Here is an 85,816-nt window from a genome sequence, read left to right as displayed (position 1 = left end):
CTGCGGGATAGGTCCGGTAACGGACAAACAATTCGGACGCGGGGTGGAGCAGCTCGGTAGCTCGTCGGGCTCATAACCCGAAGGTCGTCAGTTCAAATCTGGCCCCCGCAACCAACTATTTGTATTCATGGCACGGCTTCGGTCGCTGCGGTGAGACGAAGACGCAAGGTGCCTCTGCTCGGTACCCTGCGGGATAGGTCCGGTAACGGACAAACAATTCGGACGCGGGGTGGAGCAGCTCGGTAGCTCGTCGGGCTCATAACCCGAAGGTCGTCAGTTCAAATCTGGCCCCCGCAACCAACTATTTGTATTCATGGCACGGCTTCGGTCGCTGCGGTGAGACGAAGACGCAAGGTGCCTCTGCTCGGTACCCTGTGGGATAGGTCCGGTGACGGACAAACAATTCGGACGCGGGGTGGAGCAGCTCGGTAGCTCGTCGGGCTCATAACCCGAAGGTCGTCAGTTCAAATCTGGCCCCCGCAACCAACTTTTCATGTTATCTCCTATTTTTCCCCTCTCTGATCTCCAATTCTATCATCCTGATCTTGAACATTAATTTTCAAGCTACTGGTCGTCGCCAGCCCTTGTTCGGTATCATCGTGACCTCTGTTCATGGATGAGGCCGCTTCCTATGCTGCAACCCTTCAGTTATCTCCCTCCCAAGATTGACATCCAGACCACTAGCCTTGACGAGGTGATGGCAGGCCAGGCGCAGATCAAGCTGCTGCTGGTCGCCGACACCGAGCGCCGCACCCTGCTGGCGCAACCCGCCTTCGCCGGGGTCGCGGCCCAGCTCGCCCTTGGCCAGAAGGCCCCTTATCGGCTGGCCGACGGCCGGGGTCTGCAGCTGCTGATCTTCGTGGAGCCCAAGCCAACCCTGGATCATCGGCTCTACAAGCTGGCCCGCTCCTGGGTCGCTCCCCTGGCCGGCCTCAAGGTGGAGCAGTTGGCGCTGCATCTTGAGGGATTCGACGACACCAGCCGGGCCCTGCTGGCCGAGCTGGTGCTCTCGGCGCTGCTCGCGGCCAATGTGCCGCTGCCAACCCACAAGCAGCGCAGCGAGGAGCCCCCGAGCTACCGGCACCTGATGGTGTCACCCGCGTGCGAGCTCGATCTGGTCCGGATCCATGCCGAGGCGCAAGGCAATGGCCTGGCCCGTCATCTCGCCGTGCTGCCGGCCTCCGATCTGACCCCCCGCAGCTACCGGGCGTGGGCGCAGCAGCTGGCGCAGCAGGAGGGCTGGCAGTGGCAGGAATACGATGAGGCCGAACTCGCCAGACTCGGCGCCGGCGCCTTCCTGGCGGTGGCCAGGGGATCGGCAGACAACCAGGCCGCCATCGTCAAGCTCAGCTATTGCCCGGCCAAGGCGGAGCGCAGGCTGGCGCTGGTGGGCAAGGGGATCTGCCACGACTCCGGGGGCTACAACCTCAAGGTCGGCGGCAGCATGTATGGTATGCACCTGGACATGGGGGGCAGCGCCGTGGCGCTGGGCACCCTCTATGCAATCAGCCGGGCCCAACTGCCCTACGAGGTGCACTGCTGGCTCGCCATCGCCGAGAACCACATAGGCCCGCAGGCCTACAAACCCGGGGAGGTGGTGACCGCCATCAACGGTACCACCATAGAGGTGGTCGACACCGATGCCGAGGGGCGCATGGTGCTGGCGGATACCCTGGCCATGGCGGTGCAGGACGAGCCGGACCTGCTGATCGACTACGCGACTCTCACCGGTGCCTGCAAGCGGGCGCTCGGCAGCCGTTACAGCGGCGCCTTTACCAACAGACCCCAGTGGCTCGGCGAGTTGATAAGCCTGGGCCAGTGCAGCGGCGAGCGTGTCTGGCCCTTCCCGCTGGACGAGGATTACGATGACAACCTCGATAGCGAATGGGCCGATCTGCTACAGTGTGCGCCGGGTGCGTCACCGGATCACATCGATGCTGCCCGCTTCCTCAGCCGTTTCGTGCCCGAGCAGACCCCCTGGTTGCACCTCGACCTGAGCGGTTTTCGCAACAAGGGGGGCAATGGTGTGGTCAGCAGCGAGGTGACCGGATTCGGGGTCAGATTGACGCTGGATCTGCTCGACGGCCCGCTGGGGCGGCGCCTCGATGATCGAGATGCATGAGCAAGCAACCTAAGCAAGACAACGAATGAGGACAAGCGTGAAACAACCAAGTTATGACTGGGTGCTGTTCGATCTGGACGAAACCCTGCTCGATTTCCCGGTCGCCCAGGCCCTGGAGCAGACCCTGCAGATCTACGGGGTGACACCCAGCGCGCCCAAGATGGCGCAATATCACGAGCTGAACCACAGACTGTGGCAGCAGTACAACTCCGGCGAGATAGACGCCACCCATCTGCAGCAGACTCGCTTCTCGCTGTTTGCCGAGCAGGTGGATGTGGCGCCCATGGCGATGAACGACACCTTCCTGCAGCAGATCATCGCCCTGAGCATGCCGCTGGAGGGGGTGGTCGAGACCCTGGAGGCGCTCCTGCAGGGCCAAGTGAGGATGGGGATCATCACCAATGGCTTCAGCCTGCCCCAGCGTGGTCGCCTCAGCAAGCTGGGCTGGGACGACTGGTTCGAGCCGCTGATCATCTCCGACGAGGTGAATGTGACCAAGCCGGCCGCCGCCATCTTCCAGCATGCGCTCGAGCTGATGGGGCAACCGAGCCCGGCGCGAGTGCTAATGGTGGGGGACAATCCCAAGACCGACATCGCCGGCGCCGCGGCGCAGGGGCTGGCCACCTGCTGGTACAACCCGGCGCGCCAGCAGGTGGCGTGCGAGGCGACCCACGAGATCCATCACTTCGCCCACCTCTTCGCCATAGTGCTGGGACAATGAGGCACCGGCTCCTCGCCAGCCACAAAAAAGGCAGCCCTTGGGCTGCCTTTTTTCATCTTCGTATTTCTCAGGTGCCGAGGCGGCTGAGCAACCAGGCTTCGAGCAGGTCGACCCCGTGGCTCAGCACGGTTTCATCGAAGTCGAATTCCGGATGGTGGTGGGGCGCCGCCAGATCGGCCCCCAGGATCAGATAGGCGGCCTCGCCGCCGCTGCGCTGCACCCGCTCGATGAGGAAGCCGGCATCCTCGCTGGCGCCGAAGCGGCGGCTGTGGATGATCTCGAGTTGGAGCGCCTGTGCCAGCGGCACTATCTCCTCGAGCAGGGCCGGGCTGTTCTCGATGCCGATGGCTTCCCCCTGCTTGCGGATGAGGTAGGTCGTGCCCTGCATCAGGGCGGCCCCTTCCACTATCTGCTGCACCTGGCCAAACATGTAGTTGTTAAGCTCAGGGGACGCGCCTCGGGTCTCCCCCTGCAGGCGGGCATGGCCAGGGATCACGTTGCGGCCGCTACCGCCGCTGAGCTGACCTATGTTGATGCGGGTCATGCCATCCCGGTGGCGGGGGATGCCGAGCATGGCGGTGGTGGCCATGCAGGCCGCAGCCAGCGCATTGCTGCCCGCGTTGGGCTCGAGCCCAGCGTGGGCGGCACGGCCCATAAACTCCACATCGAACTTGGTGGAGCAGAGGAACTCGGTCGGGTTGACCACCAGTTCGCCACTCTTGGCATGAATGCCGATATGCAGCGCCAGCAGGGCATCCACGTCGTCGAGCTGACCGCCCGCCGCCAGTGCCTTGCCACCGCGGCAACCCTCCTCGGCAGGCTGGAAGAACAGCTTGATGCGCCCGTTGAGCCGCTCGGCCAGGGCTTTGATCCGCTCGGCCAGCACCAGACCGATGGCGGTGTGGCCATCGTGGGCACAGGCGTGCATCCAGCCCGGGTTGTGAGACTGCCACCCCTCTTGGCTGGGGGGATGCAGCTCTCCCTGGCCCTCATTCACTTCTACCGCGTCTATGTCGAAGCGAAACGCCAGGGTAGGGCCCGGTCGGCCGCTCTCCCAGAGTCCCATCACGCCCGTTATCTCTTCGATACGGGCCAGCCAGTCGGGGTGTGCACCCTGGCGCAGGGCGCGCTCCTTCTGGGCCGCGACGTCGATCTCCCGCCCCATGATGAGGTTGCTGGCCAGCAGCTGGTCACCCAGCATGACGGAGAAACCGAGTTCAGAGAGGTGATGAGCGATGAGGGAGCTGGTTCTAAATTCACACCAGGCCGCTTCGGGCAGACGATGAAGATCACGGCGCCAATGGCGCAGAGCATCTTGGGTCATGGTAATTCCTGCATGGCTAGTCCAGCAGATATTGTGACGGGCAGGGGAGCAAGAGTAAATCCCGTCGGCAGAAATGCAACAAGGGGAGCATGAGGCTCCCCTTGTTGGCGATGGCTTGATCGTAAAACATGCGCAGATTGACTATAAAGGCCGATTCGTCTGCATATTCAGATCAGTGGCACCAAAAACATATTCTGTGAGTGATTAGCCAGCATCCAGGCCTTGATGGCGTTCAGACCATGTCATTCTCTGGGCAATCAACCGACTCAAAGCTGTGCCAGTGACGGCAGAGAGACGGCAACCAGAGTGAAAAACACGGTAAATACGGCGGTAACAACGAACTCTTTCATTATTTTGTCTCCCTTCACTAACTAATGATGGGATCAAGATACCATAACGGCCTGGTAAAACAATGATAAATGTATTTATGTGGCAGTTTTATTGCAAGATAAGAATAAGGCGTCTTTTTTACAATTTTGAGGTCACTTTATCACCATGGTGATAAGGTGGGGGATGCGCATGTCATCTGCATGGTATTATTTGTAGTAAATACATGGCATTACGTTTTTGTGTGGTGATTTTTTTATGGGTTTTATATGGGGCTTTTATTGGGTTTCATAAGTTTTCTCGCCTAAAACCCTCCGTTACTGCGTCTGGAGATGTCGCCATGGAGGCGTTGGCTTGCCTGGATGCACTATATGACTTATCCAGCCACTTTTCCTCTCTATCCTGTCTCTTACCCCAGTCATGGCAGTGCCTTAACGTCACCTCCTGGCAGCGTTTTCACAATTCATGGTTCAAAACAGGGGGAATATCGCCTTGGCCAAGAGAAAATCTGGCAGCGGTGGGTGCTTGTTACCCCCCTATCTGGCTGTAATGGAGGCTGCTGGCGGCGCCTTGCCGGGGGAGGGATCTAGGGACGGGGACCCGGTGCCAGCGAGCCGGATGACGGGCAGAGGCTCTCACAGTATTAGGGGCGTGGCTGGCCACGGCGATCGACCTCAGTGAGACAGTCAGAGCAGAGTAAAACGTGTCATGGGCGCTGAGTGACCCTTGCTGGGGATAAGCCTGAGGTCAGGTCCCGTGCCTCCATGTCTTCGGGAGTGCTGGGCGCGGAGGTGTGGCACCGAAGGGGCCGACGGCCAGCCGCCACGGACATATAAAAAAACCCTCCGGCGGAGGGTTTTTGTCACAGCAACCTGTATCAGCGCTATCTGGCTTAGAACAGAGTGGTGGAGAGGTCGTACAGCTCCTGATCGAACGGGCGCTTGAGGTTCTCGATGCAGTCGATGATGTCGTGGTGCACCATCTCGTTGCCCTGGATACCGACGCAGCGGCCACCCTGGCCGGCCAGCAGTTGCTCGACGGCGAAGGCGCCCATGCGGCTGGACATGATGCGATCGCGGGCGGTCGGCGAGCCGCCGCGCTGGATGTGGCCCAGGATGGTGGCGCGGGTCTCGCGACCGGTCATGGCCTCGATGTCCTTGGCCAGGGCGTTCACGTCGGTGACGTGCTCACAGATGGTGATGATGGCGTGCTTCTTGCCTTTGGCTTCGCCTTCCTTGATCTGTTGCAGCAGCTTGTCCTTGTCGAAGGTCACTTCCGGCACTATCACATACTCGGCACCGCCGGCCACGGCGGCAGACATGGCCAGATCGCCACAGTGGCGGCCCATGATCTCGACCACAGAGATGCGGTGGTGGGAGCTGCAGGTGTCGCGCAGACGGTCGATGGCATCCACTACCACGTTCAGTGCGGTATCGAAGCCGATGGTGAAGTCGGTACCGGCGATGTCGTTGTCGATGGTGCCCGGCAGGCCGATGCAGGGGAAGCCCTCTTCGGTCAGCTTCTTGGCACCCATGTAGGAGCCGTCACCGCCGATCACCACCAAGGCGTCGATGCCGTGTTTTTTCAGGTTCTCGATCGCCTCGGCCCGGACTTTCGGATCTTTGAAGGCGGGGAAACGGGCAGAGCCGAGGAAGGTACCACCGCGGTTAACCACGTCGGAGACGCTGTGGCGCTCCAGCTTGACGATCCTGTCCTGATGCAGACCGAGGTAGCCATCATAGATGCCGTAGACTTCCAGGCCATGATGCAGACCGGCGCGCACCACGGCGCGGATGGCTGCGTTCATACCCGGTGCGTCACCACCACTGGTCAAAACACCAATACGTTTGATTTGCTTGGTCATGAGTGCCTCTGGATCTGAGTTGTCAAAAATCTGTATCTGAAAATGGGGTCAGCCATGTTTACTATATCGGCTTTCCTATGGAATGCGGACACCATAGGAAAGCGATATACCAGAGAGGGGCCAGGCCCCTCTCTGTGCATCACTTACTGGGCAGCGCCAGCGATGATCTGGGAGAAGTCGTCCACTTTCAGGGACGCACCACCCACCAGGCCACCGTCGATGTCCGGCTGACCGAACAGATCGGCAGCGGTGGCACCGGTGACGGAGCCGCCGTACAGGATCTGGACCTTGGCAGCCACGGCCGCGTCAAAGCCAGCCAGATACTGACGGATGTGAGCGTGGACGGACTGGGCGATCTCCGGGGTGGCAGTCTTGCCAGTGCCGATGGCCCATACCGGCTCGTAAGCCACCACGGCCTTGCTGAAGGAGGCGATGCCACAGCGATCGATCACGGCTTTCAGCTGGGTCTCGACCACGGTATTGGTGGTACCGGCTTCGAACTGAGCCAGGGTCTCACCGATGCAGAGCACGGGGATCAGATCGGCTTTCTGGATGACTTCGTACTTGGCAGCCACCACGTCGTCGGTCTCTGCGTGCAGGGTGCGGCGCTCGCTGTGGCCGACCAGGGAGTAGGTGCAGCCGAAGGCTTTCAGCATGGAGGGGGCGTTCTCGCCGGTGAAGGCACCAGACTCGTGAAGGTCGGCATTCTGGGCACCGTAGGCGATCTTGCTGCCGGCGGTCAGTTGCTCAACCAGGCCCAAAAAGATAACCGGCGGGCAGACGGCGACTTGCACAGAAGGATGAGCGGCAGCAGCCGGGGTCAGTCCTTTGATCAGAGCTTCTACAGAAGCCTTGGTGCCGTTCAGTTTCCAGTTACCCATTACCAGGTGCTGTCTCATCTTGTAACTCTCCTAGGCATTTGATTGCGCGACATTATATGAATTGAACCGAGCCCAAGATAGCTGACCCGGCGGCAAATGACGTAATTTTTTTTCGCTTTCCTGATCCAAATCAGGAATGCAAGAGCCGATCGCTCATTCGTTAACCTGCCCCCGCAAACGGGCCCACCATACCCCAATCCACTCGTGAATGGCAGCCTCGGAATACATCAGATAACGCCCCTTGGGCAGGTAACTGTAGAGGGGTTGCGGTTGCTGGCTCTGCTTGGCGGTATAGTCGGTGGGGGCCGGCACCGCATCGAGTCCCTGGCCGCGGTAGAGCGCCATGGCCCGCGGCAGATGGGTGGCCGAGCTCACCAGCGCCACCCGCTTGCCCTTGAGATAACGACTGATGCTGACCGCCTCGTCATGGGTGTCTTTGTTGTTTTCAAACAACGTCATTCGGGATCTGTCTATCCCTAAGCTCTGCGCCATGAGGGCGTTGACCTCGGCGTTGGACAAGGGATCCCCCGCCACATAACCGGAGAAGATGAGCTGCGCCTGGGGATAAGCCAGGGCCAGCCGCACCCCCTCCAGGGTTCGCGCCTGGGCGATGTTGTTCTGCCAGCTGCGCATGGGCACGGCGGGATCGCTCACGTGGCCGTTGCCGAGCACGACGATGGCGTCGATGTCCGGGTGCAGGCTTGTCTCGAAGGGCGGGAAGGTCTGCTCCAGCGGGCGGGCCAGCTCGTAGCTTACCGGCCGCATCCCCATCAGGGTGATCAGCAGCAGCGCGCAGGTGGCCAGCAGCTTGCCGGTCTTCTGGAAGCGGGTGAACCAGAGCAGCAGCAGCGCCAACAGCAATAAGGAGAGGGAGAAGGGCAGCGGCATCAGCAGCTGACCCAGCCATTTTTTTAGCTCAAACACTGTGGTGTCGTCCTTGAGTTTTCAGCAGATCCGGGATGTGACAGAATACCCCTCTTTTTTCCTGTGGCCCAACCCTCTGTGCTCCCATCCCGTGAGCCGACGGACAGGTGTGGCCGAAGATGAGTCTGCCTTGAAGCAAGATCAGAGTTTTGACGGACGCGCCGACAAGTTCGCCCGCAACATTTACGACTCCACCAAGGGGCGCATCCGTACCACTGTGGTGTGGAGCGACATCGAAGCCTGCCTGGCCCGACTCGGCAACCGGCCGCTGCGGATCCTGGATGCGGGGGGCGGCTTTGGCTACTTCGCCCAGAAGCTGGCGGCCATGGGTCACCAGGTGGAGCTGTGCGATCTGTCGGCGGAGATGCTGGAACTGGCCCGGGTCCAGATCGCCGAGAAGGGGCTTGAAGACAGAATTCGTCTCATCCAGTGCCCCATCCAGGATCTGAAACAGCACGTGAGCGGAACCTTTGATCTGGTGCTCTGTCATGCTGTGCTGGAGTGGCTCGCCGAGCCGCGCCAGACCCTGCTCGGTCTGTTCCCTTTCGTCAATGCAGGGGGCATACTGTCGCTGCTTTTTTACAACCGTCATGGCTTGCTGTTCCAGAGCCTGGTGGTGGGCAATTTCGACTATGTGCGGCTCGGCCTTCGCAAGAAGCGTCAGACCGCATTGACCCCCACCAATCCGCAGTTGCCGGAACAGGTATACGACTGGATAGGGCGAGGGGGGCTCAAGATCATCGGCAAGACGGGGGTGCGGGTCATCCACGACTACATGCGCCACAAGCAGGATCAGGTCGAGAAGTTCGATGATCTGCTGGCCATGGAGCTGCAGTACTGCCGCCAGGAGCCCTTCGTGTCGCTCGGCCGTTACATTCATGTGATGGCGCAGAAGCCGACCGGCTGACACCTCGATGCGGGGAGGAGGGCGCAGGACGCTCGCCGGCGCCGTCGAGGGCCTGCGGTCGTCTCGCTCAAGACCCCATGTTGACGATGCACAAGCCAAGCAGCCATGTCCGGTTTTTATGCTAGCGGGATCTAGCTGCCAGGGGTCGCCCGCGCACCCTTGGCCCATACCAGCGCGAGCGGAAACGGCGCCCCGTGCCAGCCCCTCGCCGATAACAACGAGATGATAACGTCATGATGAGTACATCCCGTACCCTGCCCGAGACGGTGGGATGGGTCAGACAGGAAGGTCTGGCCTTGAGCCTGCCCACCGACCGGCTGGCCTTTCTGATCGCGATCAAGACCCTGTCCGAGGACGAGTCTGATCTCTCGGAGGCCGCGCTGCACGATGCCTTCGGTTACGTGAGCAGCGCCTTCGGCCAGATGGACGAGACCCAGAGCGGTCGCGCCAACAACGCCATCAACGATCTCATTCGCCAGCAACTGCTGTCGCGCTTCAACACCGACATGGTGGCGGGGGAGAGCCTCTACCGCCTGTCGCGCCTGGGGGTGAGCATCGTCGACTTCTTCATGGATCAGCGCCAGGTTGACTCCATCAAGCTCTCCATCCTGCTCGAACACCTGGCGGCCGAACTCGACACCGCCCGCGAGGCGGCGCTCGAGACCAATACCCGCGAACAGTGGGACGCCGAGGTGCTGCCCAGGCTCAGCTTCTCACTTGAGGAGACCCTGGGGCGCATCGATCTCACCCAGCGCGCCATGGACGAGCAGCAGAATCAGGTCAAGAGCGAGATAGCGGCCCTGCTGACCCAGAACTGGGTCGACGCCATCCACAGCTGCGAGAAGCTGCTGCACGAGACCGGCCAGACCCTGCGCGAGCTGCAGGACACCCTGGACGCCGCCGGCCACCGGCTGCAGGAGGGGCTGCTCAACATTCAGGAGGCGGCCCAGGGGTGCGAGGATCTGTTCCACGTCGAGGAGCTGACCCATGCCCTGCAGGGGCGCCTCGACGTCATCACCTCTTGGGGCCAGCAGTGCATCGAGCTGTGGGCCCGCTACGACAGACACGTCCACAAGTTCATCCGCAACGCCATCGACATGGACAAGAACCGCGCCTTCAGCCAGCGGCTGCGCGACTCCATCCGCAACTTCGAGCAGCACAGCTGGCTGCTGCGCATCGCCGAGGAGCCCCGCCTGCTGGAGCTGCGGGACGAAACCATCGCCATCCACGACGAGGAGGTCACCGGCGAGGTGCCGCTCGAGATGGAATACCTGGAGATGGTGGACATCAACCAGGAGCTGGCGGAGCGCATCGATCGCTACCTCGCCCGCTACCCCGAGCAGAGCTCGCGACTGGACTTGGCCGACGTGCTGCGGGAGTACCTGCTGGATTACCCGGCCCATGCCCATTTCGACGTGGCCCGTCTCTTGATAGACCAGGCCGTGCGCCTCGGCCATGCCAGCGGTGAGCGCGAGCTTCACCAGCAACCCGCATGGAAACCCATTAACCAAGCTGGATCCAAGGTTCAGGCCTATGTCATTGATCAATACTGAGTTTCCCTTGCCGCTGCGGCTCGCAGAGGCCATCGCCAACCCCTTGTTTCCGCGCATCGACACCGCCTTGCGCTCGGGCCGCCACCTCAGTGCCGACGATTTCGAACAGCACTCCATGCTGGTGGAGTATCACGGCGAGCTGGAGATCTTCTACGGCCGCTATCAGGTCGAGCTCATCAAGGCACCGGAGGGCTTCTTCTACCTGCGCCCGCGCCCCAGCGCCGACATCGGCACCACTGTCCTGTCCGAGCTCGACATGCTGGTGGGCAAGGTGCTCTGCTACCTGTTCCTGAGCCCGGACCGGCTCGCCTCTGAAGGGGTGTTCGCCATGGGCGAGCTGCAAGAGGAGGTGCTGAGCCTGGCGGACGAGAAGCAGCTGCTGCGCATGGTCAACAGCCGCTCCGGCGGCACCGATCTGGACAAGAAGAAGCTGCTGGAGAAGATCCGCACCTCCATGCGCCGGTTGCGCCGCCTTGGCATGATCACGGCGCTCGGCAACGGCGACAAGTTCAGGGTCAACGAGTCGGTGTTCCGCTTCGCCGCCGATGTGCGCTCCGACGAGGATCCCCGCGCCGTGCAGCTGCGCATGATCCAGGAGGGGGAGGCCATCTTCCACGACGACGAGATGCCGAGCAGCGACTCGCTGTTTGAGGATATAGAGGCGGATCTCGATGAAGAGCAGCTCGAGCTGGAGGTTGAGAATGACCCGCAACGTTAAAATTCTGGCCCTGATGGAGCCGACTGGTTTGATTGAACTTACTGGTTTGATGGAGAAAATGGCGTGAGAGGCAAATTTAAATCCCTGACCATGGTCAACTGGAATGGCTTCTTTGCCCGCACCTTCGATCTCGACCAGCTGGTGACCACCCTCTCCGGCGGTAACGGCGCCGGCAAGTCCACCACCATGGCGGCCTTTATCGCGGCCCTGATCCCGGATCAGTCTCTGCTCCACTTCCGCAACACCACAGAGGCGGGATCGAGCAGTGCCTCCCGCGACAAGGGGCTCTACGGCAAGCTGCAGCGGGGCCACTGCTACTCGGTACTCGAGGTGATGAACAGCCGCGAGCAGCGGATCTGGGTCGGCGTGCACCTGGAGCAGGTCGCCAACCGCGACAACAAGGTCAACATCACCCCCTTCGCCCTGGTAGACGTGCCCGAGGGGCTGGCGCCCACCGATCTGCTGCTGGAAAAACTCCAGGACGGCAAGGGGCGGGTGCGCGCCTTCGCCGATCTGAAGGGGGCCGCCGCCGAGCTTGGTGCCATGAAGGTCGCCAAGTTCAATACGGTGACCGACTATCACAACTTCATGTTCGAGTTCGGCATCACCCCGAAGAAACTGCGCGACCAGAAGGATCGCGGCAAGTTCTATCGGCTGATCGAGGCCTCCCTCTACGGCGGCATCTCCTCGTCCATCAGCCGCTCCCTGCGGGAATACCTGCTGCCGGAGAACTCAGGCGTGCGCAAGGCGTTCCAGGACATGGAGGCGGCCATCTACGAGAACCGCCGCACCCTGGAAGCCATCAAGGAGACGCAGGGTCAACGGGATCTGTTCAAGAACCTGATCACCGAGACCACCCACTACGTGGCGGCGGACTATGTGCGCAACGCCGCCGAGAAGAATCGCCTCTCCGAGCTGGCCCTCAAGGCCCGGGCTGAGCTGGCCGGCAAGCGCCGGCTGCTGGCCGAGGAGAAGCAGCGCGCCATCTATCTGGCCGACGAGGCGGATCAGCTCACCAATCGTGAGAAGCTCTTGACCGACGAGCTGGAGTCCGCCGCCGAGCACCTGGCCAAGGTGATGGCCGCCGTCAGCCTGCAGAAGAAGATTGAGTTGTATCGCGCCGATCTGGCGGATCTCAACGACAAGCTCGAGCAGCAGCAGGCGGTGGTGGAGGAGATCCACAGCCAGCTGCTGGAGGTGGAGGAGCGCAAGGAGCTGGCCCAAGCCGAGGTGGACAGCCTCAAGACCCAGCTCGCCGACTACCAGCAGGCGCTGGACATCCAGCAGACCCGCGCCATCCAGTACCGTCAGGCGGTGCAGGCGCTGGACAGTGCCCGCGAGCAGTGCGAGCTGCCGGGGCTGAGCGCCGAGCAGGCGAGCGAGACCCTGCATCAGTTCCGTGCCGTCGAGCAGAGCCTCACCAGTCGAGTTCTGGGGGCCGAGCAGCAGCTGGCCCTGGCCAAGGCCGCGGTGGCCGAGCACCAGGCAGCGCTGACGCTGCTGCTCAGCATTGCCCCCGAGACCGCCCGCGAGGCCGCCTGGCCCACCGCCCAGGCGCTGCTCAAGCGCCACATCGAAGACAAGGCCCGCATCGCACAGGGGCAGGGGCTGCGCGCCGCCCTGGCCCGTCTCGAGAAGGAGAGCGAGAGCCAGAAGGCCCTGTTCAAGTTGCGCGATGAGCTGGCCCAGATCTGTGGCCAGCAGATCGCCAGCGGCGACGAGCTGGAGCTGTTCCTCGAAGCCCAGCGCACCCGTCAGGAAGAGCTGAGCGATCAGCAGAGCGATCTGAGCCAGCACCGCGCCAGCCTGGAGCATCAGGGCGTCCAGCTGGGCCGCGACATCGGCGATCTCACCAAGCTGGCCCCGCGCTGGCTGAAATCCTTCGAGAAGCTCGAGCAGCTGCGCGAACAGAGTGGCTTAGCCTTGGCCAGCGCCGAGGCGCTCTCTGCCGGCATGCAGACCGTGCTCGACAAGGAGCGCGAGTTCGAGCAGGAGAGCAACCGCATCCAGGCCCGGAAACAGGGGCTTGAGTTGCAAATTCGCAACCTGCAGCTGGGGGCAGGGGAGGCGGATCCGCGCCTCGCCCGCATCGCCGAGCAGGTGGGGGGCGTGCTGCTCTCCGACGTCTATGACGACATCTCCATCGACGATGCCCCTTACTACTCCGCCCTCTACGGCCCGGCCCGCAGTGCCCTGGTGGTACTGGATCTGGAAGGGGCCATAGAGCGGCTGAAGAAGCTGGAAGATTGCCCCGAGGATATCTACCTCATCCAGGGCAACCCCGACTCCTTCGACGAGGATCTGGTGGAGGCGGACGAGCTCGGCGACGCCGTGCTGGTGCGCACCAGCAAGCGTCAGGTGCGCTTCTCCCGCTACCCGGAATTGCCGCTGTTCGGCCGCGCCGCCCGTGAGAAACGCATCGAACAGCTCGATCTGGAGCGGGAGAATCTGATCGAGGGTTACGCCAAGGCCGCCTTCGAGCAGCAGAAGTATCACCGTCTCTACGGTCACTTCCGCGATTTTATCGGCCAGCATCTGGATATCGCCTTCCGCCCGGATCCCGAGGCCGAAGTGCAGGCGAAGCAGAACGAACAGCGCAAGCTGCAGGGAACCATAGCCGAGTGCGACAAGCAGCTTGGCGAGGCCAAGGCGGCGGGCGCCCAGCTGACCCGCTATATCCAGCTGGTGCAGGCCATGCTGCCCTTCGCCCACCTGTTTGCCGAAGGGGATCTGGCCGCGCGGCTCGAGGCCGCCCACGCCGATGTGGCGAGCCTGAAACAGGCCGAAGCCTTTATCGGCCAGCACGGCAAGGCGCTCGAGAGGCTCGAGACACTGGTGCAGGTGCTGCGCCAGGATCCCCAGGATCTCGCCGCCCTGCAGGCCGCGTTCGACGAGGTGAACGAGCAGCTCGCCGAGCAGAAGCGCCGCGCCTATGCGCTGGATCAGCTGGTGGCCCGTCTGCCGCACTTCGCCTATCAGGACGCCCAGGACCTGCTCGGCAAGGCCTCCGAGATGAGCGAGCGCTTGAAAGAGAAGCTCAAGGCCGCCGAGCTGGCCGCCCGCACCGCCGGCGAGCAGCACAAGCAGATCGCCTTGCGCCACACCGAGGCGCTGCAGCTGCGCACCGCGCTGCACTCCAGCGCCTCGGCCAAGCGCCAGACCCTGAACGAGTTCGAGCAGGAGCTGGCCGCCATGGGGCTGACCCTCAGCGCCGACATGGAGGAGAAGTCCCGCGCCCACAAGAAAGAGATCGAAGAGCTGCTCATCCGCACCCGCTCCCGTCGCACCAGCGCCGAGGCCCAGCTGCAGGTATGCAAGCGCGAGATTGAATCCCTGGGGGGTCGCCTCAAGCTGGAGGGCAAGGACTACTTCGGTGCCCGCAAATCCCTGGTGGGCCACAAGGCGAGCTGGTCGCGGGTGGTACGGCTGGCGCGGGAGACCGACGTCGAGAAGCGCCTCAACAAGCGCGAGCTGGCCTATCTCGACAGCGACGAGCTGCGCTCCATGTCCGACAAGGCGCTCGGCGCCCTGCGGGTGGCGGTGGCCCACGACGATGCGCTGCGCGATGCGCTGCGCCTCTCAGAGGGCAACCGCAGCACCGAGCAGAAGGTCGCCTTCTACGTGCAGGTCTACCGTTACCTCAAGGATCGGATCCGCAACGACATCATCCGCTCGGACGATCCGGTGGAGGCCATCGAGGAGATGGAGATCGAGCTGGCGCGGCTCGCCGACGAGCTCAAGCAGCGGGAAACCCATCTGTCGCTCTCCTCCCACGAGGTGGCGGCCAAGATCACCAACATCATCCGCCGCGAACAGAACCGCATCAGGGTGCTGAACCAGGGGCTGCAGAACATCGCCTTCGGCCTGGTGCGCGGGGTGCGCCTCAACGTCAATATCCGCGAGGCTCACACTCGCCTGCTGACCGCGCTCGCCGATCAGAGCGCCATGCACAACGATCTGTTCGCCGACAAGGAGCTCAGCTTCTCCGAGGCCATGGCCAAGCTGTTCCAGCGCCTGAACCCGCAGATAGAGCAGGGGGAGCGCAGCTACCAGGTGATGGGCGACGTGCTGCTCGACTATCGCAACTACCTGGAGCTGGAGATCGAGGTGCAGCGTGGCGCCGATGGCTGGCTGCGGGCGGAGAGCGGTGCGCTCTCCACCGGCGAGGCCATCGGCACCGGCCAGGCCATCCTGCTGATGGTGCTGATCAGCTGGGAGGAGGAGTCCCGCCGCCTGCGCGGCAAGGACATAGCCCCCTGCCGTCTGCTGTTCCTGGACGAGGCGGCGCGCCTGGATGGCAAGTCCATCGCCACCCTGTTCGAGCTGTGCGAGCGGCAGGACATGCAGCTGCTGATCGCCGCCCCGGAAAACATCAGCCCCGAGAAGGGCACCACCTACAAGCTCATCCGCAAGGTGCAGGGCAAGCACGAGCATGTGCACGTGGTGGGCCTGCGCGGCTTCGGTTTCGCCGATGACAAGCTGATCGCCTGACAGAGGCTGACGGAGCAATATGCAAAACGGGAGGCTGGGCCTCCCGTTTTATATGGGAAATATGCGAGAGTGGGCGCCTGGAGCGGCGATGAAGCATTGGCGAGCAGGCCAGGCATGAGGCCCCATACACAGTCGAGGAAATACGGAATGAAGAGGAGCGTGCGAAGCGTCCTGCTGTTGGCATTCAGCCTGCTGCTGGCAGCCTGTAGCAGCCAGCCGGAAGCCGGCAAGGGCGGCAACTGGCGCGGCTATAGCCAGACCGGGCTGGCGTCCTACTATGCCGACCGTTACCACAACAAGAGGACGGCCAGCGGCGAGCCCTACAAGAAGAACGCGAACACGGCGGCCCATATGACGCTACCCTTCGGCTCCATGGTGAGGGTGACCAACGTCGCCAACGGCAAGAGCGTGGTGGTCAAGGTCAATGACAGGGGCAACTTCCCGAGGGGGCGGGTCATCGATCTCTCCAAGGCGGCGTTCAGCAGCATAGGCAACACCCGGTCCGGCCTCATCAAGGTCAAGCTCGAAGTCATGTAGGGGCTGCAGGGTCAATCAGCGCTGCCCATTGCAGCGCTGGCAGAAACGCCGGTTAGGCCTCATGTCACGACGCTTCGCATTGACAGAAACTAAAGCCGGACTCTAACTGTGGGGTGAGCGATGGCCGAGTCTGTGACTCGGCTTGTCGGTAACCCTTGCCAGCGCACAGAGACGGAGGAATCGAGATGGCTGACCACAGGCCCGTTCACCTAACCCAGATCCCGGTACAGGGGGCCAAGTCCCTCTATCCAGAACCCTTCGCCTCCCTGGTCAGGCACCGCACTAGGCGCAGATTGGGGGATCACTTCGGTCTCACCAACTTTGGCGTCAACTTCACGACCCTGGCGCCGGGGGCCATCTCGGCGCTCAAGCATCATCACTCCAGACAGGATGAGTTCATCTACATCCTCTCGGGGACCCCCACGCTAGTCCATGGTGATGAGGAGTTCCCGATGTCGCCGGGGGATTGCATCGGTTTCAAGGCCAGCAGTGGCCTGGCTCACCAGCTGTTGAACAGATCCTCCGCAGACGTAACCTACCTTGAAGTCGGCGACAGACTGCCTGCCGATACGGTCGAATACCCCGATGACGATCTGGCCCTGGTACAAGGCGCCGATGGCGCCTGGTCTGCCCTGCATAAAGACGGCACGCCTTACTGAGGGCGGCATAGAGAGCCAGGAGGCTGGGTGTGGGCCCAGATTACCGAACCGATGGGCAACGGCGCCGCTCGTGCCTGTGAAGACTGCAGGCCAAGGAGTTGAATGTGCGAGTCGGTGATCAGCGGCGCGGCGCACGTGTGATCAGCGGTTGGCTCTGGTGCGAAAGCCTCGATGGCTCGGTCGCAGGCTTCCCTTCAGGAGGCTTGGGTGCACTCACAGTCCCGGGACCTGCCTTCCGTGTTGCTCTCAGATTTGTTAAATAGAGCGAACAGTCTGTCCATATTGTCTGTCTATACGCATCAATAGCCTGCTCTTACACTGCGTCTCATGTCGAAGGATGCGCCCTTGGCTCGCTGACAAGCCGCTGTGATGGGCATCCTTTGCCAATGAATTTCTTGATAACGGAGTGTGATGATGAAGATGAGATCGGACAAGATAGTGTCGATTGCAGTGCTCAAAGCCAGGGCCGGGATGAGGGAGTGCCTGCGGCGCGAGCTGCTCAAGCTTATCGAGCCCACGCGCCTGGAGCCGGGCAACCTGGATTATGTGCTGTTCGAGTTGCAGGAGGAGCCGGGGACCTTCTATATGCGTGAGGCCTTCGTCAATCAGGGCGCTCTGGATGATCATTGCGCGACCGACTATTTTCAGGCCTTTGCCGGCCAGGCCGAGGAGTTGCTGGCGGAGCCCCTGCGGCTGATCTTGATGGAAGAGGTGAGCCCAGCCAGTCCCTTGGCTGAGTGAGGCCCTGCATTCGCCATCCCAGGCGGCATTCGTCCAGAGCCCTCGCGGCGCTTCGCCATCAGCGGGTGTCACTGAGTGACGGACTGAGCCATGCTTGCCCTCAACAGAGGATGGCGATACGAAAGCCATCGGGGAGGGACAATGGAGAGAACGCTGTTGCTGGTGCGCCATGCCAAGTCGAGCTGGGAGGAGGTTGCCCTGTCTGACAGGGCGAGGCCGCTGGCCAGGCGCGGTCAGCGTGACGCCCCCCTGATGGGCAAGCGGCTGGCAAAGGCCGGGGTCAAGCCCGACGCCATACTGTCGAGCCCCGCCTGCCGGGCGCTGTCGACGGCGAACATCATCGCCGAGGCGCTCGATTTCCGGGCCAAGAGCATCCTCGTCGATGAGCGGCTCTATGCCAGCGACATCGAGACCCTGCTGGCGGTGATAGGGGAGCTTGGCGATCCCCTGAGGTGCGTGATGCTGTTTGGCCACAACCCCGAGTTCACCGACCTTGCCCATCGCTTCTCCGGCAAGATCACCCGGATGCCGACCTGTGCGGTCGTCCAGTTCACCTTTGACGCGCCATCCTGGTCGGTCGTCCCGTCGCAAAGGCCGGTGACGGCCGTGCTAGACTATCCGAAACAGGGGTAGGGGAAGAGGAGGGCTGCCACTCACCGTGGCGACAGGGGGCAAGGAATGGCAAGAGATAAAACAAGAAGGGGAACCCAGGCTCCCCTTCACGTCCGGTTATGTCGCTTATTTGGCTGCGATTGGCCCCTTTGTGCCTGCATCGTTATCGACCCAGCCATCCTCACCCTTGATACGACGATCCCCCTGGATGGTGTAGATGATCATGCCGTCCTTGAACACCAGGGCCCCATCGGATTTCTTGGCACTGACCTTCTTGTCGTTGACCCAGACCTGATCCTTGTCATCGATGCGGATAATGGCCACTGTGGCGCCCGTTTCGGGGAAGGTGGCGACCCAGTTGCCGGTGTAGGGGCTGCCACTGGTGGCGGCCACGGGGGCATCACCAAACCCGGCGGCGGCATTCTCCGCCTTGGTCTTGTGAATGTCGCAGCCCTGGGCCTCGGTGACCTGTGTACAGCCGGAGTGCTCCAGCTGCTGAGCGTATTTTGCGTTGATGGCATGAGCCGGGGCCATGCCAAGCAGGGTCAGGGTTACGATCAGAGCAGCATTCCTGGACATAGTGAATCCCTCAAAATGTGAGTCTTTCCGGTTCATCGCAGCCTTGACTGCCATGAGAAACAGCCTGTGTTCGCGGCAATATCCTGGGGGCGAGATAGCAGGCCTGTTTCACGTTAGCACCTGGAATAGGGCTCGCACAGGGGACCGGCAAACAGGTGCAATCCATCTGGTGCCCATTAATCAGCGGGCTCAGCTCTGGGGAATCCTCACGCCCTTATCGAGATAGAGGCTGCTGTAGTGGGCACGGTGGCTGACAAACATCACCTGATGGCGGCTGCCGTCGGAGAGGATGACGAAGTCGCCGGCCTGGGCGGGGCTTTGCAGGATGATGTCGTGCTCGGGGGCCGTCAGTTTGTCGACTTCCTCCTTGAAGCTGAGGGTGTAAGAATACATATGGCACTCCAGATCGGCTCATATACAGACACTGTGATCACACTCTAGCCGCCTGTGCCAGGATCTGCGGCGCCCAAGCGGCACCTGTGCGGCAGTTAATTTAACGGCTAAGCTGGGCCTGTTTTGCTGGTGTCACACATAGCTTTCTTCGCGCACCAGGCCAGTGGCCACATACGGGGCCAGCATGGCGACAGCGCGAGGGGAGCCGGTATTCTTTCGACATATAAGAACAGGGAGTGATCATGATGGATCTGGTAACTGAGTTGGTGCGGATCGCCGCGTTTTCCGACGGTCCACAAGGGGGCAATCCCGCCGGGGTCTGGACGGGTGCCAGCCTGCCCGGGGCAGAGGAGATGCAACGCATCGCCGCCGAGGTGGGCTTCTCGGAGACGGCCTTCGCCGCCCCGCTGCAACCCGGTGAGTTGACCCGCTGGCGGGTGCGTTACTTTTCGCCCGAGGCCGAGGTGCCCTTCTGCGGTCATGCCACCATCGCCCTCGGGGTGGCGCTGGCGCACCGTTTCGGGGCAGGGGACTATGCGCTGAACCTCAGTCAGAGCGATATTCGGGTCTCTGGCTGGCAGGATGAGGCCGGACAATGGCAGGCGGCGCTGCAGTCACCGCCGACCCGGAGTCAACCGGCGTCAGCCGATCTGGTGCGTGAGGCCTTGGCGCTGTTTGGCTATGGCGCGGCGGATCTGGATCCCCGCATTCCGCCTGCCTTGATCCATGGCGGTGCCGACCACCTGCTGCTGGCCTTAAATAGCCGCACCGCGCTCAGTGCCATGCACTATGAGCTGGCTCAGGGGCGCATCCTGATGCGTCGTGAGGGGTTGGTGACCATATTGCTTGGCTACGCAGCGGAAGATCGGCTGTTCCACACTCGCAACCCCTTCGCCTATGGGGGTGTCTATGAAGATCCCGCCACCGGTGCGGCGACGGCGGCGTTCGCGGGATATCTGCGGGATCTGCGCTGGCCCCACGGCGGGGCCATCGACATCGAACAGGGGGAAGACATGGGCATGCCGTCGCGGCTGCACGCCGAGATCCCGGCCGAAGCCGGCAGTGCGATCAGGGTGTCCGGCGGGGCGCGATGGATGTGATGACTGGACGAGTCTATGGCGCTGGTCTGCTGTATCGGTAGAGGATGGAGGGGGGAGGTAAAGCCCCAGGGGGAAGAGATCAGCCCCTGATCAGGGGCTGACGGGATGCGCTCAGGGCCGACCGCTCAACAGGATGGCGCCGCCCAGAGAGATGAAGAGTCCCCCTGTGATGCGGCTAAACAGGCGCTGGCCGCGCCCCGGCTTGAAGTAGCTGCCGGCGCGCCTGGCCAGGGCCACGTAGCAGAGGTGCACCAGGCTGACGATGACGCAGATGGTCAGGTACATGGTCAGGAACTGGATCGGCAGCGGGCTCTGGTGATCGAGAAACTGGGGCAGCAGAGCGCAGAGGAAGATGATGGTCTTGGGGTTGCTGGCCGAAACCAGAAACGCCTCGCGCAGCAGGGAGGCGTCACTCCTAGCGCCGATGGTCCGGCCAGGCAGGGCAACCTCTTGATTACTCGCCTTGGCGCTTCGCAGCGCCTTGTAGCCGAGGTAGATGAGATAACCACCACCCGCCAGCTTGAGGGCGATAAACAGGGGCGGCAGCGTCTGCAGCAGGGCGCCCACGCCCATGGCGACCAGGAAGATGAGGATGGCCTGACAGAACAGGTTCGCGCTGATGGAGAGCAGGGCCGAGCGCCAGCCGAGTTGCAGACCGTTCTTGATCACCAGCAGCACATTGGGGCCCGGGGTCAGGGTCGCCAGCAGATAGGCCAGCAGAAACAACATCCATGTATCCAGATTCATGATATTTCCCTTGTGAAAAAGCCATGATGCCGTGTGCCGGGGGTACCGTCCAGCGGCTTCTATCGCGGCCTTGTGGCGACTTGGATTGCTCGCCGCCTGTTGGAACGGCGCCGAACACCAGGAGGAAGGGATAGGTGAGGCATCCGGTTATCCAAAGCATAAAAAAACCGCCTGATGGCGGTTTTTTTCATGGTGCCGACCCTTATTTCAGGGACTTCTTCAGCTTCTTGATCTTGCCTTCGTGCTTGGCAATCTTCTCCTGGCGGGCGGCGATTTTCTTCTTGACGTCTTTCTTGCTGGCTTTGGCCATCGGTAGTGCTCCTTGTTACGAGAGGGACATCATGAGGTCATGATGTCTTGGATCTGTCCATGGACGACCCAGAGTGCCACAGGGTTTCCATATGAGCTAGTGCTCAGTGACACTGGGTGTCGGCATTATCCCCTGGCGGGGCGACACACCCCAGCGGATGTCGTTGCACACTCAGCGGGGCTGGTTTGCAGGATAGCCCAGTTTCCGGCTCGCGCCACCCTCACCGCGACACCATCTGGCCGGCGGCCGGATACAAAAAAGGCACCCCTGGGGGCGCCTCTTGCATCATCCGACAAACAAGCCGATGGGGATCAGGCCTTCTTCAGGTAGGCCGCGACCAGCACGATCTGCACGCCGTTGACCTTGCCTTCGATATGCAGCGGGTTGTTGGTCAGGCGGATGCCCTTGACCAGGGTGCCGCGCTTGGCGGTGAAGCCGCCGCCCTTGACGTCCAGATCCTTGATCAGGGTGACGGCGTCCCCCTCCTGCAGCACGGCGCCGTTGGAGTCGACGGTCGGCACGCTGTCGTCATCCTCGCTCGCGACGCCCGCCTCGGCCCAGGCCTTGGTCTCTTCTTCCATGTACATCATGTCCAGCATGTCCTGGGCCCAGAGCTCACCCCGGGCGGACAGCCCCTTCAACTGGCGCCATGCCATCACCTGCACCGCCGGCACCTGGCTCCACATGCTGTCACCCAGGCAGCGCCAGTGGTTGACCTCCAGGGTGTCCGGTTGCTCCAGCTGACCACGACAGGTATCGCACAGGGCCAGGCTGTGATCATCGTCACTGGCGGGGGAGTGTGGCACCGGGAAGGCGGTCAGCGCATGTTCTGCTCCACACAGCTCACACTTGGCGTCCGCACGCGCTTGCAGGATGGCATTGATGGTCATGTTTTGGTTCCGTTCATATGGGTAAAACGACCCGCCGGGGCGAGTCGCGCTAATGAGGGGGCGGAATATAGCACAAAACCCCGCTCTTTGTCAGGCTAACGCCAGCGCTTAGGGTTGCTGGTCAGGCCAATACAACGTCTTCATGGCGGCGGGTCAGGGGAGCGCCGGTATTCATGGGGAGGCAGCCTGACCCCTGGCCCGCGACCACCAGCCTGCACTGAGGAGTGCTTTTTGGCGGAGGATCGCTAGAATGAGCCTCTTTTTTGAATTGCAGGACAACCATCGCCGTGCTGGCTCATCGTTTTCAACAACTGGATCGCTTGCTGACCGAGACCCGGCGCTGGTGGCAATATCAGCCCTATCACCATCTGACGCTCGCCTTCGCCGACGAGGCGCCGGCATTGGCCGCGCGGCTCAACGCCATGTCCCTCGCGCAGCTCAATGAGCTCGATGGCGACATGGCGGCGCTGTGCGCGCTGCTCGCCCCCTGGATCCCGGCGGGGGCGGCGCTGCACGGCTTGAGCGAGCTTGAGCGCTTCCTCCCCGAACCCATTCAGTGTGCCAGGGAGATGGCGATGCACATGCCGGGGCGCAAGCAGGCGCAGATAGAGGCATTTTGCGGCAACCTGCCCCCCCATCAGGGGCCCTATCTGGAGTGGTGCGCAGGCAAGGGCCATCTGGGGCGGCTGGTCTCCCTGCATAGAGGCGCCGAGATCCTGAGCCTGGAGCTGCAAGGTCAGCTCTGCGAGGAGGGGCGCCGACTGGCGTCCCGGGATGGCGCCCGCATGCAGTTTATTGAGGCCGATGCCTTCGCCGCCGAGTCGGGGGCGCTTATCGCCGAGCAGCATCACGCCATGGCGCTGCACGCCTGCGGCGAGCTGCACACCCATTTGCTGGAGCGGGTGGTCGAACGCGGTGCCCGCGGGGTCACCGTCTCTCCCTGCTGTTATCACCTGATCCGCGGCAGCCACTATCGCCCCCTGTCCACGGCCGCCCAGGCCAGCGATCTGCAACTGACCAAGGCTGACTTGCGCCTGCCGTTGCAGGAGACGGTGACCGCCGGCGCCCGCATCTCCCGCTTGCGCGAGCTGGAGGTGGTGTGGCGCCTCGCGTTCGACTGCCTGCAGCGCCATCTGCGCGGGGTGGATGAGTACCTGCCGGTGCCCAACATGCAAAAGAGCCTGCTCACCGGCAGCTTCGAGGCATTTTGTGCCTGGGCGGCGCAGCGCAAGGGGCTCATCCTGCCGGCTGGGCTCGATCTGGCCGCGTTTCTGGCCATGGGGGAGGCGCGCTACGGCGATGTCGCCCGCATGGAGCTGGTGCGCCACCTGTTCCGCCGTCCGCTCGAGATCTGGCTGGCGCTGGATCGCGCGCTCTTCCTGCAGGAGCAGGGGTACAGGGTCGAGGTGGGGGAGTTTTGCGACAAGCCCATGACCCCCCGCAACATCCTGATCCGCGCGGTGCGCCAGCAGATGAGCTGAGGGCGTTGCCGCCCTGGAGGCGTCGTCACCCCATAGAGCCCGATAGCCAGCGCCCGCGTCTTGATGACGCGGGCGTTGGCTCGCCGGGAGGATTATCCCGGTTATTATGGCTTCTTGCCCGCCTGGACTATATCCAGGTTGTTTTCGGTGGTACTCGAAAATAGGTGTCTTTACCCCTATCAGGCAGAAATACCCGCAGAGTGAAATGGCTCACATATTCGCCATTTTCTTAATTCTCGAAGTGAATTTAGTTATTGCAACGCCTATGCTCGGCCTGAACTTCACGTTGAGACAAGGATTGTTATCTATGTTCAAACTCAAGCACAGCGCCTGGCTGATCACCCTCGCCTGCGCCTTGCCAAGCCAGGGGGCCATGAATATCCAGCCCGATCCGCAAAATAGCGGGGGATATGTGATTGCCGCGCCGGAACTGCTGGCGGTGGAAAAAGCCAAGACCGCCAATCCCATGTATGGCATCTGGTCCAAGGCATTGGCCACGCGCCCCAACACCATAGTGGATGCCATAGAGCCGAGGCAGGCCAGCAATCCGGATAACGTCAAGCGGGTCGAGCGGGTATTTTCCGAATCGGATTGGGACTTTCTGACCCAGATGGCCGCACCTGAATATACCTATGTGCGCTTCTTGCGGGCGGTCGGTAAATTCCCGGCCTTCTGTGGGGAATATAGCGATGGCCGCAATGCGGATGCCATCTGCAAGAAATCCATAGTGACGGCTTTTGCCCATTTCGCTCAGGAGACCGGTGGCCATATCGGCAAAAATAACAGCTCCGATAATCCGCTGGCGCTGGAGGAGTGGCAGCAGGCGCTGGTGCACGTGCGCGAAATGGGCTGGTCAGAGGGCCAGACCGGCTATGCCACGGGCTGCGGTCAGAATGATTGGCAAAACAAGAAATGGCCCTGCTCCACCGGTCAGGGCTATTTTGGCCGCGGGGCGAAACAGCTCTCCTACCACTTCAATTACGGCGCCTTCTCCGAGGCCATGTTCGCGGGCGACGCCACCGTGCTGCTCAACGATCCCGGCCGGGTCGCCGACTCCTGGTTGAACCTGGCCTCGGCCATCTGGTTCTTCCTGACGCCGCAGGCCCCCAAGCCCGCCATGCTGCACGTGATCGATCGCACCTGGGTGCCCTCCCTGCGCGAGACTGCGGCGGGGATAGGCTATGGCTTTGGCACCACCATCAACGTCATCAACGGTGGCATCGAATGTGGTGAGCAAAATAAGGACAAGGGCCAGCCGGTCAACCGTATCCGGTATTGGGAAGGGCTGGCGGCACATTACCAGATCCCCATCGAGGCCGATGAGAAAAATACCTGCTGGCAGCAGACCCCCTATGGCAGCCTGAATCTGAACGGTGCCACCGATGTGCTTTATACCAACTGGGACGGCAACTGGAAATATTATGCCGACAGGCCCGGTGGTTATTCGTTTGAATGTGAGCTGGTCGGTTTCCAGACCGCTTATTCGGCGCTGGTACCGGGGGATTATGAGAAATGCATGACCAACTTCTATGGCTCCCACGCCAACTGGCCCAAGGTCAGAATTGTCGAAAAACTGGATCCCACGCCGGTCGATCCCAATCCCCCCGTGGGTGATGTCCCCGTCTGGTCCGTCAGCAAGGTCTATACCGCCGGTAATAAGGTCAGCCACAAGGGCATTATTTATCAGGCGAAATGGTGGACCCAGGGAGATGATCCTGCCAAGGGCGACCCCTGGGCTCAGGTAATTTAATGGCGAGGTGATTGCCCTGTGTCAGGGCATATCGATCCGACATGAATTTTGGCTAAAGTGGTTGGCCTGAATAACACAAGGGAGGCGACGTGCCTCCCTCCATTTATCCCCGCGATGGCAAAATAAGCCGCCATTGTCGTTCGCGCTGTTTCAGATTATTGATGGTGGCCGTTTATTTTGTGGCGCAAGTTCCCATCAACGGCCTATTTGCTCGCCAATCTGGCTTCATCAGAAAGGGATCAGTCATGAATATCGCCATCCATTTTGAAATTCCGGTGCGGGATCTGGAGCGGGCCATCCGCTTCTATGAGGGTGTCTTCGAGATAGCGCTCGAGCGGGTGCAGATCGATGGCAACGAGATGGCGCTGTTCCCGCTGTTTGAGGGGATGGCGGGCTGCTCCGGCGCCCTGGCAAAGGGGGATAGCTATGTGCCCAGCCTAGATGGCAGCCGAGTCTACCTGACCGTGGCCGATATCGAGCTGGCCATGACCAGGGTGCTGCAGCGGGGAGGGGAGAGCCTCTATCCCATCACCCGGGTGAGCGACAGCATCAGGGTGGCCGAATTCAAGGATCCCGAAGGCAACCGCATCGCCCTGCAGGAGCAGAGCTGAGCAAGGTGCATGCCCTGAGTACCTGAAGACACCCCGGAGGTAGGCCCACCGGGGCTGTGAGGGGGGATGAGTGCGCCGATAGCCAGCATGGTCAGTTGCGGGATCCTGGGCTGCATGCTACTCATCTGATGCTGAATGTGGCCGACATCTCGCCGGTCCGGGCCATGGATTTAGGAGCTTGATATGCAAGGAACCTGTCTGTGCGGCGGCATTGTCGTCTCGAGCGGTGAACACCGGGAGGTCAGCCTGTGCCATTGCGCCATGTGTCGGCGCTGGTCCGGAGGGCCCATGTTTGCGGTGCATGGCGGCAAGGATGTCCGCTTCAAGGGGCTCATCCCGGTGGCCTACCGCTCGTCCGAGTGGGCGGAGCGTGGCTTCTGTCCGACCTGTGGCACCCATCTCTTCTACCATCTGCTGCCGACGGATGAATACATACTGCCTGCCGGCCTGTTTCAGGAGCAGTCGTTCGAGCTGGCCAGCCAGATCTTCATCGACGAGAAGCCGGACTTCTACAAGCTGAAAAACGACACCCCGACCCTGACCGGCCAGCAGGTGTTCGAGCAGTTCGCCCCCAAGGACTGAGGCAGAGAGCCGCTTATATAGATGAGCTGCGGCGGTTGCGTGGCGCCATGACTCGAGGAGGATAAGATGGATGAACAAGAGAAGCTGAGGGGGCCCGCCTCCTATTTCCCGGCCATCGAGCAGAAATATGGTCAGCCCATCGCCCATTGGTTGGCCCTGCTGGCGGCTCGGGAGGAGCGCAAGCACATGGCGCTGGTGGCCTGGCTCAAGAGCGAGCACGGCATGGGGCACGGCCATGCCAATGCCCTGGTGGCCCACCATCTGGCGCAGGGCTGAGCTGACCCTTTCGGTTGTGGCGGCTTTTCGGGGTGCGCAACATCCCTCGGGCTCAGTCACCGATAGGATGTCATCGCCCGGTCGGGCAGGATTAGCGCCTCTCCATCCCGCGTCGACGGGGGGCCAACCTGTCCTTTGCGGCCAAGGGGCGTAGAACTGGGCACAGGAATCAAGGGACGACGCCCTGTCTGACATTGGCGTCGGGGATCCATTCAGGAGGAGGAACTGCATGAAAATAAGCGTCAGCGTCCGGATCGAACGGCCACTCGCTGCGGTATGGGAGGGGTGGAACACCCCTGCCAGCATCATGGCGTGGAACGCCGCGACCCCCGAGTGGCACTGCCCCGGCAGCCGGGTGGATCTCAGGGTTGGCGGGCGTTTTTGCCACCATATGGCCGCCAGGGATGGCAGCATGGGGTTTGATTTCGAGGGCACCTTTACCGAGGTCACGCCGCCGACCCTGCTGGGCTACGTCATGGACGACGGCCGGGCCGTCAGGGTGCGGTTCGTTGAGGAGCAGGGAAGCACCTGGGTGCACGAGGAGTTCGACGCCGAATCCGAACACAGTGGCGAGCAGCAGCGTGCCGGCTGGCAGAGCATCCTCGACAACTTCAAGCGGTATATGGAGAGCGCGCCCTGAGGCGCGCTTTTCGATCAACCCTTTCCTGCCCGGCGGCGGGCTACTCTTCGATATCCAGCAACACCAGGATGGCGCTGTCGCCGCCCCATTCGCGCGGCGCCTGATGGAAGGCGCGCACATTGGGGTGCTGGGCCAGCCAGCTCGGGATCCGTTGCTTGAGGATGTGTTTGCCGATGCCGTGCATCACCGAGGCGACGTGGATGTTCTCTTTCTGACACAGGGTCAGCAGGGCGGCCAGCTCCAGTTTCGCCTGGTTCTGGTTCATGCCATGCAGGTCCAGATAAATCTCCGGCGGGTAGCTGCCGCGCTTGAGCTTCTTCAGTTCGAATTTCGAGACGTCTTCACGCACATAACGGGTCGGGCCATCCTCGTCCAGATGGGGCTGGTACTCGTCGCTGAAAAAGTGGTCAACCCCAAGCTTTTCGCGGCTTTCACGCAGTTCGCGTTTCTGCTTGACCGGGCGCAGGTCGGCCCTTATGGTATCTTGCTTAATTTTCCGGGTACCTTTGACAGCATCACGAAACAGCAGATTTTCCTCGTCTGTGGGTGAGGGCGTTTTTTTCATCAGGTACTCGTCTTGCTCGCTATATAGGTTTCTCGGGCCGGATATTACTCGACTTGGAGGTGGATTTGGACAAGATATTTATCGATGAGGTGGTTGCCGAGATGCACACCATCCAGGACATGTTGCGCTGGGCCATGAGTCGCTTCAACGACGCCGGGATCTTCTACGGGCATGGCACCGACAACGCCTGGGATGAGGCCGTGCAGCTGGTACTGCCCGCGTTACATCTGCCGCCAGACGTGGATCCCGGCATGCGCCACTCCCGACTGACCACCAGTGAGCGTCACCGCATCGCCGAGCTGATCATCCGCCGGGTGCAGGAGCGGGTGCCGGCCGCCTACCTGACCAACAAGGCCTGGTATGCCGGTTGGGAGTTTTACGTGGACGAGCGGGTGCTGATCCCGCGCTCCCCCATCGCCGAGATGGTGGCCAACCGCTTCGCCCCCTTCCTCAAACATGAACCGACCCGGATCATGGACTTGTGTACCGGCTCCGGTTGCATCGCCATCATCATGGCCCACGAATTCCCCCACGCGGAAGTGGACGCCATCGACATCAGCGTCGATGCGCTGAACGTGGCCGAGCGCAATATCACCGATCACGGTCTGGAGCAGCAGGTCATTCCGATCCGCTCCGATCTGATGCGGGATCTGCCGGTCGGTGACAAGTACGATCTCATCGTCTCCAACCCGCCCTACGTGGACTCCGAAGACATGTCGGACTTGCCTGAGGAGTTCCGGCACGAGCCCGAGCTGGCGCTCGCCTCCGGCTCCGACGGCCTCAAGCTCACCAAGCGCCTGCTGGCCAATGCCGCCGACTTCCTCAAGGATGACGGTGTGCTGGTGGTCGAGGTGGGCAACAGCATGATCCACCTGGAGTCCCAGTTCCCCGAGGTGCCCTTTACCTGGGTCGAGTTCGAGAACGGCGGCCACGGCGTGTTCGTGATGACCAAGGCCGAGCTGGAGCAGTACCGGGACCATTTCGCGATTTACAAGAGCTAAGCAGCAAGGAGCACCCATGGCAGGGAACAGTTTTGGCCAACTCTTTCGGGTCACCACCTTCGGCGAGAGCCACGGCTTGGCGCTGGGCGCCGTGGTCGACGGCTGCCCGCCGGGGCTGGAGATAAGCGAGGCGGATCTGCAAGTGGATCTAGACAGGCGCAAGCCCGGCACCTCCCGCTACACCACCCAGCGCCGTGAGGCGGACGAGGTGAAGATCCTGGCCGGGGTGTTCGAGGGCCGGACCACCGGCACCTCCATCGGCCTGCTGATCGAGAACCAGGATCAGCGCTCCAAGGATTACTCCGACATCAAGGACCTGTTCCGCCCGGGCCACGCCGATTACACCTACCACCAGAAGTATGGTCAGCGTGACTACCGGGGCGGCGGCCGCTCCTCGGCGCGGGAGACCGCCATGCGGGTCGCGGCGGGGGCCATCGCCAAGAAATACCTCAAGCAGATGCACGGCATCGAGATCATCGGCTTCCTCTCCCAGCTCGGCCCCATCAAGGCCGAGGCGTTCGACGCAGGGCAGATCGAGCAGAACCCCTTCTTCTTCCCCGACGCGGGCAAGCTGGAGGCGCTCGATCAGTACATGCGCGATCTTAAAAAAGAGGGCAACAGCATAGGCGCCAAGGTGCAGGTCATCGCGCGCAACGTGCCGGTGGGCCTGGGTGAGCCGGTGTTCGACCGACTCGACGCCGACATCGCCCACGCCATGATGGGCATCAACGCGGTGAAAGGGGTCGAGATCGGCGACGGCTTCGCGGTGGTGGAGCAAAAAGGCTCCGAGCATCGCGACGAGATGACGCCGGCAGGCTTTGCCAGCAACCATGCCGGCGGCATCCTGGGCGGGATCTCGTCCGGTCAGGAGATAGTGGTGAGCATGGCGCTCAAGCCCACCTCCAGCATCACGGTGCCGGGCAAGACCATCAATACCAGCGGTGAGGCCACCGAGATGATCACCAAGGGTCGTCACGATCCCTGCGTCGGCATCCGTGCCGTGCCCATCGCCGAGGCCATGCTGGCGCTGGTGTTGATGGATCACCTGCTGCGCCACCGTGCCCAGAACCAGGGCGTGCTGACCCAGACACCCCAGTTGCGCTGATCTCGGTGCCGGGCACTCGGCCGATCATGCTGCACGACAAAAAAAGGCGACCCCAGGGTCGCCTTTCTCATTGTGTATTGTCGCGTATTGTCATCAGGACGCGGGCTGGCCCAAGGTGCCGTCATCCGGCGTCTGACTGCCGTCGAAGCGGCAGAGGGGCGGGGCAAAGGCCTGACTCGGCGGGGGCAGGGTGGCGATGGCGGCGTCGATGCGGGCGAGCTCGGGCTCGCTCACCGCATCCTTGGCAAACATCAGACTGACCGGTTGCCGATGCAGCAGCAACTGGCAGCGGATGTACTGACTGGCCCCCAGCTGTGTCAGCCGATAGTTGGCGTATTGCCACTCCATGATGACGCCGTCCAGACGCCGGGCCAGCAGCAGTTCGATCAGCCGCTCGTCCGAGTTGTATTCGGTGGCGAATCTGAGGGCCGGGCAGGCCGCCGTCAACGGGGCAGGGCGGGTGCCGCGCAGCTTGCCAAGGCGCAGTTGCGTCTGCCCGCACAGATCGGTGAGGCGACGGATCCCTTGCCAGCGATCCACGTGGCCCGGGATGGGGGCATTGCTCAGCAGCACGAAACTGGCGCGCCTATAGGGGGCCGAGAAGCGGGCAAACTGACGCCGCTGCGGGGTCTCGAGTGCCCCCATGGCCAGATCCAGCCGCTGCTGCTCGACCAGGTGCAGGGCCCGGGCCCAGGGCAGGTTGCGAAACTGGGGGGTCAGACCCGCCTTGTGCAGGATCTGGCGCGTCAGTGCCACATCCAGCCCGGTCAGCTCGCCCCGCTCATCGATCTGGCTGAAGGGCGGCCAGGGACTCCAGGCCACCGACAGCGTCTCCTTGGCCGCCAGCGGCAGGCTCAGGGCGAGCAACAGACCCACTCCCATCGCGCGCCAGAGCGCGCCGGGGGCGCATATCCTCATCAAGCAAAACCTCCTTGTCAGACCTTCGAGGCAAGCGCCAACGGCGGCCAGTCATGGTCGTCTGGCAGAGGCTGGCGCGAGCGGGTGTTATCATCGTCGTTCCACCCGGCAGAGGCACAGTTTTCCATCCGTGCTGGGAGGGACGTCACATTTTTCTCGTGTAACAGGGCCAACTCCGATAGACTGCACCTCTATTCTTTCCCCTTTGCTCTGCTCCCCGGGGAAATCGTTGTTTTCTCAATAGGCCCAGATCTTGTGAGATGGCATCGGCTCAGCAGAGGAGCCCCACCACAAATCCCCGGCGCCCCTATCCCTAGCAGGTAATTATGAGTTTTTCTTCCCTCGGTCTGGCCGAACCCTTGTTGCGTGCCGTTGCCGAGCAAGGCTACGACACCCCGTCTCCCATTCAGCTGCAAGCGATCCCCGCCGTTCTGGCTGGCCGCGACCTGATGGCGGCGGCCCAAACCGGGACCGGCAAGACCGCAGGCTTTACCCTGCCGATGCTGCAGCGTCTGATGGAGAGCAAGCGTAAGGTTTCTCCCAACCGGATCCGTGCCCTGGTACTGACCCCGACTCGTGAGCTGGCCGCCCAGGTGGGCGAGAGCGTGCGCAACTACGGCAAACATCTGCCGATGCGCAGCCACGTGGTCTTCGGTGGCGTCAGCATCAACCCGCAGATGATGGCTACCCGCCGTGGTCTGGATGTGCTGGTGGCCTGTCCGGGTCGCCTGATGGATCTCTACAACCAAGGCGCCGTGCGCTTTGACGAGGTGGAAATCCTGGTGCTGGACGAAGCGGACCGCATGCTCGACATGGGCTTCATCCGTGACATCCGCAAGATCCTGGCCCTGATGCCGAAACAGCGTCAGAACCTGCTGTTCTCCGCGACCTTCGCCGAAGAGATCCGCGAGCTGGCCACCGGCCTGCTCAACAACCCGGCGGTGATCGAAGTGGCCCCGCGCAACAGCACCGCCGAGCGTATCGAGCAGCTGGTGCACCCCTGCGACAAGGCCAACAAGATCGGCCTGCTGAGCCATCTGGTTACCAGCAACGATTGGCAGCAGGTACTGGTGTTCACCCGTACCAAGCACATGGCCAACCGTGTCGCCGAGACCCTCGACAAGAACGGCGTCAGCGCCGCCGCCATCCACGGCAACAAGAGCCAGGGTGCCCGTACCCGTGCCCTTGCCGGTTTCAAAGATGGTAACGTCAAGGTGCTGGTCGCGACCGACATCGCCGCTCGCGGTCTGGACATCGACAAGTTGCCGCAAGTGGTCAACTTCGAGCTGCCCAACGTGGCGGAAGACTATGTGCACCGTATCGGCCGTACCGGTCGTGCCGGTGCCGCCGGTCACGCCATCTCCCTGGTCGCCGCCGATGAAGGCAAGCTGATCAAGGCCATCGAGCGTCTGACCAAGCAGAACATCAAGTGCGAGCAGGTGGCTGGCTTTGAAGCCTCCCGTGAGACGCTTGACAACATCGCCCGTGGCATTGGCGCGCCGCTGCGCAAAGAGCCGCGTGATCCGAGCGAAGAGCGCCGTGCGCCGCGTCCGCAGGGTCAGCGTCAGGGTGCCGGTCGTTCCGGCAATGCTGGCGGTGCGCGCACCGGCGGCAATGCGGGCAAGCCCAAGCCGCAAGGTGGACAGCGTCCGGCCGAGGGTGCCGCCAAGCCGGCCCAGGCCCGTCGTCCACGTCGCGCCAGCCACAACCAGTAAGCGGTTGAGGGTTCGCCCTCATCCTCCCACCGGGTTGATAGAAAAAGCCCTGCCAGATTGGCAGGGCTTTTTTGTGTCCGTCTCTTGCCGCCATCCCAGGTGTCTGGGGTTGCGGCCGAAGACGGGGAGGGCCAGTCTCGGGCGTCAGCAGGTGGCCATCAAGCCGTCATGCTTGCTGACCTGGGTCTGGATCTGCTGGCACAGGGTCTGAATATGGGGCTCATCCATTTTCTCGCGAGAAATATAGATACCGATCACCCCCTTGTTATATTCCTCATCCATGTCGAGCGGGACTATGCCGAATCGGGCGAAATAACCCGCCATGCTGCCTGGATAAGGCATGACGGCATTGCTGGTATTTGCCATGTCGATGCCGGCGACCAGCGAGTTGCAGGTATAAATGATCTTGTCATTGAGCTGCATGTCGGCCTGATCTTGCTGCTTTCTTGCCAGATCCTCGACCAGATGCAGATATTGCTGCTCATCCGTGGTGATCAACAGGCTGGGGTAATTCGCCAGATCCTGCTTGCCGCATATTTTCCCCGAGAGGGGATGCCCCGCCCTGACAAATACGGCGTCGCTGGACGTGAATAACGGGATGAAGATCAGGCTGTAATGTTTATCCAGACCATGGATCTCATGCCCCAGAAACAGGTCGATATGATTGCCCAAGAGCAGATCCAGTAGCCGCAGATGATTGCCCACCTCGATATTGATGGCACAGGATGGATTGGCCTCTCGATAGCGCAGGGTGACAGGGTGCAGCACATGCTGCCACCAGGCATGGCCGGTGCCCACTCTCAGTGGCAGCGCCGCCCGCTCGCGAAGCAGCGCGAGCCGTCTGAGCGTCTCGTCGTAGATCCGCTGCATCACGCGGGCCTGTGTCAGCAGCAGCTCCCCGGCCGCGGTCAGGGCCACACCGCCGGCGTGCCTGATCAGCAGGGTCGTGCCCAGGCTCTCTTCGAGTTTCTTCATGTTGTGGGTCAGCGTCGGTTGGCTCAGCCCCATATGCCGGGCTGCCAGACTCAGGCTCTGGTGGGTCGCGACTTCGATGAATTGTCTTAGATGTTTGTCCACGGAGAATGGCGTCCGTTCAGGGTCAGGCGGAGCGCAACGCTAGAGCAAGCATGCCAGGCTGTCAATCGCCAGGCTGTCGCCCGAAACGGTTTTTATGTGTGGCTCTTCACGTTGTTTTCTATTCGCTTTGACCGGCAATGGCGCCATTTTAGTGCGGGCGATCACGCAATCTCATGTCGTTATAGAGTGTATCTATCTTGCCTGCCGGGTCATCTATGTTTGCTTTCAGGCATGCCGGTGTAAGCTGCGAGAGCAATTTTATTGTGTCACTCAAATAACAAAACAAATAATAAAGTAACGAAGGGAAAATATGAGAATCCATCCATTGGCTTTATCCGTGGCATTATTATGCGGCGGCGTCGTCTTGTCCGGTTGCAACGATAACAACTCCTCCGCCAGTAATGATAATAACGTCAAGCCCGAGGTGAAGGCTCCCTGGGATTTCGATCTCTACCTGGTCGGGGAATTCAGCGGCTGGGACCGCACAGACAAATTCAAGCTGGTCTTCAAGGATGGGGTCTACCGCTTGGATAACCTGAAGATGAATTCAGGCATGTCGCCCTTCAAGGTAGGGGGGCCGGAGTGGACCAAATATCCTGATTTTTCTGCCGACAGCCGCAAAGAGACCAGTATTTTCCCCGATCAGCTCTATCCCATGTATTACCAGAATAACGGCCAGAACAACCGTCTGGTCGTGACCGAAAAAGGGTTGCTGGATATCCAGGTCAAGGTGACCAATGCCGATCTGGCGGCGCCCGTCATCGAATTTTCCATGGTGCGCGATGAGCCCAACTACGGCGAAAGCCTCTATCTGAAGGGCATAGATGGCAACCTCGAGCCTGTCTTGCAGATGGTCTACCAGGGCGACAAGCGCTATGTGGTGGTCGCCAAGCTGGCTCCCGGCGAGCACAAGATAAAGATGGCCTCCGCCCAGGATGGGATAGGTTTTGGCCCGAGCGGCGCCATCTCATTGAATGAGAGCGTCAGGATGCAGCGCTGTGACAGCAGCTGCCAGCTGGCGTCCCTGTCGGTGTCACAGGCGGGATATTACAAGTTTGTCCTCGATGCGAGTCAGGATGAGCAGGCACCCTGGCTGCGGGTCAGTGCGGCGACGGACGAGGATCTTGGCATGATCAATCCCCATGAAGGGCACGAGCTTATCGAGAAGCTGGAGTACCAGACCCACAAAGTCGGGGTCAAGGAGGTGGCCACCTTCTCGGTCAAGCAGGCCGGGGCCGACTATCGCGGCTATGCCCAATCGACGACCCAGGAGCTGCGGGATCCGGGGGATAGCTTCACCACGTATCAGGAGCAGGCGGATCTGCCCCGGTTGCGCTCGGGCGACATGGTGTTTGATGCCCTGTTTGCGCTGGCGACGCACGAGATGCGGCAAAACAGCGTGGCCCAGGTCAAGGATGGCAGTTACGGCGGCGGTCAGGCGATCCCCTGCGACTGCTTCGAAACGGGGGCCAAGTGGCATTATGTCTGGACGCGGGATCTCTCCTACGCCACCGATCTGGGGCTGGGGGTCCTGGATCCGCAACGGGCGCGGAACTCCCTGCAGTTCAAGCTCTCCGACTTCAGGGCCGAGCTGAAGCAGGGCCTCGACGGCCTGATCCCGCAGGGGCGTCAGATCATTCAGGATACGGGGACGGGGGGCAGCTGGCCCATCAGCACCGACCGCATGGGTTGGGCGCTGGCGGCCGAGCAGGTGCTGGCGGCGCTGCCTGCCGGGGAGCGCAGTGCCTTCTTGCCCGAGGCGTTCGAGGGGTTGCGCAATACCATAGAGAGCGATCGCCTGGCGGCCTTCGATGAGGGCGATGGCCTCTATGTCGGGGAGCAATCCTTCCTCGACTGGCGCGATCAGACCTATGCCAAGTGGATCACGGCCGACATAGCCCACATCGGCATGAGCAAGTCCCTCTCCACCAACGTGCTCCATTATCAGGGGTTAGGGCTGGCGGCGCGTCTGGCCACCGAGCTGGGCCAGGATGAGCTGGCGACCCGCTACAGCCAGTGGGCCGGCGCGCTCAAGCAGGCCATCAATCATGGCTTCTGGCTGGCGGATGAGAAGATGTATGCCAGCCTGATCAACACCAGCACGGATCCGAGCCCGGCCTACAAGTTCGACCTGCTCGGGGAGTCCCTTGCCATACTGGCGGGCATTGCCGATGAGGGCCAGGCCAGGGCGATCGTCAGTCGTTATCCCATGGGGCCTTATGGCGCGCCGGTCTACTTCCCGCAACAGCCCGATATGCCGGTCTACCATAACCGTGCCATCTGGCCCTTCGTCTCCGCCTATGGGCTGAAAGCCGCCGCCAGGGTGCAGAACGTGGCCGTGGCCGATCGCCATGTCGACTCCCTGATGCGCGGGGCCGCGCTCAACCTCTCCAACATGGAGAACCTGGAGTGGCTCTCCGGTCAGCCCTCGCTGATGGATCTGACCCATCCCGATCTGACGGGTCCGGTTATCAACTCTCAACGCCAGCTCTGGTCCGTCGGCGGCTATCTCGGCATGGTGACCAGCACCCTCTTTGGCTACAACCTGGAAGAGCAGGGGATCCGAGTCTCGCCCTTCGTCACCGCCCACCTGCACAAGCTGATGGGGGCCAAGCCGGAGGCGGCGCTCAAGGGGCTGAACTACCGCGGCAAGCAGATCGAGATCAAGTTGCTGCTTCCCGAGGCCGGGGAGGAGGGCAGCTACTATCCGGTGCGGGGCATCCTGCTCAATGGCGCCCCCGTGGCTGAGCTGATCACCGAGGAGATGCTGGCTGCCAGCAACCTGATCGAGATCCAGCTGGGAGCCGGGGTGGCCGATGAGCAGGGGATCCGCCTGATCGAGGACGTGGCGCCGCTGGATGTGGAGAACCGCAAGGTGTTCGCCCCGACCGAGCCCGCCCTGCTGGGGGTCACCGAGCAAGGGGGCAAGCTGGTCGTTGCCTTGCAAGACAGCGTCAACCAAGGGGCGCTCAGCTACAACATCTATCGGGATGGCAAGCTGGTGGCCGTCGGGCTGGATGCGGCGAGGGACTGGGTCGACGATCTGGCGCCGCAACCGGGCATGGCCTATTGCTACAGCGCGGAAGCCATCTACCCCGAGTCCGGTAACCGCTCCCATCATGCCAAGCCGGTGTGCTACCAACCCGAGCGCCAGCGCATCGCTGTCGATGCCGATGCGGTCTCCCATAGCGGCACCCTCACGGCGGCCGATGCGGCCATTCCCGTGCCCTATCTGAAGGACTGGGGTCGCCCGGAAGATACCCTGCTGGTGCGGGGCATCACACTGGATGGCAAGCGCGCTATTCGCCTGCAATACAGCAATGCCCAGCACGCCATCAACCTGGGGGTGACCAACGGGGTGAAGCGGGTGTCCGTGCTCAGCAATGGCAAGGTGGTCGCGAGCGGCGTGGTGCAGATGCCCCACGTGATGCAGGATGGCGACCTCAAGCCGCTGCGTGACTCGGCCCCCGTCATCGCCGAGGTGCCGGCGGGACAGTACGACATCCTGGTGAGTGACTTCTATAACATGAGCTATCTGAAGGCGAACGCTACCTACAACGATGCCGGCGGGCAGGGCGGAGCGGTCAACCTGATCGATCTGGCCAGCATCACCGTCTCGGCTCGTTAAGTCGCCGTCGCAGAGCAGCCCCGGGCCTGTGGCTCAGGACCGTCTCCATGATGCAGCCCAATGAAAAAGCCCTGCCAGTTTGGCAGGGCTTTTCTGTGTGTGCCGTTCGCCGGGAGTCCGGCGTGTCAGACAGCCGCCTCAGCGGGCTTGCTTATCCGCCTTCGCGCGCTGTTGTCGGCAAAACACCCTGAGCGCGCCGAAGAGGGCGAGCAGTATCCCCATGAAGATGAACAGGAAGCCGATGGGCAACAGGCCGAACGGCTCATGCAGATAACCCTGGCTATCCAGGTATGAGCCGATCAGCTGGAAGCTGATGAGGGAGATCACCCCGAGTACCGTGAACAGCGCCGCCAATTTCATCATCATATTATCTCGTGGTCTTGGAAGAGGTCCCAGCCTGTCATGGCAGAGTGAAGTGAATATGAAGTGGGGCTAAAGAGTATTTCAGCGGCAGACTGCCTGATGCATTGGTCACAGCTATGGGGCAGACCCTGCCAGCGCCAGCGCCAGCATCGGCCTTGTGCGAGGTGTCAGCAGGAACGAAAAAGCCCCGCCAGGTTGGCGGGGCTTCTCTTTTTCCATCCAAGGGTGAGGATCAGAGCGCTGGCAGCAGCCCCAGGCTGACGCTCACCTGGACGCCGACGATCAGTACCCCCATGGCACCGGCCAGCCCCAGGGCCAGCACGCCACCCGGGGCGCGGTAGTGGTGCGCCTCGGCCCGCTTGCGACTCTGCCACACCAGGGTCACCGGCAGCAGCACCGCCAGCACCGCCAGGGCGATGGCGGCATAGCCCAGCGCCATGATGAAGCCCTGCGGGAAGTAGAGCGCGAACAGCAGCGGCGGCACGAAGGTGATCATGCCTGTCTGGATACGGCCGCCGGCATTGTCCTTGCGGCGGGTCACCTTGGCCATGAAGTCGAACAGCCCCAGCGTCACCCCGAGGAAGGAGGTGGCCAGCGCCAGGTCTGCGAACAGGTGCATCGCCTGATTGAACGCCGGCCAGCTGACCAGGTTGCCGACGCTGGCCAGCAGGCTGTCGAGGGCCCCGCCGGTCTGGATCAGGGTCTGTTGACCGAGCAGCCCCAGGATGGCGACCTGCCACAGCACGTAGAGGATGAGCGGCAGGGCGGAGCCCCACACGAAGACCCGGCGCAGCTGCTTGGGGCAATCGCCGAGGTAGAGCATCACGCTCGGAATGGAGCCGTGGAAGCCGAACGAGGTGAAGATGACTGGCAGGCCCGCCAGCAGCAGCCCCTGGCCGAGCGGCATGGAGAGCAGGTGCTGGCCCTCGGCGCGCGGCAGCAGCAGCGCCAGCACCCCTACCATGATCACCAATTTCACGGTGAACATCAGCCGGTTGAGGTAATCCACCTGCTTGGTGCCCACGCACACCATGCCGCCAAACAGCAGGGTGAAGGCCCAGGCCGCCTGCTCCTGGCTGACGGTGGTGCCGGCATCGGCCAAGGCTTGTGCCAGCAGGCTGCTGCCGCCGCTGATGTAGGCGGAGGCGAGCGAGTAGAACAGCATCAGGATGCAGAAGGAGGCGATGCGCTTGCCCCAGGGGCCGAGCAGGTGATCCGCCAGCTGGTGCAGGTACCACTTGCCGGTGTTGAGGCTGGCCTCCACCTGCAGCATGGCGGTGAAGGCCATCAGCGCCCAGAGCCCGATCATCAAGAGCAGGGTGGCGGGGCCGCCGAGGGAGGAGGAGGCCAGCGGCAGGGCCAGCATGCCGGCGCCTATGGTGGTGCCGGCAATCAACAGGGTACAACCCAGGGTTTTGGTGTTCATGTGTCCATCCGAGATCAGAGAAAGAGTGCCAGAAGCAGAGTCAGGAGGCGCCTCCGGGGCTGAGGCCGGAGGCTAGCAATATCGGAGTGGACGCATCGTTACGAAAAACCGCTCGTTTGTAAAAGATGGTTGCCACGTTAGCGGATCAAAATAGCGGAGACAAGCCTATGACAGCAGATCTTGTACTGTGAGGTGGCAATAAGTGGAAATAAAAGATGACAGAAAACGGAATTCTTTGGTGAAAAAGCGCGCCGACGGCGGTTGCCGCTGGCGCGGGGGCCTCAGCGGCGACGCTTGAGGGTGCGGCTGATGTAGTGCAGGCCACAGTGGTATTCGCCGTTGATGGCCTTGAGCGCGAGGGTGAGCGCCTGGCCGGCCAGGGCGTCGTGCTGCTGGGGCAGGGAGTTGATGCCGAAGGGGAGAAAGTCGAGCAGGCGATCGTCACCGAAGGTGGCCATGGCGAGCCGGCTCATGTCGGTCTCCTGCTCCAGCAGGTAGTCCAGCACCCCCTCCATCAATATGTAGGAGGTGGCGACCAGCGCCTCGGGCAGCTGACCGAGCCGCAGGTGCAGCTCCTTGATCAGCCGATAGCCCTCGATGCGGGAGAAGTGCTTCCCCTCGCAGATGTGGGGCGCCGGCTGTGACGCGGCGGCCTGCTGAGCCAGCGCCTGCTCGAAGCCCGCTTTCCGCTCCTGGCTGATCGTGAGGCTGGGCAGGGCGGTGATCAAGGCCACGTGACAAATAGTTGGGCCGAGCAGGGAGGCGGTGAGATCGAAGCTCGCCTTCTGGTTCTCGCTCGCCACAGTGACGAAGTGATCGGCGGCCATGGCCCGATCGATGGCCAGGATCTGGACGCCATGGGCCTGCTGCTGCAGGTAGAAGGGATCCTCCGGCGGCAGGCAGCTCGCCACCAGCAGCGCATCCACATGGCGGCTGACCAGCATCCTGGCCAGCTCCTTCTCGGTATCCGCCTCATCTTCCGAGCAGACGATCAGCAACTGATAGCCCTGCGCCCTTGCGCCCTGCTCGAGCCGCTTGGCGAGCTTGGCATAACTGGCGTTCTCGAGATCCGGCAGGATGAATCCCAGGGTGCGAGTCTGGCCACCGCGCAGGGAGGCGGCGCGGCTGTCCGGTTGATAGTTGTGGGCATTGACCACCGCCATCACCTTGTCACGGGTGGCCTGGCTGATGCGGTATTGATCGGCCTTGCCGTTGATCACATAGCTGGCGGTGGTGCGCGAGACACCGGCGAGGGCGGCGATTTCATCCAGTTTCATCATCTTGGCTCTGTTTGAGTTGCAAGGTCCGCGACGACCCAGGGTAGGGACACCGAAAAGTGTGCGCGGGATCATATCATTGAAAAGCACTCGGCGTCGGCACTTGAACAATAAGCTGAAACGATTCAGTCTGAGTGTAAGTGAAACGATTCAGCTTGTCAGCAGGCAATGGGTGACCGGGGTTGAAAAGCCGCCCTGGATCACCGAAGGACGCAATCCGGTCTATTGTCAGCAGGCAAATTACCCGAGTGTTAAGCCGGACCGCCAGCAGGCGAGGCCGGCACCTGATGGAGAATCTCTATGTTGAAGTTGGCGCAGCAGCAGATCCTGCTGGGGCAATCGGTGGCGACCAAGGCGGATGCCATCGCCCTGCTGGCAGGCAAACTGACCGAGGCCGGACTGGTGGAGGCGGGCTATGTGGACGGCATGCTGGCCCGGGAGGCGCAGCACGCCACCTACCTCGGCAGCGGCATCGCCATTCCCCATGGCACCACGGACACCCGTCATCTGGTCAAACACACCGGCGTCATGGTGGCCCAGTTCCCCCAGGGCATCGAGTGGGACCAGGGGCAGATCGCCTACGTGGCCATCGGCATCGCCGCCAAATCCGACGAGCACCTGGGGATCCTGCGTCAGCTCACCCATGTGCTGGGTGATGAGCAAGCGGCGGCGCAACTGAAAACCGCCACCGATGCCGACACCATCATCAATATCCTCACCGGCGCCGGCGCGGCGCCGGAAGTGCAGTACCTGACCCTCTCCGATTTCCCGGCCGACGATCGCGACCAGCTGCTGCTGGGGGCCGCCGCCCGTGCCAAGTCCGCCGGTTGGGGGGAGGCCGCCATGGTGACCTCCCTGCTGGCCAGCGAGCCGGCCTACCTCGGCGAGGGGATCTGGCTGGCCCGCACGCCAGCCACCCAGACCGGTTGGGTACTGGCGACCCCGAGCACGCCACTGCAGGCCGGGGAGTTGCCGGTCGGCGCCCTCTTGTTGCTCTGCGCCAGCGACGCCAGCCATCTGCCGCAGCTGGAGAATCTGGCCAGGTTGGCTGCCGCCAGCCAGCTCGCCACCCTGGCGGGCAGCGAGGGACTCGCCATGTTGCAGGCGGGCCCCGCCAGCGGCCTCAGCGAGACCTTCACCATCATCAATCCCCACGGCCTGCACGCGCGGCCGGGTGCCATGCTGGTCAAGGTGGCCAAGGAGTTCGCATCCGACATCCGGGTCGCGAATCTCGATGGCAGCGGTGAGGCGGTCTCCGCCAAGAGCCTGATGAAGGTCATCGGTCTAGGCGTCAAGTGCGGTCACCGGCTGGCGTTTCGCGCCGAAGGGGCGGATGCCGAAGCCGCTCTCAAGGGGATTGGCGAGGCCATCGCCGCCGGGCTGGGCGAGGGGGCGCACTGATGAACATCGTGACCATCACCCTCAACCCCGCGCTGGATCTCACCACCCGCCTGGAGGCCATGAGCCTCGGCGAGGTGAATCTGGTGAGCGAGGCTCACTTACGCGCCGCGGGCAAGGGGATCAACGTCGCCATGGTCTTGAAAGATCTCGGCCGTGACGTGGCGCTCACCGGCTGGCTCGGGGCGGACAACGCCCAGGCCTTCGAGGCGCTGTTTGAAGAGCGCATCCTGGCCGATCATTTCGTGCGGGTGGCGGGCAGCACCCGCATCAACGTCAAGATCGCCGAGCAGTCGGGTCGGGTCACCGATCTCAACCTGCCCGGGCTGCAGATCCACGCGGAGGCCGTGTGCCAGCTGGAGACGGCGATCGACGCGCTGTGCGCCGATGCCGACCAGGGCGCCGACTGGTTCGTGCTGGCGGGTAGCCTGCCCAAGGGGGTCGAGCCCGATTACTGCGCCCGTCTCATCGCGCTGCTCAAGGCCAGAGGCAAGCGGGTGATCTTCGATTGCAGCGGGGCGGCGCTCAGCTCAGGCCTTGGCGCCGCGCCGACCCTGGTCAAACCCAATCTGGAGGAGCTCAGCCAGTGGGCCGGGCGCCCCATCGAGACCCTGGAGGAGCAGGCCGAATGTGCCCGCGCCTTGCAGGCGCAAGGGATCCCCCATGTGGTTGTCTCCAACGGCGCAGAGGGCCTGATCTGGTTTGGTCCAGACACCAGTTGGCAGGCCATACCGCCGCGCATGCAGGTGGTCAGCACCGTCGGCGCCGGCGATTCGCTGGTCGCCGGGCTCGCCCATGGCCTCAGCCTCGGCTGGGCGCCGGAGCAGACCCTGCGACTGGCCACCGCCGTCTCGGCGCTGGCGGTGAGCCAGGTCGCGGTCGGTTTTAGTGATGTGAATGTCTTGACCCCTCTGCTTGAGCAGGTGCGTTTGCAACGTCTGGATGATGTTGCCCCCGCTCGGCACGATACCAATCCCCCTTCAATGGAAAACTCAGGAGATGCCCAATGAAAGCAATCTTGGTTACGGCCTGCCCGGCGGGCATCGCCACCAGCTTTCTCGTTGCTAAACGGATAGAACAACAGGCCAAACTGGCGGGCTGGGAGCTCAGGCTCGATGTCGGCTCCAGCGTGCAGCCGCGTCAGCAGCCCTCGTCTGACGAGATAGCCGCCGCCGACCTCATCCTGGTGGTGGCGAGCGGCCCGGTGGATCTCGCCGCCTACGACGGCAAGCGCCTCTATCAGGGCAGCATGGATCTCGCCCTGCAGGATCCGGCCGCCGTGCTGGCCGCCGCCGAGCGCGAGGCCAGCCTCTATCGTCATCAGGTTGCTGCTGTTGCAGCCAAGCCTGCGGCGAGCAAGCCTGACACGGCCAAGCGCATAGTCGCGGTCACCGCCTGTCCGACCGGGGTGGCCCACACCTTCATGTCGGCGGAAGCGCTGGAGACCATGGCCAAACAGCTGGGTCACCAGATCCGCGTCGAGACCCAGGGCTCGGTCGGTGCCCAGAATGCCCTGACGGCGGAGGAGATCGCCGCCGCCGATCTGGTGTTCCTCGCCACCGACATCGAGGTGGACATGGCCCGCTTCGATGGCAAGCCGGTCTATCACACCAGTACGGGGGCGGCGCTCAAGAAGACCCGCGCCGAGCTGGACAAGGCGTGGACTGAGGCGAAAACTTATCGCCACAGCGGCGCCGCCGCGGCCAAGAAGGAGGAGAAGGCGGGCCCCTACAAGCACCTGCTGACCGGGGTCTCCTTCATGCTGCCCATGGTGGTGGCCGGTGGCCTCATCATCGCCATCTCCTTCATCTTTGGGATCGAGGCGTTCAAGGTGGAGGGCACCCTGGCCGCCGCCCTGATGCAGATCGGCGGCGGCTCCGCCTTCGCCCTGATGATCCCGGTGCTGGCCGGCTACATCGCCTACTCCATCGCGGACAGGCCGGGCCTGGCGCCCGGCATGATCGGCGGTATGCTGGCAAGTTCCCTCGGCGCCGGTTTCCTCGGTGGCATAGTCGCCGGCTTCCTGGCCGGCTACAGCGCCAAGTACCTGAGTGACAAGGTGCGTCTGCCGGTCACTCTGGAGGCGCTCAAACCCATCCTCATCATTCCGCTGGTGGCCAGCCTGTTTACCGGCCTGGTGATGATCTACGTGGTGGGTGGCCCGGTCGCCGGCATCATGAGTGCCATGACCGAATTCCTCAACAACATGGGCTCCGCCAACGCCGTGCTGCTGGGGGTCATCATCGGTGCCATGATGTGCTTCGACATGGGGGGCCCGGTCAACAAGGCGGCCTACGCCTTCGGGGTCGGCCTGCTGGCCTCCAAGACCTATGCCCCCATGGCGGCGGTGATGGCCGCCGGGATGGTGCCGGCGCTGGGGATGGGGATCGCCACTTTCCTGGCCCGCACCAAGTTCATCAAGGCGGAGCAGGAAGCGGGCAAGGCCTCCTTCGTGCTGGGTCTGTGCTTCATCTCCGAGGGGGCCATCCCGTTCGCCGCCAAGGATCCGATGCGGGTCATCCCGGCCTGCATGGTCGGTGGCGCCCTGACCGGTGCGCTATCCATGCTGTTCGGCTGCGAGCTGGTGGCGCCCCACGGTGGCCTGTTCGTGCTCTTCATCCCGAACGCCATCAGCCACGTGTTCATGTACATCCTGGCCATCACGGCCGGCTCGCTGGTGACCGGGGTCGCCTACGCCATGCTCAAGCGCGGCGAGGCGCAGGCCAAGCTGGCGACGGCCTGATAACCCAAGAGTGAAAATAGAGAATGAACAAGGCGGCCCGCGGGCCGCCTTTTTTGTTGATGGCAGAGCAGTTCTCTGGCCAGGGTGTGGGTTTTCGGGTCGTCAGGCCTGGCTGCCGCAGGATTGGCGCACCACCAGGGTGGGCGGCAGGATCAGGCTCTTGGCGGGTTCATCGTTGCCGGCGATGCGCTCGAGCAGCAGCTCGCCGGCCTTGCGGCCAATCTCCTGGGCGGCCACCGAGACGGTGGTGAGGGCGGGCTCGACCAGCGCCGTCTCCGGAATATCGTCAAAGCCCACCAGGGCAAAGTCCCGCCCTATCATCCGTTCCCGTTTGCGCAGCGCCAGCATGGCGCCGAGTGCCACCACGTCCTGATAGCAGACCGCCGCCGTCACCTCCGGGTGTTGCTCCAGCAGGGCCGTCATGGTCTGGGTGCCCTCGTTCCGGCTGGCGCCGCAGGGGAGGATCCAGGCCTGGTTGGGGGCGATGCCGTGCTCGATCAGCTTGCTCATGTAACCCCCCAGCCGCTGGGAGCGGCTGATGGAGGAGGCCTGCCCGCCGATGAAGGCGATGTGGCGATGGCCGAGCCGCAGCAGATGCTCGGTCGCCAGCTGGCTGCCGAGGAAGTTGTCGGTGCCGACAAAGTCGAAGGCGGCATCCGGCACCTGGCGCACGACCAGTATGGTGGGGATCCGGCGCCGCAGCAGGCTGTCGAAGAAGCTGTGGGGGGTCGGCTGGGCGGCGCAGATCACCATGCCGGCGGCGTTGTTGCGCTGCAGGGAGTCCATGAACCGCTGCTGGCGCTCGGCCGATTCCTCGCTGTTGGCGAGAAACAGCATCAGATCATGGGCCTCCATCTCCCGGCTGAGGCCCACCGTCATCTCGGCATAGAAGGGGTTGGTGATGTCGTGCAGCAGCAGGCCGACCAGGTTGCTGCTCTTATTGCGCAGGTTGGCGGCGGTCTGGTTGTAGACATAGCCCAGCTCGTCGATCGCCTTGAGCACTCGCTGCCGGGTCTGCTCGGAGATCCGTCCCTTGTTGCGCAGGGTCATGGAGACGGTGGCGGTGGAGATACCAAGGTGGCGGGCGATGTCGGCTACGGTCACATTACTCATTGGGTCACTTCGTCGGTCGTGATTCGATGGCGCAGGTATATCGATTAACCCTTCGCGTGTCAAATGAAGATGCTTAATTGAGATTAACCTCTCGTTTTGATTTCATTTTGGCCGCGGCGATCGAATGCTGTGAGGTTAACCTTGTTTACCAGATAGGTTTTGTTGGTTAATCGATTTATCTTTCATCCCATCACAGCATGAGAGGTAAAGCGAAGATGAAGACGATGGGGTTGCCCAATTATGACAAGTTCCCCGAAGTGAAGGTGCAGGGGTTCGATGACGCCGCCTGTCAGGGCTGGGCGAGCGTAGCCCGGCGACTTCGCGAGGCGGTCGGCGAGAGCGGTCGGCGAGTCCTGGTGATCGACAGCTACCACGGGGTGGATCTGGCGCAGATCAAGGGCTGGCTCACCGAGTCGTTTGGCGCGCTGCATCTGATCGAGGTCGAGCAGGCCCGGCTGCCCGAACCCCAGATTTTTGCCATGTTGGAGCGTTTCATCACCGAGGATCGGGTGTTTGGGGTCCTGGCGCCGCACAAGCTGAGTGAATTCTTCGATCCCGCCAAGCTGGCGGCCCTGCAAGCCGAGGTGGCTGCGGTGCAGGAGGGGTTGATCGTGGTGCTGGGGGGCGGCGCCTCGCTGGTCTGTCAGGGGGATGTGCGGGTCTATGCGGATCTGGCGCGCTGGGAGATCCAGCAACGCCTACGGCGCAAGGAGATCGGCAACTGGGGCGTCGACAACCTGGATGAGGACATACTGCGCCGCTACAAGCGGGCCTTCTTCATCGAGTGGCGGGTGTTCGATCGCCACAAGCTGGCCCAGCTGCCCGCTATCGACTTCCTGCTCGACACCAACGACAAGGCCAACCCGGCCATGGTGGAGGGGGAGGCGCTGCGTGGCGCCCTGCACCAGGCGGCCCATCAGCCGCTGCGACTGGTTCCCTTCTTCGATCCCGGTGTCTGGGGCGGCCAGTGGATGAAAGAAGTCTGTGATCTCGATCCAGAGCAGGCCAATTACGCCTGGTGTTTTGACTGCGTACCCGAGGAAAATAGCCTCTACCTGCGCTTTGGCTCGGTCCGGGTGGAGATCCCCTCGCAAAACCTGGTACTCCGCGAGCCGCGGGCCCTGCTCGGCGAGCTGGTGCACGCCCGCTTCGGCGCCGAGTTCCCGATCCGCTTCGATTTCCTCGACACCATGGGTGGCCAGCACCTCAGCCTGCAGGTGCATCCGCTGACCGAATACATCCAGCAGGAGTTCGGCATGCACTACACCCAGGACGAGAGCTACTACCTGCTGGATGCCGCGCCCGATGCCTGCGTCTATCTGGGGACCAGGACGGGGATAGATCCGGATGAGATGCTGGGGGATCTCGCCGCCGCCGAGCGGGGCGACAAGCCCTTCGATGACCAGCGCTTCGTCAACAGCTTCCCGGCCAAGAAGCACGATCACTTCCTGATCCCGGCCGGTACGGTGCACTGCTCGGGCTCCGGCGCCATGGTGCTGGAAATCAGCGCCACCCCCTACATCTTCACCTTCAAGCTGTGGGACTGGGGACGGGTCGGACTGGATGGCATCCCGCGCCCCATCCACCTCGAGCATGGTCGCCAGGTGATCCAGTGGGATCGCGACACCGACTGGGTGGAGAAGAACCTGGTCAACCGCATCGAGCCGCTGGGGGAGGGGGCGGGTTGGCGCGAGGAGCGCACCGGTCTGCACGAGCGCGAGTTTATCGAGACCCGCCGTCACTGGTTCAGCGTGCCGGTTGAGCACCACACTCAGGGCACAGTCCAGGTGCTGAATCTGGTGGAGGGGCGCGAGGCCAAGGTGGAGAGTCCGGATCAGGCGTTCGAGCCCTTCGTGGTGCACTACGCCGAGACCTTCATCATCCCGGCCTCGGTGGGGCGCTACCGGATCCGTCCGAGCGGCGAGAGTGAAGGCCAGACCATAGCCACCATCAAGGCCTACGTCAGAGGCTGAGCCCCGGAACAGTCAATTATTCATTAAATAACAATCAGATGAGGTTATCTGCCATTCGTACCCTACATGGCAGATAACGTATTTCGTTCTCACTTAGCAAATTAGGAACAACGATGAATAAAGCTTTGTTGAGTAAACTGCAATTCTTCGCCAAGTCGATGTTATTTGCGGCTACCTTCGTGCTGCCCTTCGCAGCGATGATGATTGCTATTGGCTCCGTCGGCATGAATGAGTCCTTATTGGGCGGCATTCCGGTCATCGGCGTGGCATTTTCATTTATTGGCAAATATATGAACCTGGCCGGCTGGGTCGTGCTCGGTAATTTGCCATTCTTCTTCGCCCTCTGTGTGGCGGCGGCCTTGACCAAAGAGAAACAGGCGGGTGCGATTGTCATCGCCGGCCTGTTTTTCCTGACCTTTCATAAGATATTGGGCGAATTGTCTCTGGTCTATTTCAGCCAGTTCAAGGGACTCACCGATATTAAGTTAGTGACGGATCTGCTCTCGCCAGAGAAGAACCCGGAATATTACAACCTGTTTGAGAACGTCTTTGGCATAGTGACGATGCGCGTCGGGGTCATAGGCGCCATCATAGTCGGTGCCCTGGCCGCCCAGCTGTGGGAGAAGTACAAGGGCTTCGATCGGCTGCCCATCTGGCTGGACTTCTTCAATGGCCAGCGCTTCACCGTGTTGATGACCTTCTTCTACGCACTGATCCTGGCTCTGGTGATCCTGTTCGTGTGGCCCCTGATCGGTATCGGCCTCGAGCACATCGCCCGTGCGGTCGAACATTCGGGCTCCTTTGTCGCCCCCTTCTTCAAGACCTTCCTGGAAGTGGGACTGCGCACCATCGGCATGCACCACATCACCAACTACGTCTTCGAATATACCCCGGTGGGCGGCACCCTCTACTCCACGCTGCAGCAGGTGAACCTGATCGGCATCGCCCAGGTGTGCCCGGCTCGGCTCGACGAAATCGTCAACCTGGTCAACCAGGGCCAGCAGGCGATGGCCATGGATGTGTTCAACAAGCCCAACATGTGCAACATGTTCTATGCCCAGGACATCACCGGCCTGTTTGCCCTGCCTGGCGCCGCGCTCGGCATGTTCTTCGCTATCCCCAAGGAGAGGCGGACCAAGAAGGTACAGGCGCTCTATATCAGCACCACGGCCGCCGTCATCTTCACCGGCTTCGCCGAGCCGCTGGAATTCATGTTCGTGCTGGTCTCCCCGATCCTCTACGTGGTGCACGTGCTGCTGCTCTCGACCTTCGCCATGATCCCTGACCTGCTCAGCTCCATCATGGGGGAGCCGGTCTTCACCTGGAAGCTGTTCGGCCTGGTCAACGTGGTGGCCTCCGGTATCCTGCAGGTCGGCGTGGTACTGGGTCGCTGGTGGGAGCTGGCGCTCTGGTTTGCCGTCGGTCTCGGTATTACCGGCATCTATGCGGCGGTATTCCGTTATTGCGTGATGAAGTTTGATATCACCGTCTTTGGGCGTGAACCGGATACGGAAGCAGACGAAGAGCCGAAGAAAGAGAGCCTGCTCAGCAATATCGTCAGCAGCGATGATTCCAAATTCGCCAAGATAGTGGAGGCCCTGGGTGGGCTGGAAAATATCATCTCGGTGGGTAATTGCTTCACCCGTCTGCGGGTGGAAGTCAAGGACCACAAATTGGTCAACGGGGAAAAACGGGTCTGGATGAAATTGGGTGCCATGGACGTGGTCGTCCTCGAAGGGGGCGTGCAGGCAATATATGGTGCCAGCGTCGATAGACTCAAAACGAAGCTGGAAGATTATATCGCCGAACAGGCCTGAATATATTGCAGGAGGGGAGTCGTACTTCCCTCTTAATAACACTTATCATCGGTAATATGAAAATGAAGAAACTTGGCCACGTTGTATATCAGACCCATTGGGATAATGAATGGTATTTCACCGATCGTGAATCTCAGGTTCAACTCGTCTATCACATGCGCGAGACGATCAAGATGCTGGAGGAGGGGGCGGTGGACCACTTCCTGCTGGATGGTCAGACGGCCATCGTCGAGGATTACCTCGCCGTCTGCCCGGAGGATCGCGGCAGGCTGGAGGCGTTGATCAAGGCACAGCGGCTGTTCATCGGGCCATGGCACACCCAGACCGAGACGTTCGCCGTGAGTGGCGAGGCCATGATCAACAACCTGCGCCTCGGCATCGAATATGCGAACGCCCTGGGTGGCTCTTCCATGGTCTCCTATCTGCCGGACAGCTTCGGTCATCCGGTGGATTTCCCGCAAATCTTCAATGGCGTCGGGATCACCAAGTTCTCATTCCGTCGTGGCATGGGCGACAAGCACAAGTTGCCGACCGAATTCTTCTGGGAAGGCCCGGGGGAGAGTCGCGTCATCACCAATGTGCTGATCGATGGTTATGGCTGGTCTTATGACCCCTTCTTCAGCGGCAAGCTGCTGTCCAAGGAGCTGGCATCCGAGTGCAAGACCAATACCATGACGCCGCTCGAATTGATCGCCAACAAGTCACCCTTCGATGAATTCTTGCTGACCATGGGCAACGATCAGACGCCGATCCGGCCGGATTTCAAGGAGAAGCTGGCGCAATACAACGACGAGTCTGACGAATATCACTTCGTCGAGACGACCTTCGAGAAATACTTCGAGCGGTTGCAGGCGGTGTGCGGCGACAAGCTCCCGGTGTATTACGGCGAGTTCCTCGATACCCAATATTCCCGCGTGCACAAGTCGATCAACTCGGTGCGTTACGACATCAAGCAGCTGCAAGACAAGATAGAGCGCCTGATGACCTACAATGTGCAGCCCCTGATGGCCATGGCCGACAAGCTCGGGCTGCCCTGGGAGCAGGGGCTTGTCGACGAGATCTGGCGCCTGCTGGCCCGTGCCCAGACCCATAGCGTCTGCACCAACACCGACAGAACGAACGCCCGCATCTTCGAGCGGCTGAAGATGGCCCACGAGCTGGCCGAGAGCACCCACGTCTACCTGCTGCGCAAGCTCGCGCTGAGCTGCGAGATCCAGGCCGGCCGTTCTCCCCTGATCCTGGTCAACACCCTGCCGGAGCGCAGCGAGCTGGTCGCCAGATACCGCGTCTTCACGAAGCAGGAAGAGTTCAGCCTCTGGTATGAGGGTGAGCAGGTCGCCTACAGCATGATCGCGCAGGAGCGGGATTATGGCGGCATCTGGCGCAAGGATGAGAGCCTGCATGATCCGGCCAAATACCATTACCTCACCGAGATAGAGGTCGCGATCAGCCTGCCGGCCCTTGGCTACAAGGTGCTGGAGGTTGACGACAGCCTCGGCTCTTGCTGCCGCACCTTGCCCAGTGCGCTCAGTGGGACGGCGATCGAGAATGCCTGCTACAAGCTGGAGATGAAAGACGGCGTGCTCAACCTGACCGACAGCCGCCTCAACCAGACCTTCACCGAGATCCTCAGCTTCGAGAATGATGGGGATGCCGGCGACAACTACGATCATTGCCCGCCAGAGCAAGACTGGTGCATCGCGCTGGGTCTCGAGCAGGCCGACGTGCAGGTGGTGCGGCATGCCCAGTCCGAGGTGATGACCCTGACCGGGGAGTGGCGTGTGCCCGATGGCCTCGAGAGCCGGGCGAAGGGATGCGCCGAGCAGGTGCTGCCCTTCGTGCTCGAGTTGGCGCTGAAGCAGGATGCCGATCTCATCGAGCTGACCCTCTCGGTCGACAACAGGAGCAAGAATCATCGCCTGCGCCTGCTGGTCAACAGCCAGATTGCGAGTCGCTTCTCCCGCGCGGGGACGCCCTTCTTCGAGGTGGCCCGTGACACTCAGCCCGCGGAATTGGCCGACTGGCGCGAGAAGGGCTTCGTCGAGGAGCCGACCACCACTGAGCCCTTGCTGAACCATGTCTCCCTGATCGGGGACGCGCATTATGCATCTGTGTTCACCCAGGGTTGCAAGGAGTATCAGGTGGTCGGCGCCGACTTCGATCGTCTGGCGATTACCCTGTTCCGCAGTTGTGGCCACTTCGGTCTGCCGGACTTGTCGCGCCGCCCCGGCCGCGCCAGTGGCTTGGCAGAAAAGATCATCGCCACCCCGGATAGCCAGCTGCTGAAACCGCTGACATTCCATTTGGCGCTGCACATGGGTGAGCGCTATCAGGCCAATCAGATCCGGCGCCGCTATGTCAATTTCGCCAAGTTGAATGGTTATTATCATGAGCAGTCGCTGTCGCGTACCGGCGAATTCAATATCAGCTACTTCCACACCAATCCATTGGATTTCAAGGTGCCCAATCAATTCAGCCTGGGTGAACTGATGGGGACGGAAGCGGTATTCAGTACCCTGCTGAAAAATAGAGAGGGCGGTTATTTACTGCGCCTGTATAACAGCGAAGACGGTGTCATCCAGGTGGGGGAACTGCGCTCCGATATCGGCATGATGGTGGTATCCTCCGCCAATTTGCTGGGGCGGACCACAACTGATAATATCGTCACGCTGAAGTCAGGCCAGCTTAATAGCTATGTGATCAGCTAATAATAGGGAGAGGAGGCCAAGCCTCCTCTCCCTAACGTGCTCCACTCATTTTATATTCTGATCCGAAGACAACATGCAAAACAAAACCAGCAAGGTTGCACCGCTGTTCATATTGAATGCCACATTCTTTATCTGGGGTGTGATAACGGCTCTGACATCCGTATCGGTCCCCTATATCAAGGAGCATTATTCATTAACCAATACCAGCTCCAGTTTTATTTCATTGATATTTTTTTGTGCCCCCTTTTTAGCCTCGATCCCTATGGGGTGGGTCATGACGGCATTTGGCTATAGGAAGGCACTCAAGAGTTCTTATTGGCTGGCGATCCTGGGCTGCGGGATCATCACGCTCGCCTATCAGAGCCACAGTTTCGGTCTGCTCTGTGTCGGAGTCCTGTTTATTGCGCTGGCCGTTGCGGCCATGCAGGTGGTGGCAAATCCTTATCTCGCCGCGCTGGGCTCCGCTGCCTCGGTGCCCGGCAGATTGAGTCTCGCCTCCTCCATCAACTCCTTCGGCACCGTAGTGGCACCCTTGTCGGCCGCCTTTATCCTGGGTGGCTTCTACCAGTTCTCTGTGCAGGAGCAGAGTGCCAGGCTGACGCTCATCTATGGGGTACTGCTGCTGTTCATCCTCGGCTTGATCCTGCTGAGCCGGCTGACACGGCTGCCCGATGTCGAGATCAGCGGGGAGGATAAGTCTGATTTTGCGGAGAATATCAGGGCACTCTTCGGCAACAAGTTCTTCTCCCTGAGTGCGCTTGCCATCTTTTGTTACGTCGGCGCCGAAGTGGCGGTGGCGGTCAACACCGTCATCTATCTGACGGAGCCGAGCCTGGGCAATCTGTCGATAAAAGAGGCCGCCGCCTTGATCTCCCTGTACTGGGCCGGCGCCATGATCGGCCGCCTGCTGTATGGCTGCGTGGCGAGCCGGGTCAATCTGACCTATTTGATGGTGGTTTGCACCAGTATTCCAGCGAGCCTTATTTTGATGAGCATGCTGTTGTCCAATCAATATAGCGGTTATTTATTGCTGCTGATCGGTTTGACCAATTCAGTGATCTATCCGGTCATCTACTCATTGGTTATCAATAATATTCCAAAACGGCTGATCCCTATCGCCTCGGCGGTATTGATCATGGCCGGCCTGGGCGGTGCCGTTATTCCCTCCATTCAGGCGCTGCTGTCTGATATGTCGGGGGTTATTTATGGCTTCGCCATCCCCATGCTGAGTTATCTCTATCTGTTTATTTACACGGTTAAACAACGACATCATTTTTGAGCCGCCTTTGGCTTTTTAATAAGTAAGAGTAATACACCATTCGGATTGACTTTTTATCATAAGAAGGATGTACCTATGCGCGTTAAAAAATTAAAGGTGGCGACCGCCGTCGCCGCCTGCATGATCTCTTCCTCTGTGTTGGCGATAGACTTTCATGGCTATCTTCGTTCTGGTCTTGGCACCTCAGATAATGGTGATATGCAGACCATGAATAAACAGCGGGTAGGGCGTCTTGGTAATGAGGCGGATACCTATGCCGAAATGAGCCTGGGTCAGGAAGTATATAATCAGGATAATAAAACCTTCGCCTTCGATACCATGCTGACCATGTCATCGGGGCAGGAGCGTGACTGGGAGGCGGCCACCGACGAGGAGGCCGAGTTTGCGCTGCGCCAGGCCAATGTGAAGGCGACGAATCTGTTTGGCCGGAACGAAACGCTCTGGGCCGGTAAACGTTACTATCAGATCCACGATGTGCACCTCACCGATTTCGCGTACTGGGACATTTCCGGCGCAGGGGTCGGGGTGGAGCAGATCGATCTGGGCCCCGGCAAACTCTCCCTCGCCATCATCCGCAATGATCCCTGGGACGAGGTGGACAGCGATGGGGATGACGAGGGCGACGAGCACGTCAATGTGAATACCTTCGATATCCGTTATGCCGGCATTCCGGTGTGGCAGGATGCCACGCTGGAGATGGGGTATAACTTCGCCCACGTGAATGCCTCCGACAGCCAGAAAGAGAGCCTCGATGAGGTTGCCAATGGGCAGATGCTCACGGCGCAGGTGGTATGGAATGTGATGGGCGGGGTGAACAAGACGGCGGTGCAGTACTTCAGCGATGGGCTGACCGGCCAGGCAACCAACTACGGCAACGGCAGCGGCAGTGGGCTGGAGATGAGCTCCGGCGGGGGCAACGGTTTCCGGGTGCTGAACCATGGCGCCATCAAGCTGGGCGGTGGTTTCGAGCTGGGTCATCAGATCGTCTACGCGAAGGCCAATGACCTCAGCGACTTCAATAACGACAGCCGCGTCACCACCGAATACGATGAGAAGGAGGTGTTCTCCACCGTCATTCGGCCCTCCTATAGCTGGAACCAGCACATGAAGACCTACCTCGAGCTCGGCTACTTCAAGGACAGCTGGGTAGAGAAGGGCCGTCAGCGTGAGGAGGAGGATGGCTCCAAGATCACGCTGTCCCAGGCCTGGGCTCCCAGCAACGACTGGTGGGCTCGCCCTGAGATCCGGGTCTTCGCCAGCTATCTGCAGCAGGATGATGAATTCCGCCCGGATGCCGCTGGTGAGGCGCAGGACGACACCTGGACCATAGGTGCTCAGGCCGAAGTCTGGTGGTGATAAGGGGAATAACGCCATCCTGAGCTGATTGAAAGGACGATGACGATATTGTGGCGGCCACTCTGCGTGAGCCGCCACGGTGTTTTTGAGGGCCATGGAGAGTCGAAGCTATGCTCTGCGATCCGGCTGGATGGTAGCGGGTAGATAATGTTGATGTGGCACCCAACCGTCACCTAGGTGGAATGAGAGGGCCCTGTTCGTCCTGATCGGGAAGGAGCGTCAGCTCCGCCTGTCCTCCCTGTGGCTCGGCCTCTGCGGCTTCCCGCGCCTTGCGCCGCGCCGCCTCGACCCTGGCCTTGCGACCCCGACACAGCCGCATCACCTCCTGCTGCTCGGCATGGGTCATGACAAGCCAGTTGAAACGCTCCTCCCGATTGCGCAGGCAGCCCTTGCAGTAGCCCTTGTTGTTCACTTCGCACACCCCGATACAGGGGCTCTGCAGCGGGAAGATCTCGAGCTGTTCCATCCATGACCTCTCACATCTTGTCCCCTTGTTATAACCCAGATGATCGGCCTTTGGAAAATCCCGGCGGCCAGGGGAGGGCGGCCCGGCTTGCCGGTGACGATCGGACCCTGCAGGTCTGCACCCCGTGCGCTTTCTCGCCTGATCACCAGAGCCATGGCCGGGTCGCAGATGTCGTGGCAGGGGCCTAGCGATGAATACACAGGATCTTTCAATTTAAGGGGCCAAGAGGCCCTTTGTTTTTGTATGATATCGCCGCCTGCATTGGCGCCGCGGCCATGGCCGCGCGGCCCGTGCGGGCGAACAGGCGGATCCGATGTGGCATCCGTTGCTGCCTTTGATTGAATTCATCACCATTTTCATGGTGTTAGCGTTTTTCGGTTAGATGAGGACATATGAAAAAACACGCGTACTGGCTGACCGCCGCTGTGGTCGGATTGGCCGGTTGTGCGGGCAACCCTGACCCTGCCAAGGTGCCCCAGAAGAAGACCGAAGCCAGATGCTTTCTGAACTGCGAGGTGCCGGAGAATCTGGGCAAGCAGTATCTGGACGGTACCCTGCCAGCCGATCTGGTGCGGGTCGAACGCATCAACAGCCGACAGGCGTCGGATTTCAGCAAGTTCGGCCCCCAGAGCCGGCTGGTGCTGGAGCGCTCCGGCAAGATGACCCGCCGTTATGGCGAGCTCTATCGTCAGCTCTCCCGTTGGGTCGCCAAGGGCGGCAATCCGGCCCAGATCGGCCAGTACGGCATCAGCCTGGCCCAGCTGGGCGGCGCCGATCGCATGGGTAACGTGCTGTTCACCGGCTACTACTCACCGGTGCTGGAGGTGCGTCATCGCCCGGATGGCCAGTACAAGTACCCCATCTATGCCATGCCGAACTGTGCCGGCCGCTGTCCGAGCCGGGCCCAGATCCATAAGGGGGCGCTGGCCAACCGCGGGCTGGAGCTGGGGTACAGCAAATCCCTTATCGACAACTTCCTGATGGACGTGCAGGGCTCCGGCTTCGTCCACTACGGGGATGACGACAGGCTGCAATACCTAGGCTACAGCGGCAAGAATGGCCACGGCTACGTGAGCATCGGCCGGGTGCTGATCGACAGGGGCGAGGTGCCCAAGGCGCAGATGTCCATGAAGGCTATCAAGGAGTGGGCCAACAGCCAGCCGGAGGCGAACGTCAAGGAGCTGGTGGAGCAGAATCCCTCCTACGTCTTCTTCGAACGTCGTCCCACCAACGACGTGATCGGGGCGGCTGGCATCCCGCTGTTGCCGCTGGCGGCGGTGGCGGCTGACAAGACCCTGTTGCCGATGGGCACCCCCATCCTGGCGGAGGTGCCGCTGCTCGACAAGGCGGGCAACTGGACCGGCAAGCACCAGCTGCGCCTGCTGATCGCGCTGGATGTGGGCGGTGCGGTGAAGAAGGGGCATCTGGATCTCTACCACGGCATGGGCGAGAAGGCTGGCGTGGCCGCGGGTCACTACAAGCACTTTGGCCGGGTCTGGAAGCTGGGCCTGCACCAGGGGCCGACTGCCGCGCCCTGGCTTTGAATGAGCGACGGCTCCGCGTCATCCCGACGCGGAGCCGTGTGCGAGATAGCAAAAAGCCGCCGGAGCGATCCGGCGGCTTTTTTTATGGGGCGTCAGGGGCCGATCTTGCCGATCGGCGCCGAGTCACGTCTTCCGGATATCCAGCCGGATGGCCCCCAGCGGTTGGCAGCAGCAGGGCAGGCACTCGCCCTGGGAGACAAATGCCAGCGGCGTATTGGGGTAGTGCACTGTGCCTGCCAGCAGCGGGGTGCGGCAGGCGCCGCAATAGCCACTGCGGCACTGAAATTCCAGCCGATGGCCGTGGCGCTCCAGGGTTTCCAACAGGCTCTCGCCGGGCTGGGCGAGCAGGGCGCCGTCGCGGGTATGCACCAGAGCGGCCGCCGAGGTGGCCTGCTCCGGTGCATGTTGCGGCGCCAGCGTATCACTCACAGTTCGAAGTCACCGAGATCGTCGGCATGTACTTCGCTGTCGATCTGGCCGACCAGGTAGGAGCTCACTTCCACCTCCTGCGGGGCCACCTGCACGTTGTCAGACGACAGCCAGGTGTTGATCCAGGGGATCGGGTTTTGCTTGGCGCCAATGAAGGCTGGCTGCAGGCCGACCGCCGCCATGCGCAGGTTGGTGATGTACTCCACGTACTGGCAGAGGATGTCCTTGTTCAGGCCGATCATGGAGCCGTCCTGGAACAGGTACTCGGCCCACTCCTTCTCCTGAATGGCGGCTTCCTTGAAGATATCGAAGCAGGCCTGCTCGCACTCGGCGGCGATCTCCGCCATCTCGGGATCGTCCAGGCCGTTGCGCATCAGGTTCAGCATATGCTGGGTGCCGGTCAGGTGCAGCGCCTCGTCGCGGGCGATCATCTTGATGATCTTGGCGTTGCCTTCCATCAGCTCGCGCTCGGCGAAGGCGAAGGAGCAGGCGAAGCTGACGTAGAAGCGGATCGCCTCCAGGGCGTTGACGCTCATCAGGCAGAGGTAGAGCTTCTTCTTCAACCCACGCAAGGTGATGGTCAGCTCGCGCTCGCCCACCCTGTGGGTGCCTTCGCCGTGCAGATGGTAGAGCGCGGTCGCCTCGATCAGATCGTCGTAGTAGTGGCTGATGGAGCCGGCACGCTTCAAGATCTGCTCGTTGGTGATGATGTCGTCGAACACCTGCCCCGGGTTGTTGACGATGTTGCGGATGATGTGGGTGTAGGAGCGAGAGTGGATAGTCTCGGAAAAGGCCCAGGTCTCGATCCAGGTCTCCAGCTCCGGGATGGAGACCAGCGGCAGCAGCGCCACGTTCGGGCTGCGACCCTGGATGGAATCCAGCAGGGTCTGGTACTTCAGGTTGGAGATGAAGATGTGCTGCTCATGGGGCGGCAGCGCCTGGTAGTCGATGCGATCGTGGGAGACGTCCACCTCTTCCGGGCGCCAGAAGAAGGAGAGTTGCTTCTCGATCAATCGCTCGAAGATGTCGTGCTTCTGCTGATCGTAGCGGGCCACGTTGACCGATTGGCCAAAAAACATCGGCTCTTTGAGCTGGTCGTTCTGGGTTTGGCAGAAAGTTGAATAGGCCATGGTGATTTGAATGTCTTGAATGAGAGGAAACAGGAGGGCGGGAGCTTGTCGCTCCCGCCCGGTTCATCAGATCTTGCAGGCCCCACCGGCGCAGTCATCCTGCATGTCGGTCTGGGCATCGTCCGCACCATCACGGGTGTTGTGATAGTACAGGGTCTTGAGGCCGTATTTGTAGGCGGTCAGCAGATCCTTGAGCAGCTGCTTCATCGGTACCTTGTTGCCTTCGAAGCGGGCGGGATCATAGTTGGTGTTGGCGGAGATCGCCTGATCCACGAACTTCTGCATGACACCGACCAGTTGCAGGTAGCCATCGACGCTCGGCTGCTTCCACAGCAGTTCGTACTGGTCTTTCAGGCGATGGTACTCGGGCACCACCTGCTTGAGGATGCCGTCCTTGGAGGCCTTGACCGAGACCAGGCCGCGCGGCGGCTCTATGCCGTTGGTGGCGTTGGAGATCTGGCTGGAGGTCTCGCTCGGCATCAGGGCGGTCAGGGTTGAGTTGCGCAGACCCACGGTCTTGATCTCTTCGCGCAAGGTTTCCCAGTCCAGGCGCAGCGGCTCGTTGCACAGGGCGTCCAGATCCTTTTTATAGGTATCGATGGGCAGGATCCCCTGGGCGTAAGTGGTCTCATTAAAGGCCGGGCAAGGGCCGAACTCGCGCGCCAGTTGCACCGAGGCCTTCAGCAGATAGTACTGGATCGCCTCGAAGGTGCGGTGGGTCAGCGCCAGGCCGGAGCCGTCGGAGTAGCGGGCACCGTTCTTGGCCAGGTAGTAGGCGTAGTTGATGACGCCTATCCCCAGGGTGCGACGGTTCATGCTGCCCTTCTGGGCGGCCTTGAGCGGGTAGTCCTGATAGTCGAGCAGGGCATCCAGGGCGCGCACGGCCAGATCCGCCATCTCTTCCAGATCTTCCAGCTTCTCGATGGCGCCGAGGTTGAAGGCAGACAGGGTGCACAGGGCGATCTCGCCCTCTTCGTCATCCACGTTGTTAAGCGGCTTGGTGGGCAGCGCGATCTCCAGGCAGAGGTTGGACTGACGCACCGGCGCCACGCTCGGATCGAACGGGCTGTGGGTGTTGCAGTGATCCACGTTCTGGATGTAGATGCGACCGGTGCCGGCGCGCTCCTGCATCATCAGGGAGAACAAGTCCACCGCCTTGATGGTCTTCTTGCGAATGGCCGGATCTTGCTCGTACTTGACGTAGAGCTGCTCGAACTTGTCCTGATCCGCGAAGAAGGCGTCATACAGGCCGGGGGCGTCGGAGGGGGAGAACAGGGTGATGTCACCGCCCTTGATCAGGCGCTGGTACATCAGCTTGTTGATCTGCACGCCGTAGTCCATGTGACGGACCCGGTTCTCTTCCACGCCGCGGTTGTTTTTGAGTACCAGCAGGCTTTCCACTTCGGTGTGCCACAGCGGGTAGAAGAGGGTAGCCGCACCGCCGCGCACGCCGCCCTGGGAGCAGCACTTGACCGCGGTCTGGAAGTATTTGTAGAAGGGGATGCAGCCGGTGTGGAAGGCCTCACCGCCACGGATGGGGCTGCCCAGACCGCGGATGCGGCCGGCGTTGATGCCGATGCCGGCGCGCTGGGAGACGTAACGCACTATGGCGCTGGCGGTGGCGTTGATGGAATCCAGGCTGTCATCACACTCGATCAGCACGCAGGAGCTGAACTGACGGGTCGGGGTGCGCACGCCGCTCATGATGGGGGTCGGCAGGGAGATCTTGAAGGTCGACACCGCATCGTAGAAGCGCTTGATGTAGTCCAGGCGGGTTTCTTTCGGGTACTTGGAGAACAGGCAGGCGGCCACCAGGATGTAGAGGAACTGCGGGCTCTCGTAGATCTCGCCGGTGACGCGGTTCTGCACCAGGTACTTGCCTTCCAGCTGCTTGACGGCGGCGTAGGAGAAGTCCATGTCGCGCCAGTGATCCAGGTGCTCGTTCAGCTCCTCGAATTCGGCCTGGCTATAGTCGGTCAGCAGGTGCTTGTCGTACTTGCCCATGTCTACCAGTTTGGCGACGTGCTGATAGAGGTGGGGCGGCTCGAACTGGCCGTAGGCCTTCTTGCGCAGGTGGAAGATGGCCAGACGGGCGGCCATGTACTGGTAATCCGGGCTCTGTTCGGAAATCAGGTCGGCGGCAGCCTTGATGACGGTTTCGTGGATGTCGGCGGTACGGATACCGTCATAGAACTGGATGTGCGACTTGAGTTCCACCTGAGAGACAGACACGTTGTCGAGCTTCTCGGCGGCCCAGTCCAGTACGCGGTGAATTTTATCCAGATCGATGGGTTCTTTGTGGCCGTTACGCTTCGTCACAAACAAGTTCATTGGCTGATGACCTTTAGTTGATTCCCGAAAAACCATCGCGCCACGTCCTCACCAGGCCGTTTTCGGCAACAGGAGTAGGGGTGTTTGGCGCGATGAATCACAAGATATAGTGTTATTTTGATTTCGAACTACAAGATAGTGAGGTCATCCCCGTATTGCAACGTGTGGATAACCCGATAGCTGTGGATAAATTGTGAGTCTTATCGCCTCTGTTAGTGACTGCTCACAGTGAGTGGGTTTTCATGCGTCCGATCCGCTAAATGCAAGTCTGATGATCGAAGATGGAAAATTTAAATAACTTTTTTCGCTTGCGAAAAGAGGGCGTTTTTACTAGCGATTTGCAGCTGGCTATCCCTTGTGCAGCAAGGGTCAAAAGGTGTCCGATCCCGTCAGGAGCGGCGTTGCCAAAGGCAAAAAAGTGGGGGCTAATTCGGCTCCCCTCATTGTTTCTGTCGACGGACCCGACCCAGTGATTTGAGAATCGAATGGACCCCTTTTCGTGGAAAGCTGCCTGTGACATCCATCAAAGGCAGCTAGGCAGGCACTAGGTCAGCTCGTAGCGCAGCCAGTGGTGCAGCGCCTGCACGGTATCGAACTGCAGATCCGCGCCCCAGTCGGCGGGATCCTCGTCGTCATGCAGATAACCCCAGCCCGCCACCGCGGTGCGCATGCCGGCATTGCGTCCCGCCTCGATGTCCCGCACATGATCCCCCACGTAGAGGCACTGGCTTGCCTCGACCCCGAGCCGCTCACAGGCATAGAACATGGGGGCGGGATCGGGCTTGCGCACCGGCAGGGTGTCGGCGCTGACCGTCACCCCGCAGCTGGCCAGCGCGGGCAGGGCGGCCAGCAACGGCTCGGTGAGAAAGCCCGGCTTGTTGGTGACTATGCCCCAGGGCATCTGTTGCTCGTCGAGCCACTCGATGAGATCGAGCATCCCCTCGTAGGGGCGGGTGCCGACACAGAGGTTGGCCGCGTAGTAGTCGAGCAGGGCGGTGCGCAGACGCTGGCTGCCGAGCTCCTCCAGCAGCTCGTCGCCAAGGCCCGCCCTGAGCAGCCCCAGGGCGCCGTGGGAGGTGGTCTGGCGAATGATGTCATCGCCGAGTGGTGCGAAGCCTTCGCTCACCAGCACGTGATTGACGGCGGCGCCGAGATCCGGGGCCGTGTCGAGCAGGGTACCGTCCAGGTCGAACAGCACGCAGCGCAGCGGCGTCTGGTTAGCGCTCATCAGCCTTGCTCCGGGCGCACGAAGGCCACCATGTAGTTGACGTCGACGTTGGCCCCGAGTTTGAAGCGGTTGGAGAGCGGCGCGTAGTGCACCCCGCTCATGTCGCGCACCAGCAGGCCCGCGGCTTCCCCCATGCGACAGAGTTCGGCGGGGGTGATGAACTTCTTGTGATCATGGGTACCCTTCGGCACCATTTTCAGCAGGTGTTCGGCGCCGAGGATCATCATCAGATAGGCCTTGGGGTTGCGGTTGATGGTGGAGACGAACACCCGTCCACCCGGCTTGACCAGGCTGGCGATGGCGCGCAGCACCGAGGCCGGATCCGGCACGTGCTCCAGCATCTCCATGCAGGTGACCACGTCGTACTGGCCGGGTGCCTCATCGGCGTGCTGCTCGGCGGTCATCTGCCGATATGCGAGCTCGACCCCCTGTTCGAGGGCGTGGAGGCGGGCGACGCCGAGTGGCTCCTTGCCCATGTCGATGCCGGTTACCCTGGCACCGCGGCGCGCCATGCTCTCGGAGAGGATGCCGCCACCGCAGCCGATATCGAGCACCTGTTTGCCGAACAGGCCGTCGCTCTTGTCGGTGATCCAGTCAAGGCGCACCGGGTTGATTTGATGCAGTGGCTTGAATTCGCCCTCCATGTCCCACCAGCGGGAGGCAATGGCTTCAAATTTGGCGATTTCGGTCAGATCGACATTGGCATCACTATTCATTTTCGTGGATCCTGTGGCAGGGCGCGCAACTAGCGTGACAGGCGCGCAATCTATTGTCCTGGCGGGCATTATAACGGACGGACTTTGTCAGACCAGCCCGATTTCCGGCTTAAGGTATTTCGCGTCCTGTGTTACTATGTCGCGCTGTTTAAGCCAAAGAACAACTAATTAGGGATTAAGGCTTTCTATGAGCGATCTGGCCAGAGAGATCACGCCGGTCAACATCGAAGAAGAGCTCAAGAGTTCCTATCTTGATTACGCCATGAGCGTGATCGTAGGACGAGCTCTGCCGGATGTGCGTGATGGCTTGAAACCGGTTCACCGCCGCGTTCTGTTTGCTATGAACGAGTTGGGGAACGACTGGAACAAGCCCTATAAGAAATCGGCCCGTGTGGTCGGTGACGTAATCGGTAAATATCACCCCCACGGCGACAGTGCCGTGTATGACACCATTGTCCGGATGGCGCAGGATTTTTCCATGCGTTACATGCTGGTCGATGGTCAGGGCAACTTCGGCTCGGTCGACGGCGACAACGCCGCGGCCATGCGTTACACCGAAGTGCGGATGGCCCGCATCTCCCACGAGCTGCTGGCCGATCTGGACAAAGAGACCGTGGACTGGGTGCCGAACTACGACGGCACCGAGATGATCCCGGCGGTCATGCCCACCAAGATACCCACCCTGTTGATCAACGGTTCCTCCGGTATCGCGGTGGGCATGGCGACCAACATTCCGCCTCACAACCTCACCGAGATAGTCAACGGCTGTCTGGCGCTGATCGACAATGGCGATCTCACCATCGATGAGTTGATGACCTACATCAGCGGCCCGGATTTCCCCACCGGCGCCATCATCAACGGCCGCGCCGGCATAGTGCAGGCGTACCGTACCGGTCGTGGCTCCGTCTATGTGCGGGCCAAGGCCGAAGTGGAAGTGGACGAGAAGACGAGTCGCGAGACCATCATCGTTCACGAGCTGCCTTATCAGGTGAACAAGGCGCGGTTGATCGAGAAGATCGCCGAGCTGGTCAAAGAGAAGAAAGTCGAGGGCATCAGCGCCCTGCGCGATGAGTCTGATAAAGACGGCATGCGCATCGTTATCGAGATCAAGCGCGGCGAGTCCGGCGAGATTGTGCTGAACAATCTCTACAAGCACACCCAGATGCAGACCACGTTCGGCATCAACATGGTGGCGCTCGATAACAACCAGCCCAAGGTGATGAATCTTAAAGAGATCCTGGATGCCTTCCTGCTGCACCGCCGTGAGGTAGTGACTCGCCGGACCGTGTTCGAACTGCGCAAGGCGCGGGATCGGGCCCACATCCTGGAAGGTCTGGCGGTCGCCCTGGCCAACATCGACCCCATCATCGAGCTGATCCGTCACTCCGATACCCCGGCCGATGCCAAAGCCAAGCTGATCGCCCGTGGCTGGGAGCTCGGCAACGTCGCCGGCATGCTGGAAAAAGCAGGCGACGACGCGGCCCGTCCCGAGTGGCTGGAGCCGGAGTTCGGCATCCGTGAGGGTCAATACTTCCTGACCGAGCAGCAGGCCCAGGCCATCCTGGATCTGCGTCTGCACAAGCTGACCGGCCTCGAGCACGAGAAGATCCTGGAAGAGTACCAATCTCTGCTGGATCTGATCGCCGAGCTGCTGTTCATCCTGGCAAGCCCGGAACGGCTGATGGAAGTGATCCGCGATGAGCTGCTGGCCGTGCGCGATCAGTACGGTGACGAGCGTCGCACCGAGATCAACGCCTCCAGCGCCGAGATCAACATTGAAGATCTGATCACCCCGGAAGACGTGGTGGTCACCCTGTCTCACCAGGGCTATGTGAAGTATCAGCCGCTGACCGACTACGAGGCCCAGCGCCGCGGTGGTCGTGGCAAGTCGGCCACCCGGATCAAGGAAGAGGACTTCGTGGAGCGTCTGTTGGTGGCCAACACCCACGACACCATCCTGTGCTTCTCCACCCGTGGCAAGGTCTACTGGCTCAAGGTGTATCAGCTGCCGGAGGCGTCCCGTGGCGCCCGCGGCCGTCCGATCATCAACCTGCTGCCGCTGGAAGAGGGTGAGCGCATCACCGCCATCCTGCCGGTCAAGGAATATGCCGACGACAAGTACGTCTTCTTCGCCACCGCCGACGGTACCGTGAAGAAGACCAGCCTGTCTGCGTTCAGCCGTCCGCTCTCCTCCGGTATTCGTGCCATCAACCTCAAAGAGGGCGATGAGCTGATCGGGGTGGACATCACCGACGGCAGCAACGAGATCATGCTGTTCTCCGATGCGGGCAAGGTGGTTCGCTTCGCTGAAGGCAGCGGTCGCGCCGATGCGGACGTCAGCGATGATGCCGACGCGGATGACGACAGCGTCATTGACGCCGGCAACGACGACGAAGGCAGCGACGGCGTTGAAGGCGCCGAGAACACCGAGAGCAAGGGCGCCTTCAAGGGCGTGCGTCCCATGGGCCGTACCGCCTCCGGTGTCCGCGGCATCCGCCTGCCCAATGGCAACAAGGTGGTCTCCCTCATCGTCCCCCGTGGCGAGGGTGCCATCCTGACCGCCACCGAGAACGGTTACGGCAAGCGGACCGCGTTGACCGAGTACCCGACCAAGAGTCGTGGTACCCAGGGCGTCATCTCCATCAAGGTGGATGATCGCAATGGCAAGGTGATCGATGCGATCCAGGTCGAGGATACCGACCAGATCATGCTGATCACCAACGGCGGTACCCTGGTGCGTACCCGGGTCGCCGAGGTGAGCATCATCGGCCGTAACACCGGCGGTGTCCGTCTGATCCGTACTGGTGAAGACGAGACCGTGGTCGGCCTGCAGCGCATCGCCGAGAGCGACGAGGAAGAGAACGACGTCGTGGCCATCGACGGTGAACAGGTTGAAGGTGCAGATGCTGCGCCAGACGCCGGTGCTGCCGACGCAGGCTCCAGCGAAGAGGGTGTGGCTGGCGACGAATAATCGTTACCCGCATCGATAAAAAAGAGCGACCCTTGGGTCGCTCTTTTTGTTTGTCCTGCCCTTGTCGCCGTTCGCTCCCGCCGTGGCGATCCACCCGAATTCCTCCGAGCCACATCGGTGTGAGGGCGCCACTCTGCCAAATCCGTGCTCCAGCTCATTCTCATACTCGATCCTTCATCCCTGCGTCATCTGGCTGTCATCCCACCGGGACAGACTGCGGCTGTTCATCGAGGGGTTAAGGGCACGATCACGCCCGAGCCCGGAGTGTGCCGATATCATCCAGGAGGAACAGCTTATGACGAGTTGGATCATGTGGGAGATCTGGTGGAGCCGGATGTGGGGAGAGGATGCCAAGGCATCGTCACAGGAAGCGCAGGAGGAGGAAGTCGCTTATGAGCCATCGCGCCTGCCCGCCGAGCTGATCGCACAGGGCAAGCAGGTGCGCTCCTATCCGTCGCGACCGAGGGGTTGATGGCCGCCTGACGTCAGAACAGGCGTAACTGCTCGTTGGGGCGTATGAAGCGATCCAGGTTCAGTTGAACGTGACGCTTGCCGAGCCCCATCCGTTTGCTGATGAGGCGAAAGCGCTGGGCGAGCAGATCCGCAAACTGGCCTTGGCCCCGCATGCGGGTGCCGAAGGCCGGGCTGTTGAGGCTGCCGTCACGGCTGGCCCGCAGCTGGTTCAGGATGGCCTCCTTCTGACCAGGATGATGCTCGCTCAGCCAGTCGCTGAACAGGGTCGTCAGCTCATGGGGCAGCCGCAGCAGTATGTAGTCGGCGCAGCCGGCGCCCGCCTCGGCCGCGCTCCTGATGATCTGCTCCAGCTCGGGCTCGTTGAGGCGCGGGATCATGGGAGCCGCCAACACGCCGACCGGCACCCCCGCCTGGGCCAGTTTCTCGATCACCTTGAGTCGCCCGGCCCCGGTGCTGGCTCTGGGTTCCAGCTGCCGCCTCAGCGTCTCGTTGAGGGTGGTCACCGACACCATCACCTGACACAGCCCCTCCCTGGCCAGTTCGGCCAGCAGATCGAGATCCCGCAATATCATCGCGCTCTTGGTGATGATCCCCACCGGATGGCGGTGGGCTAGCATCACCTCCAGCAGGGCGCGAGTGAGCCGGTAATGGTGTTCGATGGGCTGGTAGGGATCGGTATTGGCCCCCAGCACTATGGTCTGTGGCTGATAGCTGGGCCTGGCAAACTCCCGCCGCAACAGCTCGGCGGCATTGATCTTGGCGAACAGCTTGGTCTCGAAGTCGAGGCCGGGGGAGAGCTCCAGATAGGCGTGGCTCGGTCTGGCATAGCAATAGATGCAGCCGTGCTCGCAGCCCTGATAGGGGTTGATGGAGCGGCTAAAGGGAACATCCGGCGAGAGATTGTGGCTGATGATGCTCTTGGCCTGGATCTCGCGCACCTCAGTCTGGGGCGCTGAGACCTCAAACTCAGGTGCGGCCTTGTATTGCCAACCATCGTCGACGACCTCGATCTGCGGGCCGCTGAAGCGGTGATCGATGTTGTGGGTACTGCCTCGTCCTGCCATAGTCGCCGACTAACACTGTTTATATGTACAGTTATTCTGCTCGGGCGCACGCCAAATTTCAAGTTCCGCCAGCAAGCCACCCTCTAAATGACATCACAGAGAGATCTCCTGCTTGATCCCGTCGCTACATTTCGTTTACATAGACAAAATGAGAACTGGATCACGGAAATCATCATGAAACCCACAACGTCTCGCTGGCTGTTTATCGGAGTGATCGGCCTGGTCATCTGGCGTCTGATCCCGCTCTCCACCGAGCAGGATCTGGCGACAGCCAACCGTGCCTGGCGCGTAGGCCACTTCGAGGAGGCGACCAGGATCTGGCAGCCGCTGGCCGATCAGGGTCAGCCCAGGGCGCTGGCGCTGATGGGCTGGAGCCACGAGGTGGGGCAGGGGAGCGAGCAGGATCTGGCGCAGGCCGTCAGCCTCTATCGCCAGTCGGCGCAGGCGGGGGATGCCTTCGGCCAATACCGGTTGGCGGAGCTCTACCTGCGCGGGGTGGGGGTGCAGCGGGACTTGCGCACGGCGTTTCACTGGATGGAGCTGGCGGCCCACAACGGCGATGTGCCCGCCATGCTCAAGCTGGGGGTGCTCCATCTGATGGGGGCCAACGGCCGGGTCAACGTGGCCGAGGCCAAGCAGTGGCTCTATCAGGCATCCCAGAAGGGCAACAAGCTGGCGCTGCGGGTCCTGCAGGAGCTGGCGCTGGCGGAAGAGGGGCGCAGTGACTTCGATTTTAACGGGCAGTCGCTCCTGGAGGCCGGCCAGGCCAGCACGCCAAGCTAGTCTGCACCTTCAGGCACTGGCGCTGACCTTGCCCGGGGTGACGTCGGTGACGTAGAGGGTGCTGCGATCGGCGCTGTGCACTATGCTGCAGACCTCGCGCTTGCTGCCATCGCTCAGGATCACCAGCTCACCGAGATGCACGGGGCAGTGCGTCGTCAGTAGGTGATCCGGATGGATAATCTTCTCCGCGTGCTCCGGAAACGAAATGTCATAGGTATACATCTTTATCTCCTCTCAGACGGGCTCCTATCTGGAAACCTAGCACAGGGAGGGGGCCAATGGGACGCTCGGCGGCAATAACCATTTTCATAATAGGGGGCCAGCCCTGAGTAGGGATGGGCCCACGCACCCGCTCACGCCATCCGATAACCCGCCCCGTCGCTGTATGCAAAATCGTCGTGGCAACTTGTCTGAGTTGTCACGTCTGATACAATCCTCCGCTGTACCTGTCGATTGATAGCATCACACAACAAATAAATTGTGTGCCACTGTGTGTACCAACCGTATTGTGAACGGTGAAACATCCAAGTGAGTGGCTTGATTTTGAAGGACATTTTCAATTCACACGTGGCCTTTGGTAGGGGTCACCACTGTCAAGGAAATACATAATGCCAATCATTACTCTGCCTGACGGCAGCCAACGTCAATTTGCCCACGCCGTTTCTGTCATGGACGTCGCCGCGGACATAGGTCCCGGTCTCGCCAAGGCATGCATTGCCGGTCGGGTAAACGGTGAACTGGTGGATGCCTGCGAGCTGATCGAAGCCGATGCCTCCCTGGCCATCATCACCGCCAAAGACGAAGAAGGTCTGGACATACTGCGCCACTCCTGTGCTCACCTGCTGGGTCATGCCATCAAGCAACTCTGGCCCCAGACCAAGATGGCCATAGGTCCCGTCATCGATAACGGTTTCTACTATGACATCGATCTCGATCGTACCCTGACCGACGAAGATCTGGCTGCCCTGGAAGAGCGCATGCTGGCGCTGGCCGCCAAGGATTACGACGTCATCAAGAAGAAGGTCTCCTGGCAGGAGGCGCGCGACGTGTTCGAGGCCCGCGGCGAGACCTACAAGGTCGAGATCCTGGATCAGAACATTGCCCGTGATGACCAGCCCGGTCTGTATCATCACGAAGAGTACGTCGACATGTGTCGCGGCCCCCACGTGCCGAACATGCGTCACTGCCACCATTTCAAGCTGCAGAAGATGTCCGGCGCCTACTGGCGTGGCGACTCCAACAACAAAATGTTGCAGCGCATCTACGGTACCGCCTGGGCCGACAAGAAGCAGCTCAAGGCTTACCTGCAGCGCCTCGAAGAGGCCGCCAAGCGTGACCACCGCAAGATCGGCAAGCAGCTCGACCTGTATCACATGCAGGAAGAAGCGCCTGGCATGGTGTTCTGGCACAACGATGGCTGGACCATCTTCCGTGAGCTGGAAACCTTCATGCGTACCAAGCTGCGTGAGTATGACTATCAGGAGGTGAAAGGCCCCGCCATGATGGATCGCGTACTGTGGGAGCGCTCCGGCCACTGGGATAAGTATGCCCAGGGCATGTTCACCACCCAGTCCGAGAACCGCGAGTACGCCATCAAGCCGATGAACTGCCCGGGTCACGTCCAGATCTTCAATCAGGGCCTCAAGTCCTATCGCGATCTGCCGCTGCGCATGGCCGAGTTTGGCTCCTGCCACCGCAACGAGCCGTCAGGCTCCCTGCACGGCTTGATGCGGGTACGGGGTTTCACTCAGGATGACGCCCACATCTTCTGTACCGAAGAGCAGGTCATGGAAGAGGTGTCCGCCTGTATCCGTATGGTCTATGACGTCTACGGCACCTTTGGCTTCGAGAACATCGTGGTCAAGCTCTCCACCCGTCCCGAGCAGCGTATCGGCTCCGACGAGGCCTGGGATCGTGCCGAGGCGGCCTTGGCCGAGGCGCTGGTGCTGAACGGTCTGAAGTACGATCTGCAGCCGGGTGAGGGCGCCTTCTACGGCCCCAAGATCGAATTCACCCTGCATGATTGCCTTGATCGTGCGTGGCAGTGTGGTACCGTGCAGCTCGACTTTGCCTTGCCGGGTCGTCTGGGTGCCACTTATGTGGGGGAAGATAACGAGCGCCACGTGCCCGTCATGATCCACCGCGCCATCCTGGGTTCCATCGAGCGCTTCATCGGTATTCTGACCGAAGAGTACGCGGGACTGTTCCCAACCTGGTTGGCACCGACTCAAGCCGTGGTGATGAATATCACGGATAATCAGGCCGATTATGCAGTGAAAGTAGCCAAGGCATTGAATGATGCGGGTCTTCGCGCAAAAGCGGACTTGAGAAATGAGAAGATTGGCTTTAAAATCCGCGAGCATACTTTGAAACGAGTTCCTTTCATGTTGGTCTGCGGCGATAAAGAAGTTGAAGCCGGCAAGATTGCAGTGCGAACTCGTAAAGGGGCTGACCTGGGTACTTATCCTGTTGAAGAGCTAATCGCTCTGTTGACCCAGGAAGTTCAGACCCGCGGACAAAAGAAAGTGGAGGAATAAGCTATAAAAGGCGGAAAAAAACTGGGCAAGCAACCGCAAGCCCGCGCTCACCGGATCAATGAAGAGATCCGTCTGAAAGAAGTTCGTCTGACCGGTTTGGATGGTGAGGCCATTGGCGTCACCACCATTCAAGATGCTCTGAACTTGGCCCTTGAGGCCGGAGTGGATCTGGTCGAGATCAGTCCTAACGCTGAGCCGCCCGTTTGCCGGATCATGGATTACGGCAAATTCCTCTACGAAAAGAGCAAAACCACCAAAGAACAGAAGAAAAAGCAGAAAGTTGTCCAGGTCAAGGAAATCAAATTCCGTCCTGGCACTGACGAAGGCGACTATCAGGTAAAACTACGCAACCTGGTTCGCTTTCTAGAAGACGGGGACAAGGCGAAGGTCACCCTGCGCTTCCGTGGTCGTGAAATGGCCCACCAGGATCTTGGTATCAAGGTTCTGGAGCGCGTCAAGACCGATCTGGAAGAGTTGGCCGTAGTCGAGTCGTTCCCGAAAGTCGAAGGCCGTCAAGCTGTGATGGTCCTCGCACCTAAGAAGAAATCTTAAGGCCCACAAGAAATTGACTCATGGGTTCGCCCCATGAGTCGGTTCGCCTTGCGATTTTGTTGTCACTCACAATGCGGAGTATGATGAAATGCCGAAGATGAAAACCAACCGGGGTGCTGCAAAGCGCTTCAAGAAGACTGGCTCAGGTCGCTTCAAGTGTAAGCACAACCACCTGCGTCACATCCTGACCAAGAAGAGCAGCAAGCGTAAGCGCAAGCTGGGGCCGAAGTTCATGGTTTCTGCTGCCGACCACAAACGTGTTGTCGCTTGTCTGCCGTACGCATAAGGGGGATGTGAAAAATGCCAAGAGTTAAACGTGGTGTGACTGCTCGCGCTCGTCACAAGAAAGTAATGAAAGCCGCCAAGGGTTACTACGGCGCCCGTTCCCGTGTCTACCGCGTAGCGGTACAAGCGGTAACCAAAGCTGGTCAGTATGCCTACCGTGACCGTCGCCAGAAAAAGCGTCAGTTCCGTCAGCTGTGGATTGCGCGTATCAACGCTGCAGCCCGTCAGAACGGTCTGTCCTACAGCCGTCTGATCAACGGTCTGAAGAAGGCTTCTATCGAGATCGATCGCAAGATCCTGTCCGATATCGCCGTTCACGACAAGCTGGCTTTCACCGCCCTGGTTGAAAAGGCCAAAGCAGCTCTGGTTTAATCCGGTTCTGTTATGAAAGATAAAAGGAGGCCTAGGCCTCCTTTTTTGTTTCCCGAAATCCGCCCCCGACAACCAAACCCACCGCTCCTTTCCCCGGATGAGCCATCATCTATGCCAACAAACGCGTGACATATCACACCCTATGTGGCGAAAGAGGGGACAGACTGGCACCCTTCCCCTATAACAAAATGATTTCTAGGGATAAAAGGCCACCATAACTATGGTCAGCCAAGGGGCTTTTTTTGTATTATTCCCCTCTTACCCTTATTTAGCCTAACAGGCTCCTGTTCCGGGAGTGGTGACGAGGAAGACATGCAACAGCTTGAAGAAGTAGTCGGCCAGGCCAAGGCCGAGATTGAGGGCGTCAATGACGTTGCGACCCTCGACGAGATCCGGGTCAAATATCTGGGTAAAAAAGGCTTTTTTACCGAGCAGATGAAGACATTGGGCGCCTTGTCCGCCGAAGAGCGTCCCGCCGCGGGCGCCGTGATCAACCAGGCCAAGCAGCAGGTTCAGGATGCCCTGAACGCGCGCCGCGATGCCCTGGTTGAGCAAGAGCTGAATCAGAAGCTGGCCGCCGAGACCATCGACGTCAGCCTGCCGGGCCGTCGCATCGAGAACGGTGGCCTGCACCCGGTGACCCGCACCATCGAACGCATCGAGCGCCTGTTTGGCGAGATGGGGTTCAAGGTTGAGCGCGGTCCCGAGATCGAAGACGGTTTCCACAACTTCGATGCGCTGAACATCCCGGCTCACCACCCGGCGCGTACCGATCACGACACCTTCTACTTCAATCCCGATCTGATGCTGCGCACCCACACCTCGGGCGTGCAGATCCGCACCATGGAACATCAGCAGCCGCCGATCCGCATCATAGCGCCGGGCCGCGTCTATCGTAACGACTACGACATGACCCACACCCCGATGTTCCATCAGGTCGAAGGCCTGCTGGTGGATGAGCACGCCAGCTTCACCGAGCTGAAGGGGATACTGCACGACTTCCTGCGCAACTACTTCGAGGAAGATCTCACCATCCGTTTCCGTCCCTCCTACTTCCCGTTCACCGAGCCCAGTGCCGAAGTGGACGTGATGGGCAAGAACGGCAAGTGGCTGGAAGTGCTGGGCTGCGGCATGGTGCACCCGAACGTGCTGCGTTCGGTCGGCATCGATCCGGAAAAATACTCCGGTTTTGCCTTCGGCATGGGCGTTGAGCGCCTGACCATGCTGCGCTACGGGGTCAACGACCTGCGTGCCTTCTTCGAAAACGATCTGCGCTTCCTCAAGCAGTTCAAGTAAGGGCGAGAGAACATGAAATTCAGTAAATCCTGGGTGATGGAGTGGGTCCGCACCGAGTTGAGTGACAACGCACTGGCCGAGCAGATCACCATGGCGGGTCTGGAAGTGGACGCCGTCGAAGCGGTGGCCGGCCAGTTCAACAACGTGGTGGTGGGTGAAGTGGTCGAATGTGGCCAGCATCCGGACGCCGACAAGCTGCGGGTGACCAAGGTCAACGTGGGCGAGGCCGAGCTGCTGGACATCGTCTGCGGCGCGCCGAACTGCCGCACCGGCCTCAAGGTGTGTGTGGCCAAGGTGGGGGCGACCCTGCCGGGTGATTTCACCATCAAGAAGGCCAAGCTGCGTGGCCAGCCTTCCCACGGCATGCTCTGCTCCTTCAGCGAGTTGGGGATCGAAGTGGAAGCGGACGGCATCATCGAGCTGCCGTTGGACGCCCCCGTCGGCACCGACATTCGCGACTATCTCAATCTCAATGACGTCGCCATCGACGTGGACTTGACCCCGAACCGGGCCGATTGCCTCGGCATCGCGGGTCTTGCCCGCGAGATCGGCGTGCTCAACAGCGTCGACGTGGTCGAGCCAAGCTGGACTCCGGCGCCAGCCACCATAGATGCCAGCTTCCCGATCCGGGTCGATGCGCCGGCAGACTGCCCCCGTTACCTCGGTCGTGTCATCAAGGGGCTGAACCTGCGCGCCCAGAGCCCGCTCTGGATGCAGGAAAAGCTGCGCCGTGGCGGCATTCGCTCCATCGACGCCATCGTCGACATCACCAACTTCCTGCTGCTGGAATACGGTCAGCCGATGCATGCCTTCGATCTGGCCAAGCTGGACGGGGAGCTGGTGGTGCGCCGTGCGAAGGCCGACGAGCCGATGACCCTGCTCGACGGCAACGAGATCAAGCTCAAAGAGACCACCCTCGTCATTGCCGACGCACAGGGTCCTGCCTGCATGGCCGGCATCTTCGGCGGCGAGCGCACCGGCGTGTCCGCCGAGACCACGGACGTGCTGCTGGAGTGTGCCTTCTTCGCACCGCTCTCCATCACCGGCCGTGCCCGTGCCTATGGCCTGCATACCGACTCGTCCCACCGCTTCGAGCGCGGGGTAGACCCACAGCTGCAAGCCAAGGTGATGGACAGAGCCACCCGACTGCTGCTGGATGTCTGCGGCGGTGAAGCGGGTCCGGTCATCGAGGTCAAATCCGATGCCCATCTGCCCAAGGCGACCCCCATCAAGTTGCGTCGTGCCAAGCTCGACAAGGTGATCGGCATCAGTGTGGCCGATGCTCAGGTGGTCGAGATCCTGACTCGCCTCGGCATGCAGGTGACCATCGAGGCCGACGGCTGGACCGCCCTGGCGCCCTCCTGGCGTTTCGACATCGCCATCGAGGAAGACCTCATCGAGGAAGTGGCCCGCATCTACGGCTACAACAACATCCCGAACCTGAAACCGGCCGCCTCCCTGGCCATGGTGGAGCAGGCTGAGGGCCAAGTGACCCTCAAGCGGGTGCGTGACCTGCTGGTTGACCGCGGCTTCCAGGAAGCCATCACCTACAGCTTCGTGGATCCCAAGGCCCAGCAACTGCTCTATCCGCAGAGTGACGCCATAGTGCTGCCGAACCCGATCTCGGTCGAGATGTCCGCCATGCGCGTCTCCCTGTTCCCGGGTCTGGTGCAGGCGGTGGTCTACAACCAGAACCGCCAGCAGGGCCGCGTGCGCCTGTTCGAGCAGGGTCTGCGCTTCATCAAGGACGAGAGCGCCGAAAATGGCATCCGTCAGGAGCCCATGCTGGCCGGCATCATCACCGGCAACCAGAGCGACGAGCACTGGGACATCAAGAGCCGTGGCGCCGACTTCTTTGATTTGAAAGGGGATCTGGAAGCCGTGCTGGATCTCACCGCCGAAGGTGCCAGCTTCAGCTTCGAGCGTACCGAGCACAGCGCCCTGCACCCGGGCCAGAGCGCGGCCATCCTGCGCAATGGCGCCGTCATCGGCCACATCGGCGTGATCCACCCGAGCCTCGAGAAGAAGCTGGGTCTCAAGACCCGTGCCATCATGTTCGAGCTGGAGTTGAACAAGCTGATCCCCGCCAAGGTGCCGGTTGCGGCCGAAGTTTCCCGCTTCCCGGCCAACCGTCGCGACATCGCCGTGGTGGTTGACCACCAGGTTCTGGCCGGTGATGTGCTCGCAGTAATTAAAAAAGTTGGCGGAAATCAGTTAGTTGGAATAAACTTGTTTGACGTATACCAGGGTGCTGGTATGGCAGAGGACAAGAAGAGCCTGGCCATCAGTCTAGTTTTACAAGACAACCAGCGCACCCTGGAGGAGAAAGAGATTGCCGAGACCGTAGACAATGTCGTGCGGGCCCTCGGTGAAGAGTTGAATGCATCCTTGAGGGATTGATCTATGGCGCTTACCAAAGCCGACATTGCAGAGCACCTGTTCACCCAACTCGGGATGAGCAAGCGTGAAGCCAAAGACATGGTGGAAGCCTTCTTTGAGGAAATCAGACAGGCGCTCGAGCGCGGTGAACAAGTCAAGATTTCAGGCTTCGGTAATTTTGACCTTCGTGAGAAGAATCAGCGTCCCGGACGTAACCCCAAGACCGGCGAAGATATTCCCATCAGCGCCCGGCGGGTGGTGACCTTCCGGCCTGGCCAGAAGCTCAAGGCCAGGGTAGAAAATGTTGAACCCAATGAGTGACAGAAAGCCAGGCAAATGCCTGGCTTTCCCATTTCGATGACAAAATTCAGCCTACTGTTGGGCGCGCTGCTGGCCATGCCACTGCGTGCCGCCGTACTCCCCCTGCCGCCTGATACCCAGGCCTATGCCGATTCGCTGACCCAGCTGACGTTCTGCTATCCCGCCCTGCAGCGGCCTCCCTATCTGGAAAAACAGGGGGGATTGCTCATCGATCAGATGCAACGCCTGGCACAGCAGCTGCCGGTGCCGTTGCAGTTTGACAAGCTGCCCAACTGGTCGGCGGTAGAGCAGGGTCTGCAAGAGGGGCGCTGCGATCTCATCCCGCATATAGGTCCCTCCCTGCATGCCCAACCCGGCATGGCGCTAAGCCGGGCCATGCTGGAAGCGGAGTCCGCCATCCTCTACCGGGGTGAGCTGGAGCAGGCCTCCTTCCTGGTCTCGCCCATCTGGCAGTCGACCGAGGTGCTGAAGGGACTCTATCCCCAGTCGTCCCAGCTGGCCCTGACCGATGCCGATAACTGGTACTCGGCCCTGATCGCCGGCAAGGGCAGCGCCTACCTCGGCGATTACCTGCAACTGCGCTACCTGATGCGGGAATACCCGGACGAGGGGCTGCGTCTGCGTCGCCTGCGCAGTGACGAGCTGGTGGTCAGCTACCGGCTGATGATGCGAGACAGACCCGAGCTGCAGCAGTTGATCGACACGGCGATCCGTTTCCTCCCGCCGGGCAGCCTCTACCGGGATCTGGGCCGCTACTTGCCGCAGAGTGAGCAGGACATCAACCCGCTGCACTTCACCGACAAGGAGCAGGCCTGGCTCATCGGGACCTCCCGCACCATCAAGCTGGTGGCGGATCCCGCCTTCATGCCCTACAGCGGCGTCAATCAGCAGGGCCAGCTGGTCGGCTGGAGTGGCGATGTGTTGCGGCGGGTGAGCAGGCAGACCGGGCTGACCTTCGAAGTCATACCCGTCGCCAGCAAGGAGGAGGCGCTGGCCAAGCTGCGCAGCGGCGAAGCCGCCATGATGGCCGGCCTGCTGGAGACGCCGGCGCTCAACCGGGAATTCGCCTTTACCCGCACCGTGGCCATGAGCCGCTATGCCCTGGTCAGCCGCAAGTTGGGGGCCCATCAGCGGCTCGATGAGGTGAAGGGCAAGATAGTGGTGCCCAAGATGCTGTATGACACCAGCCTGCTGGCCAACTTCGGCCAGCATGACTGGCTGCGGGTCGACAGCCTGATGGAGGGATTGGACGCGGTGCAGGAGGGAGAGGCCGACGCCATGCTGGCGGAGCTCTACCAGCTGCAGTATCCGCTGCGCAACAACCAGCTGGCCGATCTCAGCGTCAAGGAGCTGCCTGAGAGCTTTGGACTCGGCTTTGCCATCCGTCATGATCAGCCGAGGCTGGCCGGGGTGATCGAGCAGAGCCTGATGACGATCAGCGATCAGGAGAACGACGAGCTGACCCAACGCTGGCGCCGGCTGGTGCTGACCCAGCAGAGCGGCGTCAGCTATGGCTTCTGGCTCGGCTCCGTATTGCTGGCACTGTTGATCAGCGCGGCGGTGATCTGGTCGATCTGGCGCTCCCGCCAACAGCTGGCCCTGGAGGCCCGCGAGCGGCGCAAGGCGGAGCAGGCGCTGGCCCAGGAGAGCAAGTTCAGGGAGTCCCTGTTCCAGGCACTGCCCATGCCCGTGTTCCTGCGCAACGATAGGGGCGAGATCATCAAGCGCAACAAGCAGGCCAAGCGGCTGGAGGCGCGCTACTCAGCGGAGCTGATCCTGCCCGAGCCACGGCTGCAAGGGGCAGAGGGGGAGCTCTCCCTGCGCGAGCAGGTCTACTCCTATGCCCAGATCCCGCTGCAACTCGGCCCACAGACCCCGGCCGGCGATCTCATCGCCCTGTCCGACATCAGCGCCCTGCGCGAGCGCACCCGGCTGCTGCGCCAGGCGGAGCGGCGGCTGCGCGCCCTCACCAATACGGTGCCCGGGGTGGTGCTCCAGTTCACCCTGCAGGGCGGTGCCATCACCGGGGTGGAATTCGTCAGCCGCGGCAGCTACGAGCTGCTGGGGCTGGCCAGCCAGCAGATCCGGCTCAACTCCAATGCGACTCTCACCCGCCTCGCGCGCCAGGACAGACGCAAGATGCGCGCCCCCATGCTGGCCATGTTGCAGGCGGGGAGTCCCTTCTCCCATCTGCTGCGTTACCAGCACCCGACCAAGGGCTCGCGCTGGTTGCAGTTCTCCGGTCGGGGGCGCAGCCAGGGGGAGGGGTGGCGGGTCTATGGGGTGGTGCAGGATGTGACCGATAGGGTCGAGCAGGAGCATGCGCTGCAGCTCTCCCACGAGCAGGCCCAGCAGGCCGTGCTCGCCAAGGGACGCTTCCTGGCGGCCGTGAGCCACGAGATCCGTACCCCCATGAATGCCATCCTGGGGCTGCTGGAGTGGCTCGATCAGACCGAGCTCTCGGCGGAGCAGGCATCGGTGCTGACTCACGTCAGGCAGGCGGGCAACGAGCTGCTGGGGCTGCTCAACGACGTGCTCGATTTCAGCCGCAACGAGAGCCGCCAGTTGCGGCTCTCCCCGCAGCCGACCGATCTGGTGGAGTTGTGCGAACACGTGGCGGCGGTGCACTGGTCCAAGGCGCGCTCCAAGCGGTTGCAACTGCGCCTCGCGCTGGATACCAATCTGCCCGCCCTGATGGAGCTCGATCCTCACCGGGTGCAGCAGGTGCTGCACAACCTGCTCGCCAACGCCATCAAGTTCAGCCTGACCGGCGAGGTGGTGCTGTGGGCCCACCGGCAGGGGGAGTGGCTCTGCTGCGGGGTGGATGATCAGGGGCCCGGCATCAGCGCCGAGCTGTTGCCCCGGCTGTTCCTGCCCTTCGAGCAGGGGGAGGAGCCGGGCCAGCCAAGGGCACAGGGGACCGGGCTGGGGCTGGCCATCAGTCGCCAGCTGATGGAGCAGATGGGCGGCGAGATCAGGGTCGAGGCCCTGGCCACCGGCGGCAGTCGCTTCACCTGCTCGCTGCCGCTGCGACCGCTGCGGGAGAAGTCACCCTGGCAACCCAGGGTCAATGCCCTCAGCCTGCGGCTGGCTGGTGCTGAGCTGGAATACATGCGTCGCTGGCTGGTCGAGATCGGCGTGAGCGAAGACCTTGACGGGCCTTGCCTGAGCGTTGAGCTGGACGAGCGGGGCCTGCGTTACTGGTCCTGGCAGGGAGAACCCTGGATCCCGGGCTCAGTGGTCAGCCTGCTGCAACCCAGGCTCGCCAGCGAAGGCGGCGAGATCGCGGACCTGCCGGGGGCCGGCATGCGGATCCTGCTGGTGGAAGATCACGAGGTGAACCGGGTGCTGATCGGCATGCAGCTCAGCCAGCTGGGGGCCGAGGTGTTGAGCGCCGCCAATGGCCGGCTGGCACTGGATATCCTGCAGCACGAGTCGGTCGATCTGGTGCTGACCGATCTGCAGATGCCGGTGATGGATGGCGCCGAGCTGTGCCGTCAGCTGCGGGACTCCCCGCGCTGGCAACAGCTGCCGGTCTACGTGATCACCGCCGATCTGAGCGAGCAGGCGGCAGAGCAACTGGCCGACAGTGGCTGCCACGGCCATCTGGACAAGCCAGTGATGCTGAAGGAGTTGGCCATCTTGCTGCGCAGCCTGTCCGGACAGGCCGCGGGAACCCGTCAGGAGGAGGAGACGCCCCAGCCCTGGTCAGAGCTGGCGCCACTCAGCGCCGAGCTCATCAGCCTCTATCTGGCCTCTACCCGCCAGGATCTGGCCGACATTGCGGACTGCGTCACACAAGGGGATGAGCGGGCCCTCAATACGGCTTTACACAAGATGAAGGGGGCCGCCAAAATGGTGGGAGCAGCGGCGCTGGTCGAGGTGATCGAGCGCTGGCAGCGAACCCCCGAGCAGCCCCTGATCGAGTCACTGCGCCATGCCGTGGATGAGGTCTGTCGGCAATTGGGCAAGAGGGTATGAGATGATCATCACAGACGAAGAGTTATTGGCGCTGCTGGAATCGGACGTGAGCCTGGATCCCGGCTTCCATCCCGTCAGCATCTATGCCCTTGACGCCGCGTCCCATCAGGCCGTGCAGGCGGCAGGGGTGCCCGAGTACGCCAGCTTGCACCGCACCCAACCCGAGCCCGGCTGGCAGTGGGAAGCGTTGTTTGCCGCCGGTGCCATCGCGCTGTTCGAGCCCGCCGCCCATGCCGGGGCCAGCTATCTGCCCCGGCTGATGACCCGGGGGCAGGGCATCTACCAGCTCTCCGATCCCTGGCTGGTGGGCTTGCAGGAGCGGGAACAGGGGTGGCGCGACTGGTTGGCAGGATTGCAGGTGCTGTTGCTGGAGGATCACCCCTTTCAGGGGGCCTGCATCCAGCAGGAGATCCAGGCGCTGGGGCTACCCTGCCAGTGGGTACAGGACGGCGATGCCTGCCTGCTGGCCCTGGAGCAGGGCGAGGTGCGACTGCTGATCTGCGATCTCAGCCTGGCGGAGCAAGATGCCATCAGCCTGTTGATGAGCCATCCCCAGTATCAGCACAGCGGTCTGCCCATCATACTGCTCTCCGCCCACGATCAGACCCTGATCGACGGGGCCCGTCGCCTGCTGCACGACGCCGGTTTCAACGTGCTGGCCGCGCTGGCCAAGCCGCTGCAGAGCGACGATCTGCTCCGCCTGCTCAAGACCCTCTATCTGGGGCCCCAGCGTCAGCGCCGGCTGAGCGGGTTGAAGCGCACCATTCGCAGTTGGAATGGCGAGGTGCGGGGTCAGCTCGGCCTGCTGGCAGATGCGGCCTCGTCCAGCTTGCCCATCTGGCTGGCCGTGAGCGGGCTGCCACCCCACTGGGAGCAGCTCAAGACGTGGCTGGAGCAGCACGGCCGCCTGGCGGGCGAGCTGACCCTGGTCATCCACCGGCGCGATCAGCTGCTGAGCAAGGCGGATCGCTTCGCCCTGGTGCTGCAGGCCAGCCTGGCCGGGGTCCGTCTGGCGCTGCTGCTCGACAGCATTCAACATCTGCCGTTCGACAAGCTGGAGCGACTGCCGCTCCAGCACCTGCTGCTGGGACAACACCTGTTGCCGGAGCTGGAGGCGATGGCGACGGACTCCCTGCTTGACCGCTTCATCGGCCGGGCCAGGGAATTGGGGATCGCCATCTATATCGACGATCCCTTCAACCTGCTCGATGCCTCCCCCTGGCAGGATCGCGGTATCATGGGGCGCTGGTGACCCGCTATCTGTGCTGGCCGGCCGACGTGGCTCGTCTGCGCGCGGGGCTGGCGGGCTGGCCTCATCCCACCAGCCGGGGCGCCTTGCCTCTGGTGATGGTGGTGGGGGGCCTAAGTTGCCGGTTGCAGGAGTTGGCGGGGGCCGATCCGGCGCCTCTCGAGGCCGCCTATGGGGAGCTCAGCGAACAGAGCGTCTACCTGCGCTTCATGCGTCCCAAGCAACCGCCCACCCCCTCGCAGGTGGCCTTCTTCCTCGATTACCCGCGCGCCGCCCAGATTGGTCTGCTGCTGACGGATGCCGCGGGCCGCCCCCTGGCCGTGGCCCAGTCCATCCGGCGGCGGCTGCACCCGGATCGGGCCGAGTTCTCCTGCATAGTCGCGGATCACTTCCAGCAGCGGGGGGCGGGGCGCCGCATCCTGCTGGCGCTGGCGCTGCTGGCGCGGGCGGAGGGGATCCGGGAGTGGACGGCGGAGGTGCTGAGTCAGAATCGGCCCATGCTGACCCTGCTGCGGGGCTTGGGGCTGCCGCTGACCCTGGTGACGGGGCGTGAGATGATATTCGTCAGGCTGGACTTGAGCGTGCTCGACGGCCTGGATCAGGATCGCTCATAAGACCAAGGGCGAATGGGCTGGCCCGCCCCCCTGTGCTAAGGTCAGCCTGATAATCAGTCGGAGGAAATCAGCCATGGTGCAGTCGGCTAAACATATCGTGATCCTCACCGGTGCGGGCATCTCGGCCGAGTCCGGTATCAAGACATTCCGGGCCAGTGACGGCCTGTGGGAGGAGCACAGGGTTGAGGATGTGGCCACCCCAGAGGGTTATGCCCGGGATCCCGAGCTGGTGCAAAGCTTCTACAATTCTCGTCGCCAGCAGCTGCAACAGCCCCAGATCCACCCCAATCCGGCCCACTACGCCCTGGCCAGGCTGGAACGTCTGCTGCCGGGGCGCGTTACCCTGATCACCCAGAATATCGACAACCTGCACGAGAGTGCGGGCAGCAAGAACCTCATCCACATGCATGGCGAGCTGCTCAAGGTGCGTTGCCCGGTCTCGGGCCAGGTGCTCGAGTGGCGCGGGGCGCTCCACCAGGAGGAGCTCTGCTCCTGCTGCCAGTTTCCCCAGCCGCTGCGACCCCATGTGGTCTGGTTTGGCGAGATGCCGCTCGGGCTGGATCGCATCTATGGTGCCCTGGCCCAGTGCGATCTGTTCATCTCCATCGGCACCTCGGGGGCCGTCTATCCGGCGGCCGGTTTCGTGCATGAGGCGGGGCTCAACGGTGCCCATACCATAGAGCTCAATCTGGAACCGAGCGAGGTGGGCAGCCAGTTCGATGAGAAACGCTACGGCCCGGCATCCGTGCTGGTGCCGGCCTTCGTGGATGAGTTGCTGCAACGGTGCGGCGTGCACCAGCCCAAGGCGGTCGACGGACACAACTGGATGGAGATGCGCGGCCCATAACTATTGTGTAACACCACAGTTGCATTGGCTTGATGAAGCCGCCACACTGGCCCATAAAATATGGGGTGCAGTCGGCGTAATCATCATGAGCATCTTGAAGCATTGGATCGCGTTTTTCCTTCTGGCACTGATCACGGCCAGCGTGCAGGCATCGACCCCCTTGCTGCGGCTTATCCTGCCCGACAAACGGGAGATCAGCCTCGACGAGGCGGCCCTGGCGGCCCTGCCGCAGGTCGAATTCAACACGGAAACGCCCTGGACCCAGGGCATGCACCGCTACCGTGGCGCTACCCTGGCGGGTCTGCTGGCGGCGCAGGGGGTGAAGGATGCCCGCGAGATCGAGGTCTTCGCCCTCAATGGCTATCAGCAGCGGGTGGATCTCGCCCTGTTTGCCGAGGCGCCGCTGACCCTGGCGCGCTATCAGGATGACAAGGCGCTGACCCGCCGCAACAAGGGGCCGCTCTGGCTGCTGGTGCCGCTCTCCGCTCATCCCCAACTGAATGTCTCCGCCATCCATAACAGCATGGTGTGGCAGGTGACCCGCATCGAGGTCCTCCCTTGACGCGCCGTCACCGCCACAATCTGCTACTTGCCGCCATCTCGCTGCTGTTCCTGTTCTCATCGGTGTGGGGTCTCTACCTGCAGCATCGTCATGAGCAGCTGGTGGATACCTTCTATCGCAACATCCACTGGAACATCAGCCAGACCATGCTGGAGTCCCAGCGCTTCCTCTATGACTTGCGCCTCTATCGGGCGGGGGCGCTGGAGATGGAGGTCCTGAGCCTGGATTACGATCTGCTGTGGAACCGGCTGGACATCTTCCTCATCAGCAGCGAGACCGCCGATGCCCGTGGCCGCTACGGGCTGGGCAAGGTGGTGGCGCGGCTGTTTGATCAAATCAAGCTGCTGGAGCCCCAGATGCAGGCCGGTGCGCTACAGGAGGGGGCCGCGCTGGATCGCACGCAAGCCAGGATTGCCGAGCTGACCCACCAGGTGGAGCAGATCGGCAATCAGATCCTCTCCGGCCAGGAGCGGGAGGCCTCGGTCAACCAGATCCGCCAGAGCCTGTTCTGGCTGCAGATCTGGCAGCTGATCCTGCTGGTGACGGGGGGCGTCCTGGTGTTTGCCCTCATTCGCGTCAATCTGCAGAACCGTCGCCTCTCCCTGCTCGATCCCATGACCCGGCTGGGGAATCGCCGCGCCTTGCAGGCGCAGCTGAAGCAATCCTTGCGGCTGGGCCGTGCCCAGGCCTTGGTGGTGCTGGATCTGAAGCGGTTCAAGCAGGTCAATGATCTGCTCGGTTATCAGGTCGGCGATCGCCTGCTGCAGACGGTCGCCGCCAAGCTGCGGCAACAGTATCCCGGCCGGGCCTACCGACTGGGAGGGGATGAGTTCGCCGTGGTGCTGGCCGGTGGTCAGGAGGCCATCGAACAGCAGATGGAAGGGATGGTGGCCCTGCTGAAGTTCGAGTTCGTGACCCGTGAGAGCAGCTTCGATCTAGCCTGTCGGTTCGGGGTGGCGCAGGCGGAGGGGGAGGATGCCGGCATGCTGCTGGAGCAGGCCATCCTGGCCCTGAATCAGGCCAAGCGGGACGACGCCACCCTGATCTGGTTCCAGCCTGCGATGAAGGCGGCCCTGAACATGGGTCAGCGGCAGTTGCATCAGCTGCGGGAGTGGCTGGCGGGTGCCGCCCCATCCCCGCTGGAGACGGTGTCAGAGGAGCTGGAAGACGAGCGGGGGCAGCGGGTCCTGGCCATCAGCCTGCGCTGGCGGGTGGGGCAGCAGCCGTGCGATGTGGACTGGATGCAGGAGAGAGGGGTGCTGGGCCCGGTGGTGGCGCGGCTGCTGGCGGAATCGACCCACCCCTTGCCCGTGTTGCTGGTGCTGCATCAGCAGGCGCAGCTGGCCCATGTGCTGGCGTACTTGCCCGCCTTGCCTGCGGCGTCGCTGATCCTGGCGCTGCCGACCCTGACGGAGGATCCCCTCCTGCTGGAGAAGATGCGCCAGCGTGGTTGCGTGCTAGCGTTGCATGAGCTGGGCAGTCGGGTCCCCGAGCTTCTGCGATCCGGCTGGCCGGTGCGCTACTGGCTGCCCGAGCCTGCCGATCACGATGTCTTGCTGCAACCCCTGGCGCAGCGGCTGGGCTTGCTGCGCCTGAGTCGGCTCGGGGCGGAAGAGGAGATGGAGGACAGGGTAGAACAGCGCGAGCAGCCGTATTGAATCGGCATAGACAACAAGGGCGGCCATTGGGCCGCCCTTGTTGATCTTGCGCCTTGCCATGGCTGGCGGCTAGGAGTGGTGCGGTGTCTCGGCGGACGGGAAGGGGGCGCAGGAGTCCCTGATCACCAGGTCAGGGTCGACCGTGATCATCCGGTTGTCGATCCGCTCCCCATTGATCCGTGCCAGCAGACGGGTGACGGCGAGGCGACCCAGCTCCTCCTTCGGCTGGTTGACCGTGGTCAACGGGGGTGACATGTACTGGGCCAGCGCCACGTTGTCGTAGCCGACGAGGGAGAGATCCCGCGGGATGACGAGGCCGGCGCGATGGGCGGCGCTGATGACCCCCATGGCCATCATGTCGTTGCACACAAACAGGGCGGTAGGGCGCTCTGACTGGGCCAGCAGGCGCAGCATGGCATCGTGGCCGCTGGCACAGTCGAAATCCCCCTCCTGGATCCAGGCCGGGTTGATGGCAAGGCCAGCCTCCCGCATCGCCTGCTCGAAGCCCGCCAGGCGCTGATTGGCCGGAGCCCGGCTCTGCGGCCCCGTGATGCAACCGATGGCGCGGTGGCCCAGCGCCAGCAGGTGGCGGGTCGCCAGATAGCCGCCGCGATGGGAGTTGTCGGCGATGAGATCCACCTCCTTGCTCTCCATGCCCCAGTCCATCACCACCACCGGCAGGCTCTTGAGCCAGTCGAGCTGGTTGAACACCTCCTGTTGGCCCTCGCTGCACATGATGAGCAGCCCATCCACCCGCTTGCGCAGCATCATCTTGAGATAGGAGAGGGCGGTCTCGGCCTGGCCCTCGGTGTTGCCCAGCATCAG

General features: G+C 61.8%; 70 protein-coding genes and 3 tRNA genes (1 of these 73 running past the window's edge). 49 read left to right on the top strand and 24 right to left on the bottom strand.

The features are described from left to right. The first annotated feature begins 37 nt into the window (after window positions 1–37). The 5 genes from KW825_RS11900 (at window position 38) to yjjG (ending at window position 2,843) form a co-directional block, all read left to right on the top strand. Window positions 38–114 (top strand) — tRNA-Met (locus KW825_RS11900). A 109-nt stretch (window positions 115–223) separates the two neighbouring features. Next, a tRNA-Met gene (locus KW825_RS11895) sits at window positions 224–300 on the top strand. A gap of 109 nt (window positions 301–409) precedes the next feature. Next, window positions 410–486: transfer RNA gene (locus tag KW825_RS11890), tRNA-Met, on the top strand. 145 nt (window positions 487–631) lie between these two features. Further along, complete coding sequence (locus KW825_RS11885; RefSeq protein WP_218329326.1) at window positions 632–2,122, top strand: leucyl aminopeptidase family protein; 1,491 nt, start codon at window positions 632–634, stop codon at window positions 2,120–2,122. A 37-nt stretch (window positions 2,123–2,159) separates the two neighbouring features. Beyond that, on the top strand, window positions 2,160–2,843 hold the full coding sequence (yjjG, locus tag KW825_RS11880) for a pyrimidine 5'-nucleotidase (RefSeq protein WP_218291300.1): 684 nt from the start codon (window positions 2,160–2,162) through the stop codon (window positions 2,841–2,843). Window positions 2,844–2,910: 67 nt separating this feature from the next. On the opposite strand, the gene KW825_RS11875 is transcribed toward yjjG, so the two are convergent. From KW825_RS11875 to elyC, 4 genes are all read right to left on the bottom strand, one after another. Then, window positions 2,911–4,167, bottom strand: a complete 1,257-nt coding sequence (locus KW825_RS11875) for an amidohydrolase (protein WP_218291301.1) — start codon at window positions 4,165–4,167, stop codon at window positions 2,911–2,913. Between the two features lie 1,219 nt (window positions 4,168–5,386). Further along, window positions 5,387–6,358, bottom strand: a complete 972-nt coding sequence (gene pfkA / locus KW825_RS11870) for a 6-phosphofructokinase (RefSeq protein WP_042652255.1) — start codon at window positions 6,356–6,358, stop codon at window positions 5,387–5,389. A 143-nt stretch (window positions 6,359–6,501) separates the two neighbouring features. Next, entirely contained in the window at window positions 6,502–7,257 is a 756-nt protein-coding gene (gene tpiA, locus KW825_RS11865; protein ID WP_218291302.1) for a triose-phosphate isomerase, read from the bottom strand. Between the two features lie 135 nt (window positions 7,258–7,392). Then, window positions 7,393–8,163 carry an envelope biogenesis factor ElyC gene (elyC, locus tag KW825_RS11860; protein ID WP_218329325.1) on the bottom strand — a complete coding sequence of 257 codons (771 nt, stop codon included), beginning with the start codon at window positions 8,161–8,163 and terminating at the stop codon, window positions 7,393–7,395. 130 nt (window positions 8,164–8,293) lie between these two features. Between elyC and cmoM the strand changes: the two genes are divergently transcribed. From cmoM to KW825_RS11820, 8 genes are all read left to right on the top strand, one after another. Beyond that, the gene (gene cmoM / locus KW825_RS11855; protein ID WP_218291304.1) at window positions 8,294–9,070 is read left to right on the top strand and encodes a tRNA uridine 5-oxyacetic acid(34) methyltransferase CmoM; all 777 of its coding nucleotides are present in this window, start codon (window positions 8,294–8,296) and stop codon (window positions 9,068–9,070) included. A gap of 233 nt (window positions 9,071–9,303) precedes the next feature. Then, window positions 9,304–10,623 carry a chromosome partition protein MukF gene (gene mukF / locus KW825_RS11850; RefSeq protein ID WP_218329324.1) on the top strand — a complete coding sequence of 440 codons (1,320 nt, stop codon included), beginning with the start codon at window positions 9,304–9,306 and terminating at the stop codon, window positions 10,621–10,623. Then, entirely contained in the window at window positions 10,604–11,341 is a 738-nt protein-coding gene (gene mukE, locus KW825_RS11845) for a chromosome partition protein MukE (RefSeq protein WP_218291305.1), read from the top strand. Before mukF ends, mukE begins: the two co-directional genes overlap by 20 nt. A gap of 63 nt (window positions 11,342–11,404) precedes the next feature. Further along, on the top strand, window positions 11,405–15,832 hold the full coding sequence (mukB, locus tag KW825_RS11840) for a chromosome partition protein MukB (RefSeq protein ID WP_218329323.1): 4,428 nt from the start codon (window positions 11,405–11,407) through the stop codon (window positions 15,830–15,832). A gap of 147 nt (window positions 15,833–15,979) precedes the next feature. Then, window positions 15,980–16,369, top strand: a complete 390-nt coding sequence (locus KW825_RS11835) for a septal ring lytic transglycosylase RlpA family protein (RefSeq protein WP_218329322.1) — start codon at window positions 15,980–15,982, stop codon at window positions 16,367–16,369. Window positions 16,370–16,554: 185 nt separating this feature from the next. Continuing rightward, a complete protein-coding gene (locus KW825_RS11830; RefSeq protein WP_042652248.1) occupies window positions 16,555–17,028 on the top strand; it encodes a cupin domain-containing protein in 474 nt (157 codons plus the stop codon). Between the two features lie 414 nt (window positions 17,029–17,442). Beyond that, window positions 17,443–17,769, top strand: a complete 327-nt coding sequence (locus KW825_RS11825; protein ID WP_218329321.1) for a putative quinol monooxygenase — start codon at window positions 17,443–17,445, stop codon at window positions 17,767–17,769. A gap of 141 nt (window positions 17,770–17,910) precedes the next feature. Then, window positions 17,911–18,402: a histidine phosphatase family protein gene (locus tag KW825_RS11820; RefSeq protein WP_218329320.1), complete on the top strand. Its 492-nt coding sequence runs from the start codon at window positions 17,911–17,913 to the stop codon at window positions 18,400–18,402. A 105-nt stretch (window positions 18,403–18,507) separates the two neighbouring features. Here KW825_RS11820 and KW825_RS11815 read toward each other — a convergent pair whose 3' ends face one another. Then, the gene (locus KW825_RS11815; RefSeq protein WP_218291311.1) at window positions 18,508–18,960 is read right to left on the bottom strand and encodes a hypothetical protein; all 453 of its coding nucleotides are present in this window, start codon (window positions 18,958–18,960) and stop codon (window positions 18,508–18,510) included. A gap of 189 nt (window positions 18,961–19,149) precedes the next feature. Then, window positions 19,150–19,353, bottom strand: a complete 204-nt coding sequence (locus KW825_RS11810) for a hypothetical protein (protein ID WP_218329319.1) — start codon at window positions 19,351–19,353, stop codon at window positions 19,150–19,152. A 242-nt stretch (window positions 19,354–19,595) separates the two neighbouring features. Here KW825_RS11810 and KW825_RS11805 point away from each other — a divergent pair, with 242 nt between their 5' ends. Continuing rightward, complete coding sequence (locus KW825_RS11805; protein ID WP_218329318.1) at window positions 19,596–20,453, top strand: PhzF family phenazine biosynthesis protein; 858 nt, start codon at window positions 19,596–19,598, stop codon at window positions 20,451–20,453. 111 nt (window positions 20,454–20,564) lie between these two features. On the opposite strand, the gene KW825_RS11800 is transcribed toward KW825_RS11805, so the two are convergent. Beyond that, the gene (locus KW825_RS11800; RefSeq protein ID WP_218329317.1) at window positions 20,565–21,200 is read right to left on the bottom strand and encodes a LysE family translocator; all 636 of its coding nucleotides are present in this window, start codon (window positions 21,198–21,200) and stop codon (window positions 20,565–20,567) included. 621 nt (window positions 21,201–21,821) lie between these two features. Continuing rightward, a complete protein-coding gene (locus KW825_RS11795) occupies window positions 21,822–22,400 on the bottom strand; it encodes an alkylphosphonate utilization protein (RefSeq protein WP_218329316.1) in 579 nt (192 codons plus the stop codon). A gap of 263 nt (window positions 22,401–22,663) precedes the next feature. Here KW825_RS11795 and KW825_RS11790 point away from each other — a divergent pair, with 263 nt between their 5' ends. The 6 genes from KW825_RS11790 to KW825_RS11765 all read left to right on the top strand — a co-directional run bounded on the left by KW825_RS11790 (window position 22,664) and on the right by KW825_RS11765 (window position 27,740). Then, complete coding sequence (locus KW825_RS11790; RefSeq protein ID WP_256351869.1) at window positions 22,664–23,881, top strand: methyltransferase; 1,218 nt, start codon at window positions 22,664–22,666, stop codon at window positions 23,879–23,881. A gap of 307 nt (window positions 23,882–24,188) precedes the next feature. Beyond that, the gene (locus tag KW825_RS11785) at window positions 24,189–25,631 is read left to right on the top strand and encodes a chitinase (RefSeq protein ID WP_218329315.1); all 1,443 of its coding nucleotides are present in this window, start codon (window positions 24,189–24,191) and stop codon (window positions 25,629–25,631) included. Between the two features lie 245 nt (window positions 25,632–25,876). Then, entirely contained in the window at window positions 25,877–26,242 is a 366-nt protein-coding gene (locus tag KW825_RS11780; RefSeq protein WP_218329314.1) for a VOC family protein, read from the top strand. Window positions 26,243–26,425: 183 nt separating this feature from the next. Next, window positions 26,426–26,824, top strand: coding sequence for a GFA family protein (locus KW825_RS11775; protein ID WP_218329313.1), 399 nt, complete (start codon window positions 26,426–26,428; stop codon window positions 26,822–26,824). 66 nt (window positions 26,825–26,890) lie between these two features. Continuing rightward, a complete protein-coding gene (locus tag KW825_RS11770) occupies window positions 26,891–27,100 on the top strand; it encodes a DUF4287 domain-containing protein (protein ID WP_218329312.1) in 210 nt (69 codons plus the stop codon). Between the two features lie 229 nt (window positions 27,101–27,329). Further along, on the top strand, window positions 27,330–27,740 hold the full coding sequence (locus KW825_RS11765) for an SRPBCC family protein (protein ID WP_218329311.1): 411 nt from the start codon (window positions 27,330–27,332) through the stop codon (window positions 27,738–27,740). Window positions 27,741–27,780: 40 nt separating this feature from the next. Here the strand turns inward: KW825_RS11765 and smrB are convergent, their stop codons facing one another. Beyond that, complete coding sequence (gene smrB, locus KW825_RS11760) at window positions 27,781–28,305, bottom strand: endonuclease SmrB (protein ID WP_218329310.1); 525 nt, start codon at window positions 28,303–28,305, stop codon at window positions 27,781–27,783. Between the two features lie 65 nt (window positions 28,306–28,370). On the opposite strand from smrB, the gene prmB reads away from it, so the two are divergent. Then, complete coding sequence (gene prmB / locus KW825_RS11755) at window positions 28,371–29,306, top strand: 50S ribosomal protein L3 N(5)-glutamine methyltransferase (protein ID WP_218329309.1); 936 nt, start codon at window positions 28,371–28,373, stop codon at window positions 29,304–29,306. Window positions 29,307–29,322: 16 nt separating this feature from the next. Further along, on the top strand, window positions 29,323–30,411 hold the full coding sequence (gene aroC, locus KW825_RS11750; protein WP_042652235.1) for a chorismate synthase: 1,089 nt from the start codon (window positions 29,323–29,325) through the stop codon (window positions 30,409–30,411). A 93-nt stretch (window positions 30,412–30,504) separates the two neighbouring features. On the opposite strand, the gene KW825_RS11745 is transcribed toward aroC, so the two are convergent. Further along, the gene (locus tag KW825_RS11745) at window positions 30,505–31,329 is read right to left on the bottom strand and encodes an ABC transporter substrate-binding protein (RefSeq protein WP_218329336.1); all 825 of its coding nucleotides are present in this window, start codon (window positions 31,327–31,329) and stop codon (window positions 30,505–30,507) included. A gap of 326 nt (window positions 31,330–31,655) precedes the next feature. Between KW825_RS11745 and KW825_RS11740 the strand changes: the two genes are divergently transcribed. Further along, on the top strand, window positions 31,656–33,044 hold the full coding sequence (locus KW825_RS11740; protein WP_042652233.1) for a DEAD/DEAH box helicase: 1,389 nt from the start codon (window positions 31,656–31,658) through the stop codon (window positions 33,042–33,044). Window positions 33,045–33,188: 144 nt separating this feature from the next. Here KW825_RS11740 and KW825_RS11735 read toward each other — a convergent pair whose 3' ends face one another. Next, on the bottom strand, window positions 33,189–34,121 hold the full coding sequence (locus KW825_RS11735; RefSeq protein WP_218329308.1) for a LysR family transcriptional regulator: 933 nt from the start codon (window positions 34,119–34,121) through the stop codon (window positions 33,189–33,191). Between the two features lie 526 nt (window positions 34,122–34,647). Between KW825_RS11735 and KW825_RS11730 the strand changes: the two genes are divergently transcribed. Next, a complete protein-coding gene (locus tag KW825_RS11730; RefSeq protein WP_218329335.1) occupies window positions 34,648–37,749 on the top strand; it encodes an amylo-alpha-1,6-glucosidase in 3,102 nt (1,033 codons plus the stop codon). Window positions 37,750–37,887: 138 nt separating this feature from the next. On the opposite strand, the gene KW825_RS11725 is transcribed toward KW825_RS11730, so the two are convergent. From KW825_RS11725 to cra, 3 genes are all read right to left on the bottom strand, one after another. Then, window positions 37,888–38,115: a DUF3955 domain-containing protein gene (locus KW825_RS11725; RefSeq protein WP_218329307.1), complete on the bottom strand. Its 228-nt coding sequence runs from the start codon at window positions 38,113–38,115 to the stop codon at window positions 37,888–37,890. A gap of 229 nt (window positions 38,116–38,344) precedes the next feature. Then, window positions 38,345–39,538 (bottom strand): aromatic amino acid transport family protein, encoded by a 1,194-nt coding sequence (locus tag KW825_RS11720; RefSeq protein ID WP_042652230.1) that lies wholly within the window; start codon window positions 39,536–39,538, stop codon window positions 38,345–38,347. 281 nt (window positions 39,539–39,819) lie between these two features. Continuing rightward, a complete protein-coding gene (gene cra / locus KW825_RS11715) occupies window positions 39,820–40,818 on the bottom strand; it encodes a catabolite repressor/activator (RefSeq protein ID WP_218329306.1) in 999 nt (332 codons plus the stop codon). A 297-nt stretch (window positions 40,819–41,115) separates the two neighbouring features. Between cra and fruB the strand changes: the two genes are divergently transcribed. Genes fruB through fruA form a run of 3 tightly spaced genes read left to right on the top strand, consistent with a single transcriptional unit; the run spans window position 41,116 to window position 44,956 of the window. Further along, window positions 41,116–42,216, top strand: coding sequence for a fused PTS fructose transporter subunit IIA/HPr protein (gene fruB, locus KW825_RS11710; RefSeq protein ID WP_218329305.1), 1,101 nt, complete (start codon window positions 41,116–41,118; stop codon window positions 42,214–42,216). Continuing rightward, window positions 42,216–43,223, top strand: coding sequence for a 1-phosphofructokinase (gene pfkB, locus KW825_RS11705; RefSeq protein ID WP_218329304.1), 1,008 nt, complete (start codon window positions 42,216–42,218; stop codon window positions 43,221–43,223). The genes fruB and pfkB overlap by 1 nt, the downstream gene beginning before the upstream one ends. After that, window positions 43,220–44,956 carry a PTS fructose transporter subunit IIBC gene (gene fruA / locus KW825_RS11700; protein WP_218329303.1) on the top strand — a complete coding sequence of 579 codons (1,737 nt, stop codon included), beginning with the start codon at window positions 43,220–43,222 and terminating at the stop codon, window positions 44,954–44,956. Before pfkB ends, fruA begins: the two co-directional genes overlap by 4 nt. Before the next feature lie 102 nt (window positions 44,957–45,058). Here fruA and KW825_RS11695 read toward each other — a convergent pair whose 3' ends face one another. Then, complete coding sequence (locus tag KW825_RS11695; protein ID WP_218329302.1) at window positions 45,059–46,069, bottom strand: LacI family DNA-binding transcriptional regulator; 1,011 nt, start codon at window positions 46,067–46,069, stop codon at window positions 45,059–45,061. A 224-nt stretch (window positions 46,070–46,293) separates the two neighbouring features. Between KW825_RS11695 and KW825_RS11690 the strand changes: the two genes are divergently transcribed. The 5 genes from KW825_RS11690 (at window position 46,294) to lamB (ending at window position 55,202) form a co-directional block, all read left to right on the top strand. After that, window positions 46,294–48,042 (top strand): class I mannose-6-phosphate isomerase, encoded by a 1,749-nt coding sequence (locus KW825_RS11690; RefSeq protein ID WP_256353839.1) that lies wholly within the window; start codon window positions 46,294–46,296, stop codon window positions 48,040–48,042. Window positions 48,043–48,155: 113 nt separating this feature from the next. Further along, window positions 48,156–49,859 (top strand): PTS transporter subunit EIIC, encoded by a 1,704-nt coding sequence (locus tag KW825_RS11685; protein ID WP_218329300.1) that lies wholly within the window; start codon window positions 48,156–48,158, stop codon window positions 49,857–49,859. Between the two features lie 56 nt (window positions 49,860–49,915). Next, on the top strand, window positions 49,916–52,567 hold the full coding sequence (locus KW825_RS11680; RefSeq protein WP_371315805.1) for a glycoside hydrolase family 38 C-terminal domain-containing protein: 2,652 nt from the start codon (window positions 49,916–49,918) through the stop codon (window positions 52,565–52,567). Between the two features lie 73 nt (window positions 52,568–52,640). After that, window positions 52,641–53,846 (top strand): MFS transporter, encoded by a 1,206-nt coding sequence (locus tag KW825_RS11675; protein ID WP_218329298.1) that lies wholly within the window; start codon window positions 52,641–52,643, stop codon window positions 53,844–53,846. Window positions 53,847–53,921: 75 nt separating this feature from the next. Beyond that, a complete protein-coding gene (lamB, locus tag KW825_RS11670) occupies window positions 53,922–55,202 on the top strand; it encodes a maltoporin LamB (RefSeq protein ID WP_218329297.1) in 1,281 nt (426 codons plus the stop codon). A gap of 169 nt (window positions 55,203–55,371) precedes the next feature. On the opposite strand, the gene KW825_RS11665 is transcribed toward lamB, so the two are convergent. Continuing rightward, window positions 55,372–55,668 (bottom strand): DUF1289 domain-containing protein, encoded by a 297-nt coding sequence (locus KW825_RS11665; protein ID WP_256353838.1) that lies wholly within the window; start codon window positions 55,666–55,668, stop codon window positions 55,372–55,374. 392 nt (window positions 55,669–56,060) lie between these two features. Here KW825_RS11665 and mltA point away from each other — a divergent pair, with 392 nt between their 5' ends. Beyond that, window positions 56,061–57,212, top strand: coding sequence for a murein transglycosylase A (gene mltA / locus KW825_RS11660; protein WP_042652224.1), 1,152 nt, complete (start codon window positions 56,061–56,063; stop codon window positions 57,210–57,212). A gap of 123 nt (window positions 57,213–57,335) precedes the next feature. On the opposite strand, the gene yfaE is transcribed toward mltA, so the two are convergent. From yfaE to ubiG, 5 genes are all read right to left on the bottom strand, one after another. After that, window positions 57,336–57,641, bottom strand: coding sequence for a class I ribonucleotide reductase maintenance protein YfaE (gene yfaE / locus KW825_RS11655; protein WP_218329296.1), 306 nt, complete (start codon window positions 57,639–57,641; stop codon window positions 57,336–57,338). Next, window positions 57,638–58,771, bottom strand: coding sequence for a class Ia ribonucleoside-diphosphate reductase subunit beta (gene nrdB, locus KW825_RS11650; protein WP_042652222.1), 1,134 nt, complete (start codon window positions 58,769–58,771; stop codon window positions 57,638–57,640). The genes yfaE and nrdB overlap by 4 nt, the downstream gene beginning before the upstream one ends. Window positions 58,772–58,837: 66 nt before the next feature. Next, the gene (nrdA, locus tag KW825_RS11645) at window positions 58,838–61,102 is read right to left on the bottom strand and encodes a class 1a ribonucleoside-diphosphate reductase subunit alpha (RefSeq protein ID WP_218329295.1); all 2,265 of its coding nucleotides are present in this window, start codon (window positions 61,100–61,102) and stop codon (window positions 58,838–58,840) included. Window positions 61,103–61,646: 544 nt separating this feature from the next. Further along, window positions 61,647–62,330, bottom strand: coding sequence for an HAD family hydrolase (locus KW825_RS11640; RefSeq protein ID WP_218329294.1), 684 nt, complete (start codon window positions 62,328–62,330; stop codon window positions 61,647–61,649). After that, window positions 62,330–63,046 carry a bifunctional 2-polyprenyl-6-hydroxyphenol methylase/3-demethylubiquinol 3-O-methyltransferase UbiG gene (ubiG, locus tag KW825_RS11635; protein ID WP_042652219.1) on the bottom strand — a complete coding sequence of 239 codons (717 nt, stop codon included), beginning with the start codon at window positions 63,044–63,046 and terminating at the stop codon, window positions 62,330–62,332. The genes KW825_RS11640 and ubiG overlap by 1 nt, the downstream gene beginning before the upstream one ends. 187 nt (window positions 63,047–63,233) lie before the next feature. On the opposite strand from ubiG, the gene gyrA reads away from it, so the two are divergent. Together gyrA and KW825_RS11625 are read left to right on the top strand one after the other, a co-directional pair. Then, window positions 63,234–66,017 (top strand): DNA topoisomerase (ATP-hydrolyzing) subunit A, encoded by a 2,784-nt coding sequence (gene gyrA / locus KW825_RS11630; protein WP_218329293.1) that lies wholly within the window; start codon window positions 63,234–63,236, stop codon window positions 66,015–66,017. A 295-nt stretch (window positions 66,018–66,312) separates the two neighbouring features. Then, the gene (locus KW825_RS11625; protein WP_218291340.1) at window positions 66,313–66,489 is read left to right on the top strand and encodes a hypothetical protein; all 177 of its coding nucleotides are present in this window, start codon (window positions 66,313–66,315) and stop codon (window positions 66,487–66,489) included. Between the two features lie 13 nt (window positions 66,490–66,502). On the opposite strand, the gene KW825_RS11620 is transcribed toward KW825_RS11625, so the two are convergent. Then, entirely contained in the window at window positions 66,503–67,555 is a 1,053-nt protein-coding gene (locus KW825_RS11620) for a PA0069 family radical SAM protein (protein WP_218329292.1), read from the bottom strand. 174 nt (window positions 67,556–67,729) lie between these two features. Between KW825_RS11620 and KW825_RS11615 the strand changes: the two genes are divergently transcribed. Then, complete coding sequence (locus KW825_RS11615) at window positions 67,730–68,338, top strand: tetratricopeptide repeat protein (protein ID WP_218329291.1); 609 nt, start codon at window positions 67,730–67,732, stop codon at window positions 68,336–68,338. Window positions 68,339–68,347: 9 nt separating this feature from the next. On the opposite strand, the gene KW825_RS11610 is transcribed toward KW825_RS11615, so the two are convergent. After that, window positions 68,348–68,560, bottom strand: coding sequence for a hypothetical protein (locus KW825_RS11610; protein ID WP_042652215.1), 213 nt, complete (start codon window positions 68,558–68,560; stop codon window positions 68,348–68,350). Window positions 68,561–68,946: 386 nt separating this feature from the next. On the opposite strand from KW825_RS11610, the gene thrS reads away from it, so the two are divergent. The 13 genes from thrS to KW825_RS11545 all read left to right on the top strand — a co-directional run bounded on the left by thrS (window position 68,947) and on the right by KW825_RS11545 (window position 84,991). After that, entirely contained in the window at window positions 68,947–70,875 is a 1,929-nt protein-coding gene (gene thrS / locus KW825_RS11605) for a threonine--tRNA ligase (RefSeq protein WP_218329290.1), read from the top strand. A 21-nt stretch (window positions 70,876–70,896) separates the two neighbouring features. After that, entirely contained in the window at window positions 70,897–71,427 is a 531-nt protein-coding gene (gene infC, locus KW825_RS11600) for a translation initiation factor IF-3 (protein WP_256351883.1), read from the top strand. Between the two features lie 88 nt (window positions 71,428–71,515). Continuing rightward, window positions 71,516–71,713 carry a 50S ribosomal protein L35 gene (rpmI, locus tag KW825_RS11595; protein WP_005315535.1) on the top strand — a complete coding sequence of 66 codons (198 nt, stop codon included), beginning with the start codon at window positions 71,516–71,518 and terminating at the stop codon, window positions 71,711–71,713. Between the two features lie 14 nt (window positions 71,714–71,727). Next, window positions 71,728–72,084: a 50S ribosomal protein L20 gene (gene rplT, locus KW825_RS11590; RefSeq protein WP_005300683.1), complete on the top strand. Its 357-nt coding sequence runs from the start codon at window positions 71,728–71,730 to the stop codon at window positions 72,082–72,084. 312 nt (window positions 72,085–72,396) lie between these two features. After that, a complete protein-coding gene (gene pheS / locus KW825_RS11585) occupies window positions 72,397–73,380 on the top strand; it encodes a phenylalanine--tRNA ligase subunit alpha (protein WP_005315542.1) in 984 nt (327 codons plus the stop codon). A gap of 12 nt (window positions 73,381–73,392) precedes the next feature. Further along, on the top strand, window positions 73,393–75,780 hold the full coding sequence (gene pheT, locus KW825_RS11580) for a phenylalanine--tRNA ligase subunit beta (protein WP_218329289.1): 2,388 nt from the start codon (window positions 73,393–73,395) through the stop codon (window positions 75,778–75,780). A 3-nt stretch (window positions 75,781–75,783) separates the two neighbouring features. Further along, window positions 75,784–76,080, top strand: coding sequence for an integration host factor subunit alpha (gene ihfA, locus KW825_RS11575; protein ID WP_005300715.1), 297 nt, complete (start codon window positions 75,784–75,786; stop codon window positions 76,078–76,080). A gap of 54 nt (window positions 76,081–76,134) precedes the next feature. Next, a complete protein-coding gene (locus KW825_RS11570) occupies window positions 76,135–80,061 on the top strand; it encodes an ATP-binding protein (RefSeq protein ID WP_218329334.1) in 3,927 nt (1,308 codons plus the stop codon). A 1-nt stretch (window position 80,062) separates the two neighbouring features. Continuing rightward, window positions 80,063–81,313: a response regulator gene (locus KW825_RS11565; protein ID WP_218329288.1), complete on the top strand. Its 1,251-nt coding sequence runs from the start codon at window positions 80,063–80,065 to the stop codon at window positions 81,311–81,313. After that, window positions 81,310–81,924, top strand: coding sequence for a GNAT family N-acetyltransferase (locus KW825_RS11560; protein ID WP_218329287.1), 615 nt, complete (start codon window positions 81,310–81,312; stop codon window positions 81,922–81,924). Before KW825_RS11565 ends, KW825_RS11560 begins: the two co-directional genes overlap by 4 nt. Before the next feature lie 73 nt (window positions 81,925–81,997). Continuing rightward, entirely contained in the window at window positions 81,998–82,771 is a 774-nt protein-coding gene (cobB, locus tag KW825_RS11555) for a Sir2 family NAD+-dependent deacetylase (protein WP_042652209.1), read from the top strand. 85 nt (window positions 82,772–82,856) lie between these two features. Next, window positions 82,857–83,333 carry a hypothetical protein gene (locus KW825_RS11550; RefSeq protein WP_218329286.1) on the top strand — a complete coding sequence of 159 codons (477 nt, stop codon included), beginning with the start codon at window positions 82,857–82,859 and terminating at the stop codon, window positions 83,331–83,333. Next, window positions 83,330–84,991 carry a diguanylate cyclase gene (locus KW825_RS11545; RefSeq protein ID WP_218329285.1) on the top strand — a complete coding sequence of 554 codons (1,662 nt, stop codon included), beginning with the start codon at window positions 83,330–83,332 and terminating at the stop codon, window positions 84,989–84,991. The genes KW825_RS11550 and KW825_RS11545 overlap by 4 nt, the downstream gene beginning before the upstream one ends. Before the next feature lie 69 nt (window positions 84,992–85,060). On the opposite strand, the gene KW825_RS11540 is transcribed toward KW825_RS11545, so the two are convergent. After that, on the bottom strand, window positions 85,061–85,816 hold the 3' portion of the coding sequence (locus KW825_RS11540; RefSeq protein ID WP_218329284.1) for a substrate-binding domain-containing protein. The gene runs 273 nt beyond the window's last position; the window shows 756 of its 1,029 coding nt (coding positions 274–1,029); the start codon falls outside the window, past its right edge; the stop codon is at window positions 85,061–85,063.

The sequence above is a fragment of the Aeromonas sp. sif2433 genome, assembly GCF_019218705.1.
GTDB lineage: Bacteria > Pseudomonadota > Gammaproteobacteria > Enterobacterales > Aeromonadaceae > Aeromonas > Aeromonas encheleia.
The sequence above is the reverse complement of the archived record's forward strand: the minus strand, read 5'-3'. Positions and strand labels throughout refer to the sequence as shown.

Coding starts and splice junctions, on each gene's coding strand:
- KW825_RS11800 (WP_218329317.1), bottom strand. CDS start 21,200: ATGAATCTGGATACATGGATGTTGTTTCTGCTGGCCTATCTGCTGGCG.
- KW825_RS11815 (WP_218291311.1), bottom strand. CDS start 18,960: ATGTCCAGGAATGCTGCTCTGATCGTAACCCTGACCCTGCTTGGCATG.
- ubiG (WP_042652219.1), bottom strand. CDS start 63,046: ATGAATAGTGATGCCAATGTCGATCTGACCGAAATCGCCAAATTTGAA.
- pfkB (WP_218329304.1), top strand. CDS start 42,216: ATGAACATCGTGACCATCACCCTCAACCCCGCGCTGGATCTCACCACC.
- KW825_RS11550 (WP_218329286.1), top strand. CDS start 82,857: ATGAGCATCTTGAAGCATTGGATCGCGTTTTTCCTTCTGGCACTGATC.
- pheS (WP_005315542.1), top strand. CDS start 72,397: ATGCAACAGCTTGAAGAAGTAGTCGGCCAGGCCAAGGCCGAGATTGAG.
- gyrA (WP_218329293.1), top strand. CDS start 63,234: ATGAGCGATCTGGCCAGAGAGATCACGCCGGTCAACATCGAAGAAGAG.
- KW825_RS11565 (WP_218329288.1), top strand. CDS start 80,063: ATGATCATCACAGACGAAGAGTTATTGGCGCTGCTGGAATCGGACGTG.
- KW825_RS11830 (WP_042652248.1), top strand. CDS start 16,555: ATGGCTGACCACAGGCCCGTTCACCTAACCCAGATCCCGGTACAGGGG.
- smrB (WP_218329310.1), bottom strand. CDS start 28,305: ATGAAAAAAACGCCCTCACCCACAGACGAGGAAAATCTGCTGTTTCGT.
- mukF (WP_218329324.1), top strand. CDS start 9,304: ATGATGAGTACATCCCGTACCCTGCCCGAGACGGTGGGATGGGTCAGA.
- KW825_RS11795 (WP_218329316.1), bottom strand. CDS start 22,400: ATGACCATCAATGCCATCCTGCAAGCGCGTGCGGACGCCAAGTGTGAG.
- cobB (WP_042652209.1), top strand. CDS start 81,998: ATGGTGCAGTCGGCTAAACATATCGTGATCCTCACCGGTGCGGGCATC.
- KW825_RS11805 (WP_218329318.1), top strand. CDS start 19,596: ATGATGGATCTGGTAACTGAGTTGGTGCGGATCGCCGCGTTTTCCGAC.
- KW825_RS11665 (WP_256353838.1), bottom strand. CDS start 55,668: ATGGAACAGCTCGAGATCTTCCCGCTGCAGAGCCCCTGTATCGGGGTG.
- KW825_RS11770 (WP_218329312.1), top strand. CDS start 26,891: ATGGATGAACAAGAGAAGCTGAGGGGGCCCGCCTCCTATTTCCCGGCC.
- thrS (WP_218329290.1), top strand. CDS start 68,947: ATGCCAATCATTACTCTGCCTGACGGCAGCCAACGTCAATTTGCCCAC.
- KW825_RS11765 (WP_218329311.1), top strand. CDS start 27,330: ATGAAAATAAGCGTCAGCGTCCGGATCGAACGGCCACTCGCTGCGGTA.
- fruB (WP_218329305.1), top strand. CDS start 41,116: ATGTTGAAGTTGGCGCAGCAGCAGATCCTGCTGGGGCAATCGGTGGCG.
- tpiA (WP_218291302.1), bottom strand. CDS start 7,257: ATGAGACAGCACCTGGTAATGGGTAACTGGAAACTGAACGGCACCAAG.
- fruA (WP_218329303.1), top strand. CDS start 43,220: ATGAAAGCAATCTTGGTTACGGCCTGCCCGGCGGGCATCGCCACCAGC.
- KW825_RS11775 (WP_218329313.1), top strand. CDS start 26,426: ATGCAAGGAACCTGTCTGTGCGGCGGCATTGTCGTCTCGAGCGGTGAA.
- KW825_RS11680 (WP_371315805.1), top strand. CDS start 49,916: ATGAAAATGAAGAAACTTGGCCACGTTGTATATCAGACCCATTGGGAT.
- KW825_RS11675 (WP_218329298.1), top strand. CDS start 52,641: ATGCAAAACAAAACCAGCAAGGTTGCACCGCTGTTCATATTGAATGCC.
- KW825_RS11885 (WP_218329326.1), top strand. CDS start 632: ATGCTGCAACCCTTCAGTTATCTCCCTCCCAAGATTGACATCCAGACC.
- KW825_RS11875 (WP_218291301.1), bottom strand. CDS start 4,167: ATGACCCAAGATGCTCTGCGCCATTGGCGCCGTGATCTTCATCGTCTG.
- KW825_RS11610 (WP_042652215.1), bottom strand. CDS start 68,560: ATGTATACCTATGACATTTCGTTTCCGGAGCACGCGGAGAAGATTATC.
- KW825_RS11820 (WP_218329320.1), top strand. CDS start 17,911: ATGGAGAGAACGCTGTTGCTGGTGCGCCATGCCAAGTCGAGCTGGGAG.
- pfkA (WP_042652255.1), bottom strand. CDS start 6,358: ATGACCAAGCAAATCAAACGTATTGGTGTTTTGACCAGTGGTGGTGAC.
- nrdA (WP_218329295.1), bottom strand. CDS start 61,102: ATGAACTTGTTTGTGACGAAGCGTAACGGCCACAAAGAACCCATCGAT.
- KW825_RS11695 (WP_218329302.1), bottom strand. CDS start 46,069: ATGAGTAATGTGACCGTAGCCGACATCGCCCGCCACCTTGGTATCTCC.
- KW825_RS11625 (WP_218291340.1), top strand. CDS start 66,313: ATGACGAGTTGGATCATGTGGGAGATCTGGTGGAGCCGGATGTGGGGA.
- mukE (WP_218291305.1), top strand. CDS start 10,604: ATGTCATTGATCAATACTGAGTTTCCCTTGCCGCTGCGGCTCGCAGAG.
- KW825_RS11780 (WP_218329314.1), top strand. CDS start 25,877: ATGAATATCGCCATCCATTTTGAAATTCCGGTGCGGGATCTGGAGCGG.
- KW825_RS11740 (WP_042652233.1), top strand. CDS start 31,656: ATGAGTTTTTCTTCCCTCGGTCTGGCCGAACCCTTGTTGCGTGCCGTT.
- KW825_RS11725 (WP_218329307.1), bottom strand. CDS start 38,115: ATGATGATGAAATTGGCGGCGCTGTTCACGGTACTCGGGGTGATCTCC.
- KW825_RS11685 (WP_218329300.1), top strand. CDS start 48,156: ATGAATAAAGCTTTGTTGAGTAAACTGCAATTCTTCGCCAAGTCGATG.
- ihfA (WP_005300715.1), top strand. CDS start 75,784: ATGGCGCTTACCAAAGCCGACATTGCAGAGCACCTGTTCACCCAACTC.
- cra (WP_218329306.1), bottom strand. CDS start 40,818: ATGATGAAACTGGATGAAATCGCCGCCCTCGCCGGTGTCTCGCGCACC.
- KW825_RS11745 (WP_218329336.1), bottom strand. CDS start 31,329: ATGAGGATATGCGCCCCCGGCGCGCTCTGGCGCGCGATGGGAGTGGGT.
- KW825_RS11620 (WP_218329292.1), bottom strand. CDS start 67,555: ATGGCAGGACGAGGCAGTACCCACAACATCGATCACCGCTTCAGCGGC.
- nrdB (WP_042652222.1), bottom strand. CDS start 58,771: ATGGCCTATTCAACTTTCTGCCAAACCCAGAACGACCAGCTCAAAGAG.
- aroC (WP_042652235.1), top strand. CDS start 29,323: ATGGCAGGGAACAGTTTTGGCCAACTCTTTCGGGTCACCACCTTCGGC.
- KW825_RS11690 (WP_256353839.1), top strand. CDS start 46,294: ATGGGGTTGCCCAATTATGACAAGTTCCCCGAAGTGAAGGTGCAGGGG.
- KW825_RS11825 (WP_218329321.1), top strand. CDS start 17,443: ATGAAGATGAGATCGGACAAGATAGTGTCGATTGCAGTGCTCAAAGCC.
- lamB (WP_218329297.1), top strand. CDS start 53,922: ATGCGCGTTAAAAAATTAAAGGTGGCGACCGCCGTCGCCGCCTGCATG.
- pheT (WP_218329289.1), top strand. CDS start 73,393: ATGAAATTCAGTAAATCCTGGGTGATGGAGTGGGTCCGCACCGAGTTG.
- KW825_RS11835 (WP_218329322.1), top strand. CDS start 15,980: ATGAAGAGGAGCGTGCGAAGCGTCCTGCTGTTGGCATTCAGCCTGCTG.
- mltA (WP_042652224.1), top strand. CDS start 56,061: ATGAAAAAACACGCGTACTGGCTGACCGCCGCTGTGGTCGGATTGGCC.
- rpmI (WP_005315535.1), top strand. CDS start 71,516: ATGCCGAAGATGAAAACCAACCGGGGTGCTGCAAAGCGCTTCAAGAAG.
- KW825_RS11640 (WP_218329294.1), bottom strand. CDS start 62,330: ATGAGCGCTAACCAGACGCCGCTGCGCTGCGTGCTGTTCGACCTGGAC.
- KW825_RS11615 (WP_218329291.1), top strand. CDS start 67,730: ATGAAACCCACAACGTCTCGCTGGCTGTTTATCGGAGTGATCGGCCTG.
- KW825_RS11785 (WP_218329315.1), top strand. CDS start 24,189: ATGTTCAAACTCAAGCACAGCGCCTGGCTGATCACCCTCGCCTGCGCC.
- KW825_RS11810 (WP_218329319.1), bottom strand. CDS start 19,353: ATGTATTCTTACACCCTCAGCTTCAAGGAGGAAGTCGACAAACTGACG.
- KW825_RS11720 (WP_042652230.1), bottom strand. CDS start 39,538: ATGAACACCAAAACCCTGGGTTGTACCCTGTTGATTGCCGGCACCACC.
- rplT (WP_005300683.1), top strand. CDS start 71,728: ATGCCAAGAGTTAAACGTGGTGTGACTGCTCGCGCTCGTCACAAGAAA.